Annotated in this window: 109 protein-coding genes, 2 other RNA genes and 2 pseudogenes (2 of these 113 running past the window's edge); 74 read left to right on the plus strand and 39 right to left on the minus strand. The window is 63.0% G+C overall.

Going from position 1 to position 113,237, the window contains the following annotated elements; genetic code table 11:
* From AC0L3I_RS08085 to AC0L3I_RS08105, 5 genes are all read right to left on the minus strand, one after another.
* Positions 1–627, minus strand: partial view of an alpha/beta hydrolase gene (locus tag AC0L3I_RS08085; RefSeq protein ID WP_473526569.1) — the start only. It extends 1,026 nt beyond the left edge of the window; the window shows 627 of its 1,653 coding nt (coding positions 1–627); its start codon is at positions 625–627; the stop codon falls past the left edge of the window.
* Between the two features lie 423 nt (positions 628–1,050).
* Positions 1,051–1,737 carry a class I SAM-dependent methyltransferase gene (locus AC0L3I_RS08090; RefSeq protein ID WP_473485233.1) on the minus strand — a complete coding sequence of 229 codons (687 nt, stop codon included), beginning with the start codon at positions 1,735–1,737 and terminating at the stop codon, positions 1,051–1,053.
* On the minus strand, positions 1,734–2,981 hold the full coding sequence (locus AC0L3I_RS08095) for a BtaA family protein (RefSeq protein ID WP_473526570.1): 1,248 nt from the start codon (positions 2,979–2,981) through the stop codon (positions 1,734–1,736). The genes AC0L3I_RS08090 and AC0L3I_RS08095 overlap by 4 nt, the downstream gene beginning before the upstream one ends.
* A 125-nt stretch (positions 2,982–3,106) precedes the next feature.
* Complete coding sequence (locus tag AC0L3I_RS08100; RefSeq protein ID WP_473526571.1) at positions 3,107–3,670, minus strand: hypothetical protein; 564 nt, start codon at positions 3,668–3,670, stop codon at positions 3,107–3,109.
* 61 nt (positions 3,671–3,731) lie between these two features.
* On the minus strand, positions 3,732–7,607 hold the full coding sequence (locus AC0L3I_RS08105; RefSeq protein ID WP_473526572.1) for a hydantoinase B/oxoprolinase family protein: 3,876 nt from the start codon (positions 7,605–7,607) through the stop codon (positions 3,732–3,734).
* 179 nt (positions 7,608–7,786) lie between these two features.
* On the opposite strand from AC0L3I_RS08105, the gene AC0L3I_RS08110 reads away from it, so the two are divergent.
* Positions 7,787–7,990: a hypothetical protein gene (locus AC0L3I_RS08110; RefSeq protein ID WP_123151969.1), complete on the plus strand. Its 204-nt coding sequence runs from the start codon at positions 7,787–7,789 to the stop codon at positions 7,988–7,990.
* 59 nt (positions 7,991–8,049) lie between these two features.
* Here the strand turns inward: AC0L3I_RS08110 and AC0L3I_RS08115 are convergent, their stop codons facing one another.
* Complete coding sequence (locus tag AC0L3I_RS08115; protein WP_473526573.1) at positions 8,050–8,379, minus strand: hypothetical protein; 330 nt, start codon at positions 8,377–8,379, stop codon at positions 8,050–8,052.
* A gap of 91 nt (positions 8,380–8,470) precedes the next feature.
* On the opposite strand from AC0L3I_RS08115, the gene AC0L3I_RS08120 reads away from it, so the two are divergent.
* The 6 genes from AC0L3I_RS08120 to AC0L3I_RS08145 all read left to right on the plus strand — a co-directional run bounded on the left by AC0L3I_RS08120 (position 8,471) and on the right by AC0L3I_RS08145 (position 12,095).
* A complete protein-coding gene (locus AC0L3I_RS08120; protein WP_473485387.1) occupies positions 8,471–9,190 on the plus strand; it encodes a TerB family tellurite resistance protein in 720 nt (239 codons plus the stop codon).
* On the plus strand, positions 9,187–9,948 hold the full coding sequence (locus AC0L3I_RS08125; protein ID WP_473485238.1) for an N-acetylmuramoyl-L-alanine amidase: 762 nt from the start codon (positions 9,187–9,189) through the stop codon (positions 9,946–9,948). Before AC0L3I_RS08120 ends, AC0L3I_RS08125 begins: the two co-directional genes overlap by 4 nt.
* Positions 9,949–10,132: 184 nt before the next feature.
* On the plus strand, positions 10,133–10,912 hold the full coding sequence (locus AC0L3I_RS08130) for a lytic transglycosylase domain-containing protein (RefSeq protein ID WP_473526574.1): 780 nt from the start codon (positions 10,133–10,135) through the stop codon (positions 10,910–10,912).
* A gap of 60 nt (positions 10,913–10,972) precedes the next feature.
* An RNA gene (gene rnpB, locus AC0L3I_RS08135) (RNase P RNA component class A) lies at positions 10,973–11,369 on the plus strand.
* Between the two features lie 180 nt (positions 11,370–11,549).
* Positions 11,550–11,816 (plus strand): ribbon-helix-helix domain-containing protein, encoded by a 267-nt coding sequence (locus AC0L3I_RS08140; protein WP_473526575.1) that lies wholly within the window; start codon positions 11,550–11,552, stop codon positions 11,814–11,816.
* A 12-nt stretch (positions 11,817–11,828) separates the two neighbouring features.
* Positions 11,829–12,095 (plus strand): type II toxin-antitoxin system RelE/ParE family toxin, encoded by a 267-nt coding sequence (locus AC0L3I_RS08145; protein ID WP_473526576.1) that lies wholly within the window; start codon positions 11,829–11,831, stop codon positions 12,093–12,095.
* Between the two features lie 9 nt (positions 12,096–12,104).
* On the opposite strand, the gene AC0L3I_RS08150 is transcribed toward AC0L3I_RS08145, so the two are convergent.
* Positions 12,105–13,220 (minus strand): cystathionine gamma-lyase, encoded by a 1,116-nt coding sequence (locus tag AC0L3I_RS08150; RefSeq protein ID WP_473485241.1) that lies wholly within the window; start codon positions 13,218–13,220, stop codon positions 12,105–12,107.
* A gap of 403 nt (positions 13,221–13,623) precedes the next feature.
* Here AC0L3I_RS08150 and mraZ point away from each other — a divergent pair, with 403 nt between their 5' ends.
* The 23 genes from mraZ (at position 13,624) to AC0L3I_RS08265 (ending at position 40,784) form a co-directional block, all read left to right on the plus strand.
* The gene (gene mraZ, locus AC0L3I_RS08155) at positions 13,624–14,082 is read left to right on the plus strand and encodes a division/cell wall cluster transcriptional repressor MraZ (RefSeq protein WP_123151963.1); all 459 of its coding nucleotides are present in this window, start codon (positions 13,624–13,626) and stop codon (positions 14,080–14,082) included.
* A complete protein-coding gene (gene rsmH, locus AC0L3I_RS08160) occupies positions 14,079–15,110 on the plus strand; it encodes a 16S rRNA (cytosine(1402)-N(4))-methyltransferase RsmH (RefSeq protein ID WP_473526577.1) in 1,032 nt (343 codons plus the stop codon). Before mraZ ends, rsmH begins: the two co-directional genes overlap by 4 nt.
* A 4-nt stretch (positions 15,111–15,114) precedes the next feature.
* Positions 15,115–15,510, plus strand: a complete 396-nt coding sequence (gene ftsL, locus AC0L3I_RS08165) for a cell division protein FtsL (RefSeq protein WP_192365389.1) — start codon at positions 15,115–15,117, stop codon at positions 15,508–15,510.
* Positions 15,507–17,231: a peptidoglycan D,D-transpeptidase FtsI family protein gene (locus AC0L3I_RS08170; RefSeq protein WP_473485243.1), complete on the plus strand. Its 1,725-nt coding sequence runs from the start codon at positions 15,507–15,509 to the stop codon at positions 17,229–17,231. The genes ftsL and AC0L3I_RS08170 overlap by 4 nt, the downstream gene beginning before the upstream one ends.
* A gap of 54 nt (positions 17,232–17,285) precedes the next feature.
* On the plus strand, positions 17,286–18,743 hold the full coding sequence (locus tag AC0L3I_RS08175) for a UDP-N-acetylmuramoyl-L-alanyl-D-glutamate--2,6-diaminopimelate ligase (protein ID WP_473526578.1): 1,458 nt from the start codon (positions 17,286–17,288) through the stop codon (positions 18,741–18,743).
* Complete coding sequence (locus tag AC0L3I_RS08180) at positions 18,740–20,173, plus strand: UDP-N-acetylmuramoylalanyl-D-glutamyl-2,6-diaminopimelate--D-alanyl-D-alanine ligase (RefSeq protein ID WP_473526579.1); 1,434 nt, start codon at positions 18,740–18,742, stop codon at positions 20,171–20,173. Before AC0L3I_RS08175 ends, AC0L3I_RS08180 begins: the two co-directional genes overlap by 4 nt.
* 24 nt (positions 20,174–20,197) lie before the next feature.
* On the plus strand, positions 20,198–21,280 hold the full coding sequence (gene mraY, locus AC0L3I_RS08185) for a phospho-N-acetylmuramoyl-pentapeptide-transferase (protein ID WP_095483331.1): 1,083 nt from the start codon (positions 20,198–20,200) through the stop codon (positions 21,278–21,280).
* A gap of 8 nt (positions 21,281–21,288) precedes the next feature.
* Positions 21,289–22,692, plus strand: a complete 1,404-nt coding sequence (gene murD, locus AC0L3I_RS08190; protein WP_473526580.1) for a UDP-N-acetylmuramoyl-L-alanine--D-glutamate ligase — start codon at positions 21,289–21,291, stop codon at positions 22,690–22,692.
* Positions 22,692–23,843 carry a putative lipid II flippase FtsW gene (ftsW, locus tag AC0L3I_RS08195; protein WP_473526581.1) on the plus strand — a complete coding sequence of 384 codons (1,152 nt, stop codon included), beginning with the start codon at positions 22,692–22,694 and terminating at the stop codon, positions 23,841–23,843. Before murD ends, ftsW begins: the two co-directional genes overlap by 1 nt.
* A 1-nt stretch (position 23,844) precedes the next feature.
* A complete protein-coding gene (murG, locus tag AC0L3I_RS08200) occupies positions 23,845–24,972 on the plus strand; it encodes an undecaprenyldiphospho-muramoylpentapeptide beta-N-acetylglucosaminyltransferase (RefSeq protein WP_473526582.1) in 1,128 nt (375 codons plus the stop codon).
* Complete coding sequence (murC, locus tag AC0L3I_RS08205; protein ID WP_473526583.1) at positions 24,969–26,375, plus strand: UDP-N-acetylmuramate--L-alanine ligase; 1,407 nt, start codon at positions 24,969–24,971, stop codon at positions 26,373–26,375. Before murG ends, murC begins: the two co-directional genes overlap by 4 nt.
* Positions 26,372–27,337, plus strand: a complete 966-nt coding sequence (murB, locus tag AC0L3I_RS08210) for a UDP-N-acetylmuramate dehydrogenase (RefSeq protein ID WP_473526584.1) — start codon at positions 26,372–26,374, stop codon at positions 27,335–27,337. The genes murC and murB overlap by 4 nt, the downstream gene beginning before the upstream one ends.
* Positions 27,338–27,636: 299 nt before the next feature.
* Complete coding sequence (locus AC0L3I_RS08215; protein ID WP_473526585.1) at positions 27,637–28,563, plus strand: D-alanine--D-alanine ligase; 927 nt, start codon at positions 27,637–27,639, stop codon at positions 28,561–28,563.
* Complete coding sequence (locus AC0L3I_RS08220; protein ID WP_473526586.1) at positions 28,551–29,492, plus strand: cell division protein FtsQ/DivIB; 942 nt, start codon at positions 28,551–28,553, stop codon at positions 29,490–29,492. The genes AC0L3I_RS08215 and AC0L3I_RS08220 overlap by 13 nt, the downstream gene beginning before the upstream one ends.
* On the plus strand, positions 29,489–30,796 hold the full coding sequence (gene ftsA / locus AC0L3I_RS08225) for a cell division protein FtsA (RefSeq protein WP_473485251.1): 1,308 nt from the start codon (positions 29,489–29,491) through the stop codon (positions 30,794–30,796). Before AC0L3I_RS08220 ends, ftsA begins: the two co-directional genes overlap by 4 nt.
* A gap of 67 nt (positions 30,797–30,863) precedes the next feature.
* Positions 30,864–32,516 carry a cell division protein FtsZ gene (gene ftsZ / locus AC0L3I_RS08230; RefSeq protein WP_473526587.1) on the plus strand — a complete coding sequence of 551 codons (1,653 nt, stop codon included), beginning with the start codon at positions 30,864–30,866 and terminating at the stop codon, positions 32,514–32,516.
* Between the two features lie 273 nt (positions 32,517–32,789).
* Complete coding sequence (gene lpxC / locus AC0L3I_RS08235; protein ID WP_473485253.1) at positions 32,790–33,737, plus strand: UDP-3-O-acyl-N-acetylglucosamine deacetylase; 948 nt, start codon at positions 32,790–32,792, stop codon at positions 33,735–33,737.
* 214 nt (positions 33,738–33,951) lie between these two features.
* A complete protein-coding gene (locus AC0L3I_RS08240; protein WP_473526588.1) occupies positions 33,952–34,821 on the plus strand; it encodes an outer membrane protein assembly factor BamD in 870 nt (289 codons plus the stop codon).
* Positions 34,822–34,834: 13 nt separating this feature from the next.
* Positions 34,835–36,505, plus strand: coding sequence for a DNA repair protein RecN (gene recN / locus AC0L3I_RS08245; protein ID WP_473485254.1), 1,671 nt, complete (start codon positions 34,835–34,837; stop codon positions 36,503–36,505).
* 214 nt (positions 36,506–36,719) lie between these two features.
* Positions 36,720–38,870: an NAD-dependent DNA ligase LigA gene (gene ligA / locus AC0L3I_RS08250; RefSeq protein WP_473526589.1), complete on the plus strand. Its 2,151-nt coding sequence runs from the start codon at positions 36,720–36,722 to the stop codon at positions 38,868–38,870.
* Positions 38,867–39,553 carry a DUF2461 domain-containing protein gene (locus AC0L3I_RS08255; protein WP_473526590.1) on the plus strand — a complete coding sequence of 229 codons (687 nt, stop codon included), beginning with the start codon at positions 38,867–38,869 and terminating at the stop codon, positions 39,551–39,553. The genes ligA and AC0L3I_RS08255 overlap by 4 nt, the downstream gene beginning before the upstream one ends.
* 209 nt (positions 39,554–39,762) lie before the next feature.
* Positions 39,763–40,491 carry an AzlC family ABC transporter permease gene (locus AC0L3I_RS08260; RefSeq protein WP_473485257.1) on the plus strand — a complete coding sequence of 243 codons (729 nt, stop codon included), beginning with the start codon at positions 39,763–39,765 and terminating at the stop codon, positions 40,489–40,491.
* On the plus strand, positions 40,488–40,784 hold the full coding sequence (locus AC0L3I_RS08265; protein WP_077383210.1) for an AzlD family protein: 297 nt from the start codon (positions 40,488–40,490) through the stop codon (positions 40,782–40,784). Before AC0L3I_RS08260 ends, AC0L3I_RS08265 begins: the two co-directional genes overlap by 4 nt.
* 24 nt (positions 40,785–40,808) lie before the next feature.
* On the opposite strand, the gene AC0L3I_RS08270 is transcribed toward AC0L3I_RS08265, so the two are convergent.
* From AC0L3I_RS08270 to AC0L3I_RS08300, 7 genes are all read right to left on the minus strand, one after another.
* On the minus strand, positions 40,809–41,948 hold the full coding sequence (locus AC0L3I_RS08270; RefSeq protein ID WP_473485258.1) for a DUF1501 domain-containing protein: 1,140 nt from the start codon (positions 41,946–41,948) through the stop codon (positions 40,809–40,811).
* A 5-nt stretch (positions 41,949–41,953) separates the two neighbouring features.
* Positions 41,954–42,991 (minus strand): DUF1800 domain-containing protein, encoded by a 1,038-nt coding sequence (locus AC0L3I_RS08275; RefSeq protein ID WP_473526591.1) that lies wholly within the window; start codon positions 42,989–42,991, stop codon positions 41,954–41,956.
* Entirely contained in the window at positions 42,940–43,323 is a 384-nt protein-coding gene (locus AC0L3I_RS08280; protein ID WP_473526592.1) for a hypothetical protein, read from the minus strand. Before AC0L3I_RS08280 ends, AC0L3I_RS08275 begins: the two co-directional genes overlap by 52 nt.
* Positions 43,324–43,394: 71 nt before the next feature.
* Positions 43,395–43,862, minus strand: a complete 468-nt coding sequence (locus tag AC0L3I_RS08285) for a periplasmic heavy metal sensor (RefSeq protein WP_473485260.1) — start codon at positions 43,860–43,862, stop codon at positions 43,395–43,397.
* Positions 43,859–44,263 (minus strand): hypothetical protein, encoded by a 405-nt coding sequence (locus AC0L3I_RS08290; RefSeq protein ID WP_473485261.1) that lies wholly within the window; start codon positions 44,261–44,263, stop codon positions 43,859–43,861. The genes AC0L3I_RS08285 and AC0L3I_RS08290 overlap by 4 nt, the downstream gene beginning before the upstream one ends.
* Positions 44,260–44,808: an RNA polymerase sigma factor gene (locus tag AC0L3I_RS08295; protein WP_473485262.1), complete on the minus strand. Its 549-nt coding sequence runs from the start codon at positions 44,806–44,808 to the stop codon at positions 44,260–44,262. Before AC0L3I_RS08295 ends, AC0L3I_RS08290 begins: the two co-directional genes overlap by 4 nt.
* A gap of 205 nt (positions 44,809–45,013) precedes the next feature.
* Complete coding sequence (locus AC0L3I_RS08300; protein WP_473526593.1) at positions 45,014–45,460, minus strand: cupin domain-containing protein; 447 nt, start codon at positions 45,458–45,460, stop codon at positions 45,014–45,016.
* 163 nt (positions 45,461–45,623) lie between these two features.
* Here AC0L3I_RS08300 and AC0L3I_RS08305 point away from each other — a divergent pair, with 163 nt between their 5' ends.
* The gene (locus AC0L3I_RS08305; protein ID WP_473526675.1) at positions 45,624–47,138 is read left to right on the plus strand and encodes a winged helix-turn-helix domain-containing tetratricopeptide repeat protein; all 1,515 of its coding nucleotides are present in this window, start codon (positions 45,624–45,626) and stop codon (positions 47,136–47,138) included.
* Positions 47,139–47,169: 31 nt separating this feature from the next.
* Here AC0L3I_RS08305 and AC0L3I_RS08310 read toward each other — a convergent pair whose 3' ends face one another.
* Entirely contained in the window at positions 47,170–49,014 is a 1,845-nt protein-coding gene (locus AC0L3I_RS08310; RefSeq protein WP_473526594.1) for an aminopeptidase P family protein, read from the minus strand.
* A 381-nt stretch (positions 49,015–49,395) separates the two neighbouring features.
* Between AC0L3I_RS08310 and AC0L3I_RS08315 the strand changes: the two genes are divergently transcribed.
* Complete coding sequence (locus tag AC0L3I_RS08315; protein ID WP_029351430.1) at positions 49,396–49,581, plus strand: hypothetical protein; 186 nt, start codon at positions 49,396–49,398, stop codon at positions 49,579–49,581.
* Positions 49,582–49,616: 35 nt separating this feature from the next.
* Here the strand turns inward: AC0L3I_RS08315 and AC0L3I_RS08320 are convergent, their stop codons facing one another.
* Positions 49,617–50,489, minus strand: a complete 873-nt coding sequence (locus AC0L3I_RS08320; RefSeq protein WP_473485390.1) for a 50S ribosomal protein L11 methyltransferase — start codon at positions 50,487–50,489, stop codon at positions 49,617–49,619.
* An 86-nt stretch (positions 50,490–50,575) separates the two neighbouring features.
* Entirely contained in the window at positions 50,576–51,154 is a 579-nt protein-coding gene (locus AC0L3I_RS08325; RefSeq protein WP_473485264.1) for an SCO family protein, read from the minus strand.
* Between the two features lie 203 nt (positions 51,155–51,357).
* Between AC0L3I_RS08325 and AC0L3I_RS08330 the strand changes: the two genes are divergently transcribed.
* The 3 genes from AC0L3I_RS08330 to AC0L3I_RS08340 all read left to right on the plus strand — a co-directional run bounded on the left by AC0L3I_RS08330 (position 51,358) and on the right by AC0L3I_RS08340 (position 53,070).
* The gene (locus AC0L3I_RS08330) at positions 51,358–51,846 is read left to right on the plus strand and encodes a CreA family protein (RefSeq protein WP_473485265.1); all 489 of its coding nucleotides are present in this window, start codon (positions 51,358–51,360) and stop codon (positions 51,844–51,846) included.
* Positions 51,847–51,916: 70 nt separating this feature from the next.
* A complete protein-coding gene (locus AC0L3I_RS08335; protein WP_473485266.1) occupies positions 51,917–52,558 on the plus strand; it encodes a DapH/DapD/GlmU-related protein in 642 nt (213 codons plus the stop codon).
* 83 nt (positions 52,559–52,641) lie between these two features.
* A complete protein-coding gene (locus AC0L3I_RS08340) occupies positions 52,642–53,070 on the plus strand; it encodes a low affinity iron permease family protein (protein ID WP_473485267.1) in 429 nt (142 codons plus the stop codon).
* A gap of 3 nt (positions 53,071–53,073) precedes the next feature.
* On the opposite strand, the gene AC0L3I_RS08345 is transcribed toward AC0L3I_RS08340, so the two are convergent.
* Positions 53,074–53,940, minus strand: coding sequence for an SDR family NAD(P)-dependent oxidoreductase (locus AC0L3I_RS08345; protein WP_473526595.1), 867 nt, complete (start codon positions 53,938–53,940; stop codon positions 53,074–53,076).
* Positions 53,941–54,074: 134 nt separating this feature from the next.
* Here AC0L3I_RS08345 and AC0L3I_RS08350 point away from each other — a divergent pair, with 134 nt between their 5' ends.
* On the plus strand, positions 54,075–54,356 hold the full coding sequence (locus AC0L3I_RS08350) for a hypothetical protein (RefSeq protein ID WP_029351415.1): 282 nt from the start codon (positions 54,075–54,077) through the stop codon (positions 54,354–54,356).
* Positions 54,357–54,362: 6 nt separating this feature from the next.
* Here AC0L3I_RS08350 and AC0L3I_RS08355 read toward each other — a convergent pair whose 3' ends face one another.
* Both AC0L3I_RS08355 and AC0L3I_RS08360 read right to left on the minus strand, forming a co-directional pair.
* Positions 54,363–54,938: a TMEM175 family protein gene (locus tag AC0L3I_RS08355; protein ID WP_473485269.1), complete on the minus strand. Its 576-nt coding sequence runs from the start codon at positions 54,936–54,938 to the stop codon at positions 54,363–54,365.
* 272 nt (positions 54,939–55,210) lie between these two features.
* Positions 55,211–56,236, minus strand: a complete 1,026-nt coding sequence (locus AC0L3I_RS08360; RefSeq protein ID WP_473526596.1) for a LacI family DNA-binding transcriptional regulator — start codon at positions 56,234–56,236, stop codon at positions 55,211–55,213.
* A gap of 198 nt (positions 56,237–56,434) precedes the next feature.
* Here AC0L3I_RS08360 and AC0L3I_RS08365 point away from each other — a divergent pair, with 198 nt between their 5' ends.
* The 5 genes from AC0L3I_RS08365 (at position 56,435) to AC0L3I_RS08385 (ending at position 61,402) form a co-directional block, all read left to right on the plus strand.
* Positions 56,435–57,466, plus strand: a complete 1,032-nt coding sequence (locus AC0L3I_RS08365; protein ID WP_473526597.1) for a Gfo/Idh/MocA family protein — start codon at positions 56,435–56,437, stop codon at positions 57,464–57,466.
* Positions 57,467–57,468: 2 nt separating this feature from the next.
* The gene (locus tag AC0L3I_RS08370) at positions 57,469–58,374 is read left to right on the plus strand and encodes a sugar phosphate isomerase/epimerase family protein (protein ID WP_473526598.1); all 906 of its coding nucleotides are present in this window, start codon (positions 57,469–57,471) and stop codon (positions 58,372–58,374) included.
* 102 nt (positions 58,375–58,476) lie between these two features.
* Positions 58,477–59,490: a substrate-binding domain-containing protein gene (locus tag AC0L3I_RS08375; RefSeq protein ID WP_473485273.1), complete on the plus strand. Its 1,014-nt coding sequence runs from the start codon at positions 58,477–58,479 to the stop codon at positions 59,488–59,490.
* Positions 59,491–59,555: 65 nt separating this feature from the next.
* A complete protein-coding gene (locus tag AC0L3I_RS08380) occupies positions 59,556–60,353 on the plus strand; it encodes an ATP-binding cassette domain-containing protein (RefSeq protein WP_473526599.1) in 798 nt (265 codons plus the stop codon).
* Entirely contained in the window at positions 60,350–61,402 is a 1,053-nt protein-coding gene (locus AC0L3I_RS08385) for an ABC transporter permease (RefSeq protein WP_287247395.1), read from the plus strand. The genes AC0L3I_RS08380 and AC0L3I_RS08385 overlap by 4 nt, the downstream gene beginning before the upstream one ends.
* 9 nt (positions 61,403–61,411) lie before the next feature.
* On the opposite strand, the gene AC0L3I_RS08390 is transcribed toward AC0L3I_RS08385, so the two are convergent.
* Positions 61,412–64,117 (minus strand): ATP-dependent helicase, encoded by a 2,706-nt coding sequence (locus tag AC0L3I_RS08390; RefSeq protein WP_473526600.1) that lies wholly within the window; start codon positions 64,115–64,117, stop codon positions 61,412–61,414.
* Between the two features lie 219 nt (positions 64,118–64,336).
* On the opposite strand from AC0L3I_RS08390, the pseudogene AC0L3I_RS08395 reads away from it, so the two are divergent.
* A pseudogene (locus tag AC0L3I_RS08395) lies at positions 64,337–66,649 on the plus strand (glucose/quinate/shikimate family membrane-bound PQQ-dependent dehydrogenase).
* Between the two features lie 5 nt (positions 66,650–66,654).
* Here AC0L3I_RS08395 and AC0L3I_RS08400 read toward each other — a convergent pair.
* Positions 66,655–66,813 carry a hypothetical protein gene (locus AC0L3I_RS08400; RefSeq protein ID WP_473485278.1) on the minus strand — a complete coding sequence of 53 codons (159 nt, stop codon included), beginning with the start codon at positions 66,811–66,813 and terminating at the stop codon, positions 66,655–66,657.
* Between the two features lie 364 nt (positions 66,814–67,177).
* On the opposite strand from AC0L3I_RS08400, the gene AC0L3I_RS08405 reads away from it, so the two are divergent.
* Complete coding sequence (locus AC0L3I_RS08405; protein WP_473485279.1) at positions 67,178–68,083, plus strand: dienelactone hydrolase family protein; 906 nt, start codon at positions 67,178–67,180, stop codon at positions 68,081–68,083.
* A gap of 97 nt (positions 68,084–68,180) precedes the next feature.
* Here the strand turns inward: AC0L3I_RS08405 and AC0L3I_RS08410 are convergent, their stop codons facing one another.
* A complete protein-coding gene (locus tag AC0L3I_RS08410) occupies positions 68,181–69,086 on the minus strand; it encodes an EamA family transporter (RefSeq protein WP_473485280.1) in 906 nt (301 codons plus the stop codon).
* An 89-nt stretch (positions 69,087–69,175) separates the two neighbouring features.
* Between AC0L3I_RS08410 and AC0L3I_RS08415 the strand changes: the two genes are divergently transcribed.
* Entirely contained in the window at positions 69,176–69,655 is a 480-nt protein-coding gene (locus AC0L3I_RS08415; protein ID WP_473485392.1) for an Lrp/AsnC family transcriptional regulator, read from the plus strand.
* A 24-nt stretch (positions 69,656–69,679) separates the two neighbouring features.
* Here AC0L3I_RS08415 and AC0L3I_RS08420 read toward each other — a convergent pair whose 3' ends face one another.
* The 3 genes from AC0L3I_RS08420 to AC0L3I_RS08430 all read right to left on the minus strand — a co-directional run bounded on the left by AC0L3I_RS08420 (position 69,680) and on the right by AC0L3I_RS08430 (position 71,448).
* Positions 69,680–69,877 carry a hypothetical protein gene (locus AC0L3I_RS08420; protein WP_023676715.1) on the minus strand — a complete coding sequence of 66 codons (198 nt, stop codon included), beginning with the start codon at positions 69,875–69,877 and terminating at the stop codon, positions 69,680–69,682.
* A gap of 112 nt (positions 69,878–69,989) precedes the next feature.
* Positions 69,990–70,490, minus strand: a complete 501-nt coding sequence (locus tag AC0L3I_RS08425) for a thioesterase family protein (RefSeq protein ID WP_473485281.1) — start codon at positions 70,488–70,490, stop codon at positions 69,990–69,992.
* A 184-nt stretch (positions 70,491–70,674) separates the two neighbouring features.
* Positions 70,675–71,448 carry a hypothetical protein gene (locus AC0L3I_RS08430; protein ID WP_473526601.1) on the minus strand — a complete coding sequence of 258 codons (774 nt, stop codon included), beginning with the start codon at positions 71,446–71,448 and terminating at the stop codon, positions 70,675–70,677.
* A gap of 95 nt (positions 71,449–71,543) precedes the next feature.
* Here AC0L3I_RS08430 and AC0L3I_RS08435 point away from each other — a divergent pair, with 95 nt between their 5' ends.
* Together AC0L3I_RS08435 and AC0L3I_RS08440 are read left to right on the plus strand one after the other, a co-directional pair.
* On the plus strand, positions 71,544–72,956 hold the full coding sequence (locus AC0L3I_RS08435; protein WP_473526602.1) for an FAD-binding oxidoreductase: 1,413 nt from the start codon (positions 71,544–71,546) through the stop codon (positions 72,954–72,956).
* Positions 72,957–73,050: 94 nt separating this feature from the next.
* Positions 73,051–77,085 (plus strand): AsmA family protein, encoded by a 4,035-nt coding sequence (locus AC0L3I_RS08440; protein WP_473526603.1) that lies wholly within the window; start codon positions 73,051–73,053, stop codon positions 77,083–77,085.
* 6 nt (positions 77,086–77,091) lie between these two features.
* Here the strand turns inward: AC0L3I_RS08440 and AC0L3I_RS08445 are convergent, their stop codons facing one another.
* The 4 genes from AC0L3I_RS08445 to AC0L3I_RS08460 all read right to left on the minus strand — a co-directional run bounded on the left by AC0L3I_RS08445 (position 77,092) and on the right by AC0L3I_RS08460 (position 78,945).
* A complete protein-coding gene (locus tag AC0L3I_RS08445) occupies positions 77,092–77,319 on the minus strand; it encodes a ribbon-helix-helix domain-containing protein (protein ID WP_023798778.1) in 228 nt (75 codons plus the stop codon).
* 20 nt (positions 77,320–77,339) lie between these two features.
* Complete coding sequence (locus tag AC0L3I_RS08450) at positions 77,340–77,585, minus strand: DUF4169 family protein (protein WP_473485285.1); 246 nt, start codon at positions 77,583–77,585, stop codon at positions 77,340–77,342.
* Positions 77,586–77,603: 18 nt separating this feature from the next.
* Positions 77,604–78,137, minus strand: coding sequence for an SspB family protein (locus AC0L3I_RS08455; protein WP_473485286.1), 534 nt, complete (start codon positions 78,135–78,137; stop codon positions 77,604–77,606).
* Positions 78,138–78,255: 118 nt separating this feature from the next.
* Complete coding sequence (locus tag AC0L3I_RS08460) at positions 78,256–78,945, minus strand: TetR/AcrR family transcriptional regulator (RefSeq protein WP_473526604.1); 690 nt, start codon at positions 78,943–78,945, stop codon at positions 78,256–78,258.
* Positions 78,946–79,108: 163 nt separating this feature from the next.
* Between AC0L3I_RS08460 and AC0L3I_RS08465 the strand changes: the two genes are divergently transcribed.
* Positions 79,109–80,314 carry a multidrug effflux MFS transporter gene (locus AC0L3I_RS08465; RefSeq protein WP_473526605.1) on the plus strand — a complete coding sequence of 402 codons (1,206 nt, stop codon included), beginning with the start codon at positions 79,109–79,111 and terminating at the stop codon, positions 80,312–80,314.
* Between the two features lie 47 nt (positions 80,315–80,361).
* Here the strand turns inward: AC0L3I_RS08465 and AC0L3I_RS08470 are convergent.
* A pseudogene (locus AC0L3I_RS08470) lies at positions 80,362–80,929 on the minus strand (AAA family ATPase).
* A gap of 155 nt (positions 80,930–81,084) precedes the next feature.
* Positions 81,085–81,442: a transfer-messenger RNA gene (ssrA, locus tag AC0L3I_RS08475) on the minus strand.
* 169 nt (positions 81,443–81,611) lie between these two features.
* Between ssrA and AC0L3I_RS08480 the strand changes: the two genes are divergently transcribed.
* From AC0L3I_RS08480 to AC0L3I_RS08505, 6 genes are all read left to right on the plus strand, one after another.
* Positions 81,612–81,923 carry a DUF2853 family protein gene (locus AC0L3I_RS08480; protein ID WP_473485288.1) on the plus strand — a complete coding sequence of 104 codons (312 nt, stop codon included), beginning with the start codon at positions 81,612–81,614 and terminating at the stop codon, positions 81,921–81,923.
* Between the two features lie 172 nt (positions 81,924–82,095).
* Positions 82,096–82,890 (plus strand): thymidylate synthase, encoded by a 795-nt coding sequence (locus AC0L3I_RS08485; protein WP_128246442.1) that lies wholly within the window; start codon positions 82,096–82,098, stop codon positions 82,888–82,890.
* Between the two features lie 295 nt (positions 82,891–83,185).
* Positions 83,186–83,983 carry a molybdate ABC transporter substrate-binding protein gene (modA, locus tag AC0L3I_RS08490; protein WP_473485289.1) on the plus strand — a complete coding sequence of 266 codons (798 nt, stop codon included), beginning with the start codon at positions 83,186–83,188 and terminating at the stop codon, positions 83,981–83,983.
* A gap of 13 nt (positions 83,984–83,996) precedes the next feature.
* The gene (gene modB / locus AC0L3I_RS08495) at positions 83,997–84,701 is read left to right on the plus strand and encodes a molybdate ABC transporter permease subunit (RefSeq protein WP_123151922.1); all 705 of its coding nucleotides are present in this window, start codon (positions 83,997–83,999) and stop codon (positions 84,699–84,701) included.
* Entirely contained in the window at positions 84,698–85,810 is a 1,113-nt protein-coding gene (gene modC, locus AC0L3I_RS08500; protein ID WP_473526606.1) for a molybdenum ABC transporter ATP-binding protein, read from the plus strand. The genes modB and modC overlap by 4 nt, the downstream gene beginning before the upstream one ends.
* 89 nt (positions 85,811–85,899) lie before the next feature.
* Positions 85,900–86,241 (plus strand): winged helix-turn-helix domain-containing protein, encoded by a 342-nt coding sequence (locus AC0L3I_RS08505; protein ID WP_095494709.1) that lies wholly within the window; start codon positions 85,900–85,902, stop codon positions 86,239–86,241.
* Between the two features lie 129 nt (positions 86,242–86,370).
* On the opposite strand, the gene cobF is transcribed toward AC0L3I_RS08505, so the two are convergent.
* Entirely contained in the window at positions 86,371–87,144 is a 774-nt protein-coding gene (cobF, locus tag AC0L3I_RS08510; RefSeq protein WP_473485291.1) for a precorrin-6A synthase (deacetylating), read from the minus strand.
* A 269-nt stretch (positions 87,145–87,413) separates the two neighbouring features.
* Here cobF and AC0L3I_RS08515 point away from each other — a divergent pair, with 269 nt between their 5' ends.
* The 6 genes from AC0L3I_RS08515 (at position 87,414) to AC0L3I_RS08540 (ending at position 92,986) form a co-directional block, all read left to right on the plus strand.
* Complete coding sequence (locus AC0L3I_RS08515) at positions 87,414–88,427, plus strand: DUF4424 domain-containing protein (protein ID WP_473526607.1); 1,014 nt, start codon at positions 87,414–87,416, stop codon at positions 88,425–88,427.
* The gene (locus AC0L3I_RS08520) at positions 88,427–88,945 is read left to right on the plus strand and encodes a dihydrofolate reductase (protein WP_473526608.1); all 519 of its coding nucleotides are present in this window, start codon (positions 88,427–88,429) and stop codon (positions 88,943–88,945) included. The genes AC0L3I_RS08515 and AC0L3I_RS08520 overlap by 1 nt, the downstream gene beginning before the upstream one ends.
* 147 nt (positions 88,946–89,092) lie before the next feature.
* Positions 89,093–90,193: an FtsH protease activity modulator HflK gene (gene hflK, locus AC0L3I_RS08525; RefSeq protein WP_123151917.1), complete on the plus strand. Its 1,101-nt coding sequence runs from the start codon at positions 89,093–89,095 to the stop codon at positions 90,191–90,193.
* Complete coding sequence (gene hflC, locus AC0L3I_RS08530) at positions 90,193–91,137, plus strand: protease modulator HflC (RefSeq protein WP_473485295.1); 945 nt, start codon at positions 90,193–90,195, stop codon at positions 91,135–91,137. Before hflK ends, hflC begins: the two co-directional genes overlap by 1 nt.
* Before the next feature lie 6 nt (positions 91,138–91,143).
* A complete protein-coding gene (locus tag AC0L3I_RS08535; RefSeq protein WP_473485296.1) occupies positions 91,144–91,329 on the plus strand; it encodes a DUF2065 domain-containing protein in 186 nt (61 codons plus the stop codon).
* 142 nt (positions 91,330–91,471) lie between these two features.
* Positions 91,472–92,986, plus strand: coding sequence for a DegQ family serine endoprotease (locus AC0L3I_RS08540; protein ID WP_473526609.1), 1,515 nt, complete (start codon positions 91,472–91,474; stop codon positions 92,984–92,986).
* Between the two features lie 44 nt (positions 92,987–93,030).
* Here the strand turns inward: AC0L3I_RS08540 and AC0L3I_RS08545 are convergent, their stop codons facing one another.
* Positions 93,031–93,603 (minus strand): GNAT family N-acetyltransferase, encoded by a 573-nt coding sequence (locus AC0L3I_RS08545; RefSeq protein ID WP_473526610.1) that lies wholly within the window; start codon positions 93,601–93,603, stop codon positions 93,031–93,033.
* Complete coding sequence (gene serB / locus AC0L3I_RS08550; protein WP_473526611.1) at positions 93,600–94,487, minus strand: phosphoserine phosphatase SerB; 888 nt, start codon at positions 94,485–94,487, stop codon at positions 93,600–93,602. The genes AC0L3I_RS08545 and serB overlap by 4 nt, the downstream gene beginning before the upstream one ends.
* Here serB and miaA point away from each other — a divergent pair.
* Both miaA and AC0L3I_RS08560 read left to right on the plus strand, forming a co-directional pair.
* A complete protein-coding gene (gene miaA, locus AC0L3I_RS08555; protein ID WP_473526676.1) occupies positions 94,477–95,445 on the plus strand; it encodes a tRNA (adenosine(37)-N6)-dimethylallyltransferase MiaA in 969 nt (322 codons plus the stop codon). The genes serB and miaA overlap by 11 nt on opposite strands.
* Before the next feature lie 104 nt (positions 95,446–95,549).
* Entirely contained in the window at positions 95,550–96,341 is a 792-nt protein-coding gene (locus AC0L3I_RS08560; protein WP_095494699.1) for a GGDEF domain-containing protein, read from the plus strand.
* A 216-nt stretch (positions 96,342–96,557) separates the two neighbouring features.
* Here AC0L3I_RS08560 and AC0L3I_RS08565 read toward each other — a convergent pair whose 3' ends face one another.
* On the minus strand, positions 96,558–98,387 hold the full coding sequence (locus tag AC0L3I_RS08565; RefSeq protein WP_473526612.1) for an ATP-binding protein: 1,830 nt from the start codon (positions 98,385–98,387) through the stop codon (positions 96,558–96,560).
* Positions 98,388–98,541: 154 nt separating this feature from the next.
* Here AC0L3I_RS08565 and AC0L3I_RS08570 point away from each other — a divergent pair, with 154 nt between their 5' ends.
* The 3 genes from AC0L3I_RS08570 to AC0L3I_RS08580 are packed head-to-tail and all read left to right on the plus strand — an operon-like array spanning position 98,542 to position 100,007.
* Complete coding sequence (locus AC0L3I_RS08570) at positions 98,542–99,108, plus strand: helix-turn-helix domain-containing protein (protein WP_123151913.1); 567 nt, start codon at positions 98,542–98,544, stop codon at positions 99,106–99,108.
* 4 nt (positions 99,109–99,112) lie between these two features.
* Positions 99,113–99,421 (plus strand): hypothetical protein, encoded by a 309-nt coding sequence (locus AC0L3I_RS08575; protein WP_473526613.1) that lies wholly within the window; start codon positions 99,113–99,115, stop codon positions 99,419–99,421.
* Positions 99,422–99,479: 58 nt separating this feature from the next.
* Positions 99,480–100,007: a GNAT family N-acetyltransferase gene (locus AC0L3I_RS08580; protein ID WP_123151911.1), complete on the plus strand. Its 528-nt coding sequence runs from the start codon at positions 99,480–99,482 to the stop codon at positions 100,005–100,007.
* 12 nt (positions 100,008–100,019) lie between these two features.
* On the opposite strand, the gene AC0L3I_RS08585 is transcribed toward AC0L3I_RS08580, so the two are convergent.
* Positions 100,020–101,822 carry an NAD(P)-binding domain-containing protein gene (locus AC0L3I_RS08585; RefSeq protein ID WP_473526614.1) on the minus strand — a complete coding sequence of 601 codons (1,803 nt, stop codon included), beginning with the start codon at positions 101,820–101,822 and terminating at the stop codon, positions 100,020–100,022.
* A 491-nt stretch (positions 101,823–102,313) separates the two neighbouring features.
* Between AC0L3I_RS08585 and AC0L3I_RS08590 the strand changes: the two genes are divergently transcribed.
* The 7 genes from AC0L3I_RS08590 (at position 102,314) to AC0L3I_RS08620 (ending at position 108,665) form a co-directional block, all read left to right on the plus strand.
* A complete protein-coding gene (locus AC0L3I_RS08590) occupies positions 102,314–104,110 on the plus strand; it encodes an acetolactate synthase 3 large subunit (protein WP_473526615.1) in 1,797 nt (598 codons plus the stop codon).
* A 90-nt stretch (positions 104,111–104,200) separates the two neighbouring features.
* Positions 104,201–104,773, plus strand: a complete 573-nt coding sequence (gene ilvN, locus AC0L3I_RS08595; RefSeq protein ID WP_123151908.1) for an acetolactate synthase small subunit — start codon at positions 104,201–104,203, stop codon at positions 104,771–104,773.
* 150 nt (positions 104,774–104,923) lie between these two features.
* A complete protein-coding gene (locus tag AC0L3I_RS08600) occupies positions 104,924–105,520 on the plus strand; it encodes a LysE family translocator (protein WP_473485304.1) in 597 nt (198 codons plus the stop codon).
* A gap of 245 nt (positions 105,521–105,765) precedes the next feature.
* Entirely contained in the window at positions 105,766–106,365 is a 600-nt protein-coding gene (nthA, locus tag AC0L3I_RS08605; protein ID WP_473485305.1) for a nitrile hydratase subunit alpha, read from the plus strand.
* The gene (gene nthB / locus AC0L3I_RS08610) at positions 106,362–107,021 is read left to right on the plus strand and encodes a nitrile hydratase subunit beta (protein WP_473526616.1); all 660 of its coding nucleotides are present in this window, start codon (positions 106,362–106,364) and stop codon (positions 107,019–107,021) included. Before nthA ends, nthB begins: the two co-directional genes overlap by 4 nt.
* On the plus strand, positions 107,008–107,394 hold the full coding sequence (locus tag AC0L3I_RS08615) for a nitrile hydratase accessory protein (protein WP_473526617.1): 387 nt from the start codon (positions 107,008–107,010) through the stop codon (positions 107,392–107,394). The genes nthB and AC0L3I_RS08615 overlap by 14 nt, the downstream gene beginning before the upstream one ends.
* 143 nt (positions 107,395–107,537) lie before the next feature.
* Positions 107,538–108,665 carry an ATP-dependent DNA helicase gene (locus tag AC0L3I_RS08620; RefSeq protein ID WP_473485394.1) on the plus strand — a complete coding sequence of 376 codons (1,128 nt, stop codon included), beginning with the start codon at positions 107,538–107,540 and terminating at the stop codon, positions 108,663–108,665.
* A gap of 27 nt (positions 108,666–108,692) precedes the next feature.
* Here AC0L3I_RS08620 and AC0L3I_RS08625 read toward each other — a convergent pair whose 3' ends face one another.
* Entirely contained in the window at positions 108,693–109,097 is a 405-nt protein-coding gene (locus tag AC0L3I_RS08625; protein ID WP_473526618.1) for a SpoIIAA family protein, read from the minus strand.
* Positions 109,098–109,209: 112 nt separating this feature from the next.
* Between AC0L3I_RS08625 and AC0L3I_RS08630 the strand changes: the two genes are divergently transcribed.
* Both AC0L3I_RS08630 and AC0L3I_RS08635 read left to right on the plus strand, forming a co-directional pair.
* Positions 109,210–109,950, plus strand: a complete 741-nt coding sequence (locus AC0L3I_RS08630; RefSeq protein WP_473526619.1) for a pyridoxine 5'-phosphate synthase — start codon at positions 109,210–109,212, stop codon at positions 109,948–109,950.
* Between the two features lie 103 nt (positions 109,951–110,053).
* A complete protein-coding gene (locus AC0L3I_RS08635; RefSeq protein ID WP_473526620.1) occupies positions 110,054–111,973 on the plus strand; it encodes a potassium transporter Kup in 1,920 nt (639 codons plus the stop codon).
* A 54-nt stretch (positions 111,974–112,027) separates the two neighbouring features.
* Here AC0L3I_RS08635 and AC0L3I_RS08640 read toward each other — a convergent pair whose 3' ends face one another.
* Positions 112,028–112,918, minus strand: coding sequence for an SDR family oxidoreductase (locus AC0L3I_RS08640; RefSeq protein ID WP_473526621.1), 891 nt, complete (start codon positions 112,916–112,918; stop codon positions 112,028–112,030).
* Positions 112,919–113,054: 136 nt separating this feature from the next.
* Between AC0L3I_RS08640 and AC0L3I_RS08645 the strand changes: the two genes are divergently transcribed.
* A protein-coding gene (locus AC0L3I_RS08645) for a winged helix-turn-helix transcriptional regulator (RefSeq protein WP_473526622.1) crosses the window boundary here: on the plus strand, positions 113,055–113,237 show its start. Its footprint extends 228 nt past the window's final position; only the first 183 of its 411 coding nucleotides appear in the window; its start codon is at positions 113,055–113,057; the stop codon falls past the right edge of the window.

A 113,237-nucleotide genomic window follows, 5' to 3' on the forward strand; every position in this document is an offset into this window, starting at 1 on the left:
GAGCGGAGGTGTCGGCTGCGCTCGATCCGGTTCGACGAGGGCATCAAACGTTGCGAAGGACGAATCGGCGACGTAGAGCGCGTAGCGGACGAGCACGCCATTTGCGACCGCCCAGAACAACAGTATCGCGACAGTGAAACCGATCACATTCGAAACCCTGCGGGGGACGAAGCGGCCCGACCTTTCTGAAATCAAACGGGAGATGCGTTTGAAGAGCCGGGCCAGCGCGATGAGCATCAGGAACGTGACGATCGCGATGACGCAGACTTCAAGCGGATGCGCGCTCGTCACGGGTTCGAGGTGCATCAGTTGACGGATTGAATTTTGCCATTCCGCTGCCCACCATAAAAACAAGATGGCGATTGCTGCGCAAATGGCCGCGACGGCGATCTTGAGAGCAAGCAGGAACCGCTCACGCGGTTCCGGAAGCTCCATATAGGCCCACAGCCAGCGCCACGCGACTCCGATGCCGTATCCGGCGGCGAAACATGCCCCGGAGAGCACGCCCTGGGTCAGATAGGTTCGAGGAACAAGGGTCGGCGTAAGAGAAGCTACGAAGAACAGCGTGCCCACGACGAGGCCGCCGGCAGAAAGCGAGCGCCAGAACTTTGTCACCCAGTTACGCATTTGGCCGCTTCGCTTCTCCTGGGATAGCGGTCTCGCGATGAATACGACTAGCCCATCATGGCTTGCTCTCGCGTTTTGTAGAAGGAGGGCAGGATAAATTTCCAGCTGCTCCGTGTGGCAAGTCGCAATATCTGGTTGAGTTGCATTGCGATCGCCAAAAATCCCCGTCGCTGTTGGAGAGCCGATGTTTGCAAATGGCGCGACCGCACCGGGAAGCCCGGACGAGTCAAGAGGATACTCGGCTGAGCGTTGGCCTTTCGCGCCGGAAGACACAAGCGGCGTTCGCCAAGTCTAGTCTAATCCGATTCAGAGTTCGTTCTCGTGAAGAGCGTGGCGAGGTGGATGGCAATATCCGCTCCTGACGCGCGAAGTTGCCCGTCTTCGACTCCGGCTCGGCTTGACCTGAATTTCAACACACCCTGACTAGCTGCGCTGCCCGACCACGGCGAGCCATGCATAGCCGCGATAAAGTGTTCTGAATCGGAGGCTTGCGCCGACTGTTGCAGATTCCGATTCCAGGACATCGCGCAACGCTTCACGCGGCTCGACATGGAATTTTCTCAGCCAGCCGCGCAGCAGCGTGCGGAACCAGCGGGGCAGGGCTTCCTGCTGGCCGAAATCGACGACGTGCAGCGAGCCGCCAGGCGACAAGGCTGCAAGTGCCGCGGAAACCGTCTTCTCCCAACCGGGGATCATCGACAGCGAATACGAGACAAAAATGCAGTCGAAACTTTCAACAGAAAATAGCGCTTCTGCGTCGAAATCAGTGGCGTCGCCGCGTGCCAGCGTGACACGGCCGGACAGGCCTTCGCAGACCATGGCGGCGCTGGCCGTCTCCAGCATTTCGGCCGAAATATCGAGGCCGAAGAAACGGGCGCCTGGATAGCGGCGGGCGGCAAGGACGATGTTGCGGCCGGTGCCGCAGCCGAGTTCGAGCACCGTGCCGCCGGCCGGCACGTCGAGCCCTGATATCAGCCGGTCGCGGCCGAGCAGATAGTACTTGCGGGTCAGGTCGTAGAAATGGCGCTGCCAGCGATAGACGCCGTCCATCAGTTCGGCATGGCTGGCCGGCGGTTCGGCGTGCCTTGCCGGCAGTTCGGTCGTGCTCATGCGGACTGCTTCACATAAAGATGGAAGCCGCCATAGATGGCCGAACGGTCGCGGGCCGAGAATTCGCGCGACGCCTCGTCTGCATAGCTCCACTGGTCGAGCAGCGAATTCGAGACCCGGCCGGGTAGCAGGCTGGGTTCGGCCGCGGTACGGAAGATGACGCGGGCGTGGGTGGACGCGGTGCGGGTGATCTCGGCCCACAGCGCATTGAGCTGGTCGTCGGTCATCCAGTCCTGGGCGTCGAGCAGGACGAAGCGGTCGACCGAACCGGCATCCTTGCCGGCGAGGAATTCGATCAGATTGGTATGGTGGACGGCAACGCGGTCGACATTGTTGCGGATCGTATTGTAGTTGCGCTTTTCAAGATAGGCGGGCAGCGCAGCCTCGCCGGGATTGGGATAGCGGCGGGCAAAAGCCTGCCAGGCGAAATAGTTATTCTGTAGCGGAAAATCGCAGGCGAGCTTTTCCAGCCGGGCCTTCAGCACGCTGGCCATGGTGCCGTCGCCCGAGGTGATCAGCGAATCGTACTGGGCCGGCGGAATGCCGAGGCCGAACAGCGAGGCTTTTCGCGATGTTGCCCATTTCAGCAGCGGCTTTTCGAAGACCGGCGCCAGCTCCTCGTCGAAGAAGCGGCGCTGGTCGGCGAGGCTTTTGGCTTGCATGATGGCGGCCGGATCGACGCCGAAGAATTTGGCGGTGCGATGGCCCATGGCAATGAACAGGCCGAGCAGGCCGGTCTGGTAGAAATTGTGGTCGAAGACGGCGATGCGCCGGCGCCGGCGCCAGTTGCGATGTTCCCAGTAATGGCGGCTGACCGGGTCGAGATGCGGCGCGATGAAACGGTCGTAGGCTTGCGAATTGTGACGGGTCTCGGCAGCGCCGAAGAAACGGAACAGGTCGCCCTGCGACGGCAGATGGCGCACCGCTTCGAGCTTCATGCGGTTCAGCGCGATATGGGCGGCGTTGAGATCGACGGCGTCGATCCGTTCGGGTGACCGGGTGAGATAGGCAAGGATGTTACAGCCGCCCGAGGCGATGGTGACGACGCGGTGGCCCTGGCCAAGCTGCATCGCCTCCATGTCGACGTCGGGGTCTTCCCAGATTTGCGGATAGACGAGGCCGGAAAACAGCAAGGCGAAGAGCCGCTCGGAGAGGCCGGCCTTAGACAGCGGGCGGTTCTGGTAGACGGCCTTGCCAACTTGCTTGCCGCGGCGAAAAACCAGTTCTCCGGAAAGATCCGTCATGACAAGGCGATTCCCCGTTTGCTCTGCCGCAAGCGGGTAGCGCTCAGCGATGACAGATGGATGACAGCAGCCGGCTTGCTGTAGCTCGCAATATCATTTGGCACCTCCAGCCATGCGTCCGCAGCTTACACCGAAGACTGCTGGAGCCACGCAACCCTCAAGTGAGTGATCCAGACCGGACCAAAAATGTAGATGGCGAACATGCGAGGCAAAGTCTTCCCCAGAAGGACGTTGGTCGAATCAGTCGTATGGTATGCTGCCCAGGCGCCACGACCGGTCGCCTGATCGTTAAAGCCACCTGAAAAAAGACCTACGATCATGAATGCCATCACCAGCGTGGTGATCACGGGTCCTGTCTTCATGGTGATCTGAGCTTTCGAGAGTGAAGTTATATAAAAAAAGATACTAAACGTGGCAAAAAATACAGACAGCATAGATCGTGTTGAGAAAAGATTGCACTGATCATTGAGGGTGCCGTGCCATTGGCTGATCTGGTTGTATGTCGCCTGATTTCCCGGCCATAGCCAGCGGAGGGCCGGAGTATCGCGAAATGGACATGTGTAGGCCGTAGGCAGGTGCGGTATGACAAGCCAAGTCATCGCTGATGCAGCAACCAAAAGACAGAAAGCAGCGAGTGTCGCTCGGCCGCGCCAGCGCATTTTCTGAGCGTCTTCTTCGGAATTCGACATGGCTTGCCCCCAACTATGACCCTGATGGTGCATACGCGGCCTGTCAATCTTTCGGTTGACCCTACAGTTTACCAAACCCACCCGGCGTCGGCGTCGTCACGATGACGGCTTCACCGGCCTCGAGCAGCGTCTGGTCGCAAGCCTTGAGGACTTCGATGCGGCCATCCTTGCGGCGGACCTTGGTCGAGCCGACCTCGCCATCGCCGCCGCCGTCCAGGCCTTGCGGCGGGCGGTTGCGATGTGAGGACAGGATCGCGCATTCCATCTTTTCGAGGAAACGGATGGTGCGCTCGGTGCCGTCGCCGGCACTCCATTTGCCTTTGCCGCCGGAGCCCTCGCGGATGTGGAAATCCTCGAGCAGGACGGGGAACCGCAGTTCCAGCACTTCCGGGTCGGTCAGGCGCGAATTGGTCATGTGGGTGTGGACGCCGGAGGTGCCGGCAAAGCCGCGACCGTTGTTCATCCGGCCTGCCGGCGAGCCGGAGCAGATCGTCTCGTAATACTGGTACTTTTTGTTGCCGAAGGTGAGGTTGTTCATCGTGCCTTGCGCATTGGCCATCGCGCCCATGGCGCCGAACAGCGCATTGGTGACATGCTGCGAGGTTTCGACATTGCCGGCGACGACCGCGGCCGGGTAGGTCGGCTTCAGCATGCAACCCTCGGGAATGATGATGTTGATTGGTCTCAGACAGCCGGCATTCATCGGGATCATGTCCTCGACCATGACGCGGAAGGCATAGAGCACGGCTGCGCGGGCGACCGGCTCGGGGGCGTTAAAATTGTTCTTCATGACCGGCGAGGTGCCGCTGAAGTCGACGGTCGCCTCACGCTTTTTCCGGTCGACCGAGATCTTCACCTTGATGACTTGGCCGGTGTCGGTCGGATACTCGTATACGGAACTGTCGGGCAGCCGCTCCAGTACACGGCGCACGCTTTCGGCGGCATTGTCCTGGACGTGAGCCATGTAGGCCTCGACGACATCAAGGCCGAAATGCGCGACCATCTTGCGCAGTTCGGCAACGCCCTTTTCGTTGGCGGCAATCTGCGCCTTGAGGTCGGCAATGTTCTGGTGCGGATTGCGCGCGGGATAAGGGTGGTCGGTGAGCAGCGTCTCCAGTTCCTTCTCGCGGAACCGGCCGCGATCGACAATGCGGAAATTGTCGAACAGCACGCCTTCCTCGTCGACCGTGGTGGCGAGCGGCGTCATTGAACCGGGCGCGGTGCCGCCGATGTCGGCATGATGACCGCGTGAGGCAACGTAGAAGAGGATCTCCTCCCCCCTTGAGGGGGAGGTGCCGCCGAAGGCGGCGGTGGGGGTCGCTGCGGCAGCGCTCGACGCCCTTGCGGTGCCGTCTGCGGTGACCCCACCCGGCCGCTTCGCGGCCACCCTCCCCTCGAGGGGGAGGGAAAAGACCGGCGTCACCACCGTGATATCAGGCAGATGCGTGCCGCCATTGTAGGGCGCGTTGAGGGCAAAGACGTCGCCGGGGTGGATGTCGCCGGAGTTCAGCCGGATGATGGTTTCCACTGAACGGTCCATGGAGCCGAGATGCACCGGCATGTGCGGCGCGTTGGCGACCAGCGCGCCATGGCGGTCGAAGACGGCGCAGGAGAAATCCAGCCGTTCCTTGATGTTGACGGAATAGGCAGTGTTCTGCAGCGTCACGCCCATCTGTTCGGCGATCGACATGAACAGGTTGTTGAACACCTCCAGCATGACCGGATCGGCCTCGGTGCCGAGCGCCGCCTGCCGGCGCTTTTTCTCGATGCGGAGCAAGAGCACGTGGTTCTTGGCGGTGATCCCGGCCTGCCAGCCCGGCTCGACGACGATGGTCTGGTTCGGTTCGATGACCAGGGCAGGGCCGACAACCTTGTGCCCCGGTTTGAGTACCTCGCGGCGGAAGATGCCGGCGTCTCGCCAGGTGCCGTCGGCGAAGATTTTCCGACTCTGCGAAGGGCTTGCGGCGATGTCCTCAACGGCTGAATCACTTTCGTCGCGGCCAGTGCCGCCGGTATCGATGCCTTCGACGCCGACCGATTCCACGATCATCGGCTTGTCGTCATAGACGAAGCCGAACTGCGCCTTGTGGGCCATTTCGAAATCGCCCTTGGCGCGTGCGATCGAGCCGTGCTCGAAATTCACCGGCAGCGCGGTGTCGGTGCCGTCGTAGCGGATCTGCAGCACCGGTTTGGAGGCGACGGCGTCCTCGGCAATGCCTTGCGCGGCAAGCTCGTCGATGACGGCTTTGCGCAACGTTGCGATGAGCTCGTCGATTGCCGGCCTGGACACTTCCGCCAGCGGTTTCAGCAGCGCCTGCTGGCGCGACGAAAAAATCGAGGACAATCCAATGCCATAGGCCGACAGCAGGCCGGAGAAGGGATGGATCAGCACCGCCTCCATGCCGAGTGCGTCGGCAACGAGGCAGGCGTGCTGGCCGCCGGCGCCGCCAAAACAATTCAAGAGATATTCGGTGACGTCGTAGCCGCGCTGCACGGAAATCTTCTTGATGGCGTTGGCCATGTTTTCGACGGCGATGGTGACGAACCCTTCGGCCACCGCCTCCGGTGAGCGGCCGTCGCCGATTTCGGCGGCGAGTGCTGCGAATTTCTCGCGCACGGTTTGCACGTCGAGCGGTTCATTCTGGCGGGGTCCAAAAATGGCCGGGAAGAAGTCGGGCTGCAGCTTGCCCAGCATAACATTGGCGTCGGTGACGGCCAGCGGGCCGCCGCGCCGGTAGGCGGCCGGGCCGGGATTGGCGCCGGCCGAATCCGGCCCGGCGCGGAAACGGCCGGCCTCGTAATGCAGGATCGAGCCGCCGCCGGCGGCGACGGTGTGGATGCGCATCATCGGCGCACGGATGCGCACGCCGGCAACCTCGGTGTCGAAGGCGCGCTCATAGTCGCCGTCATAATGGGCAACGTCAGTCGAGGTGCCGCCCATGTCGAAGCCGATGACCTTGTCGAAACCGGCGAGTTTTGCTGTCTCGACCATGCCGACGACGCCGCCGGCCGGGCCGGACAACAACGCGTCCTTGCCCTGGAACATGTCGGCGGCGGTGAGGCCGCCCGACGACATCATGAACATGAGCCGGGGGGATTCCCTCCCCCTTGCGGGGAGGGTGCCGGCGAAGCCGCCGGGTGGGGTCGTTGCGGCAGTGCTCGACGTTCCTTGACGCCTCGCGCTGCCTTGGGCGACCCCCTCTGGCCGCTGCGCGGCCATCTCCCCCTCGAGGGGGGAGAGAACGCCCAGTTCACCCGCCACTTTTTGCACATACCTTGCCAGAATCGGTGACAAATAGGCGTCGACCACGGTGGTGTCGCCGCGGCCGACCAGCTTGACGAGCGGTGAGACCTCGTGGCTGACCGAGACTTGGCGAAACCCTAGTTTTCTGCAGACCTTTGCAACCGCCTTTTCGTGATCGGGATATTTCCAGGCATGGATGAAGACGATCGCCACGGCGTCGATGCCGTCCGCCCTGGCTTGTTCGATCGCCGGCCGGCAGGCGGCAATGTCGAGCAGCCGTTCGACATTCCCGTCGGCGCGCACGCGTTCGTCGACTTCGATGACGCGTTCGTAGAGCTGCTCGGGAAGAATGATCTCCTTGGCGAAGATGTCGGGTCGTGCCTGGTAGGCGATCCTCAGCGCGTCGCGAAATCCCCTGGTGATGAGCAGCAGAACACGGTCGCCCTTGCGCTCCAGAAGCGCGTTGGTGGCAACGGTGGTGCCCATCTTGATGTCGCCGATCAGGCCGGACGGGATCGGAGCGCCGGATTTCAGGTCCAGCAGCTCGCGAATGCCGTGGATAGCGGCGTCGGCATAGGCTTCAGGATTCTCGGACAGCAGCTTGCGCGGGTGCAGCCCGCCTTCCGGGTCACGGCCGATGACATCGGTGAAGGTGCCGCCGCGGTCGATCCAGAAATCCCATTTGGCAGTCACGGCAGCTCTCCCAGGCATTTTATTGATTCAATGTGTTAATTCGCAGTAGCCTCACCGGCAACGGCAAAAGCAGATGATGTTACACGCGGAAATGCAACGTTATGAAACTCATAGGGCACTTGGTGCATTCTGCCCTCGATCGTCACCGGTAGCGGGGGCGTGATTAGAGGAGAGATGTCATGAAGAAACTCATTCTTGCGTCGGTTTCGGCGCTTGCCCTGCTTGGCGTTGCGGCTTGCAGCGACAGCGGCACGGGCGGGGATGCCACCACCACGCAGAGCACCAATCCGCCGGCGGCTGAACAGCCGATGCAGCCGGCTCCTGATGCCACGAAGCCGGCCGAGCCGGCTCCGACAGAGCCTGCTCCTGCGCCGGCGCAGTAGTTTATCTGACTGAAGATTGAGGGAAGGCCGGCATGATGCCGGCCTTCCCAGCATCTGGTTCAAGACACGCGCCTTGCGGCGATGGCCATCACCGCAAGCGCGAATGGTATGGTTTCGCCCGTCACTTTTTCGCCCAGCAGAAGGGCCGAAATGGCAATGGTAACCAAGGTTTGCAGCAATTGTGCCTGGCTGACGCGGGCGATAGCGCCCGGCAGACCACCTGCCTGCCCGGCATTTCCCGCGCCAGTTTCCCCGAGACGACGTAGCCGAACCTCGCCGCCAGGGCGGCAACGAACGGCAAGATGTCGCAAGGCCTGCGGTTTTCTCGCGATATGGCCGCTGTCGCGGCTGCCGTCTGCTTGTTTTCCATGATCGATGGTTAGCGCCACCTACTTCAGGCATCCCACGAAATCGGCTGGGCCGGCCCTGCGGCATTGTCTTCGCTTGATAGCGGTGGCCGGTTAGCCCTAATAGATGCTCATGTCGATTTGGGATCGCCTCGGCGACTTCATCACCCGCGTTTCGTCCTCAACCTCGTCGGGTGTCGCCGACGTCGTCGAGGCCGTGCGTACGGTTTTCTCCGGCGATCCCGATCTGCGCCGGCGCGTCGCCTTCTCGGTGGCGATGATCGCGCTGTCGGCCAAGATGGCCAAGGCCGACGGCATCGTCACGCAGGACGAGGTGCGCGCCTTCCAGCAGATATTCGAAGTGCCGAAGAAGCAGACGCGCAATGTCGCGCGGCTCTACGATCTTGCCAAGCGCGACATTGCCGGATTCGAGACCTATGCCGAACGCATGGCGCAGCTTTGCGGCTCTGGCCATTCAAACTGTGTCATGCTGGAGGACATTCTCGACGGGCTGTTCCATATCGCCAAGGCCGACGGGCTGGTCCACGAGCGCGAAGGCCAGTTCCTGCATCGTATCGCCGAGATATTCCGGATCGAGGAGGCGCATTACCAGAGCATTCTGGCCCGGCACGTCGACCTGGGTGCGGCCGATCCCTATGTCGTGCTTGGCATCGAGCGGGGAAGAACGTTCGAGGAGGTCAGGAAGCGTTATCGCAAGCTGGTTTCGGACAACCATCCCGACCGGCTGATCGCACGCGGCCTGCCGCAGGAATTCATCAAGATTGCAACCAGCAGGATAGCGGCAATCAACGCGGCCTATGAGATGATCGAACGAGGCCTGCGGCACGCATGAGCGGCTTCCTGCCCGACGAGCCGAGCGCCGAGGTAAGTGTATCGCCGAATTTCGGTCCACGACCCGGGACCGCCGATATGGTCGTGCTGCACTACACCGGCATGGAGACCGGCGCCGGCGCCGAAGCATGGCTGTGCGATCCGGCCAGCGAGGTTTCGTCGCACTATCTCGTCCATGAGGACGGCCGCATCGTCCAGATGGTCAGGGAAAGCGACCGTGCCTGGCATGCCGGCAAGAGTTCGTGGTTCGGGCGCAGCGACATCAACTCCTGTTCAGTCGGCGTCGAGATCGTCAATCCGGGGCATTTGCTGGGCTATCGGAATTTTCCGAAACGGCAGATCGATGCCGTCATCGGCCTGTGCAAGGGGATTGTCCAGCGCCATTCCATTCCAGCCCAACGGGTGCTCGCCCACTCCGACGTGGCGCCGGGACGCAAGATCGACCCGGGCGAGAAATTCCCTTGGAAGGCCCTGTTCGAGGCCGGTGTCGGCCATCTCGTCGAAGCGGCACCCGTCAGGCGTGGCGCGGTGCTGAAGGCCGGCGATGCGGATGCCGAGGTCGAGGCGCTGCAATCGATGCTGGCGCGCTACGGTTATGGCGTGGAGATATCAGGCAATTTTGACCGGCATACCGAAATCGTGGTCGAGGCTTTTCAACGGCACTTCCGCCAACGCAAAGTGGATGGTGTGGCCGACGGATCGACCATCCGCACGCTGGAAAGGCTGCTTGCCTCCGTGAGGGCAGTTCCGTCCAAGTAGTCTTTTCTTAGCTATTAAGTTACAGCCTGTCACTTAAAGTGACTTGCCCCGCCTTTTTTGCCGCCAATTCGGTCGTCAAAGGCGATCCGTGCAAGTTGTCGGACCTACAGCCCCCCAGATGTTCCGATGTTGATTAGCGTAGCTGCGTTAAGTTCTTCGCGCGGTTCAAACAGAACAGGATCCCATGCAGAAATTGACCGTTTTAACGGCAGCTGTTGCTGCCGGCGTAATTACTTTTGCCATCGGTGCGGCGAATGGCGCGCCACTGAGCCAGCGAGCCGACCAGGGTTTCATTACCGCGTCCGACAAAACCGCCACGCCGAAAGCCGGCCAGGGCGCAAAGGAAAAAAGCACAGCCTCCGCAAAGGCGGAAAAAGCTGCTGCGGTAAAGGTGAAAAAGCCAGCATCCGCAATGGCGGAAAAAGCTGGGGTAAAAGTGAAAAAGCCATTCTCTGCAAACAAGGCAGTCTCCAAGCGGCATGTGAAGCGCAACAGGACCCGCATCGACCAGGCGACGACGGCGTCGATCAGCCGGAAAAGCAGCGCGGCGGCGCCGAAGGCGGCGGTCGCTGGCGGCAGCGGCCAGTATTCGACGATCATCGAGCGTCATGCCGCCAGCAATGGTGTGCCGGTGTCGCTCGCCAAGGCCGTCATCATGATCGAGAGCGGTTTCCAGCCGAACCAGGTCGGCAGCGCCGGTGAGATCGGGCTGATGCAGATCAAGCCGTCGACGGCGCGGATGATGGGTTACAGCGGCTCGATCAAAGGTCTCTACGATCCCGAGACCAACATCAAATACGGCATGAAATACCTCGCCATGGCGCGGAACCTCGGCGACGGCACGACATGCGGCACGATCCTGAAGTACAATGCCGGCCATGGCGCCAAGCGTATGAATCCGATATCCGCGGCCTATTGCGGCAAGGTCAAGGTGCAGCTGGCCGCGCTTGGAGCGCCGGCGTAAATAAGCCGGAACCTGCTTTTTTGTTTGCGTTTTCGGGCGCGAATCCCTTTATACGCCTTGCCAGCTGGCCGGGCGGCCGCACCGCGAAGCCGAAAGGCTGCGGGTGAGGAAAGTCCGGGCTCCATGGAGACACGGTGCCGGTTAATGGCCGGCGGGGGTGACCCTAGGGAAAGTGCCACAGAAAGCAAACCGCCACGATCCGTCGTGGTAAGGGTGAAAGGGTGGGGTAAGAGCCCACCGCGCGACTGGCAACAGGAGCGGCACGGTAAACCCCACCGGGAGCAAGACCGAATAGGGGCGGTGCGAGGGGAAACCCTCGAGGGCTGTTTCCGGCTCACCGTCCGGGTAGGTTGCGTGAGGTGCATGGCAACATGCGCCCAAGATGAATGGCCGCCACGTTCTCGCGTCGCAAGGGGCGAGGGCCATACAGAACCCGGCTTACAGGCCAGCTGGCAATTTCTTCCAGATTCTACAAGGAAATTCCCTGATATCAGCAGGTTGCGCCTTCGGGCGCGCCTGCTGGTTCAGGCGCCTCATTGACTGAATCAGCTTTCACTGGGCTGTGCATGGAGCGAGCGTTTCTTGAAATTGGTACGATTAAATCGTACCATAGGCCGGGCAATATCAGGAGCGCATCATGGGCCAGGTCGACAAACGCAGCATCACGCTTTCGCCGGAACTGGCGGCTGCGGTCGACGATGTGGTCGCCGCAGGCGAATATGCTTCGGCGAGCGAGGTGATCCGCGACGCACTCAGGCAATGGAAGGACCGCCGCGACTTGCATGGCTACACGGTCGAGGAGCTGCGCAAGCTGGTGCATGGAGGGGATCGACAGCGGGCCGGGACGGTTTGCGTCGATCGACGAAATCAAGGCCGAAGCGCGCAGGCGATTGAAATCCGATAACGCGGCATGAATTTGCTGCCCATCATCCGAACTGCAAATGCAGAAGAGGATTTGATCGCGATCTGGCTTCATATCGCGCGAGACGACGAGGCTGCAGCAGACCGGCTGCTCGACCGGATCGAAGCCCGCTGGCGCCGCGCGAAGACATTGCGCCCGGCATTCGCCACCTGGTCGTCGGCGAATATCTCACCTTGTACCCGTGTCGGCGGAGATGCCATCGAAATCCTGCGTGTGCTGCATGGCCGGCGCAATATTGAAGCCGACGATCTGGCTTCCTGATCGGTTCGTTCAGCCGCCCGCGCCGTCCAGTGACGCCTCGATCGCCTGCCAAAGCTCCTCCACCGGCTCGCAGCCGACCGACAGGCGAACAAAGCCGGGCGGCACTGCATCACCCCAGCGGGCGCGCCGCTCGGCCGAAGAGTGGACGCCGCCGAAAGAGGTCGCGGGCTGGATCAGGGCGCAGGCGCCGATGAACGCTTCGGCCTTGGCTTCACTCCCCAGGTCGAGACCGATAAGGAAGCCGAAACGCTCCATTTGGGTGGTCGCCAGATTGTGCGAAGGGTCATTCTCCAGCCCAGGAAAGCGGACGGATTTCACGCTCCGATGATTTGTCAGGCGTCGGGCGATCAGTTCGGCCGACGTGCACATGCGGTCGAAGCGGACTTCCAGCGTCTCGAGGCCTCGATGGACCAGCCAGGCTTCGAATGGTCCGGGGATGGAGCCCGACAGTTTGCGCCAGTCGCGGATGGCGGTGATGACCCCGGTGTCACGGCTGGCGACATGGCCGAACAGCGCGTCGGAATGGCCATTGGGCGCCTTAGTGTCAGCAGCAACGACGATATCGGCGCCGAGATCGAGCGGGCGCTGACCGTAAGGCGTCATCGTGGTGTTGTCGGCGACGACCAGCGCGCCGGCCTCGTGCGCAAGGCGCGCCACGCCGGCCAGGTCGCAAATGTCTAGGCAGGGATTGGATGGGGTCTCGACGAACACCAGCCGGTAGCCGGAAAAACCGCCGTCCAGAAAGGACTTGGTCGGTCTTGTGTCGAACGAGACGTCGAAAGGTTTGAGGAAGCGCTCGGCAAGCAGGCGCGGCGTGTAGTAACCATCGGACGGCAACAGGATGCGATCGCCTGCCTTGAGCAGCGCGAAGAAGACCGCCGAGATCGCGGCCATGCCCGACGGGAACGCTACGGACGGCGCGTCCTCAAGGTGGCCGAGCATGTCTTCCACCGCGTTCCATGTCGGGTTGTCGTAGCGCCCGTACTGGCTGACGCCGGCCGGGTTGCCGGGCAGATGGAAAGTTGTCGTCACTATCAGCGGTAGTGAGACCGGGTCGCCCTTGGCGAGCTTGACGCCACGCAAATGGGCAAGGGTGGCGGCGCGCGACTTCGCTGTTTCGGACATCGGTTTTTCGAACCCTGACTTTGAGGAGAAGAACGCGCAGACGCTATGCCGGGTCACACCGGCAGGCAAGCGCCGAACCGTGCCGGCAAACCGCTCTAAACGCTTCGTTAGGCTTAATGGAGCATAAAGACGGGAGTGCCGTCAAAGCTGCTCTCATCGGTTGTGGCGCGCGTTTGTGAAGCCTATTCCCGTTGACGCCCATAGCGCCCCATGATATCCCATTTCGATATTCAAGCCTTCGTTCCGCGTCAGGGTGAAGCGTACGCCAATTGGGCAGCCGCGGCGGCTGAGCGTTTGCTTGTTTTCGCCTGGAACGAAGTGAGTTTTGGGCAGGGACCGCGCCGGGGCGGCGCGGGCGGGAAGATGCAGAGGGGTGCGGCGGCGCAAGCGGCCGTAACGCGTAATGGACCGGTTTCTGTCAAGCGCGGTGAACAGGATCGATGCGAAGGGACGGGTGTCCGTTCCAGCGCATTTCCGTGCCGTTGTCCAGAAACGCGGCTATTCGGAACTCTATGCGCTGCGCTGCCTGGATCGCCCGGCGATGGATGTCGGCGGGCTCGACCTGCTCGACCGCTACGAGCAGCGCATCGCGCAGGAAGACCCCTTCCTGCAGACGGCGGACGACATGTCGTTCTTCTGCCATGGCGATGGGACATTTCTCAAGCTCGATCAGGACGGCCGCATCTCGATGACCGATTTCATCCGCGAGCACACCGGCATTTCCGCGGAAGCGGCGTTTGTCGGTCGCGGCAATTTCTTTCAGATCTGGGAACCTGGACGGCTCACCGCCTATGGGGCGGAAGCGCGCGCCCGGCTTTTGCAGCTTCGGCAGGGGACGAAGCCTGGGGAGCGACCGGAATGATGGTGGGCTACGGCGATGACCCTCACGCCGCAGGCGGACCGGCTCGCCATATTCCGGTCCTCCTTGCCGAAGTGATGGAGGCACTTTCCCCTAAGGCGGGCGAGCTGATCGTCGACGGCACCTTCGGCGCCGGCGGCTACACCAAAGCCATTCTGGCAAGCGGCGCCTCGGTCGTCGCCATGGACCGCGATCCGGATGCGATCGCTGCGGGTCGTGTTCTCGAACAACTATCAGGCGGCAAGCTCAGGCTGGTTCAGGCGCCGTTCTCGACATTGGACGAGCATGTCGAAAGTGCTGACGGCGTCGTGCTCGACATCGGCATCTCCTCAATGCAGATCGACCAGCCGGAGCGCGGTTTTTCGTTCCGCGCCGACGGACCACTCGATATGCGTATGGCGCAGGCTGGCCTCAGCGCCGCTGATGTCGTCAACAGCTTCAAAGTGGGCGACCTTGCCCGCATCTTCGGGTTTCTTGGCGAAGAGCGTCACGCCGGCCGCATCGCCCGCATGATCGAGAGCCGTCGCGAAAAACATCCGTTCGAGCGCACGCTCGACCTTGCCGACGCCATCGAGACGCATGTCGGCCGCGCACCGAAGGACAAGATCCATCCGGCGACCCGCGTCTTCCAGGCACTGCGCATCTTCGTCAATGACGAACTCGGCGAACTGGCCAAAGCGCTGTTTGCGGCTGAACGCGTGCTGAAACCGGGCGGACGGCTGGCCGTGGTGACGTTCCACTCTCTGGAAGACCGCATCGTCAAGCGCTTCATCGCCGATCGCGCCGATGCGGCCACCGGATCGCGGCACCTGCCCGAGGCGCAAGCGCGCACCGCCACCTTCAAAAAGGCGGGTAGCGGCGTGACGCCTGATGAGGCCGAGATATCAGCCAATCCGCGCGCACGCTCGGCAAGGCTGCGCGCTGCGATCCGCACCGAAGCACCGCCGCGCGCCGGCGACTTTTCGATTTTCGGGCTTCCAAAACTTCCTGACCCAAAACTTCCCGGTGCCGACCGCCCGGGAGAGAGGTGAGCACGTGTTTCGTACCAGCGACATAGTCCTTATCGCCGTCATGGTTTCGGCTGCGGCCTTGACCTACAAGACCAAGCGCGAGGCCGAAGAACAATTGGCGGCGGTGCACAAGATCCAGGCGCAGATCCGCTACGAGGAGGATACGATCGATCTCCTGAAGGCGGACTGGAGCCTGCTGACCCAGCCGTCGCGCCTGCAAAAGCTGGCCGAGATCTACAAGTCGCAACTCGAACTCGAGCCGGTCAGCGCCCGCCAGATCATTGGGCTGGACGACCTGCCGGCAAAACCCCTCACCATAGAAGACCTTTCGTCGCAGCGGCTGGGCGGCATGGCCGACAATTCTGGCAAAGGACCCTTGGGCGACAAAGACCCCGTGGTGACCGGAGGCATCGTCCAATGATCGCCAGATTTCCGTCGATCGCCGGACTGCTGAAGCGTCGCGCCAAGTCGGAAGATGGATCGATTGTGGTCGAAGGCGCCCGCAAGGCGACCGGCGGTAAGGGCAGGACCCGCATCGTGATGACGATGGCGGTGTTCTTCGGCATCTATTCAACCATCACCGGGCGGCTGGTCTATCTGGGTTTTCAGAACCCCGACCTGTCCGGCGGTCCGCAGAGCCGGGTGACGGCGTCACGGCCCGACATCGTCGACCGCAACGGCGAAGTGCTGGCGACGGACATCAAGACGGCATCGCTGTTTGCCGAACCGCGCCGCATTGTCGACGCCGACGAGGCGATCGAAAAGCTGGCGACGGTGCTTCCCGAGATCGACTACGAGCAGACCTACCACAAGCTCAAGAGCGGCGCCGGCTTCGTCTGGCTGCAGCGGCAACTGACGCCCAAGCAACAATCGGATATCATGCAGCTCGGTGTTCCCGGCTTCGGCTTCCGCACCGAAAAGCGCCGCTTCTATCCGGCTGGCGAAACTTCGTCCTACATTGTCGGGCTCACCAACATCGACAACCAAGGCATCTCCGGCATGGAGAAATACATCGACGAACAGGGGCTGAGCGATCTTCAGGCGTCGGGCCTGGCGATGGCCAAGGATCTGAAGCCGGTGCAGCTCTCGATTGACCTGCGCGTCCAGCATATCGTGCGGGACGAGGTCGCCACCGGCATGGAGAAATACCGCGCAATCGCGGCGGGCGCCGTCGTTCTCAACATCAAGACCGGCGAAGTGATGGCGATGGCATCGGTTCCGGATTTCGACCCGAACAACCCCTACAATGCGCAGGACAAGGACCGCTTGAACCGCATGTCGGCCGGCCTTTACGAAATGGGTTCGACGTTGAAGAGCTTCACCACCGCCATGGCGCTCGATTCCGGCAAAGTGACGCTGGAAAGCCGTTTCGACGCTTCGCGCCCGATCAGGATCGGCCGTCAGACCATCCATGATTTTCACGGCAAGGCTCGGGTGCTGTCGGTGCCCGAAGTGTTCATCTACTCGTCCAACATCGGTTCGGCCAAGGAAGCCGAAGCGGTTGGCATCGAGGGGCACCGCGAATTCCTGCATCGCCTGGGGATCCTCGAGAAGATGCAGACGGAACTGCCGGAGGTCGCCCGCCCGACCGAGCCCAAAGTCTGGAAACAGGTCCATTCGATCACCATCGCCTTCGGTCACGGTGTGTCGACAACGCCGCTGCAGACGGCGGTCGGCTGCGCCGCGCTGCTGAACGGCGGCTATCTGATCCAGCCGACATTCCTGAGGCGCGCACAGGAACAGGCGATGTCGGTGGCCAAGAAAGTGGTCAGCGACAAGACGGTCGAGGGCATGCGCTATCTCTACGCACTGAACGCCGAGAAAGGGTCAGGCAGGAACGCCAGGGTTCCAGGTTACCGCGTCGGCGGCAAGACCGGAACGGCCGAGAAGGTTGTCAACGGCCGCTATTCAAAGGACAAGAATTTCAACGCCTTCGTCGCGGCTTTCCCGATGGACGATCCGCAATACATCGTGCTTACGATCGCCGACGAACCGAGGCCGGAAAAACCCGGCATGGGTGCAACGGCCGCCTCGAATGCTGGCGTCATGGCTGCGAACATCGTCCGACGTTCGGCTTCCATGCTTGGCGTGAAGCCAGATTTCAGCCATGAAAATGGCGCAACGCTGGTTTCCTATCAGTGATTCTTAGGGCGCGCCGGCAACAGCGCGCTATTTTGTTGCGATGAACGGGGTTCGATGAAGCTGAAAGACCTAGCCGGTATCCTGCCTGTCGAGGGGACAGCTTCCTTCGATACGGAGGTTACCGGGATTTCGTCGGATTCCCGCCAGGTTGGACCGGGCGTGGTCTTCTTCGCGCTCATCGGTACCAAGGCCGATGGCGTGGCCTATGCCGCCGATGCCGCCAAGCGCGGCGCAGTGGCGATCGTGGCCGGCAACGGCAGTGCGGTCGCCGGACTGCTGCCGGTGCCCGTTCTCGCCGTCGATGATCCGCGCCTGGCGCTGGCGCTGAGTGCCGCCCGCTACTTCGGCAGCCAGCCGCAAACCATGGTCGCGGTGACCGGGACCAGCGGCAAGACATCGGTTGCGGCCTTCACCAGGCAGATCTGGGAGCAGTCAGGCTTTGCCGCCGCTTCGATCGGCACGACCGGCGTGGTGGCGCCGGGCCGCAACGTATATGGCTCGCTGACCACCCCCGACCCGGTAGATTTGCACAGGCTGCTGCGGGAACTGGCGGATGCCGGCGTCACTCACGCATCGATGGAGGCCTCCAGCCACGGCCTCGACCAGCGCCGGCTCGACGGCGTGAAGCTTGCAGCCGGCGGCTTCACCAATCTCGGCCGCGACCACATGGACTATCATCCGACAGTCGAGGACTATCATCGCGCCAAGCTGCGCCTGTTCGATACGCTGCTGCCGAAGGGCGCGCCGGCCGTCATCTTTGCCGACGATCCGTGGTCGGAGCCGACGATCCGGGCGGCGAGGGCGGCGGGACTGGATGTGCTGACGGTCGGCCGTCACGGCGAGTTCCTGACACTGAAGCGGGTCGAGCACGAGCGCCACCGCCAGCGTGCCGAGGTGGAAGTCGATGGCGTTCTCCACGAGATTGACCTGCCGCTGGCCGGCGATTTCCAGATCGCCAATGCCCTGGTTTCGGCGGGCCTCGCCATCTCCACTGGAACACCTGCCGCCAAAGCCCTGATGGCGTTGGAGAAATTGAAGGGCGCACCGGGCCGGCTGGACCTTGTTGGCACCACTGCCAACGGTGCGCCGGTCTATGTCGATTACGCGCACAAGCCGGACGCGCTGGAAAACGTGTTGGCCTCGGTGCGGCCGTTCACCACCGGTCGCGTCATCGTCGTGTTCGGCTGCGGCGGCGACCGCGACCGGGGCAAGCGGCCGATCATGGGCGAGATCGCCACGCGGCTCGCCGATGTCGTCATCGTCACCGACGACAATCCGCGTTCGGAAGTGCCCGAAACGATCCGCTCCGCGATCCTTGCCGCTGCGCCCGGCGCCATCGAGATCGGCGACCGGCGCAAGGCGATCCACGAGGCGGTCGCCATGCTCCATGCCGGCGACACGCTGATCGTGGCCGGCAAGGGGCATGAGGAAGGCCAGACCATCGGCGCCGAGACGCTGCATTTTTCCGACCATGAGGAAGTCCGCGCCGCGCTCCAGGAGCGCGTCGCATGAACTTCCTGTGGACCTCCGAGGATCTCGTCGCCGCCATGGGGGGACGACCGCTCGGTCCGATGCCGGAAGGGATCAGCGGCATCTCGATCGACAGCCGCAGCCTTGAGCCGGGCGATGCTTTCTTCGCCATCAAGGGCGAGGCGATGGACGGCCATGATTTCGCGACCGCTGCCATCAAGGCCGGCGCCGGCGTGCTGGTCGTCGCCGAGGGCAAGCTGCCGTCGCTCGGGCGGCTGACGGCGCCGATGATCGTCGTGCAGGACGTGCTGGCCGCACTGGAAAAGCTGGGGCTGGCCGCACGCGCGCGCTCGAATGCCAAGGTCATCGCGGTGACCGGTTCGGCGGGCAAGACCACCACCAAGGAAGCGCTGCGCCATGTGCTGTCCGCGGTCGGCAAAGTGCATGCGTCGCCGCAGTCTTTCAACAACCACTGGGGCGTTCCGCTGACGCTGGCGCGGATGTCGGTGGATTGCGACTATGCCGTGTTCGAGATCGGCATGAACCATCCAGACGAGATCCGGCCGCTGGTCAAGATGGTCCGGCCGCATGTCGCCATCGTCACGCTGATCGCCGCGGCACATCTAGGCTTCTTCCGCAATCTGGACGAGATCGCCAAGGCCAAGGCCGAGATTTTCGAGGGGCTGGAACCGGACGGTGCCGCCCTTCTCAACCGCGACGATCCGCGCTGGAAGCTTCTGGACAAGTTGGCGAGAGCCGCCGGCGTCGAGTACATTTACGGGTTTGGCGAGAATGCCCGTGCGACCTTCAAACTGCTCAAATGCGCGCTGCATGCCGATCATTCTGTCATCACCGCCAAGATCGGCGGACAGGAGATCACCGCCAGGGTAGGCGCACCGGGCCGCCACATGGTGCAGAATGTGCTGGCCGTGCTGGGCGCCGCGCATCTGGTCGGGGCCGACATCGCCAGGGTAGCGCTGGCGCTGGCCGATCTTTCGGCCGAACGCGGACGCGGCAAGCGCCATGTGCTGCGCCACCCCAGGGGTCCGATCACGCTGATCGACGAGAGCTACAATGCCAATCCGGCGTCGATGAGCGCAGCAATGGCGCTGCTCAACGCGACGCCGGTGTCGGGCGAAGGCAGGCGCATCGCGGTGCTCGGCGACATGCTCGAACTCGGCGACCACTCGGCGAAGCTGCATGCAGCCCTTGCGGATCTCATCGTCGGCACAGACACGCGCACGGTCTTTCTCGCCGGTCCGGAAATGCGGGCGCTGGCCGACATCCTGCCTGATGAGATCGAGACGGAGTATCGCGCCGGCGCAGAGGATCTGAAACTGGTGCTTCTGTCGGCGCTGAAGCCCGGCGACGTGGTGATGATCAAATCGTCGAAAGGCATCGGGTTTTCCAAGTTGGTCGACGCACTGCTCAGCAAATTTCCGGCGACAGCCACAACCGCCAAACAGACCTAGAGCCAGGTCCGGGGACCGAATCGCATGTTCACACTGCTCGTCGAATTCGCGGACAAGATTTCGGTCTTCAACGTCTTTCGCTACATAACCTTCCGTACCGGCGGCGCGCTGATAACAGCGGCGCTGATCGTCTTCATCTTCGGACCGGCTATCATCAATTCGCTGAGGCTGCGGCAAGGCAAGGGCCAGCCGATCCGCGCCGACGGGCCGCAGACGCATTTCAAGAAAGCCGGCACGCCGACCATGGGCGGGCTGATGATCCTGTGCGGCATCATCGGCTCGTCGCTTTTGTGGGCGAACCTGTCCAGCATCTATGTCTGGGTGGTACTGCTGGTGACCTTGGGTTTCGGCTCGATCGGCTTCTACGACGATTATCTCAAGGTGACGAAGCAATCGCATCTCGGCTTTTCCGGCAAGGCGCGGCTGGCGCTTGAATTCGTGATAGCCGGCATCGCCGCCTGGGTGATCATGCACAACGGCCAGGCGCCGTTCTCGTCATCGCTGACTTTTCCTTTCGCCAAGGAGTTCCTCGTCAATCTCGGCTGGTTCTTCATCCCGTTCTCATGCTTCGTCATCGTCGGCGCCGGCAATGCCGTGAACCTGACCGATGGCCTCGACGGGCTGGCGATCGTGCCGATCATGATCGCGGCGGCGTCCTTCGGCGTCATTGCCTATCTCTCCGGCAATGCGGTGTTCGCAGAATATCTGCAGATCCATTTTGTGCCCGGCACCGGTGAATTGGCGGTGGTCCTCGGCGCGGTGATCGGCGCCGGCCTCGGCTTCCTGTGGTTCAACGCACCGCCGGCGGCGATCTTCATGGGCGATACCGGCTCGCTGGCGTTGGGCGGCCTGATCGGCACGGTCGCGGTTGCCACCAAGCACGAGATCGTGCTGGTCATCGTCGGCGGCCTGTTCGTCGTCGAGATCCTGTCGGTCATCATCCAGGTCGGCTACTTCAAGATGACCGGCAAGCGGGTGTTCCTGATGGCGCCGATCCACCATCATTTCGAAAAGCTGGGCTGGACCGAAAGCCAGGTGGTGATCCGCTTCTGGATCATAGCAGTCATCCTGGCGCTGGTCGGCCTGTCGACCCTCAAGCTCCGATAGGAGGTCGCTTGATCCCCGCCGCATCCTTTGCAGGCAAGCGCGTTTCGCTCTTTGGGCTCGGCGGCTCGGGGATCGCCACTGCGCGCGCGCTGATCGAAGGCGGGGCGGACGTGCTCGCCTGGGACGACAATCCCGGCAGTGTCGCCAATGCCGCGGCCGTCGGTATCGCGACCGGCGATCTGCGCGGCGCAGACTGGGCGAAGTTCTCGGCCTTCGTGCTGTCGCCCGGCGTGCCACTGACGCATCCGAAGCCGCACTGGACAGTGGAGCTGGCGCGCGCTTCAGGCGTCGAGATCATTGGCGACGTCGAGCTGTTCTGCCGGCAACGGACCTTGCTGGCGCCGGCAGCACCCTTCATCGCCATAACCGGCACCAACGGCAAATCGACGACGACGGCGCTAACGGCGCATATCCTGAAATCGGCCGGACGCGACACGCAGATGGGCGGCAATATCGGCCGCGCGGTGATGACGCTCGATCCGCCGGAACCCGGGCGGCACTATGTCGTGGAATGCTCGTCCTACCAGATTGACCTGGCGCCCTCGATCAATCCGACCGCCGGCGTCCTGCTCAACCTGACGCCCGATCACCTCGACCGTCATGGCACGATGCAGCACTACGCCGCGATCAAGGAACGGCTGGCGGCCGGCAGCGAGACGGCAATCGTCGGTGTCGACGATTCCTGGTGCGCCCAGCTCGCCGACCGGCTGGAACGGGCAGGCCAGCACGTCATCCGCATTTCCAAGCGCCTGCCATTGACCGACGGCTATTTCGCCGATGGCACCGATCTGATGGAGGCGGTGCATGGCCGTTATAGCCGGATCGCCTTTCTCGAAGGCATCGGCTCGCTGCGCGGCCAGCACAATGCGCAGAATGCGTTGGCCGCTATCGCCGCCTGCCTCAAGGTCGGGCTCGAGCTGGGCGAGATCCAGTCGGGCCTGGAGAGCTTTCCCGGGCTGGCGCACCGTATGGAGCAGGTCGGCCGCAAGGGCCATGTGCTGTTCATCAACGATTCCAAGGCGACCAATGCCGATGCGGCAGCGCCCGCACTGTCCAGCTTTCCGCGCATCTACTGGATCGCCGGCGGGCTCCCGAAAGAGGGTGGCATCGAGCCGTTGCGCGGCCTCTTTCCGCGCGTCGCCAAAGCCTATCTGATCGGTGAGGCCGCACCAGCCTTCTCGGCGACGCTCGGCGAGGCAGTGCCTTACGAGATCTCCGGCACGCTGGCGGCAGCAGTCGAGCACGCCGCAAGCGACGCGGCCAGGGATGATGGCAACGGCGAGGTGGTGGTGCTGCTTTCGCCGGCCTGCGCCAGTTTCGACCAGTTCAAGAATTTCGAAGTGCGCGGCGAAGCCTTCAGGCAAGCTGCGAGTAGTATTGATGGCGTGAAGCTCATCGGAGGGACACGGTAATGCAAAGTCGTCTCGACAAAAGCCCGGTTGCCACCTGGTGGTGGACGATCGATCGCTGGTTCCTGGCTGCGTTCCTGTCGCTGATGGGGCTCGGCATCGTGCTGTCCTTCGCGGCAAGCCCGGCGGTGGCCCAGCGCATCGGCCTGGACAGTTTCCACTTCGCCACACGGCAGATCATCTTCACCATTCCCGCACTTGGCGTGATGCTGGCGGTCTCCTTCCTGGAAGCGCGGCAGATCAGACGCATGGCCCTGGCGATGCTGTGCATGATGCTGGTGCTGATGGTGGCGGTGCTCTATATCGGCGTCGAGGTGAAGGGCGCGCGGCGCTGGGTGTCGCTCGCCGGCGTGTCGATCCAGCCGTCGGAATTCCTGAAGCCGGCCTTCGTCGTCATCTGTGCCTGGCTGTTTGCCGAACACAAGCGCCAGCCCGACATCCCGGGCAATCTGTTCGCCATGCTGCTGCTGGCCCTCGTCATCTCGCTGCTGGTGGCGCAGCCTGATTTCGGCCAGACCATGCTGGTGCTCGGCACCTGGGGGGTGATGTTCTTCATGGCCGGACTGCCATGGCTGTGGATCATCGCGCTGGGCGCTGCCGGCATCGGCGGCGTGTTCGCCGCCTACACGGTGTTCCCGCATGTCGCCGGCCGCATCGATCGCTTCATGACCGGCGAGGGCGATACGTTCCAGGTCGACATGGGCCGCGATGCGCTGATCAACGGCGGATGGTTCGGCGTCGGGCCGGGCGAGGGCACCGTCAAGCGGGTCATCCCCGACAGCCATGCCGATTTCGTCTACTCGGTGGCCGGCGAGGAGTTCGGACTGATCATGTGCTTCTTCATCATGACCATCTTCGCCTTCATCGTGCTGCGCGGCCTTAGCACCGCGCTCAAGGAGCAGGACGATTTCACACGCTATGCGGTTGGCGGCCTGGTCACGGTTTTCGGTCTGCAGTCGGTCATCAACATGGCAGTCAATCTGCAGCTGATGCCTGCCAAGGGCATGACCTTGCCGTTCATCTCCTATGGCGGCTCCTCGCAGATCGCCATCGCCATCTCGATGGGCATGGTGCTGGCGCTGACGCGCAAGCGGCCGGAAAAGCGCAAGCAGTTGGGATTCGCACCGTCGCAGCGCACCATGCCGGCGGAATGAAATGTCGAAAGGCGCGATCCTTCTGGCGGCCGGCGGCACTGGCGGGCACCTCTTCCCGGCCGAGGCGCTGGCGCACGAACTGATCAGGCGCGGCTGGACGGTGCATCTCGCCACCGATGATCGTGCCGAGCGTTTTGCCGGCCAGTTTCCGGCCGCAGGCATCCATCCGATCCAGTCGGCGACAATGAGTTCGAAAAATCCTTTTGCCGTGCTCGCCGCCTTCTGGAAAATCTGGGGTGGCGTGCGGCAGGCATCCGCCGTGATCGGCCGGATCAAGCCAGCCGTCGTGGTCGGTTTCGGCGGTTATCCGACGCTGCCGCCGCTCTATGCGGCGACGCGGCGCAAGGTGCCGACGCTGATCCACGAGCAGAACGCGGTGATGGGGCGCGCCAACCGGGCGCTTGCCGGCCGCGTCGATGCCATCGCCGGCGGGTTCTTGCCGGAAGATTCAAGCGCTGCGGGCGCCAAGACGGTGACGACAGGCAATCCGGTCAGGCCGCAAGTGCTGGAGGCGGCAAAGACGCCCTATGCGGCGTCGACCGGGGAGCAGCCGTTCCGCCTTCTGGTGTTCGGCGGCAGCCAGGGCGCACAGTTCTTTTCCGACGCAATGCCAGCGGCGGTAGCACAGCTTTCCGACGCACAACGCAAGCGGCTTGATATCACGCAGCAGGCCCGTGCCGACGATGTCGAGCGGGTGAAGGCGGCTTATGCCGCCCTTGGCGTCGAGGCTGAGGTGTCGCCCTTCTTCACCGGCATGGCGGCGCGCATGGCTGCGGCGCATCTGGTGATGTCACGATCCGGCGCATCGACCGTATCGGAAATCGCGGTGATCGGCCGACCAGCGCTGCTGGTGCCCTATCCGCACGCGCTCGACCACGACCAGGCAGCCAATGCCGCGGCATTGGCAGCGGCAGATGCCGCCGAAGTGCATCCGCAATCCTCGCTCTCGCCCGAGCGCATCGCTGCGCTCGTCGGGGCGCTGATGGACGATCCGGAGCGGCTGACCACAATGGCAGCGGCGGCGAAATCGGCCGGAAAACCGGACGCTGCACGGTTGCTCGCCGATCTGACAGAGGCTATTGCGTCGAAGAAAAGCGTATCGGACTTCAGGAAGGAGACGCACGCATGAAGATGCCGCAGACGATCGGCCTCGTGCATTTCATCGGCATCGGCGGTATCGGCATGAGCGGCATCGCCGAGGTGCTGCACAATCTCGGCTACAAGGTGCAAGGGTCCGACCAGGCCGACAGCGCCAATGTGCAGCGGCTGCGCGACAAGGGCATCGAGTGCTTTGTCGGTCATCACGCCGATAATATCGGCGATGCCGAAGTGGTGGTCGTCTCGACGGCGATCAAGAAATCCAATCCGGAGTTGAAGGCCGCACGCGAGAAACTGCTTCCCATCGTCCGTCGCGCCGAGATGCTGGCCGAACTGATGCGCTTCCGGCAGGCTGTGGCCATCGGCGGCACGCATGGCAAGACGACGACGACCTCGATGGTGGCGACGCTGCTCGAAGCCGGCGGTCTCGATCCGACCGTGATCAATGGCGGCATCATCAATGCCTACGGCACCAACGCCCGCATGGGCGATGGCGAATGGATGGTGGTCGAAGCCGATGAGAGCGACGGCACCTTCCTGAAGCTGCCGGCCGAGATTGCCGTCGTCACCAACATCGATCCCGAGCATCTCGACCATTACGGCTCCTTCGACAAGGTGCGCGAGGCCTTTCGCCAGTTCGTCGAGAACGTGCCGTTCTACGGCTTCGGCGTCATGTGCACCGACCATCCGGAGGTTCAGGCGCTGGTCAGCCGCATCGAGGACCGGCGCGTCATCACCTATGGCGAGAACGCGCAGGCCGACGTGCGTTTCACCAATCACCGCATGAACGGCCCGATCTCGGAATTCGACGTGGTGATCCGCGACCGCAAGAGCCGCGGCCAGTCGACGATCTCAGGCCTGCGCCTGCCGATGCCCGGCCGTCACAACGTCGCCAATGCGACGGCGGCGATCGCTGTGGCGCATGAGCTCGGCCTTTCGGCCGAGGCGATCAGGAAGGGCCTGTCGTCCTTCGCCGGCGTCAAGCGGCGCTTCACCCGTACGGGTTCGTGGAACGGCGTCGATGTGTTCGATGATTACGGCCACCATCCGGTCGAGATCACGGCGGTTCTGAAGGCGGCGCGCGATGCCACCAAGGGTCGCGTCATCGCCATTGCCCAGCCACACCGCTTCACCCGGCTGCACGACCTGTTCGACGAGTTTTCCGTCTGCTTCAACGATGCCGACACGGTGATGGTGGCGCCGGTCTATGCGGCAGGCGAAGAGCCGATCGACGGGGTGACGTCCGAAGCATTGGTGTCGCGCATCCGCTCCGGCGGCCATCGCGACGCGCGCTACATCGAAGGCCCCACGGCGATTGCGCCGGTTATCCGCGATCTGGCGAAACCAGGCGATTTCATCGTCTTCCTTGGTGCCGGCAACATCACGCAATGGGCCTACGCGCTGCCCAAGGAACTCGGCGGTACTGCCTCATGATGCGCGGCCAGGCATTGATCGACAAGCTTGGCGGCCGGCTTGCCGGCCTGCGCGGCCGCATCACGCCCAATGCCGAGATGGACAAGATCACCTGGTTTCGCGCCGGCGGACTGGCCGACGCGCTGTTCCAGCCGGCCGACGAGGACGATCTCGCCACATTCCTGAGAGCAGTGCCCGAAGAGATACCGCTGACCATCGTCGGCATCGGCTCGAATCTGCTTGTCCGCGACGGCGGTATTGCGGGCTTCGTCATCCGGCTTTCGGCCAAGGGCTTTGGCGAGGCCGAAGTGATTGCGCCGACCACAATCAAGGCGGGTGCCGCCACGCCCGACAAGCGCCTTGCCGCTGTCGCCTATCAGGCTGGTATAGGCGGCTTCGAATTTTACCACGGCATTCCGGGTGCCATCGGTGGTGCGCTGAGGATGAACGCCGGCGCCACTGGCGTCGAGACGCGCGAGCGCGTCGTCGAGGTGCGGGCGCTCGACCGCAAGGGCAATGTGCATACGCTGAGCAACGCCGATATGGGCTACGCCTATCGCCATTCGGCAGCACCTGCCGGGCTGATCTTCACATCGGCTGTGTTCGAAGGGGTTTTGGCAGACAAGGCCGCGATCCAGGCGGCGATGGACGCCGTCCAGCATCATCGCGAGACTGTGCAGCCGATCCGCGAAAAGACCGGCGGCTCGACCTTCAAGAATCCGGAGGGCACCTCGGCCTGGAAGGAGATCGACAGAGCTGGTTGTCGGGGGCTGATGATCGGCGGCGCGCAGATGTCGCCGATGCATTGCAACTTCATGATCAACACGGGAACCGCGACCGGCTACGACCTCGAATATCTCGGCGAGACGGTGCGCACGCGTGTGCTCGAAAAGTCGGGCATCCGGCTGCATTGGGAAATCAAGCGCATCGGCAATTTCCGGCCGGGGCACGAGGTCCAGGAGTTCCTCGGACAGTTGCTCTAAAGACTCACAACACAGTTTTCGCTGCCGTTTTTGCCGAAAGTGAATCTCTCGGAATCGTAAGGACTTGCCAGTGAATCAACTCTCTGATTCTCTGCCCTGAAGCGTTTCCTGATTTGAGTCGTTTCGACGCGTTGCCAGCGTTTTTCCGTCAGGGGCAACCTGCCGGGAGGCTCGAGGACTCGATGTTGCGGAACCATGAGAGCAGGGACTGCTCCGAGCGTTTAAGTGTGTGGCCCTTTCCGGGGCATGTAAGATGCAGACCCGCCGTGAAGGGCCCGCCGTGAGAGGGAATGACGGGAATGAAAAGCAAGCACGTGGCCGTCCTTCTGGGGGGATTCTCGTCCGAGCGGCCCGTGTCTTTGTCCTCGGGGAATGCCTGTGCTGATGCGCTCGAGAAGGAAGGCTACCAGGTCAGTCGCGTCGACGTCTCGCGCGATGTCGGATCGGTGCTGGCTGAGCTCAAGCCTGATGTTGCCTTCAATGCGCTGCATGGCCCTTTCGGCGAGGACGGCACCATACAGGGCATCCTCGAATATCTTGCCATCCCCTACACCCATTCCGGCGTGCTCGCCTCGGCGCTTGCCATGAACAAGGAACAAGCCAAGAAGATCGCCAAGTCTGTCGGCATCCCGGTTGCCGAATCGAAGGTGGTCAATCGCTTCGCCATCCAGAACAAGCACCCGATGAAGCCGCCCTATGTCGTCAAGCCAGTCAACGAGGGGTCGAGCTTCGGCGTCGTCATCGTGCACGAAGGTCAGTCGCATCCGCCGCAGGTCATCGGTTCGTCCGATTGGAAGTATGGCGATACCGTCATGGTGGAGCGCTACGTGCACGGGCGGGAGTTGACCTGCGCGGTGATGGGCGATGTGGCGCTCGGCGTCTGCGAGATCATCCCGACCGGCCATTCCTTCTACGACTATGATTCAAAATACGTCGCGGGCGGATCAAAACACGAATGCCCTGCAAAAATTTCACCGAATATTTACCAAAAAATACAGACACTGACGCTCAAGGCTCACCAAGCTATCGGCTGCCGGGGCGTTTCCCGGTCGGACTTCCGTTATGATGATCGACACTCCGAGAACGGCGAAATTGTCTGGCTCGAGATCAACACTCAGCCGGGCATGACGCCGACATCCTTGGTGCCTGAGATCGCCGTGCAGGCGGGACACTCGTTCGGCGATTTGTTGAGTTGGATGGTGGAGGACGCTTCGTGTCTGCGTTGAAGTGGGGACAGGGCAAGGGGAAGGGCGCGGCCGGGCCGACGCTGTTCGGCGTTTCGTTGTCGTTCGACCATTTCGTGCTGCCGCGTCTGCTTCGCCGGCCGGCGCGCGTGCTGGCGCGTCTGGGCGAGGACGACTTCGAGGCGCCGCCTTTTTCCGCAGCCATGTTGTCGGCGGCGCTGCTCGTATCGGGCAGTGCCTATGGCGCCTATCTCGGCGGGCATGTCGACGGCATCGTCCAGGGCATCACCGCCCGCACCGGCTTCGCCGTCGACCAGATCAAGGTCGTCGGCAACCGCGCGACCTCCGAGATCGACATTCTCGACAGGATGCAGCTCGATGGCTGGACGTCGCTGATCGGCTTCGACGCCGAAGCCGCGCGGGAACGCATAACCACGCTGCCCTGGGTCGAGGTTGCGGCGGTGCGCAAGGTCTATCCGCACACGCTGGAGGTGCGCATCGAGGAGCGTGAGCCCTTTGCGCTCTGGCAGCAGGGCAGCGAGCTTTCCGTCATCGAACGGTCCGGCGCCGTGATCGCGCCATTCTCCGGCGGCAGGCAGTCGCTGCTGCCGTTGATCATCGGCACCGGCGCGCCGGCCAAAGCGCCCGATTTCCTGGCCAGGATCAAAAAATACCCAGAGCTTGCCGCGCGGGTCAAAGGCTATATCCGCATCGGCGAACGGCGTTGGGACCTGAAGCTGGAGAATGGCATCACCGTCAAGCTTCCCGAGGATGGCGAGGACCAGGCGATCGCCGATCTGGTCAGGATGGACCGCAAGAACGGGCTGCTGACGCGCGACATCGCCGCCGTCGACATGCGCCTTTCCGATCGCCTCGTCGTCCAGTTGACGCCGGAAGCGGCGACGCAGCGCGAGGCTGCGCTCAATGAAAAGCCGAAAATGCCGAAGCGCAAAGCGGAGACGAAGATATGAGCTGGCTTGGCGGCAACAGCGATGCCTCGTCGCGCCGGTCCGGCATCATGACGGTGCTGGATGTCGGTTCGAGCAAGGTCTGCTGCGTGGTGGCCAAGCTCAAGCCGCGCGAGGACGGCATGCTGCTGCGCGGACGCTCGCATCGCATCCAGGTGATCGGCATCGGCCACCAGAAATCGCAAGGCGTGAAATCGGGTGTCGTCATCGATCTCGATAGGGCCGAGCACGCCATCCGTCTTGCCGTCGATGCCGCCGAGCGCATGGCTGGCCTGACCGTCGATTCACTGATCGTCAACATGACGGCCGGCCGGCTGAAGAGCGAAAGCTTCTCGGCAACCATCAATCTCGGTGGCCATGAGGCCGACGAGGCCGACATCAAGCGTGTGCTTGCCGCCGGCGCCAAGCAGGCGCTGCGGGCCGAGCGCGAGGTGATCCATTCGCTTCCCGTCGCCTTTTCGCTGGACGCCGAGCGCGGCGTGCGTGATCCGCGCGGCATGGTCGGCGACCAGCTCGGCGTCGACATGCATGTGCTGACGGGTGATGCGGCGCCCTTGCGCAATCTGGAGCTTTGCATCAACCGTTCGCACCTGTCGGTCGAGCGCATGGTGGCGACGCCCTATGCCAGCGGGCTTGCCGCACTGGTCGACGACGAACTCGAAATGGGCGCAGCCTGCATCGACATGGGTGGCGGCACTACGACGATCTCGGTGTTTTCGGAAGGCAAGTTCGTCCATGGCGACGCCATCGCCATCGGCGGCAACCACGTCACGCTGGATATGGCCAAGGGCCTGTCGACCTCGCTCGACGCCGCCGAGAGGCTGAAAGTGATGCATGGCTCGGCGCTGCCCGGCAGTGCGGACGACCGCGACCTGGTCTCGATACAGCCGATCGGCGAGGATGGCGAGGTGCCGCTGCAGATACCGCGTTCGGTGATGACGCGCATTATCCGCGCACGCATCGACGAGACGCTCGAACTGTTGCGCGACCGGCTGAACAGGTCCGGCTACGGCAACGCCGTCGGCAAGCGCGTCGTGCTGACCGGCGGCGCCAGCCAGCTTTCCGGCCTGCCCGAGGCAGCGCGCCGCATTCTCGGACGCAATGTGCGCATCGGCCGTCCGCTCGGTGTGGCGGGCTTGCCCGAGGCGGCCAAGGGGCCGGCTTTCTCGACGCCGGTCGGGCTTCTCATCTATCCGCAGATGGCGAATTTCGAGAGCCATCCGGCGAAAGGAATTTCTGGTCTCAGGATGACCGGAACGGGCGGAAAACTGCATCGAATGAGTCAGTGGTTGAGAGACAGTTTTTAAATTGACGGGGACAGCCCCATAGGCGGCCGCAGCGGCGAAGCGGCGGGAAAGGCAAAGGACGGAGACAATGACCATCAATCTGCAGAAGCCGGATATCACCGAGCTCAAGCCGCGTATCACCGTGTTCGGTGTCGGCGGCGGCGGCGGCAATGCCGTCAACAACATGATCACCGCCGGCTTGCGCGGCGTCGAGTTCGTGGTCGCCAATACCGACGCGCAGGCGCTGACCATGTCCAAGGCGGATCGCCTGATCCAGCTCGGCGCGCATGTCACCGAGGGCCTGGGTGCGGGATCGCAGCCGGAGGTCGGGCGCGCGGCGGCGGAGGAATGCATCGACGAGATCGTCGATCATCTCTCCAACACCCATATGTGCTTCGTCACTGCCGGCATGGGCGGCGGCACCGGCACGGGGGCCGCGCCGGTCGTTGCACGTGCAGCCCGCGAAAAAGGGATCCTCACCGTCGGCGTCGTCACCAAGCCGTTCCATTTCGAAGGCCAGCGCCGCATGAAGACGGCGGATCTGGGCATCGAGGAATTGCAGAAATGCGTCGACACCCTCATCGTCATCCCCAACCAGAACCTGTTCCGGCTGGCCAATGACAAGACGACCTTCGCCGACGCTTTCGCCATGGCCGACCAGGTGCTCTATTCCGGCGTCGCCTGCATCACCGACCTGATGGTCAAGGAAGGGTTGATCAACCTCGACTTCGCCGACGTCCGCTCGGTCATGCGCGAGATGGGCAAGGCGATGATGGGGACGGGCGAAGCTTCCGGCGAGGGCCGCGCCATGGCCGCCGCCGAAGCCGCGATCGCCAACCCGCTGCTCGACGAGACCTCGATGAAGGGCGCCAAGGGCCTGTTGATCTCGATTACCGGCGGCCGCGACCTGACCCTGTTCGAAGTCGACGAGGCCGCGACCCGCATTCGCGAGGAGGTCGACCAGGAAGCCAACATCATTCTGGGTGCGACGTTCGACGAGGATCTCGAAGGCGTCATCCGCGTCTCGGTGGTTGCCACCGGCATCGACAAATCGGCGGCTGAAATCGCCGCCGCGCCGATCGCCATCCGCACGGCCCCGCCAAAGCCGGTCAATCGCCTGGCCGTTCCGGTCACGGAAAGCCGTCCGGCGCCTGTCCAGCAGGGGGGCTACGAGCCGCGCGCCGCCGATCCTGTAGCCGAGGCGATCCAGCTTGCCGAGGCGAATGCCGCGGCGATGGCGCGTCCCGCGCCGGCTGCCCAGGCGGAAGATTTCCGTCCGCAGAGCAAGATCTTCCAGGCGCCGCCGGCCCAGCCGCAGCCGATGGTTCAGCAGGTGATGCAGCCTGCGCCACAGCGCGAGGTGCTTCAGCCGGTAGCCGCAGCGCCCCAGCGCATGCCGCGCGTCGAGGACTTTCCGCCGGTGGTGAAAGCCGAAGTGGAAGCCAAGGGCCGCCCGGCCGACCATGAGAACAGCGGCCCGATGGGACTGCTCAAGCGCCTGACCAACGGCCTTACCCGCCGCGAAGAAGAACCTGCACGGCTGCAGCCGGCGCAGCCGCGTGAGCCGAAACTGCGCCAGGCGGCACCCGAAGTGCGCCGCCTTGCCAGCCAGGATCCGCAGCTTTACGCGCCACGCCGCGGCCAGTTGGACGACCAGGGCCGGCTGACGCCGCAGAGCAGGGCTGTCCAGGAAGACGATCAGCTGGAGATTCCGGCATTCCTGCGCCGCCAGGCCAACTGACCTGTTAACGGTCCGTAACAGTTGTTAACAGGCAGATAAGAAATTGTTTGCCTGTTAATATTAAAAGTGCTTGTAAAACAGGGAGTTACGAGACCGTATCCGCTGCGGATTGCGGTTACAGAGAGTAAGAAACCGTGATTTGGAGACTTCCTGCTGGACCACTATCTTCGCCCCGATCAATTTCGGTTTGCTGGGATTCGGGGAAGTGGCCCTGCCTGCCGATCAAAGAGCCGCGCCCTTGGGCTAATGAAGCGGACGTAGGCAGTATGGGCTATGGGGTTTGTTTTGCACGACTATCAGACGACACTTAGATCGCGTGCAACGCTGACCGGCACCGGCGTTCACAGCGGCAATCCCGTTACCGTTCATTTCCTGCCGGCAGACGCTGATACGGGTGTCGTGTTCCAGCTTTCGAATGGAAGCGAAGACCGGGAGTTCCGTGCGCTCGTTTCCGAGGTCGGCGCCACCGATCTCTGCACCATGCTCGGCGATCCGGCAGGCGAGCATATCGCCACCGTTGAACATCTGATGGCCACGCTTTTCGGGCTCGGCATCGACAATGTCGTCATCGAGATCGACGGCCATGAGGTTCCGATCCTTGACGGCAGCGCCATGGCGTTCGTCGAGGCGATCGACCAGGCGGGCATCGATACGCTGCCGGTCAAGCGCCGCTATATCCGTGTGGTCAAGCCGGTTCGCATCGAGAACGGTGCCTCCTGGGCGGAGTTCAGGCCCTATGACGGCACGCGCTTCGAGATCGAGATCGATTTCGAAAGTCCAGCGATCGGCCGTCAGCTGTTCGCATCCGACATGAACGCCGACATTTTTCGCCGCGATATCGCGCGGGCCCGTACCTTTGGTTTCATGAAGGACGTCGAGCGGCTGTGGGCAGCCGGCTATGCGCTTGGCTCCTCGCTGGAAAACTCCCTGGTGATCGGCGACGACAACCGCGTGATCAATATGGGAGGCTTGCGCTATCCCAACGAGTTCGTGCGCCACAAGACGATGGACGCCATGGGCGATCTGGCGCTGGCCGGCGCCCGGTTCATTGGCTGCTTCCGTTCCTATCGCGGCGGCCACAGGCTGAATGCGGCAGCGCTGCGCCGCCTTTTGTCGGACCGTTCGGCGTTCGAGATCGTCGAGACGACACGCCGCGAGCGCGGTCGTACCGCCGAGATGAGCGCCGTCTATGCGCCTGTCTACGCGCCCTGGATGATCTGAATCTTAACGTTTTCGGGTTTTATGGCTGCCGGCCGGTGTTGCATGAATGCATCATTGGCCGGCGAAATCACGCAAGTGTGCAGGCTGCGCCAGGCTGCCACAAAAATGTGCGATTGGCCGGAGATAGCGTTGCCGGGCACGGCGATTATGGTTATGCCTGCTGCCCCAGAGCGAAATGACGACTGAAATGACGCCGAAAGGGCGGAATCCAATCATGTTCTTCAAGCGAATTGGTCAATCGAAAGCGCCGCATCGGGCTGTTTTCCTGGCGCTTTCGGTGGTTGTTCCATCGCTGTTCCTGTCGGCCTGCATGTCGTCCGAGAAGGATGTCGACCTGTCGACCTATGTCGAGCAGACCGAGCCGGCCGACGTTCTCTACAATCAGGGTCTCGCCAATCTGAATGCCGGGCGGCTGCAGGAGGCGAGCCGCAAATTCAGTGCGGTCGACCGCCAGCATCCCTATTCGGAATACGCCCGCAAATCGATGGTGATGGGCGCCTTTGCCGACTATCGCCAGGGCAACTATACCGAGGCGATCGGTTCGGCCAAGCGCTATCTCACGCTCTATCCGTCGACCGACGACGCGGCCTATGCCCAGTACATCATCGGGCTCAGCTATTACCGGCAAATCAGGGATGTCACCCAGGACCAGAAGGAAGCGCGTCAGACCGTGCAGACGATGCAGGATCTGGTGACGCGCTGGCCCGATTCAGAATATGTCGACGACGCCAAGGAAAAGATCCGCTTCGCCAACGACCAGCTCGCCGGCAAGGAGATGCAGATCGGGCGCTACTATCTCGAGCGCCGTGAATATATCGCCGCCGTCAAGCGGTTCCGCCTCGTGGTGGAGACCTATTCCAACACGCGTCATGTCGAGGAAGCGCTCGCGCGCCTTACCGAAACCTATTTTGCGATGGGGCTGACATCGGAAGCGCAGACTGCCGCGGCTGTGCTCGGCACCAACTATCCCGACAGCGTGTGGTACAAGGATTCCTACAAGCTCCTGCAGACTGGTGGGCTCGAGCCGCGCGAGAATGCCGGCTCGTGGATCGCCAAGGCCGGGAAGCTGATCACCGGCGCCTGAGCGGCGCGCCACCATGCTTTCCAGGCTGTCGATCCGCGATATCGTTCTGATCGAGAAGCTGGACATCGATTTCTCGTCCGGTCTTTCAGTGCTGACCGGCGAAACCGGCGCTGGAAAATCCATCCTGCTCGACGCGCTGTCGCTGGCGCTTGGCGCGCGCGGTGACGCCTCGCTGGTGCGGCATGGCGCGGCACAGGGCCAGGTCATCGCGGTGTTCGACGTGCCGCGCAACCATCCTGCCCGCATACTGCTTGCCGACAACGCCATCGAGGACGATGGCGACATCATCCTGCGGCGCGTGCAGACGGCGGACGGCCGCACCCGCGTCTTCGTCAACGACCAGCCTTCCAGCGTGACGCTGATGCGCGACGTCGGTCACGCGCTTGTCGAGATCCACGGCCAGCATGACGAGCGTGCCCTGGTCGATCCCGGCGCCCATCGCGAATTGCTGGACAGTTTTGGCGGTCATCTCGGCGCTGTGCGGGCGACTGGCGAGGCATGGCGGTACTGGCGGGCCTGCGAGCAGGAATTTTTGCGGCACCGCGCCAAGGTGGAGGCGGCCGCCCGCGAGGCCGACTATCTGCGCGCCGCGGTCGCCGAATTGACGAAGCTCGACCCCCAGCCGGGCGAGGAAGCCGACCTTGCCGAATTGCGCGCCTCTATGATGCGGGCGGAAAAGATCGCCTCGGAAATCCATGACGCGCAAGATGTGCTCTCGGGACCGTCCTCGCCCCTGCCGCAACTCGCCAGCCTGTTGCGGCGACTGCAGCGCAAGGTGGCCGATGCGCCCGGCCTGCTCGACGAGCTGGTCAAATCGCTCGATGAGGCGATGCTGTCGCTCGACGCGGCGCAATCGGGCGTGGAAGCGGCACTTCGCGCCACCGAATACGATCCGCGGCGGCTGGAACAAGCCGAGGAGCGGCTGTTTTCGCTGCGCGCCGCCTCACGCAAGCACAGTGTGGCGGTCGACGATCTGGCGCAATTGCGCGACACGATGGCCGCCGATCTCGCCGATCTCGACGCCGGCGAGGAGCGCCTGCACGGGCTGGAGAAGCAAGCCGCCGCCGCGCGTGAGACCTACGACATTTCCGCGGCACAGCTTTCGTCGCTTCGCCATGCGGCGGCGGTCGGATTGACCAGGGCGGTGATGGCCGAACTGCCGGCGCTAAAGCTCGAACGGGCCGCGTTCATCGTCGAGATGGCAAGTGAGGCCGAGAGCCGCATGGAAGACGGCATCGACCAGGTCGAGTTCTGGGTGCGCACCAATCCCGGCACAAGACCGGGCCCGATGATGAAGGTCGCCTCCGGTGGCGAGCTTTCGCGGTTCCTGCTGGCGCTGAAGGTGGCGCTGGCCGACCGCGGCTCGGCGCCGACCTTGGTCTTCGATGAAATCGACACCGGCGTTGGCGGCGCGGTGGCGGACGCCATCGGCCAAAGGCTGGCGCGGCTGTCGAAGCGCGTGCAGGTGCTTTCGGTTACGCACGCGCCGCAAGTGGCGGCACGCGCGGCGACGCATTTCCTGATCTCCAAATCCGGCGGCGCCGATCGTGTTGCCACCGGCATCGCCGAGATGGACCGCGCGGCACGCCAGGAAGAGATCGCGCGGATGCTGGCCGGGGCGACCATCACCGACGAGGCGCGTGCGGCGGCCGAGCGACTGCTTCGCGAAAATACCGCAGCATAGCAGAGCTTATGCTTGGCGTTGTGGATCGAGTCAGGATGTGGCTCCATCCTGCTGTTCAGGAATGATTTTCCCAAAATCCTGATCTATTGTGGCGCGCCACCGCTGAAGCGCCGCGCGGTCTCTCGGACGCGCAAGGGACGCTGAAGCAATTTGATTTTGCGCATGACCCCGAAAATCGTTCCGGTCTTCGGGGTCATGCGTCGAGGAGCCGTGCATGTCCGATAAACCAGTCGATTCGCTCAGTGAAAGTGAAGCAGCCAGGGAGCTGAAGCGGCTGGCCGAGGACATCGCCGCTCACGACCAGCGTTACCATGCCGAGGACGCGCCGACGATTTCGGACGCGGCCTACGACGCGCTGCGGCGGCGCAACCTCGCCATCGAGCAGCGGTTTCCCGCCCTTGTGCGCGAGGATTCGCCCTCTCGGAAAGTCGGCGCGGCGGTCTCGGAAAAATTCCGCAAGATCGTCCATGCCATCCCGATGCTGTCGCTCGACAACGCCTTTGCCGATGCGGATGTGATCGATTTCGTCGGCCGCATTCGCCGCTTCCTCAGGCTCGGCGCCGACGCGCCGCTGGCCATGACGGCCGAGCCGAAGATCGACGGCCTGTCGCTGTCGCTGCGCTACGAGGCCGGACGGCTGGTGACGGCAGCAACGCGTGGCAACGGTCAGGTCGGCGAGGATGTGACGGCCAACGCCCGCACCATCGCCGAGATTCCCAATGTGCTTTCGGGGGATTTCCCCGAAGTATTGGAAGTGCGGGGCGAGGTCTATATGCGCCTCACCGATTTCGCCGAACTCAATCGCCGCAATGCCGAGGCCGGAAAGCAGGTTTTTGCCAATCCGCGCAACTCGGCAGCAGGCTCCTTGCGCCAACTCGACACGTCGATCACCGCCAGCCGGCCGCTGCGGTTTTTTGCCTATACCTGGGGCGCGGTGAGTGCCATGCCCGCCGACACGCAGATGGGCATGGTGGCGGCGTTCGAGCGTTTCGGCTTCAGGGTCAATCCGCTGATGAAGCTGTTCGACAGCGTCGAGGGGCTGCTCGAACAATACCGGCTGATCGAATCCAACCGGGCGACGCTCGGCTACGACATCGACGGCGTCGTCTACAAGGTGAACAGCCTCGAGCTGCAGCAGCGGCTGGGCTTCGTCTCACGCTCGCCGCGCTGGGCGATCGCGCACAAATTCCCGGCCGAGAAGGCGACGACGATCCTGACCGGCATCGACATCCAGGTCGGCCGCACCGGCGCGCTGACCCCGGTGGCGCGGCTGGTGCCGGTGACGGTCGGCGGCGTCGTGGTGACCAACGCAACGCTGCACAATGAGGACTACATCAAAGGCATCGGCAATAACGGCCAGCCGATCCGCGAAGGCCGCGACATTCGCATCGGCGACACGGTGAGCATCCAGCGTGCCGGCGATGTCATCCCGCAGGTCATCGACGTGGTCTTGGAGAAGCGGCCGCCCGACATTATGCCATATGCTTTCCCAGTGCTTTGCCCGGCCTGCGGCAGCCACGCCGTGCGCGAGGAGGGTGAAGCCGTCAGGCGCTGCACCGGCGGATTGATATGCCCTGCGCAAGCAGTGGAGCGTCTGCGTCATTTCGTGTCTCGAGGTGCTTTTGATATCGAGGGGCTCGGTGAGAAGCAGATTGAGTTCTTCTTCCATGCCGAGGATCCGTCGCTGCGCATCTATTCGCCGGCCGACATCTTCACCCTGAAGGCACGGCAGGCAGCATCATTGACCAAGCTCGAGAATGTCGACGGTTTCGGCGCGACCTCGGTACGCAAGCTGTTCGCGGCAATCGACGATCGGCGGCAGGTCGAGTTCTCGCGCTTCCTCCATGCGCTCGGCATCCGCCACATCGGCGAGACCAATGCCAAGCGGCTGGCCCGCCATTTCCTTTCCTTTGCCGCTTTCCGCGAAGCCGGGCAAAACGCCGTCATGCCGGCCGGCAAGGGTGACCCTGGAAACGCTGCCTGGCAGGAGTTGAACGGCATCAACGGCATCGGCTCGATCGTTGCCGAAGCGGTGGTCGATTTCTTCGCCGAAGACCATAACCGGCAGGCGCTCGATGCATTGCTGGCGGAAGTCACAGTGCTCGACGAGGAGCCGGTCGGTGGCGTGTCGTCGCCGGTCTCCGGCAAGACGGTGGTCTTCACCGGTGCGCTGGAGAAGATGTCGCGCGACGAGGCCAAGGCGATGGCCGAAAAGCTCGGCGCCAAGGTCGCCGGCTCGGTGTCGAAGAAGACCGATCTCGTCGTTGCCGGACCAGGTGCCGGCTCCAAGCTCAAGCTCGCCAACGAGGTCGGCATCGAAGTGATCGACGAGGATGCGTGGCTGGCGCGGATCGGCAAGTCGTGACGGTGGCATTTAACGGGTTCGGCCAAAAGGCCATTCCTTTCCTCAAGGCACTCGATTTTCATCAGAGCCGGGAGTGGTTTCTGGAAAATCGCGACCTCTTCGAACGCGAGCTGCGCGACCCCTTCGGCGATCTGGTCGAAACGCTGTCCGAGCGTTTCTCGGCAGCGGGGCTGGGTTTGCGCGGCGATCGCAAGAAGTCGCTGTTCCGGATCAATCGCGACGTGCGTTTCTCCAAGGACAAAAGTCCTTACAACCGGCATCTGTCGGCGATTCTCTCACCCGACGGCACCAAGATGGAGCAGGGCGTGTTCTTCGTTTACATTGGGCTCGACCGCTGCTTTGCCGGCGTTGCCTGGTGGCAGCCCGGGCCGGAGCTGCTCCTGGCGATGCGCCGGGCTATTGCGACGCGGCCGGGTGAATTCCGGGCGCTGATCAAGGCGCTGAAGCAAAATCGTCTCGAACTCGATGCGGAAGGTTGCATGAAGCGAGCGCCACGCGGCTTCGAGCATGTCACGGACGCCGATCTCGCCGCGGCCATCCGCAACCGGCATTTCGCCGTCCGGCACGAAATCGACCCTGCTGGAATCCATGGGCCGGCCTTGGTCGACGAGCTTGTCGATTTCGCCTTGCGGGCAAGACCGCTGCTCGACTGGGGCAGGGCGATCGAAGGCCAGGTCGAGTAGACTGGCTGCGTTCCAGCGATCATTTCCGCTGATCATTGGCTCAAGCGAATTGGTGTGACAAGGCTGGCGGCGCTCCCTACATACGGCCTTTCCCCCCGCATCGGCCCGAAAATCGGGATCGATTTTCGGATGGCCCGATGCGTGGATTCAAAGTGTTAGAGCGTCCTTTGCTCGTCCAAAAGGACGAGCGGCGCTCTAAGGAGTGGCTGATGTCGGCGGAAGCAATCTCCGAAAACCGCGCAAAAAGCGATTTCTGGCAAGGCGTGCGGCTCAGCTTGCCCGTCGTGGTGGCGGCGGCGCCGTTTGGACTGCTGTTCGGGGCGCTTGCCGTCGACAACGGTTTTTCGGTGCTGGAAGCCTTCCTGATGAGCGCCATGGTTTTCGGCGGCGCCAGCCAGATGGTCGGCATCGAATTGTTCGGGCAGCATGTCGCGCCATGGCTGATCGTGCTGTCGATCTTCGCCGTGAATTTCCGCCATGTGCTCTACTCGGCGGGTATCGGCCGGCGCATCGCGCACTGGCCGCTTATGCAGCAGGCCGTCGGCTATTTCATTCTGACCGATCCGCAGTTCGCGGTGGCCGAGCGCAAGGCGGAGGCCGGCGAAACGGTCGGCTTCGCCTGGTATATGGGACTTGGTCTGCCGGTCTACGTGTTCTGGGTGACCGAAAGCGCGCTTGGCGCGGTGTTCGGCAAGCTCATTCCTAACACACATGCGCTGGGCATCGACTTCCTGCTGCCGATCTATTTTCTCGGACTGGTCATGAGCTTTCGCAAACGGCCCCTATGGCTGCCGGTGGTCGTCGCCAGTGCTGCTGCCTCCATCATCGCCTACAAGACGGTAGGCTCGCCCTGGCACGTCTCCATTGGCGCCGTGGCCGGCGTGCTGCTCGCAGTCATCCTGCCGCCGCACCACAGTGGTGTGGAGGCGCGGCCATGAGCACAACCTTGTGGATCATCATCGCCGGTGCGATTGCGACCTATCTGACCCGCATCGGCGGCCATCTGGTGATCTCGCGCTTCGAAAACATCCATCCGCGCGTCGAGGCCGGGCTGAACGCCGTGCCTGCCGCGGTGTTGACGACGCTGGTGGCGCCCGCGGCGCTTGGCGCCGGGCCGGCGGAATGGGCGGCATTGATCGTCGCCGGGCTGGTCTCGCTGCGCGGCGGGCTTATGGCGATGTTTTTGGCCGGCGCCGCTGTGCTGGTCCTCGCCCGCCAGTTCGTCGGGTAACCGGACCGGCTGAGTACGCCAGTCCTACTTGCGCACGATGTCGGAGATCGCGGGGTCGAATCGACCTCCTGCAAAGAGCGTGCGCATCGTCTCTTCCGGATCGAGACCAAACGTTTCGGCGGCCGTCACCGCAATCAGCGCGTCGAGGTCGAGCGTCGGTGCGAGGTCGCGTCCTTGGTAGAGCGCACCGGTAGACAGTCCCGGCCAGTCGGCCAGCACCCGCCCGCCATTCACCGCTCCGCCAGCGATCATCGCGGCCGATGCCGTACCGTGGTCGGTGCCGCCAGTGCCGTTGACGGCGACAGTGCGGCCAAACTCAGTGGCGACCAGCACGGTCGTATCCTTCCAGATATCGCCGAGCCCAACGTGCAACGCATCGATGAGCGCGTCGAGCGCTCTGAGCTGGTTGGCCAGCCTGCCTTGCTGGCCGCTATGCGTGTCCCAGCCGCTGGTTTCGATCATGGCAACGCGCGGTCCGTCGGCCTTGGAGAGGAAGCCCGCAGCGGTGCGGCCGACGCTCGCTGCGTCCTTGCGCTGCGAGTTCACCGCGCCCAGCGCCCGTGTCTCAATCGCGCTGCTCCACAGCGTATGCAGCTGTTCGTCGGCGTCATAGAGCTTGCCGACGCGCATCATCAGGTCGTCCGGCGCTTCTGGCAGGGCGGTTGGCGCATAGGAGGTGACGTCCGCCTGGCCTCGCAGCGCTAGCGGGATGGTCGGTGCAAAAGCGATCGCTTCGCTGCGAGACTTCGGCAGCATGCCGACCAGCCGGTTCAGCCAACCGTCCTGGCGCTCATAGGGCGAGGTGCCGCCGCTTTCGAGCACATTTTGACCGTCGAAATGCGAGCGCTCGCGATAGGGCGAAGCGACCGCCTGGACGAACAGTGCCTGCTTGTCCTGATGCAGCTTGCGGAGCCGGGTGAGCGAAGGATGCAGGCCAAACGTACCGTCGAGCTTTATCGGATTGTCGATTGCCAATGAGCCGCGCAGTGTGCGGTAGGCGGGGTCGGCATAGGGAATGATCGTGTTCAGCCCGTCCGCGGCGCCGCGCTGGATGATGAAAACGAAGCGGCGGTCGGTTTCCACAGTGGCGAAGACGATGTGCGGCGCGATCAGCATCGAGCCGAGGCCGACGCCGGCGAGAGTGAGGAATTGACGGCGTTTCATCTTGGTCATCTCCTCTGGAAATCGGGCGACACGAGCAGCAGCGCGATGCCGGTGCGCCGGCTCTCGGCGCGGTCGACTTCGGCCATCGTCAGCTCGCTGAGTGAGCCGGCAAAGAGTTTTTGCGCGAGATCTCGCGGATCGATGTCGCCACTCTGTGCGGCGAGGCGCTGCGCCGCCTCGACCCGGCGGACCAGTGCGTCGGGTGCCGCCCAGCTCCCGCCAACGTCGTCATAGCCGGCCGGCGAACGCGGCCGCCATACCGGTTGGCCGAGCTGGTTGAGCAGTTGCGCCAGGCGCGGCTTGCCGATGTCGCTGCGGCCCAGGCCGCGCAGCGCCGAGATCGTCCATTCCCACGGCGTCTTGAACTTCGCCGCCGCCGGTTGCCAGGCCTCTGGACTGTCGATGAGCGCGCGGTAGACGGCGACGAGATCGCCGTTCGACCGGCGAAAGGCTTCGGCGAGCCGTGTCACGACCGCTGCCGGCGGCTCGTCGGCGATGAAGTGGCGCGCCAGCTTGGCGGCGATATGCGTTGCGGTCGCCTCGACCGCCGCGAGGTCGCCGAGCACGGCGAGCGCCTGTTTGTCCCCGCCCTGGTCGTAGGTCTTGCCCATGATCGTGCGTTGGCCTGGCTCGTGCAGCCCGGGTCGAAAGGTGAAGGTGCCGGCCTGGCCCCGCCCTCTGGCGCGTCCGGTGCTGAAACCGGTCAGCGCCAGCGCGAATTCGGTCACGTCGGCCTGGCTGTAGCCGGAGCGTGCACCGAGTGTGTGCAGTTCCATGATTTCGCGGGCCAGGTTCTCGTTGATGCCGGGTTTGCGCTTGGCGTTGCGTTTTGCTGCGCGGTTGGCAAATCTCGAGTTGGGACCGATCGAGCGCACCTGGTCGAGATAGAACAGCATCGCCGGGTGGCGCTCGGCGGCGAGTAGCATATCTTCGAAGCGGCCGAGCACATGCGGGCGGATCGCCTCGCGCTCGAAGGCGCCGGCGATCAGGGTCACCTGCGGTTTCTCCGCCGAGATGGCGAAATGGTTCGACCAGAAATGCACGAGCCGCTCGATGAAGGGCGTCGACGTTTCGAGCGCCGCGCGTGCCGCATGTCGACCTCGTCGCGATAGAGCGCTTGAGCCTCCTGGCGCGCCGCCTTGCGGGCGGCCATCTTTGCGGCCCCCTCGGCGTCCTTGGCCTCGAGCATCGCCTCGACGTAGCCGTCACCGAGTGTGGCCGAGTCCTGCGCGCCGAAAAAGACGGCTGGGTTTGCATCGTAGTCTTCGAACTGCGCTATCAACCAGGATTTCGGGTCGGCCGGTGTCTCGTCTTCGGGCCGGGCGCCCAGGCTGAAGCGGTTGAGCGCAACCGCGACCTCGCTCGGACGTGCCAATCGTGCCTCCGTCAGCATTGCTTCAGAGGCTTCAACGCGGCAGTGACCGGAATCCGTCGCACTTTCCAGCTCTATTTTTCGTCCGCTCGGCGCAGCATGTTGCTGCGGCCGCGCAGGCCGTCGACAAGCCGCGCCCTGTCGGCTGGCGTCAGTGTCGTCGCGAAGCTCACGATTGCCTGTTCGAGCCGGCCGCGCAGCGCCATATCGGCTTGCCGGACCGAGGCGAGCGTCTCACTGACAGCCGCTGCGTCGATCGGCTCGGCCTTGATCAGGCGCGCGACCTGCTCGCGGCCGGTCCGAGCCGCTTCGATGTCGGCAGCCGACTGGCGCCGCGCCTCGGCGAGCGCTTGGCGGAACGCCTTGCGCTGCTCGGGCGACAGGCCGGCCGCGGCGAAGCGCAGGCCGCGCTGGTCGCCCACCCCGTCGCGCTGCCCCTCGCGCGTCTGCCACATATAGCCAGCGCCGGCAGTGGCGCCGAGCACGAAGATGTTCAGCGCCAGCGAGACGGCAAGCAGGATCCTGATGCTGCGTTCGCTCATTGCACGTCCCCCTGCATGTCGCCGAATGCGGTCAGCGCATAGGCGCCGCCATCGTCAGGGGCGCTGTTGAGCGACAACAGCACGGCGACTGTCAGCACACCGGCCAGCGCGCCCGCCAGTCCGATGCCGGCCAATCCGGCACACCGCCAGATGAGCCGTGTGCGGCGCCACAGCGCAGGCGGCGCCGTGGCGATGATCCTTCGCGCGAGCGCGCCGTCCGGAGCTGCGACGCGATGGCGCGACAGCAGATCGTCGAGCTCCGCCGCCGGTGCAAGTGCGACTTCGGCTTGAGTCGGATTGGCGGCGATGAAGTCCAGCGCCGCCGCCCGCTCGTTTTCAGGCCAGCGCTGCGGCGACCCGCCATAGGCGGCAACGAGCTCGGAAAACCTCTCTGGAGTCATGTCATTTCGTCCCTGTCTCGTCCGAGCCTGGAGCGCAACTGCCGCCGCGCCCGCGACAAGAGGCTTTCCAATGCCGCGATGCTGATCCCCATGACCTCTGCCGCATCGCTGTTCGAAAGCTCCTGATAATACTGCAGCACGATCGCCTCGCGCTGGCGCTCCGGCAGCTCGGCCAGCGCGCGCCGCACCTGGTGCTGATCGTCGGCCGCGAGCATATCCGCTTCCGCGCCCGGGCGTTCGTCGGGGCGATCGGGAAGCTCCGCCACCGGCGTCTCCCGCCGCCTGCGCAGCCGGTCGTAGCAGAGATTGAGTGCGACGCGATGCAGCCACGTGTCGAACTTCGCCTCGCCGGCGCGCCAGCCCGGAGCCGCCTGCCAGATGCGCAAGAAGGTCTCCTGCGCGACGTCCTCCGCCTCGCCGCGGTCGCCCAGCATTCGGGTGGCGAGACGGATCAGCCGCGGCAGCTTGCGCTCGACCATGGCTTCCACCGCAGCCGCATTGTTTTGCGCGATCAGCGCCAGAAGCCGCTCGTCGGTCTCGCCCACGCTCTGCCTTCTCGTTCCACCACGCCAGACCTTCTGCCGACACAACCGTCATCCTGCACCCGCTATGTGCCTTCAACGAGTTTCAACGCGAAATCCGTCGGCGACCCGTGCTTGGCGTGATAGACAAGGCTCCGGTCTGGCGGCACACCATTGGCGGAATGTTCGGTTGAAGGGCGCCCCACCAATCATTCCTGGAAGGTCGCCTCTACGGTATCCTCCCGTCCATCTCCGGGAACAGGACGACGCTTTCCTGAGCGGTCGGTTCGTTGCGGGCGCCAATAAAAATGGCCGGCGCGCTTGCCCGGTTCACGGCGACGTGGAGCACGTTGGCGGGAATATAGAGATAGTCGCCGGGATGCACGACGTCCCGAAATTGCAGTTCGTCCCCGCTCCACATCTCCAGCTCGTCTCCGCTCAGCATATAAAATGCTGTTTCGTGACGTGCGTGGACGTGGGCCTTGGTCCGCTTCCCCGGAGGCATCGTGACGACGCCCAGCCAAAGCGCCTTCGCGCCGACGGTCTCAGCACTTATTCCCGGCAGATAGTCCGACCCCTGTTCGGCCCGATAAGCCTCGCCAGCCCCGACGATTACAGCTTTTCTGTCGCTGGGCGCCACACTGTCCGCTCCTGACGGTTGCTTCAACATCGTCATTTCGACCTCCATTTGTGTTAGTCTATACGAAGAACGGCCAAGATGACCGCACGTCCGGCCGGAGTTCTAAAAAGGGAGGCGAAAAGTTCCGAATTCTTCCGAAGCCGGTAAGCGGAATGTCGCAGCGCCGCGATGCTTAGCGTTCGGCCCGTTCGTGCTCGACATGCTGCGCGGGGGGCTTGTCCGCGAGGGCCGGCCGGTTGCGCTCGGGCACAAAGGCTTGTCGTTGCTTCAAGCCCTGCTGGAGGCACCGGCTCAAGTGCTGAGCAAGACGGCGCTTATGGAAGCGGCTTGGCCCGATGCCGTTGTCGAAGAAAGCAATCTCTCTGTGCAGATTGCAGCCCTGCGCAAGCTGCTCGGGCCACAGCCAGACGGCAGCGAGTGGATCGCCACGGTTCCCCGCACCGGATATCGTTTCGCCGGCAGCGTCCGTGTGCTGGACGCCGCTGCAGACGGCGCGCTGCCAAGTTCCGGCCAGCCGGCGGGACTCTCCGAAAGACCGTCCATCGCGGTCTTGCCGTTCGCCAATGTCAGCGGCGACGGGGAACAGGCCTATCTGGCTGACGGCATCACGGAGGACATCATCACAGCGCTGACGAGGTTCCGCTGGTTCCGGGTGATCGGCCGCAATTCCAGCTTCGTCTACAAGGACAAGCCAGTCGACTCCAAACAGGTGGCCCGCGAGCTTGGCGTCCGTTATGTGCTGGAAGGCAGCGTGCGCCGGTCCGGCCAGCATATTCGGGTCTCGACGCAATTGGTCGATGCGGCCTCGGCCAATCAGATCTGGGCCGAACGATACGAGACGGAAATGACGGAGGCATTCGCCGTCCAGGATGCCATAGCCGAGCGGGTGGCCGGCGCGATCGAGCCCGAACTTCTCAAGACGGAATCGCTTCCAGCCACTGCACGCAGCAGCGGAAATGCGACGGCCTGGGACCTGGTGCGGCAAGGTACCTGGCATTTCCACCACGTCGGCCGTCAAACTCACTTGAGTGCCCGCAAGCTGTTCCGGGAGGCATGCAGGCTCGATCCTGAACTCGCAGAGGCCCATCTCTGGCTCGGCCGGGTGAGCGCCGGCATCGTCGCTTACGGCTGGAGCGACAAACCGGAACAGGATATCCGGGAGGGCCTGGATGCAGCCTTGAAGGCGGTTCGGCTCGACGAGAAGAATCCCTATTCGCACTACGCGCTGGCCATCTGCAGCATTTACGCCAATGCACCGGAACAGGCCGTTCTTGCCGCGGAAAAGGCGATCGAAATCAGCCCAAGCTTCGCCCTTGGTCATCTGGTGTTGGGGATGGGACAGTTTTTTCGTGGCAGCGCATCCGAAGCGATAGCGCCGCTCGAACAAGGCCTTATGTTGAATCCTTACGATCCTCAGAACTTCGTCTGGTTCAATGTTCTGGCGCTCGCCTACTTGTTTGCAGGACAGGCAAACGAGGCTCTTGCCGCAGCCATCAAGGCGCGCAAGATCGCTCCCGCATGGCGGCCCACTCACGAAACTCTCGCCTGCTGCTACGTTTCGCTCGGCCGCCTGCCGGAGGCTGGATCTTGCGTCGAGCTGATGCGGGAAATGGAAAACCCTTCAGGCGATGCCTTGGCGCCGCTCAGGCTGCGCAATCCACATTGGGCAGATGAGATGGCGCATCTGTTGAAGAAAGCCGGTTGGCAGCGATAACGCTACATGCCATTCCCGGCCTTGCCAAAAATCAGGATTTCTGGTCGTGCGGCAGTGGTGCGGTTGCCTTTTCCAGCCAGGCCAGCGTCTCGCCGTCGAGCATCGGTCCGAGCTCGGCCAGCACGCGTTCGTGGTATGTGTCGAGCCAATGGAGCTCGTCGCGCGTCAAAAGGTCGGATCGCACCAGCCTGGTGTCGATCGGCGCCAGCGTCAGTGTCTCGAAGCTGTGCATGGCAATGTCGCCGCCCTCTATCTGCTCGGCTGGTGTGACCAGAATGAGGTTCTCGATGCGGATGCCGTAAGAGCCTTCCTTGTAGTAGCCCGGCTCGTTGGAGACGATCATGCCTGCCAGTAGCTTTTCGGTGCCGGTCCTTGCGATGCGCTGCGGGCCCTCGTGCACGGCCAGATAGGAGCCGACGCCGTGGCCGGTGCCATGGGCGAAATCGCAGCCATGTTTCCACAGAGCCAGGCGCGCCACGGCATCGATCTCGGAGCCGCGCGTGCCCGGGGGAAAGCGCAGCATGGAAATACCGATCATGCCCTTCAGCACCAGCGTGAAGCGTTCGCGCATTTCCTCGGTCGGTGTGCCGATCGGCACGGTGCGGGTGATGTCGGTGGTGCCGTCCTGATACTGTCCGCCTGAATCGAGCAGGAACAACTCGCCAGACTGAAGCTTTCGGCTGGTGGCGTGGGAAACGCGGTAGTGCATGATGGCGCCGTTCGGGCCAGCGCCCGAGATGGTGTCGAAGGACACGTCGCGCAGCGGCATTTGCGTTTCCTCGCCGGTGCTGCGGCGGCACTCCTCGAGCTTGGTGACGACCGCGATCTCGTCGAGCTTGCCGGGTTCCTGGCGGTCGAGCCAGCAAAGCAGCTTGGCCACCGCGGCGCCATCGCGGCGATGCGCGGCGCGGGCGCCGTTGATCTCGGCCTGGTTTTTCGTCGCGCGTGGAATGCGGGCAGGATCGGGTGCAGTGATGACGGTGCCGCCATTATCCTCGACCAGCATCCTGAGCTTCTCCGCCGCCAGCACCGGATCCAGCGCGACCTTCGCGCCGCCCTTGGCCAATCCTGCGATCGCCGCTTCGAATTCACTGGGTTCGTGCAATTCGGCGAGCTGCGTCAGATAGGCCGCGACGGTGCGCGAAAACTTGCGTTGGTCCATGAAAAGGAGATGCGACCCATCGGCGGCGAGCACGGCGAAGCCGAGTGCCAGCGGCGTGTGCGGCACGTCGCCGCCGCGGATGTCGAAGGCCCAGGCGATGGAGGACGGGTCGGTCAGCACGGCATGGGTGGCGCCGTCCTTGCCGATGGCCTCGGCCAGCCGTGCCAGCTTATCCTTGGCCAGTTCGCCGGCAAAGGCGATCGGATGGAGCTCGACCGGCGCCAGCGGCGGTTCGGGCTGGTCCTTCCAGATGACGTCGATTGGATTCTTCTCGAGCGGCACCAAAACCGCCCCCGATTTTTCGGCCGAAGCTTTCAGCGCTTTCACGTCGCCGATCGTCTGCAGCCACGGATCGAAGCCAAGCCGCACGCCCTTGCCGAGATTGTCCTTGATCCAGGTGGCGGGCGGATTGTCGACCAGGCTTTCGATCGAGAAGATGTCGAGATCGACCTCCTGGCGCACCTGCAGCGTGTAGCGCCCGTCGACGAACATGACGGCGCGGTCGCCGGCCACGATGGCGACGCCGGCCGAACCGCTGAAGCCAGTCAGCCATTTCAGCCGCGCCGAGCGGTCGGCGACATATTCGCCCTGATGCTCGTCGGCACGAGGCACGATGAGGCCATCCAAGCCGTTGGCCGCCAGCCATTGACGCAGCAGCGCCACACGCGGCTTGGCGACAGCGGGGTCGCCGGCGGAATCAAAGGTCTGGAACATCATGGCCTCTCTTTGGGTGCTGGATGTGAGCGGCGGACTTTCAAGTCGAACCGTGCCGCCGCTCACATCTAGCTTTTTGTTTGAGCATCGGGTTTTCCCAAAACCGGTTTCCACTTTTGGGTCCGATGCTCTAGCGCGACCGTAGCGCATGACCCTGAAAATCGGAATCGACTTTTGCTGGGCGGATCTTCGGTTCGGAGAAAATCAGCGCAAGATCAAAGTGCTACAGCGTCAGGCGCCTGACAATCGGCGGGATTTGGTCCAGCAGCATCGCTTTTGCGCATAGACGCCATGCAGAATCAGCGATTTTCAAACAGGTCAGCAGAGCTTACCTTTTTGACGTGGAGGAAAGAGTCTTATTGCCCTGCAAAGGAGACCATCATGTCCACGATTTCAGCCAGACGCGGATTTTTCAGAAGTGCTGTGAACGCTCTCATCGAAGCACGCCAGCGCGAAGCGAGCCGCTATGTGAGCGGCGTTCTGCTTGGCTTTGACGACGAAACGCTGAAAGCGAACGGCTACGATCGCGAAGAACTGAAGAAGGCGGCAAGGTCGCGCTACGTCTGAGCGAATTTATGGCTGGCGTTTGAAGGCGCTGCGCGTCACCGCTTGAGGTGGATTGTCACCCAGCCCTCGCGATGCAACGTCCTGACATGGCGGAACTGCTGGCCGACATAGGCCGAGATCACCGCGTCGCGCTGCCGGTCGAGGATGCCTGACAGCACGATCGAGCCGCCCAAAGCGATATGCCTGGCCATTTCGGGCGCCAGCCGCATCAGCGGCCGCGCCAGTATGTTGGCGACGATGAGGTCGAAGGGGCCGCGCGCGGCAAAGATCGGATGGTGGAAGCCCGGCGCCGTCACCGTTTCGACGAGCGCCTTGACGTGATTGAGCCGCGCATTGGCGGCGGCGACTTTTGTGGCGACCGGATCGATGTCGGTCGCCAGCACCGGGATATGGGCGAGCTTGGCCAGCGCGATGGCCAGCACCGCGCTGCCGGTGCCGAGGTCGAGCGCGTTGCGCGGGCGCTCGCGCCGCACGACCTGTTCCAGCATTTCAAGACAGCCGGCGGTGGTGCCGTGATGACCGGTGCCGAAGGCGAGGCCCGCCTCGATCTCGATGGCGAGTTCGCCGCTGTGGCGCTTCCTACGGTCATGCGCGCCGTGGACGAAGAAACGGCCGGCGCGTACCGGCTTCAGTCCCTCCAGCGAACGCGTCACCCAGTCGATATCTGGCACGGGCTCGCGCGCAATCGGCCTCGACAAGGCAAGCCCGGCAAGGATCTCTTCCACGCGCGCCTCGACGGCGTCGACATCGCCGTCAGCATAGAGCGACACTTCCTGGATGTCGCGATCCTCATCGACTTCGAGGATGGCAATCGGCAGACCCTCGTCCTCGAAGGCCGTTTCGAACGCCGCGAAGATACGGTCGGCCTCGATCTTTCCAGTGGTGAAATAAAGCCGCGTTTGGGTCATCAAACGATGTTTTTGTTTGAGCATGATCTTTTCCGAAAACCGGTCTCACTTTTCGCTGTCGCGGACCTTCGGTTCGGGATCATGCTCTAACCTTCCGCCGCCAGCCGCTTGAGCTTGGCGATGGCGGTGTCCGGGCTTTCACCGTAGGCGATGGTGCCGGCGAAATCGCCCCTGGCGTTGAGCAGCAGCACCGAAGCGGTGTGGTCCATCGTGTAGTCGCCGTTGCCCGTATCGACCTTCTTCGAATAGATGCCGAAGGATTTGGCCATGGCGTGGACCTTGTCCGGGTCACCGGTGATACCGAGGATGCGGTCGGAGAAATTGCTGATATAGGCTTTCAAGACGTCGGGCGTGTCGCGCTCCGGGTCGACCGTTACGAAATAGGCGCGCAGGTTCTTGCCATCGCCCCCCATCGTCTTCAGCCAGCCGGCCAGTTCGAACAGCGTGGTCGGGCAGACTTCCGGGCAATGGGTGAAGCCGAAGAAGACGACGCTGGGGTGGCCGCGAAACTCAGCCTCGGTGATCGGGGCGCCCTTCTGGTCGACCAGCGTGAACGGCGCGCCGAACGGCTCGCCGCCATAATGCCCGCGGTACCAGTCGAAGGTGAGCCAGCCGATGCCCGCCGCCATCAGGACGAGAATGCCGACCAGAATTGAACGCATCATCAATTGGTGTCCATTGCGATTTTCATTGGCGCCGTATCGGCGCCCTGGAGCTTGTTGGGCGAACACTCTTAACGGTTAGATCTCGCGCGCGCAAAGATGTCGCGTTGCCGCAACCGGCATTCCTGTCAAAAAATGATCCGCTTGCAAAGCGCTGCCGCCCGTCCCACCTGAGGTCGGCAAAACTCGAACCGCAGGAGGCTTCCTTGCGAAAACTGATCGGCGGCGCTTTGGCCGCATGCCTTGTCATCGGTGCTGGTGCGGCTGTCTCCCAGGAGGTCGGCAAGGTCGGCGTCGACTGGCTCGGCAACGACATCATCGTCGAGGCGATCAAGGACCCGAAGGTCGAAGGCGTGACCTGCCACGTCTCCTATTTCGACCGCGGCGTGATCGATCGCCTGCAAAAGGGCAACTGGTTCGAGGACCCGTCCGATTCCTCGATCTCGTGCCGCCAGACCGGGCCGATCACCATCAGCGACATCGACATGAGCGAGGCCGGCGAGGAGGTATTCAAGCAGGGCATCAGCCTGATCTGGAAGAAGCAGGTGGTGAACCGCATCTACGACAAGACCAATGAGACCCTGATCTATCTGTCGCACTCGCGCCAGGTGCAGGACGGTTCGGCGAAAATGTCAGTCACCACCGTGCCGCTTTACGGCCAGAACGTGGTGTGGACCAACGGCAAGCCGAAATAGGCTCTGGTAACAGGTGACGGACGATTGGTCCCGCTTGCGGGACCAATCGCTCGGGCGTAAAGCCGCCGGCATGGACCGTCCCGAAAACCTTGTCCTGAAAGACCCCGAGCCGCGCATCCACCCGACCGCGGAATTGAAGGCGTGCAAGCTTGGACGCTACGCCTCGATCGGCGAGCGGGTCATCTTGCGTGAAGTCATAGTGGGTGATTTCTCTTATTTCGAGCGCCACGCCGAGGCGATCTACACGACCATCGGCAAGTTCTGTTCGATCGCCGCCAACAGCCGCATCAACGCGCTGGAGCATCCGATTGAGCGGCTGACCCAGCACAAGCTCAGCTACCGCCCGAACGAGTATTTTCGCTGGCTGGGCGTCGACGCCGGATTTCGGGAACGACGGCGGGCAAAGGCCGTCAGTATCGGCCACGACGTCTGGATCGGCCATGGCGCGGTGATCATGCCTGATGTGACCATTGGCAATGGCGCGATCGTCGGCGCCAACGCTGTGGTGACGCGCGACGTAGCTGCTTATGCGATTGTCGCCGGCGTTCCGGCCAGGCAATTGCGCCAACGCTTCGCGGCGGACATCGCCGCGCGGATCGAAAGCCTAGCCTGGTGGGACTGGCCGCCCGAGAAACTGGCCAAGGCAGTCCCCGACATGCAGGCAATGCCGATCGAGGCCTTCCTCGACCGCTGGGAAAACGAAATATCCTGATTTGGCAGGCGCGTGCACGGCTATGTCCGTGAAATCCCTCCTTGCAAGGGAACCCGGAGCGGTTGCCGGTTGTTTCTCTTGCCATGATCGAGAAGCTTTTCACCAAGATCGCCACCTACGTTGCCCATCTTGCCGGTTTGCCGACGACATTCGCCGTCTGTTTTCTGATCATCGTTGCCTGGGCGATAAGCGGGCCGTTGTTCGGCTTTTCGGATACGTGGCAACTCGTCATCAATACCGGCACGACGATCGTCACCTTCCTGATGGTGTTCCTCATCCAGAACACCCAGAACCGCGATGGCACGGCGATTCAGACGAAACTCGACGAGTTGATCCGGGTCGGCAAAGCCCACAATACTTTTATCGGCATCGAGCACCTGACCGAATCCGAGGTCGAGGAGATCCGCAAAAAATGTGAACAAGCGGCGAAACGGCATGACCAGAAGATCGCCGATGCGGCGGTCAAGAAAGCCGCTGCGCAAAAGCGCGGCTCGAACACACATGCGGCGTGAGCGTCAGCTTTCCATGAACGCCGCGAAAGGCTCCTTGTAATCCGGATGCCAGCGCGACAGAGCAGGGCGGTTCTCGATGATGTCGCCGATCGCCCAGGCCATGCGCTTTTCGTCCATAGGCCGTGTCGCCTCGTTGTCGGGGCACAGGATGTAGAAGTCGCCACGCACCAGCGAGGCCAGCATGAAGTCGATCACCTGCTCGCCTGTCCAGGCGCCGGCGGGCTTTTCGGTTGCACCTTCGGTCAGGCCGGTAAAAGTGAACCCCGGGATGAGCAGATGCGCGGCGATGTTGGCACCGGGCTCGTTGCGCAACGCATGTGCCAGGCCTTCGGTGAAGGTCTTCACGCCTGATTTGGAGACGTTGTAGGCAAGATTGCCGGGCGGCGTGGTGATGCCTTGCTTGGAGCCGGTGTTGACGAAAAGGGCCGGCCTGCCGGCCGCCAGCATGCGCGGCACGAAGGCCTCGACGCCATGGACAACGCCCCAGAAATTGATGTCCAGCAGCCGCTTCCAGGCGTCGCGGTTCTCCCAGGGTTTGCCGGGATTGTTGCCGACGCCGGCATTGTTCATCAACAGCGACACGCTGCCGAACGCACCGAACGCCTTTTCGGCCAGCCGGTCGAGTTCGTCGGCTTTCGAGACGTCGGTGGCGACCGCGAGTACCGCGCCGTCGCCGGCAATCGTTGCAACGGCGCCGGCAGCCTCATCGAGCCGGGCGCCGCCAATATCGGCCAGCACGATTTTCAGGCCCATCGCCGCCAGCCGCTTGGCCGCGGCAAGGCCGATGCCGCTGGCGCCGCCGGTGATGACGGCAACGTTGCCGGAGGCAAGGGCAGGCAAAGCGCTCTGGATTTCGGCATCGGTGGACATGGCTATGGCGTCCTCGTTCAAGCTGCGCCGAACTTAGCGCGGCGAGGGGCTCGCGCAAGCCCGCTTTGGCATCCTTGGGTTGACCACATCGGCAGGCGCTGCGCATGCTGTCCACGTAAGAAGGAGATTACCGATTGACCGACTGGATCGAGATCCTGAAAGAACAGACCGCCACCGGCGACCAGATGAGCCGCGAGGTGCCGCAAATGCTTGCCAATCCTGACATCAGCGAAGCGCAAGTGAAGACGCTGTTTTCGGCGCTCGAAAAGCAAGCGGAATTCGTCGAGAAGCTGCGCATGGCGCTGGAGAAATTTGGCCATGATTTTTCGGTGATCAAGGCGGCCGAGCGGCTCGAGGAGCGCTATGCCGATCTTGCGGCCTCCGTGGCGGAGAAGCTGAAAGCAATGCGGGGCTAGGCAGACCTATTTTTCGACCAGCCTTTCGAACCGCCTGTCCGGTACGAACCAGATCATGGCAACCAGCACATAGAGCGCGACGCTGATCCATTGATTGACGAAGGTCAGCGGAATGGCGGCGATATAAAGGACCAACGAGATCTTTTCCTTGCGGTCGGTGCCTACCGCTCTGGCGAAGGCAGTGTCGTTGCCATGCAGCCGGTGCAGCATGACGACTAGAATGAAGTAGGCGGCCGCGCAAAGCGCCAGGACAACACCGTAAACGGCGACAGGCACCGGCGCGAAATGGTTTTCGCCCATGAAGGCGGTGGTGACGGGCATCAGCGACAGCCAGAACAGCAGATGCAAATTCGCCCACAGCACGCGGCCATCCACCCACTGCACGGTGTGGAACATGTGGTGCAAATTGTTCCAGTAGATGCCGACATAGATGAAGGACAGCACGTAGCTGAAAAACGTGGGCCATAGAGGTGCCAGCACGGAAAACTCCGCGCCATGCGGCACCTTCAACTCGAGCACCATGATGGTGATGATGATGGCGATGACGCCATCGGTAAATGCCTCGACTCGTCCCTTGCCCATGGATTTCCTCCACTGCGCCTGGCTCATCCTAGGCGATCGAAGTGGCTGGAGGGAAGGCCTGGGCGCTGTCGTTCAGCCGTTCGGCGTCTCGCCGGTGGCCGGTCTGTCTTCGATCATGTGCAGGGTGGGCCAGCGGCCGAAGCGGTGATAGGCGGCTGCCAGCGCGAGCGAGGTGATCGAGCCGACCGGAAAGCTCCACCATAACGCTTCCTCGCCGATAACAAGAAGAGCGGCCGATCAACAACAAGAGGGGAAGGTGAGTGCGGCCATCATCAATCGCTGTCGCGTGCGATCAGCTCCAGCGGCCAGACCTCACGGATGATCCGCGCGCCTTCGGTGCCGGCAAAGGCCGGGATCGACGCCAGCAACATTTCGGCCAGCCGCCGTCCCATCGGCTCCAGGGGAGGGCGGAAGCCGGTCAGCGCCGGTGAAAAATAGCGGCACAGCGGCGTGTCGACGATGACGATCACCGCAATGTCGTGACCGGGCTTGATGCCCATCTCGGCCAGCGCCTTGCAGCCGCCGAGTGCCATCGCGTCATTATTGAAGATGATCGCGGTCGGCGGGTCCTTGGAGCGCATCACCTCAGGCGTCACTTCGTATCCGCCGGCCTCGTTGATGAAGCCGTCCGCGATCAGCCCGGGGTCGACCTCGATATCGTGCCGCCGTAAGGCCTTGCGATAGCCGGCCAGGAACAGATAGCCGAAATTGAGGTTAAGAGACGGGCGGATGGCGGCGATGCGGCGATGGCCGCGCGCCACCAGGCGGTCGACCGCGTCGGCCCCGGCTTTTTCGAAATCGAGGTCGAGCGACGGATAGGTCTTGCCGCCAGAGCGGCTGCGGCCGAGCGTCGCGAACGGGAATCCGACCCTGGTCAGGTAATCGATGCGCTCGTCCTCGCGACGCGTCCAGGCCAGCACCACCGCATCGGCCCGGCGCGTCTCGACCACCCGGCGCAGGCGCTCCTGCTGGTAGTCGCCCGGCGCGCCCATCACCACGATCAGGTCGAGCCCGCTTTCGGCGAGTTTCGCCTGCAGCCCGGTCAGGAACGGAATGAAGAACGGCTCGCCATATTGCTCGTCGCCCGGGTGCGGCTGCAGCATGAAGGCGATCGAGTGGGTGGCGCCGCGCCGCAGGCTGCGGCCGGACTGGTTCGGCGAATAGTTCAGTTTTGCCGCCGCATCGAGCACGCGCTGGCGTGTATCGGCATTGACGTCGGCGCGCCCGTTGAGCGCGCGCGACACGGTGCCGATCGAAATGTTCAGGTGACGCGCAAGGTCGTGGATGCTGGACGCCAAAGGACGGTTCTCCCCCTTTCTTGGCTATCACCGGCCGCTCTTCAGGCCAAGGCAATAAAGCTGATTTTCGCGAGCGGCCAATTGACATTCTACGCCTTCCGGTGTGTTCTCGTAAACGTTTACGGAAAAACGTTTACGGTCATGCCGTGAATGCCGTGACGATCGGTCTGGAGGGGCCGAGTGGAGGAGGAGCGCTGGATGATGAATGTCGTCCTGGTCGGCTGCGGAGCGATGAGCAAGCACTGGCTCGATGCGGCGAGGCAGATCGACGGGTTGGCTATTGTCGGCCTTGTCGACCTCGACGCCGACAGGGCGAAGGTAAGGGCGCGCGAATACGAGCTTGCCGGCGCCATTGTCGGAACCAATCTTGACGCTGTCCTCGACCAGACCAAGCCCGACGCAGTGTTCGACGTCGTGGTTCCGGTGGCCCGGCGCGAGGTTGCGCTCTCCGCGTTTGCCCATCATTGCCACCTCCTGACGGAGAAGCCGCTGGCTGACAGCCCGGAGAACGCGCGTGCCATCGTCGAGGCTGCCCGACGCGCCAAGCGCGTGCACGCCGTCGTCCAGAACCGCCGCTATGTCGCCAACGTCAGGCGCATCAGGCGTTTTCTCGATTCCGGCGCCATCGGTCCGCCAACCAGCATCCACGCCGAATTCTTCGTCGCGCCGCATTTCGGCGGGTTTCGCGAGGAGATGCGCCATGTCCTGCTGCTCGACATGGCGATCCATACTTTCGACGCCGCCCGCTACATGGTCGACGCTGCACCGGCCAGCGTCTATTGCCAGGAATGGGAGCCGGCCAATTCCTGGTACCGGCAGGGATCATCGGCCACCGCCATCTTCGAGTTCGGCGGCGGCAAGCTGTTCACTTATGCCGGTTCCTGGTGCGCCGACGGGTTCCGCACCAGCTGGGAGGCCACGTGGCGCATCGTCGCCGAGCGCGGCACTCTGGTCTGGGACGGCGAGGACGGGTTGAAGGCGGAGGTCACGCGGCCTATCCGCGAAGGCCTGTTCGACCGCACCGAGCCGCTCGCCGTGCCGCCGCTCGATCCCAATGACCGCGTCGGCGGCCATCTCGGCATCATCCAGGATTTCGTACTCGCCGTCGAAACCGGCAGCGAGCCGGAGACGCGCGGCGCCGACAACATCAAAAGCCTGGCCATGGTCTTCGGCGCGATCGAGAGCGCCGAAACCGGGCGCCGGGTCGCGATCGCTGTACAAGAAGGATGACGATGCCAAACCCGCTTCTCGACATCAGGATCGGCACCATGGTGCGGGCCAATCTCGACGACCCGGCCGCCTATATCAAGGCGATCCTGCCGCTCGGCTTCGAGAGCATCCAGCCCTTCTTCTGGCAGACGCTGGGCGGCAAGGACCTTCCACGGCTGGCCGGCCAGATCCGCGAAGCGATCGGCGACGCCGACGTCGTCGTCTCCTCACTCGGCGTCTTCGGCAATCCGCTGGAAAGCGGCGATGTCGATCGCGGCGTGCTTCATGCATGGGAAACGGCCATCGACCATGCGCATCTGTTCGGCACCTCGATGGTCAGCGGATTCACCGGCCGCCTCCGCGGCAAGCCGCTGCCCGACAGCCTGCCACGCTTCCGCGAGGTTTGGGGACCACTGGCTCGGCGCGCCGCCGACAAGGGCGTGCGCATCGCCTTCGAGAATTGCGCGATGGACGGCAACTGGGCTGATGGAGACTGGAACATCGCCCACAATCCGGACGCCTGGGAGCTGATGTTCAACGAATTGCCGGACGACAATCTTGGCCTGGAATGGGAGCCTTGCCACCAGCTCGTCTACCTGATCGATCCGATCCCGCAGATCCGCAAATGGGCGCCGCGCATCTTCCATGTCCACGGCAAGGACGCGACGGTGCGCTGGGACGTGATCCGCGAGCATGGCGTGTTCGGCCGGCTGCCGTTCGTGCAAATGCGCACGCCTGGCTTCGGCGACAGCGACTGGACGCGGGTGATCAGCGAATTGCGGCTGACCGGATACAAGGGCGCCATCGACATCGAAGGCTGGCACGACCCGGTCTATCGCGGCGACCTCGAGATTACAGGGCAGGCTCGCTCGCTCGACTACCTCAAGCAATGCCGGGGAGGTGCGACGTATCTGCCGAACCCGGCGTGAGGATGGCCGGCGCGAGGAGCCGGCCAGCGAAGCATTGCGGCGAGAAGCCGAAGCATTCGTCGAAAACCCTCGGCTTGCGAGGGAACAAAGGGAGGAACGTGCATGAGCATCACGATGAGAAGGACAGTTCTGCGTTCGACCGTCCTGGCGGCCGCCACGGCGCTCGCCGCCGCAATCTCCACCTTGCCTGCCCAGGCGCTCGATGCCCAGTGGTGCAAGGACGTCCACATCCGCTTCTTCGTCGGCGGCGCCGAGGGCGACGCCTTCGGCACCATCGTCTACAATGGCGCCAAGCAGGCCGAGGCCGATCTTGGGCCAAAGGTCGACTACATCTTTTCCCAGTGGGATGTCGAGAAGATGGTGCAGCAATTGCGCGAGGCCGTCGCGGTCAAGCCCGGCGGCATCGCCATGATGGGCCACCCGGGCGATGCTTCGATCATGCCGCTGGCCGAACAGGCGCACAAGGACGGCATCAGGATGATGTACCAGAACGTGCCGGTGCCGAAGGTCACGGCAGCGTTCGGCGGCGGCTATGTCGGCGCCCAGCAGGAGCAGCAGGGCCGCGCGCTCGGCGCCGAGGCGTTCAAGCTGGCCGGGCTCAAGGCCGGCGACAAGGCGATCATGATCGGCCCGTTCGAGAACGAGAACCGCGGCGCGCGCGAGCGCGGCACGGTCGCCGCCCTGAAAGAGGCGGGCGTCGAGGTCATCCAGCTCTCCTCGCCACCGAGCGGCGAATGGGCTTCCGACCCCAATCTGGCCATTCCGGTGATTACCGCAGCACTCCTCAACAATCCCGACGTCAAGGCGGTTGGCTATCCCGGCGGACAGATGCTGGGCAACGTCCCGACTTACATGCAGGCGGCGGGCAGGAAGGCGGGCGATATCTTCAACTTCGGCTTCGACACCAGCCCGCAGATCGTCGAGGGCTTCAAGGGCGGCTGGGTCCAGCTGACGGCCGACCAGCAACCATTCCTGCAAGGTTATCTGCCGATCCTCAGCCTCTGCCAGCAGGTGGTGCTGGGCCTCGCGCCGATGAATGTCGACACCGGCGCCGGCTTCGTCACACCTGAGAATTACGAGATCGTCGCCGAGCTCGCCAAGCAGGCGCTGCGCTGACTTGTAACCACGGCATGCCGGTCGGGTAGGCCCGACCGGCATGCCGGAACCAAGCGAGGACAGTCATGGCCGAACGCCTTATCGAACTGCGCGACATCAGCAAGTCCTATGGCCAGGTCTATGCGCTGGGCGGGGTCAATCTTAGCGTCGACCGCGGCGAGGTGGTCGGCCTGATCGGCGACAATGGCGCCGGCAAGTCGACACTGATCAAGATCCTCTCCGGCGTGGTCAAGCCGACCAGCGGCGAGATCCTCATCCGCGGCAAGCCGGTGACCGGATGGAGTGCGGCGCGCTCGCGCGACGCCGGCATCGAGACGGTGTTCCAGGACCGGGCACTGGCCGTGCAGCAGACGATCGTGCGCAACATCTTCATGGGCCGCGAGCTCACCGGCTGGTTCGGCTGGCTGAAGGTCGGCAAGGAGATCGAGGAGGCGAGCCGCCTGATGCGCGAGATCGGCTTCACCTCGAAAGTGTTCACGCCGCAATCGATCGTCGGCCAACTCTCCGGCGGCGAACGCCAGGGCGTGGCGATCGCCCGCGCCATCTACAAGCAGGCCGACCTGATCATCCTCGACGAGCCGACGACGGCGCTGTCGCTGACCGAGACCGCCAAAGTCTTCCATTTCGTGCGCCAGGTGCGGGCGAGCGGACGGTCGATCCTGTTCATCGGCCACAACATCCACCACGTCTTCGATATTGCCGACCGATTCGTCGTGCTCGACCGCGGCAAGGTCGCGCTCACCGCCGACCGCAGCCAAGTCAAGTCGGCCGAAGACCTCATCAACTTCATGGAAGACGTCGCGCATCCGGGCGGATTGCCGGGACTGCACGACGCCGGCGACCCGGAGCAGAGAGCACGATGAGCAAGACAATGGAGCCCGATCTGCACGAGCCGTCCGCCGGCATCTCCCGTCCCGGCAATCCCCGGAAAGAGTGGAAACACCCATCTGATCACTGGATGCGCGGCTTCATCCTCGACAACCGCGCCGCACTCGGCACGCTTGCCGTGTTCGTGGTGATGATGACAGTGTTCATGATCGCCAACCCGACCGTCTTCACCACCTGGTATCTCTACAGTTCCGTGCTCACCACGCTGCCGGTAGCGCTGTTTGTGGTGGTGCCGCTGGTCTTCGTCGTCACCTGCGGCGAGATCGACCTGTCGTTTCCGGCGACGATGGGTTTTGCCTCATGGGTGTTCGCGCTGGTCGTGCAGGCCGGCTACGATCCGTTCCTCGGCATCGCCGCCGCCATTGCAACGGGCACGTTGCTCGGCTTTCTCGTCGGATCGCTGGTCGTCTATGGCGGGCTGTCGTCGCTGATCGCCACGCTCGGCATGAATTTCCTGCTGCGCGGCCTGATCCAGATCATCAACGAAGGCAAGTCGACCGCGCTGACCAGCCTCGCCGACAGCTGGGCCTACAAGATCTTCTCCAGCCAGCTCTACGGCATCCCGGTGCAGATCTTCTGGGCCATCGGCTTCGTCGTGCTGTCGGCGCTGCTCTACAACAGGCATCGCTTCGGCGCGCAGGTGAAGGTGGTCGGCGACAATCCCGACAGCGCCCAACAGATGGGCATCGACGTCAAGCGCGTGCGGGTGAAAGTGTTCGTCTTCGTCGGCATCGGGGCGGCGATCGCCGGCACCTTCTCGGTGATGATCAACTTCACCTGGTGGCCGACGGCTGGCGACGGCTATTTGCTGCCGGTGCTGGCATCGGTGTTCGTTGGCGGCACGCCGACCTGGGGCGGCGTCGGCACCGTGGTCGGCGGCGCCATCGGCGCGGTCACCGTGTCGTTCATCCAGACCGGCGTTGTCGCGGCAGGCCTGAGCGGCTTCTATGTCCAGTTCTTCAACGGGCTGATCATCATCCTGTCGCTGCTCGGCCACAAATGGAACCAGGCGCGGTATCGGTGAGGGGGACACTCACACCCCGGTGACAAACCCATCCAGCACGCGTTTCTGGCCGGCCTTGTCGAAATCGATGGTCAGCTTGTTGCCGTCGATGGCCGCAATGTTGCCGTTGCCGAATTTCTGGTGGAAGACTCGGTCGCCGACATTGAAGGGGGATGGCGTGTCGGCAACGGATTTGGCGACCAGTTCGCCGTCGATGGTGCGGCCCTTGATCGAGGTCCGGCCGGCGCCATAGCCGCTGTCGGTCTCGCCATAGCCGATGCGCTCGACCTGATGGCCGGAACGCGATCCCCAGTTGCGGTCGGTTGCTTCGGTGCGGTTCTGTTGCGCGCGCTGCCAGCCCGGCGTCGCATAGGTGCTGGAGAAGGCACCGGATTTCTCGGTGCCGCCTGTATTGCCGCCAACATTGTCGAAGCGCGAAGCGCCATAAGGATTCTGCCTTCCTGCGCCTTGGCCGCCCCGTCCGGAGGCGAAAGACCCGCCGCCATAGGCATTGCCGTAACCGCCATAGGAGTTGCCGCTTTCGGCGACCTCGACATGGGCTTCCGGCAATTCATCGAGGAAGCGCGACGGGATGGTCGATTGCCACAGGCCGTGGATGCGGCGGTTGGAGACGAACCACAAATGCAGGTTCTTCTTGGCGCGGGTCAGCCCGACATAGGCCAGCCGCCGTTCTTCCTCCAGCCCGGAGCGGCCGCCCTCGTCGAGCGCGCGCTGGTGCGGAAAAAGACCTTCCTCCCAACCAGGGAGAAAAACCGTCTCGAATTCGAGGCCCTTGGCCGAATGCAGCGTCATGATGTTGACGGCGTCGAGCTCGGCATTCTGCTCGGCGTCCATCACCAGTGCTACATGTTCGAGGAAGGAGCGCAGCGATTCGTACTCCTCCATCGAGCGGATCAGCTCTTTCAGGTTTTCCAGCCGGCCGGGCGCTTCCACCGAGCGGTCGTTTTTCCACATGTCGGTGTAGCCGCTCTCCTCCAGGATGGTCTCGGCCAGCTCGGTGTGCGGCGTGGTTTCCAGCCCCTTCTGCCAGCGCTCGAAATTGGCGGCGACTTCGCGCAATGCTGCGCGCGGCTTCGGCTTCAGTTCGTCGCTCTCGGCGAGTTTTTCCGCAGCCTCCAGCATCGGAATGCGGAGCGTCCTGGCGGTGTCGTGGATCTGGCGGATGGTGGCTTCGCCCAGCCCGCGCTTCGGCACGTTGACGATACGCTCGAAGGCTAGGTCGTCTGCGCCTTGCGCGACGACGCGGAAGAAGGCCAGCGCATCGCGGATTTCGAGGCGCTCGTAGAAGCGCGGGCCGCCGATGACGCGATAGTTGAGGCCGAGCGTGACGAAACGATCCTCGAATTCGCGCATCTGAAAGGACGCGCGGACAAGAATGGCCATGTCGTTGAGATTGTGCTTCTGCCGCTGGTAGGCCTCGATGGTTTCGCCAACGGCGCGGGCCTCCTCCTCGGAATCCCAGGCGGCATGGACATGGACCTTCTCGTCGTCCTCGGCGATCTTTTCGGTGAACAGCGTCTTGCCGAAGCGGCCTTCATTGTGGGCGATGAGATGGGAGGCGGTGCCGAGGATGTGCGCGGTGGAGCGGTAGTTGCGCTCCAGCCGGATGATCGCGGCGCCGGGGAAATCCTTGTCGAAGCGCAGGATGTTATCGACCTCGGCCCCACGCCAGCCATAGATGGATTGATCGTCGTCGCCGACGCAACAGATGTTTACGGTGGCTGGGCGCGGGTTTCCCTCCCCCTTGAGGGGAGGGTGGCCGGGCAAAGCCCGGCCGGGTGGGGTCCGTGCGGCAGTGCTCGACGCTCTGGCGGTCCCTTCTGAGGCGACCCCCTCCGCCCGCTTCGCGGGCACCTCCCCCTCAAGGGGGGAGGATTGCGGCCGCTGGGCCAGCAGGCGCAGCCACATGTATTGGGCGGTGTTGGTGTCCTGGTACTCGTCGACGAGAATGTATTTGAAGCGCTTGTGGTACTCCTTCAGCACGTCCGGATTGTCGCGGAAGATGCGGATCGGGTGGCACAGGAGGTCGCCGAAGTCGCAGGCGTTCAGTGTCTTCAGCCGCTCCTGATAGGCCTTGTAGAGCTCGCGGCCCTTGCCGTTGGCGAAGGCGCGGGCGTCGCCCTCGGGAATGTCGGCAGGGCCAAGCCCCTTGTTCTTCCAGCCGTCGATCATCTGGGCGAACTGCCTGGCCGGCCAGCGCTTGTCGTCCAGCCCTTCGGCCTGGATGAGCTGCTTGATCAGGCGCACGACGTCGTCGGTGTCGAGAATGGTGAAGTCGGATTTGAGCCCGGCAAGCTCGGCGTGGCGGCGCAGCAGCTTCACTCCAATCGAGTGGAAGGTGCCGAGCCACGGCATGCCTTCGACATTGCCGTCGCCGATCAGCAGGCCAATGCGCTGCTTCATTTCGCGCGCGGCCTTGTTGGTGAAGGTGACGGCGAGGATCTGCGACGGGAAGGCTCTCTTCGTGGCGAGGATGTGAGCGATGCGGGTGGTCAAGACACGCGTCTTGCCGGTGCCGGCGCCGGCCAGCACCAGAACCGGACCCTCGGTGGTTTCCACCGCCAGCCGCTGTTCGGGGTTGAGCCCGTTCAGATAGTCGGGCGCATTGGTGTGGCCGCTGCGGGCAGCCATGGCGCGCGCGGCAATGCCGGACGGGGCCGTGGGCCGCGCATTCGGTTCGTCAAAAAAGGGCATGTCTTCCGAAAAGCCGGACATTGTCCCCGAATGTAGTGATTCGGCAGCGAAAGGCCAGAAGTGTCTCCGTTTTGTTCTCAATCCAGGCGGGGGAGTTACAAATCCGGTAGAACACCACCTATAGCGCCAGCCTGCTTGACAGCCATGGCGGGCCGGAGAAAGTTGTGCTCGGGGCAGGAACGCAATGCCGGGTTGCCCATTGACGCGTGCGAAGCGCGCACCAGTCGAAGGAGCATCGTTTTGGCTGTCGTCATCACCTCCCTCATCCTTTTCCTTATCGGCCTGGTACTCGGCGGCGGCGGCATCTGGTTAGCTTCGCTAGGTGGCAGTTGGTATTACGTCATTGCCGGCATAGCCTTCCTCGTCGCTGCCTGGCTGCTCTACAGGCGCAAATCCATGGCGCTGTGGCTGTACGCGGCGATCGTCATCGGCACGCTTTGCTGGGCGGTCTGGGAAACCGGCTTCGACTGGTGGGAGCTCGGTCCGCGCGGCGGCATTATCGTGCTTATCGCGTTGTGGCTGCTGACACCGTGGGCGCGGGGCGGGCTCACCGGTCCCGATGGTCGCGCGCCGCTGATCCTCGCCGTGCTGGCGTCGATCGGCGTCGCCGGCTATTCGATGACGACCGATCCAAAGAATATTGCCGGCGAACTCAACACCGACAAGGTGACGCCGACCGCCGATCGCGGCGGCAATGTGCCAGCCGGCGAATGGCACTATTACGGTCGCACGACGTATGGCCAGCGCTATTCGCCGCTCGACCAGATCACCCCCGAAAACGTTGCCAATCTGCAGCCGGCCTGGACCTATCGCACCGGCGATGTGAAAGGGCCCGACGATATCAGTGAGACGACCTATCAGGTGACGCCGCTGAAGGTTGCCGACACGCTCTACATTTGCACGCCGCACAATTTCGCCATTGCGATCGATGCCGCCAGCGGCAAGGAGAAATGGCGCTTCGATCCCAAGATCAAGTTGGACAAGGACCGCCAGCACCAGACCTGCCGCGGCGTGTCCTATTATGTCGATGCCAAAATCGCCGCCGGCCAGCCCTGTGCGGCACGCATCTATCTGCCGACATCCGACGCTAGGCTGATCGCGCTCGACGCCGCGAATGGCCAGGTCTGTCCCACATTTGCCGAAGGCGGCACGCTGAACCTGCTTGCCAACATGCCATATCCGAAGCCGGGCTATTATTATTCGACCTCGGCGCCGCTGATCGTCGCCAACAAGATCATCGTCGGCGGCGCGGTCAACGACAATTATTCAACGCAGGAGCCGTCCGGCGTCATCCGTGCCTTCGACGTCGACACCGGCGCCCTGATTTGGAACTGGGATTCCGGCAATCCGGACCAGACGACGCCACGGGCGCCGGGTCAGACCTATACCCACAACTCTCCCAACATGTGGTCGACAGCGAGCGCCGACGAGAAGCTCGGCTTGCTCTATGTGCCGCTCGGCAATCAGACGCCGGACCAGCTCGGTATGGGGCGCAGCGCCAATGTCGAGAAATTCTCCTCCTCGATCACCGCGCTCGATCTCAACACCGGCCAATTGCGCTGGGTGCGGCAGACCGTGCATCACGATCTGTGGGACATGGACGTGCCTGCGCAGCCGACGCTGGTCGACATCACCACGGCTGGCGGCGTGGTGCCGGGGCTGGTCGGGCCGACCAAGCAGGGCGACCTCTATGTACTCGACCGGCGCAGCGGCGAGCCGATCGTCCCGGTCAACGAAGTACCGGCGCCGGGCGGCGCGATCGAGGGCGACCACACCTCGCCGACGCAGCCGGCTTCGGATCTGAGTTTCAATCCGGAGCCGCTGACCGGGGCCGACATGTAGGGCATCACCATGTTTGACCAGCTGGCCTGCCGGATCGAATTCCTGAAACTGCGCTACGAGGGCCGCTATACGCCGCCGTCGCTGCAAGGCTCGCTGATCTATCCCGGCAATTTCGGCACATTCAACTGGGGCGGCGTCGCCGTCGATCCGGTCCGGCAGGTGATGTTCGGCATGCCGACATACCTGGCGTTCATCTCCAGGCTGGTCCCGCGCGCGGACGTGCCGCCGCCGGGCGATACCAAGGGCAGCGAACAGGGCCTAAATCGCAATGACGGTGCGCCTTACGCAGTGATATTGAAGCCGTTTCTGTCGCCGCTCGGCATTCCCTGCCAAGCGCCGCCCTGGGGCTATGTCGCGGGCGTCGATCTCAGGACCGGCAAGATCGTCTACAAACACCGCAACGGCACCGTCTACGACATGACGCCGCTGCCACTGCCGTTCAAGGTCGGCGTGCCGGGCATTGGCGGGCCGATGATCACCGCCGGCGGCGTCGCCTTCCTTGGTGCTGCGGTCGACGACTTTTTCCGCGCTTATGATCTGACGACCGGCAGGCAGCTCTGGCAGACCCGGCTGCCGGCCGGCGGGCAGTCGACGCCGATGACCTACACGGTCGCCGACGGTCGTCAGTTCGTGGTCATCGTCGCCGGCGGCCATGGCTCGGTCGGTACCAAGCCGGGGGATTACGTGATGGCCTATACGCTGCCGAAATAGGGCGTTCAGTCGTTGGTTTTCGAGCGGCTGCCGGCAGGCCGGCGCCGGTTGCTGCGGACCTTGACCGTCGATCGCCTGGCCGCCAAGGCGGCTGACCGCAGCGCCAGCAGCGCGGCGCCGGCAAGCACGAATGCGCTTACAAGGATCGGGGTCGGGAAGATCATGGGCGTTGTTCCTTCTTGTCAGAGCCAGCCACAGGGTAGGCAGGATCACCACCGGCGGCTTTCGTTCATACTGCGGCAGCACCGCCAAGATTGTCGGAGATGACCAAAATTTGATGAAGATGCGGCGCATTCGCGTCATGGCCTTTCGGGCCGAGACCAGCTGACAGGCCTTGGCGACGACGCCGAAGAAGGCTGTCGCCTTGAATATCCTAGCTAAGGAAATCGCTTCGACGGTCCATAGCCAATGCAGGCCGACCGGCGTTGTGGAGTGCATGCTAGGGCCTCACTGATCCGTGACTGGACCATGCGGGCTTCGACCCTATGTTGCGCGGCGGGAGTGTTTCCCGAAGCCGAGGAGAGCGCCATGACGAAACCTAGCCCTGCCGGCCCAGCCGTCACGACACCCGCCATTACCCAGGCGATGATCGACGCCTATGACGAATACACGCATCTGACGCTCGACCGGCGGCGCTTCATGGAACAGTTGACCAGGCTTGCCGGATCAGGTGCGGCGGCGGCCGCAATCGCGCCGCTGCTGGCTGCGAATTCGGCCCGGGCAGGGATCATTGCCGAGGACGATTCACGCGTGATGGGCGAGGACATCAGCTATCCCGGCAGCGGTGGCGAGATGAAGGGCTATCTGGTCAAGCCGGCCGGCCAGTCCGGCAAGCTCGGCACCGTCATCGTCGTGCATGAGAACAGGGGGCTCAACCCGCATATACGCGATGTGGCGCGGCGCGTGGCGCTGGAAGGATTTGTGGCGCTTGCCCCGGACTTCCTGTCACCGCTCGGCGGCACGCCGGCCGACGAAGACAAGGCGCGTGAGCAGTTTTCCAAACTCGATCCGGCGCAGACCATCGCCAATGCGGTCGCAACGGTCGCTTTCCTCAAGGGATACGCGGATGGCAACGGCAAGGTCGGCGCGGTCGGCTTCTGCTGGGGCGGCGGCACGGTGAACACACTGGCTGCCAACGCGCCGGATCTGGCTGCCGCTGTCGCCTATTACGGCATGCAGACGAAGGCCGAGGATGTGCCGAAGATCAAGGCGGCGTTGCTGCTGCATTATGCCGGGCTTGACACCCGCATCAATGCCGGCATCGACGCTTTCAGGAAGGAGCTCGATGCAGCCGAGGTCGAGTACACGATCTATGTCTATGAAGGTGCCAATCATGCCTTCAACAATGACACGTCCGCCGCCCGCTACGACAAGAACGCGGCGGACCTCGCCTGGGGCCGGACAAGCGCCTTCCTCAGGGAGAAGCTGGCATAGAGCGGCGGACTCTCAGGTCGAACCGTGCCGCCGCTCCATGTTTTGGTTTGAGCATCGGATTTTCCCAAAACCGGCTGCCACTTTTGGGTCCGATGCTCTAGTCACGCGCCGGTTTGTGGAAAGCGACACCGGCCACCACCAGCGCGATGCCGAGGCAATCGGTGGGGCTGGGTATCTGGCGGAGCACAATGACGCCGATCAGCGTGGCGGTGACCGGCAGCAACGACAGCATCAGCGCGAAGCTCGATCGCGGCAGCCGCGACATGGCAAGCTGGTCGCAGATATAAGGGATGACCGAGGAGCATATGCCGACGCCGATGGCGGCGATGAGCAGTGGCGGCGCCGAGAAGGCCGGCAGCGCATCGGTGAAGCCGATCGGCAGCACGATGAGGCAGGCGACCGCCATGGCGGCACCCAGGCCGGCGATGCCGTCGCCAGCGCCGGCGCGGGCAACGCGATGGCCAAGCACGATGTAGCCGACGAACAGCGCGCCGTTTAGGAAGGCCCAGAACAGGCCGATCGGATCGCTTGACCATTTGACATCGATCAGCAGCAAGGTGCCGATGACGGCAACGGCAAGGGCTGCGAGATTGCGCGGGCTTCTGACGCCTACCAGCGCGACGCCGATGGTGCCGACGAATTCGATCGCCGCGACCAGCGAGATCGGCAAACGATCGAGCGCCAGGTAGAAGGAGCAATTCATCACGCCGAGGCAAGCGCCAAAAGCGAGAAGCAGCAGTCGGGTCGGCCGGTCGGCGCGGGCGAAGACCGTCCAGGGCCGGGTCAGCGGCGCGAAGACAAGGGTGGCCGTAACGATGCGCAGCCAGGCCATGCCGAGCACGCCGACATGCGGGAAAAGCAGCACGGCGAAAGCCGGCCCGAGATAATGGAACACGGCGCTGACGCCGAACCAGACATGCGGCGGCAGCGAGGCCGCCAGCTTGCCAAAGACGGGGCCGGCGAGGGCAGGGCTTGCAGCTGGGGCTTGCGCTTGATCATCCATAGGATCATTATCGCAGGCGATCTTTCCGGTTTATATGGATAATGACTAGCCAAAGAGCTCATTGATTTTCTAAAACCGAGGAGTTTTCCCTGAAACGCCTTCGAAACGAAAATTCCGACCTGGATGCGGCTGATCTGAAAATCCTTCGCCTGCTGGAAAAGGATGCGCGCACCAGCACCGCTGAACTGGCGCGCTCGGTCGGCCTGTCGGCGCCGAGCGTGGCCGAGCGCATTCGGCGGCTGCAGGAGAGCGGCGTGATCGAGGCTTACACGCTGCGGATCAATCCGGCCGCGCTCGGCATGAAGCTGTCGGCATGGCTGCGCATCAGGCCTGTGCCGGGACAACTGGCTGTGGTGGCCGAGATCATCCGCGACTTGCCGGAGATCGCCCAATGCGACCGGGTGACCGGCGAGGACTGCTTCATCGCGCTGGCGCATGTCGGCTCGGTGGCCGAACTCGAACGGGTGATCGACCGCATCATTCCGTTTGCGATGACTAACACCGCGATCATCCAGTCGTCGCCGGTGGTGGCGCGTTCGCCGCTGGCGGCAGTGAAGCACCAGCCCTGACGGTTAAGGAATTAAGCGCTGCCGTCAGGCATGCCCGCGCTTCATCCGCGCTTGCTTCAGTATGGCGCGCCAGCGGATCATGGCGAAGGGGATCGGCTCGTTGTTGTTGGCGATGTGGAAGATCTCGTTGTTGAGGTTCTTCAGCGAGCGCCAGAAATCATAGTCGGTGATGCGTGGGTCGGCCGCCAGCCTGTCCGCCTCGACCTTGATGTCGGTTTTCATGCACGTTCCCCGAACCGCTTCAGCCCCGCCGCCCGTGCGGACGGTTTTCGAACGCCGCGCTGAGTCGTTCAACGCCTCAATTCGGCTTGTTCACGTTAAAACCTTGGTAAGGTTAACGGGACTGCGGTTCAAGCGTCTTGCGACGAATACCGATCGAACGGCCGGCGCGCTCGGGCATCGGCAGCGCCGCATGGGCGGCGCGCATCGCTTCGACCTTGGCCAGGACATCGGCCGGGAAGGGCGCCACCTTCGGTCCGGACATGTCGACGTGCAGCGACAGTGATTCGGAAGTGGCAGCGAGCCAACCGTCGACATGACGAATTTCCTGGTAGGCTCTGAGCCGCTTGTCGTCATGGTCGAGGAGTTGGAAGGAGACATTGACCTGGTGGTCGAGATGCAGCTCCCTGATATAGCAGACATGGACTTCCGCCGTGTAGATGGTCAGCCGGCGCTGCTTCGCATAATCCGGCCCCATCCCCATCATTTCGAACGCTTCGTCGGAACAGCGGTCGAACAGCACGTTGTAATAGGCCATGTTGAGATGGCCGTTGTAGTCGATCCAGTCGTTTTCGATGTCCATGGCACGAGAGACGAAGGGGGCAGGGGTGGACATCGAAAACTTCCTTCTCGCTGGACAGGACGTGGCTGGTGAGACTACCCATCCATAAGCCCATAACAAGGGTGGACACTGGTCCATTCGCGGAGGAATAGATGGCTCTGAGCGACCTCAATCCGGTCGAGCGCAACGAAGAAGGCATCGCCGCTGTGCTCGGCATCCTGAGCGCGCGAGACAGCGCTTAAGTTTCTGGCATCACGCGGTAGGCCGCCACCAGGGCAAGGGCGCCTATTGGAAAGCCAAACAGCATCACGATTTTCCCTGCCCCTGCCCAGAAGAGTGCCAAATCATCGCCCGTTGTGTAGCACACGGCATTCAGCCAGCAGTGCTCAGTGCTGGTGTCGAATTCACCGAAGCCGAAGTATGCGCTTAAGCCTGCTAAAATACCAAATAAAGTACAGGCGAATGTGCTAAATGTAGTTGGCCTCTTGCGTAGACCGGCACCGAAGCGCATTACTATCTCGTTTTTTGGCATTTTCGAATAATATATCAGTGCAGGAATGAATATTGCGAAGCCAATAGCCATGAAACAACTCATTATTGATTGAGCTCGAAAGGCCAGTTGTTCGGAAAGCGGCGGCTGAATATCAGTTGCGTATTTCGCAATGACAGGGAAAACGCTTGATCCAATCGCTGACAATAGTGAGCCCACTTGGCCAATCGGGCCTTTTTGAGGTTCCGCGTAGGTAAGAGCTATTGCGAGCGTCTCGCCGAGCGACAAGCTGGTAACGACGCAGATATACACGTACTTTCCGTACCGCTGCGCAAAAGGACCGGGCTTGCGAGTAAAGGCAGGCTCTCTGCGTGTGCTCACAACCGCGAACAGCGCCAGAAAGGCAGAGAAGATAACCGCGCCAAACCAGACAACCCGGCTCTGAGTGGACGCGCTATGCACTGCCCATCCAGGCAAAAGAGCCAAGAAGAGAAAGAAGTAGCCTATCGCCGCATGTATCATTTCTGACCTGAAGGTCGCTGCTGCAACTTGACTAACCCAATGGACATCCGCGCGGCAAGTGGCTTAGACATCCTAGAAAACCGGGATGGAAACATATGGCTCTGAGCGACCTCAATCCGGTCGAGCGCAACGAAGAAGGCATCGCCGCGGTGCTCGGCATCCTCAAGCAGCGGCTCGGCGAGCGGTTCCAGACCGGCGAGGCGATCCGCGCCCAGCACGCGCATACCACCACCTACATTCCGACCCAGGCGCCTGACGGTGTGGCATTTCCGGAGACGACGGCAGAGGTGCAGGAGATCGTGTCGGCCTGCGCCGCGCACCGCGTGCCGGTGATCGCCTTCGGCGTCGGCTCTTCGCTGGAGGGCCATACCAACGCGCCAGGCGGCGGCATCTCGCTGGATATGTCGCGGATGAACCGCATCCTCGCGGTCAACCCGCAGGATCTCGACTGCACGGTCGAGCCCGGTGTGACGCGCGAGGATCTCAACCGGCATCTGCGCGACACCGGCCTGTTCTTTCCGATCGATCCGGGCGCGAATGCATCGCTCGGCGGCATGGCGGCGACGCGGGCGTCGGGCACCAATGCGGTGCGCTACGGCACGATGCGCGAGAATGTGTTGTCGCTGACGGCGGTGATGGCCGACGGCGAGACCGTGACGACCGGCAAGCGCGCAAAAAAGAGCTCGGCCGGCTACGATCTGACGCGGCTCCTAATTGGCTCTGAAGGCACGCTCGGCATCATCACCCAGCTGACCCTGAAGCTGCAGGGCATTCCGCAGGCGATTTCCGGCGGCGTCTGCCCGTTTCCAAGCGTCGAGGCGGCCTGCAACGCGGTGATCGCGACAATCCAGATGGGCATTCCGGTGGCACGCATCGAACTGGTGAATGCGCTGCAGATGCGGGCGATGAAGAGTTATTCGAAACTCGATTATCCCGAAAGCCCATGCCTGTTCGTCGAGTTCCATGGCAGCGACGCCGGCGTTGCCGAGCAGGCCGAGACCTTCGGCATGATCGCCGAGGAATATGGCGGCGGCCCGTTCCTGTGGACCAGCGTCGCCGAGGAGCGGACGAAGCTGTGGAAGGCCAGGCACGACGCCTATTGGTCGTCGCTGACGCTGCGGCCGGGCGCCAAGGGGTTGTCGACCGACGTCTGCGTGCCGATCTCGCGCTTTGCCGAATGCGTCACGCAAACCGAGGCCGACATCGCCGAGATGGGGTTGATCGCGCCGATCGTCGGCCATGCCGGCGACGGCAATTTCCATGTGCTGGTGCTGATGGACACGGACGATCCGAAGGAAATCGCGCAGACGGAAGAGTTTGTCGCGCGGCTGAACATACGGGCGATCGGCATGGATGGAACCTGTACCGGCGAGCACGGCATCGGACAAGGCAAGGTCGGCTTCCTGCGCCATGAACTCGGCCACAGCGTTGATATCATGCGCACGATCAAGCAGGCGCTCGACCCGCTGAACATCATGAACCCTGGGAAGATACTGCCGGCCGACTAGAGCTTTTTGCTCTTGGAGCGATCGATTTGCCTCTTTATCAACACGCTGATGCGGGTAGAGTGCGGCTGATTTTCAATCAACTGCTTGGGAGTTGATGCTCGCACGCCTGTTCGTGATCTTCGGTGGCCTTTTCGTGCTGGTGCTGTGTGCGGCGCTGGTGGTGCCGTATTTTATCGACTGGACAAGCTACCGTGCCGATTTCGAGCGTGAGGCAAGCGCCATTCTGGGCCGTAAGGTAACCGTTCAGGGCGATGCGACGGCGAGACTGCTGCCGTTTCCCTCCGTGACCTTTTCGAACGTCACCGTTGCCGGTGGCCCCGGCGGCCAGCCGGCAATGACCGTCGAGACTTTTTCGATGGATGCGGAACTGGCGCCCTTCCTGAGCGGCGAAGTGCTGATCTTCGACATGCGGCTGGTGCGGCCGAAGGCGACGATCGACATTGCCGCCGATGGTACGGTCGACTGGGCGATACGCCCGTCGTCACCCTTCGATCCCGGCCAGATCTCGATCGAGAAGCTGACGGTGACGGAGGGAGAGATCGCGCTGCGCCATGCTGCCGGCGGGCGCAGCCATCTGCTTTCCGAGATCAACTCGACGATCTCTGCCAAATCGCTGGCCGGACCTTGGCGGATGGGTGGTTCGCTCTGGCTCGACGGCTTGCGCAGCACGGTCATCGCCTCCACCGGCAAGGCCGGCAGTGACGGGCAGATGCGAGTTCGGCTCAAGCTCGATCCAGACGCCTATCCGCTGGTCATCGAAGCGGATGGCAATGCCGGCATCGTCAATGGCGCCGCGATCTATACGGGTCAGTTCAAGGTCGCAAGTTCTGACACGAATGGTGTCGACAAGAGTTCGACGCAGCTTGACGGCACGGACGGTGGGACGATGAAGGCCAGCGCCGGCAAGCCGGAGCCGGGGTTCAGGCTGAACGGCAAATTTTCGCTCGACCACCGGAAGCTTGGTGTCGACGAATTCCGCTTCGAGACCGGGCCGCTCGACAATCCCTACACCGCCGACGGCAAGGCTGCCGTCGAGCTTGGGCCGAACCCAAGCTTTTCGATCGAGGCCGATGGCGCACAGGTGCAGTTCGATGAAGCCGTCGGCGCCGCGGCCGACGCCGGACTGACGCTGTCGGCGCGTGTCGCGGCGCTGGAGCAGGCGCTGCTCGACCTGCCCAAGCCGACCATACCGGGCACCGTCGAGGTGAAGCTGCCGGCGGTGGTGGCCGGCGACACGACAGTTCGCGACGTGCGCCTTTCCGCCGAGCCGGCCGATGCCGGCTGGTCGGTGAAGTCGCTCGCTGCGACACTGCCCGGCCGTGCCAGGCTGGAGGCAAATGGTATGCTCAGCGTCGAGGATCATTTCGGCTTCACCGGTTCGCTGCTTCTGGCGGTGGGGCAGCCTTCCGGCTTTGCCGCCTGGCTGTCGAAAGATGTCGACGAGGCGATCCGCCGGCTGCCGGCCGCCGGCTTCAAGACCAAGGTCGACCTGACCGGGAAGCGGCAGGCCTTCAGCGACCTCGAACTCATTCTCGGCAAGGCGAAATTTTCCGGTCGCATCGATTCCAGCCAGCCCGACGACGCCAGGCCGTCGGTGCTGATGCGGCTCGAAGGTGGCGAGCTCGATGTCGACGGCCTCGCCGCCTTCGCCTCGATCTTCATCAGCGACAAGGGCGCCAACCGTTTTTCCGACCGCGACCTCGATTTCCAGATCAAGGCCGGGCCGGTCAGTGCCGGCGGGCTGACCGCCGATACGGTCGATACGGCGCTCAGGCTACGCGATGGGCTGCTCGAAATCGACCGGCTTTCGCTCAATGGGCTTGCCGGCGCGTCGATCAGCGCCACCGGACGGATCAAGGATTTCCCGGTGAGCCCGACCGGCAAGCTTGATGCCTCCGTGGTCGCCGTCGACCTCAAGCCATTGGTCGATGTGGCGGCGAAGCACTATCCGGACAATGCCGTGCTGAAGGGACTGGCGGGACGCGTGGCGGCCTATCCCGAGCTGTTCCAGGACGCGCGCATCGATCTGGTGACGAGTGCCGCCGCCAATGGCGACGGCACGACGGGACTGGCGGTCAGCGCGCAAGGCAGGGCAGGTGGCTCGGCGTTTTCAGCATCGCTGTCCGGCAAAGGGATGGCCGAGCGGCTTCTCGATGCGCCGGTGTCACTGACCTTCAACGCCAGGAATGCCGACGCCACCGCACTTCTGGCGCTTTACGGGCTGCCGGCGCTGCCGCTCGGCATGCTTGGCGAGGCGACCACCGATGTCTCGGCGAAAGGCACGCTTGGCGGCGGCATGGCGACGAGCTTCAACCTCACCGGCAACGATTTCAAGGCTGGTTTCGACGGGACATTCGCCGGCACGCCACAAGGCGCCACCGCCAAGGGCAAGGTCAGCCTGGAAGCTGCCGACATCGAGCCGTGGCTGATGACGACAGGCGTCGGCTTGCCGGGCATGGGGACAGGCATGTCGACGTGGTTTGCGGCCGACGCCGATTTCGGCAACGGCCTTCTGGTGCTGTCCGGCCTCAGCGGCGCCATCAACGAGGCGGCGGTTTCCGGTGACGTCAATGTTGACGTCAAGGACGGGGTGCCGCATCTTGCCGGCGCGCTGGTACTCGATGAACTGGATCTCGACCCGATGGCGGTGGCGCTGTTTGGTGATCAGGCCTTCCTGGGCGCCGGCGGGGCTTGGCCGACCGCCCCGTTCAGCCAGAAGCCCAGCCTGCCTTTCACAGCCGAACTCGACCTGACCACGGCATCGCTGGTCGCCGGCCCGCTTGCCACGGCCTATGACGCGGCGCTTTCGCTGAAGCTCGACCAGGAAGGCATCCGCGTTTCGGACCTCAAGGCAAAGTTCTCAGGCGGCGCGCTTTCCGGGCTGTTCGAGCTGAAGAACAATGACGGCACCGGGCTTTTCTCCGGCCAGATGAAACTTGCCGGCGCCGATCTGGCAACCGTGATGCCACAGGCCGGCATCAGCGGAAGCGGCGATTTCTCGGCAGCGCTTTCGACCAGCGGCAAATCGGTCGATGCGATGGTAGCGGCGCTGTCCGGTTCCGGCACGGCGGCGCTGAAGGGCTTGACCATTGCCGGCGTCAATCCCGACGCCTTTGGCGCCTTCATCGCCAGGGCCGATGCGATCGGGCGCGATATCGATGCGGCCAAGACCGCCGGCTTCGCGCCGCAGATCGCCGCAGACGGCAGTTTTCCGGCCGGGGATACGGACATCGCCTTCACAATTGCCGGCGGCACGCTGAGGGCACCGCCGGTCAATCTTGAAAATCCGGCGGCGAAGCTGTCCGCCGACATTACGGCGGACCTGAACGCCAGCACGGTCGCGACCGGTGGTTCGATCACTTATCGGCCCGGCGACGAAGCGCTGGTCGGCTCCGATCCGACTGTGAATTTCAGCGTCGACGGGCCGTTCGGCGCCGCGAAGCGGCAATTCGACAGTGAGCCGCTGGCGCAGTTCCTGACCCAGCGCGCGCTTGAAAAGGAACAGCAGCGGGTCGAGGCCATGCAGGCTGCACTGCTTGAAAAACAGCGGCTGCGGCGCGAGGTGCGTTACTACGCGGCCCTGCAAGCCGAGCGTGAGAGGGCAGCCGAGGAATTGCGCAAGCAGCAGGAGGCGGCGCGGCTGCAAGCCGAGGCAGATGCGAGGGCGAAGGCTGAAGCCGAGGCAAAGGCTCGAGCCGAAGCGGAGGCGAAGGCCAAAGCGGATGCGCAGGCGAGGTCTGAAGCCGTGGCCAAAGCCAAGGCGGATGCACAGGCGAAGGCTGAAGCCGAGGCCAAAGCCAAGGTCGAGGCGGAGGCAAGGGCCAGGGCGGATGCCGAAGCGAGAGCCAGAGCGGCGCAAAAAGCGGCGGACGAGGCGGCGAAAGCCGAGGAACAGCAACGCCGGAAAGCGGAAGAGGCGAGGCGGACGGAAGAGGCGAGGCGGATCGCTGCGGAACAAAAGGCAAAGCTCGACGCCCAGCGCAGGGCGGCGGCTGAGCAGGCGCAGAAAATCGAGCGCGCGCCTCAGCCGCCGGCCAATGACAACCCGCCGCCATCAGGATCCGCGCCAAAACCCACGCTTGAACCTTCGTCGATCGACAATCTGCTGAAGTCGCTGGGCGGCGGATAGCTCCACCTAGACCGGTTTCATCCCTCGCTTTGCCCAATCCAGGACGTAGAGCCTGAGCGCCGAGGACAGGTTGGCATCGCGCGGCCGGGCCTCGTCGATTTCGGCGACGAGGGCGGCGAGCGTCAGTTTGCGCGCGGCCGCGATGGCGACGAGATCGTCGAAAAACGGCTTTTCGAGCGAATAGCTGGTGCGATGGCCGCGAATGGTCACCGAGCGTTTCTCGACCGGGCTCACCGGACGTGACTCATTTCACTTCAAGCATCGGATTTATCCGAAAACCGCGGCGCACTTTTCGGTCCGATGCTCGGGGAATCCGGATCGCCCGAGGCTTCGCGGCGATGGCCGGCGACAAACGTTTCTGCTTTCTCGGCGATCAGACGGTCACGCTCCCGGTCGGCCCTGGAACGGCCGTGCAGCGTCCGGTTCTGTTCTGCCAGGCGCCCCTTCTCAGCTCGTGCCTTTTGCTTGCGGGCCTGGCGGAGATTGACGATGTCGGCCATGTCGCGCGGCCCGTCGGATCACTTCTTGCGGAAGGCGTCGAGCGACACCACTTCGGCGCCCTTGGCGACGGCGTCGGCCGCGGCAGGCTTCTTTTCGGCCTCAGCGGTCTTCTTCTTTTCCGGCTTTTTCTCGGCGACGGCGGCCAGCGGTTCGGAAGCGGGCTGGCCGGCCAACTCCTCTTCTGCCGAGGTCTCCGTCTTCACATCGAATTCGAGCTCGAAATTGACGGACGGGTCGTAAAAGCCGCGCACGGCCGAGAACGGGATTTCCAGCTTTTCCGGCACGTCGGAGAAAGACAGCCCGACCTCGAAGCCGGTGTCGGTCACCTTCAGGTCCCAATACTGGAACTGGATGACGATGGTCATCTGTTCGGGATAGCGCTCGCGCAAGCGGGAAGATACGCGCACGCCCGGGGCGCCGGTCAGGAAAGTGATGAAGAAATGATGGTTGCCGGGAAGGCCGGTGCGCGCGACCTCGGCCAGGACTTTGCGCATGACGCCGCGCAATGCCTCCTGGGCCAGAATGTCGTAGCGAATGTGGTCGTCGGCCATGTGGCTGTCGGGTTCCGTTGAATCGTCCGCATAGCTGTAATCAAGCTTGAGCGCGGCGTAAACCGGATATAGACGCCGGCAGCGCAGATGCGAGAGGGCATGCCTCAGATTTGATCGCTCAGGCGCCAGCGAGCGCGCTGTGCTTTTGCGCGTCGGCCGCCGGCTGCCGCTTGCCGAAGGCGCGCAGGAATGTGCGCACGCCATGTGTCGCCGATTGCAGCACCTCATCATCGGTCGGCGTGCCGCCAAGCATGAAGGTCGTCTGCAATTCGGCATTGGCAAGGGCCAGGAACTGGCGGGCCGCGACGTCGGGGTCCTCGATGTCGAGGAAACCGGCATGGGCGAGGCGGGCGAAACGGGCGGCGATAGCCGGCCATATCCTGCCCGGTCCCTGTTCGCGCCATTCGGCAAACAGCTCGGGATAGCGCTCGCCCTCGGTCTGGATCAGCTTGCGCAGGAATTTTCCATCGCGGTTGCAGATACAGTTGCGGTTCATGCGCACAGCGAAGGCGATCAGATCGGCTTCAAGGTCCTTCGGCTGGTCCGGAAAGGTGGAAATGGTGGCGAAGATGCCGGCATTGCAGCGCTCGGTAAGGTCGCGGACGATGGCGACGAAGAGTTTCTCCTTATCGCCATGGTGGTTGTAGATCGTCTGGCGCGAAACGCCGGCCTCGGCGGCAATCATGTCGATATTGGCGCCGGCGAAGCTTTCGCGGCAGAACACCTCGCCGGCAGCGTCCATGATGGAGGCGCGCTTGGCCTCATGGCCGCGTGGCGGGATGGTGTCAGGAGAAACGTCGTGCTTCATGAAAACTATATAGAGGTGATTGACGAATTAGACAAGAGTGTCTAAATTTATGGACTTAGCTTAAAGGAATTTCCTCCGCAGGAAGTCGGAATTTCACGGGACGGTACGTCCTAGGATTACACACGCCCGGTCGGCAAACCAGATTTGAAAGAAACCCGCTATCATGAGTCCCCAATTCCTCCGCATCGCGGTCGTGCTCGGCCTGTTGTCCGCCATCGGCCCGTTCGCCATCGACATGTATCTTCCGGCGCTGCCTTCGATCGGCGCGGATCTGCAGGCCAGCACCGCTGCCGTGCAGATGAGTTTGCTGATCTTCTTTCTGTCCATGGGTTTTGGCCAGATCGTCGTCGGACCGATCTCCGACATGGTCGGGCGCAAGCTGCCGCTCTATGGCGGCCTCGCACTGTTCATGGTCGGCGGCATCGGCTCGGCGCTAGCACCCTCGGTCGAATGGCTGATCGCCTTCCGTTTCCTGCAAGGGCTCGGCGCCAGCTCAGGCATGGCGGTGCCGCGCGCCATCGTGCGTGACCTGCACACCGGCACCGAGGCTGCCAAGCTGATGTCGCTCTTGATGCTGGTGTTTTCGGTGTCGCCGATCCTGGCGCCGCTGACCGGTAGCGTCATCATCGAGAATTTCGGCTGGCGTGCGGTGTTCTGGACGGTGACGGGTGGGGCGGTGCTCGCCACCATCCTGCTGGCGACCTCGCTCAAGGAGACGCGGCCGGTCGAGACGCGTGCAGGCAGTTCGTTCGGCACCGCGCTCTCGGCCTACCGCTTCCTGATGGGCGACCGCAACTTCCTTGGCCTGGCGGCCATCGGCGGCTTCGGGCTGGCGAGCTTCTTCGTCTACCTGTCGAGTTCCTCCTTCATCCTGATAGATCACTACGGGCTGTCGCCGTCGGTCTACAGCATGTTCTTCTCGATCAACGCGGTCGCCTTCATCGGCATGTCGCAACTGACGGGGATGCTGTCCGAACGGTTTGGGCTGAGGCCGGTGGTGCGGGTCGCGGTGGTCGGCTATGCGACGACGATGGTGGTGCTGTTCGCGGTGATGGCGTCCGGCGTCGACCGGCTCGATGTCATGGCGGCGCTGCTGTTCGTCGGCTACGGGTTCCTCGGCCTGGTGATCCCGACGACTTCGGTGCTGGCCATGGAGGCGCATGGCGCGATCGCCGGCACGGCCTCGGCGCTGATGGGCACGCTGCACTTCGCCATCGGCGCGGTCGCCATGGGCATCGCCGGGGTGTTCTTCGACGGCACGCCGCTGCCTATGGTGGCCGGCATCATGCTTTGCGCGGTGATCTCCTTCACGCTGGCCAAGGTGACGCTCGGCCGTCGGCGGGAGGTTGTCGAAGCGCCTGCAGAGTAGATGCTTTCCAGCGAGAGCATGAAAAGGCCGGGTCAGTCCCGGCCTTTTTAACGTCTGGGCTCAAGCCGCAAGCCTGCCTCGGTGAAGATAAATCGCAATCGCGCCTCGACCGGCGCCAAGGGTAACGGGACCAGTTCATAGCCCAATTCCGTGTAGATGCTGGTCAGCGCATGATAGGTGCGTTCGGCCTCGTCAAGGGTCTGCTTTCGTTCGCTGTCCTGCCGAAAAATCTCCGGCCAAGGCGGTGCGATGAAGACATGACTGGCGTAGCGGAAGCGTTCGGCGGCATTGCTGACGTGGTCGGGCACCGGCAGGCCAGTGAGGCGCAGATAACCAAGAGTGTCCGGCGCGCCGCGATCGAAGAAGACGGGGCCGTTCTGTTCGAGGGCGGCTCGATAGGAGCGCAACTCCCAGGACATCATCAGTTCGGCGAACTGCGCCGGATCGTGCCAGGGCAGGGCCGGTCCTCCTATCGCCAAACTGATCGCGGATGATGCCGCGTCCGGCTTCGGGCGAGGTGGCAAGGCCGGCCGACCGCAAGGCTTCGATCAATGTGGTCTTGCCGGAACCCGGACCGCCGGTCAGCACGAAAAATCGATCGGAATCGTTTTGCATTTTTCAGTCCTTTGGACGAATCCGGCCGCCCGCATCTGCCAGCAAGACGGCGTCGCGACAGAGCGCAGCCCAAGAAGCGCGACCAGCAAGCCTGCTGCCGTCACAATATCGAGGGGAGATGGGGATCGGAGGGGAAGTAGGAATCGAAGTGAAGAAGTGGAGGTTTCTGTTGCCAGGTACCTCCGAACCCCGCCTAGAAGTGCGAACCACTAGGGCTTGAATTGAAGCTATCGCACCGCTTACGCGGCGAGACGTGCTTCCGCATAGTTGTCGTTGGCAACTATAAGTTTAGCCCGATAACGGTGGTACAATGCCGGGCAAAAGTACGATCTTTACACCTTCGTCGATCCTATTTCGCCCCCAGCAAAAGCCGCTCTTCGATAAAGCGGTTTTTGGTGGAGGCGCCGGGTACCGCCCCCGGGTCCGAACGGCTTATTTCATCGCCTGTTTATCGCCATAGTCGGTCGAGCCGACGAAACAGATATAGGGACCGATCGTGGAAAATGAAAGGCCTCAATTGATGCCTTGTCGTTGTGTCAAACAGCCTCGGGAAGGCTTGACTTGTCAACGGTCTCAACCGAAGCTTGCGGCGGTGAGGAGTTACCGACTTAGCGTACATTTTGCGGCAGCGCGCCACGACCCTCATCGACCCGATCCCGTGGCGCCGACGAGGGGAATTTTGATGGCCGACTATCTCGCAGACGTGAAGAAATACGACGCCGCGGCGGATGCCGACGCGGTCGCCAAGATCGTGAAACATTTGGGCATTGCGCTCAGGAATCGAGATTCCTCGCTGGTGTCCTGCACGGACCCCAAGGAACTCGATCGCGTCAAAACCAACTGGGTTGCCAAAAAGCTCGGCATCGACGACGGCAGCAAGGCGGACGCGGCCATCGAAAAGACTTGTAAGGCGATGGAAGCCGACAACACCAAGAGCCGCGTGACGTTCTATTACCTGGTCGCCAAGGATCTGGGTAAGCTCGCCAGCCTCTGACAATCGTCCTGCATCAGGCATCCTGCATCAGCGGAACGCTGGCACGATTTCCGCGCCGGCCCACAATGTAGTCGCCTGTGGGAACATTCTGCACTTTGACATGTTCGGCCGGCAGCCAGTCGGTTATGATGGCCGGTAACCCGAATCGAGCCCCCGAATCGAGCAGAAGCCGATGCGCCAGTATCTCGACCTCTTAAAGCACGTGCTGGAAAACGGCGCCGATCGCGGCGACCGCACCGGCACCGGAACGCGCTCGGTGTTCGGCTACCAGATGCGCTTCGACCTGGCGCGCGGCTTTCCGGTCACCACCACCAAGAAGCTTCACCTGAAGTCGATCGTGCATGAACTTCTGTGGTTCCTGGCCGGCGACACTAATATCAAATATCTCAACGATCACGGCGTCTCGATCTGGGACGAATGGGCCGACGAGAATGGCGACCTCGGCCCGGTCTATGGCAAGCAATGGCGCTCCTGGCCGGACGGCCATGGCGGCGCCATCGACCAGATTGCCAATCTCTTGAAGGAGATACGCAAGAATCCTAATTCCCGACGGCTGATCGTTTCGGCGTGGAACCCGGCCGAAGTGGAAGCCATGGCGCTGCCACCCTGTCATTGCCTGTTCCAGTTCTATGTCTCGGAGGGCAGGCTTTCCTGCCAGCTTTACCAGCGTTCCGCCGATATCTTTCTCGGCGTGCCGTTCAACATCGCTTCCTATGCGCTGCTCACCTTGATGGTGGCGCAGGTGACGGGGTTGAAGCCCGGCGATTTCGTCCATACGCTGGGCGATGCGCATCTTTACGCGAACCATTTCGAGCAGGCGCGCGAACAGTTGCGGCGCACGCCCAAGGCGCTGCCGACGCTATGGATCAATCCGGAGGTGAAGGACCTCTTTGCCTTCCGGTTCGAAGATTTCCGGCTGGAAAACTACCTCGCCGATGCGACGATCAAGGCGCCCATCGCGGTGTGAGCCGCAAACATCGCGCTTCTACTTTACCCTTTCTCGAAATCGCTCGGTGGCGGTGCTGGGTCGTCCGCCGCGAGTACCGTATCCGATGCTTAGATCCATTTCGGCTTGCAACTTTGCGCTGTATGCACTGCTATTTATCGTGAGCGGTGGCGGCAACACGCATGCCATTAGCGGACCATTGGCTGGGCCATTGTTCGGGCTGAGTCTGGCAAAAAGCCTTCCTTTGTTATATTCAGGCGGATATATCGACTAGCAGGGTCGCGCCGATCGGATTTTCAAGCCCCTGGAGAGCGTCATGCTGGTGCGCAAGCGTTTCGGATTGAAAGCGGCCGCCATTGGCGGTCTCGCGACGATGTTGATCGCTGCTGTGCCGGCTGCCCACGCGGATGACAGGTTGATCGTCTTCGCCGCGGCAAGCATGAAGAACGCACTGGATGCCGTGAACACCGCCTGCGAGGCCGATGTCGGCGAGGCGGCGATCATTTCCTATGCGGCAAGCTCTGCATTGGCCAAGCAGCTCGAGGGCGGCGCGCCAGCCGATGTCTTCATCTCAGCCGACCTCGACTGGATGAAATATCTGTCCGACAAGAAGCTGACCAAGCCGGATACCGAAGCGAAGTTGCTCGGCAACCAGATCGTGCTGGTGGCGCCGAAGGATTCGTCGGTCGAAACCAGGATCGAAAAGGGTTTTGATCTTGCTGGGCTGATCGGCGATGGCAGGCTTGCCATGGGCGATTTCAAAGCGGTGCCGGCCGGCAAATATGGCAAGGCCGCACTTGAATCGCTCGGCGTGTGGTCCTCGATCGAAGGCAAGGTGGCACAGGCCGAGAACGTGCGCGCAGCGCTCAAGCTGGTTTCATCAGGCGAAGCAGCGCTCGGCATCGTCTACGCCACCGACGCGCACGCCGAGCCCGGCGTCAAAGTGATCGGCACCTTCCCGGAGGATTCGCACCCGTCGATCGTCTACCCGGTTGCCGAGATGGCGGATTCCAAGGACAAGGATGCGCCGGCATTCCTGGAATGCCTGCAATCCGCCAAGGCAGACGAGGTCTTCAAGGCGCAAGGTTTTACGGTCCTTACGCCGAGCAACTGAGGCACACCAAAAGATGAATTGGTTGCTGGACCTCACTCCCGACGAATGGAATGCGGTCCGGCTGTCCGTCAAGGTGGCGACCGTCGCGATGATCGCCAGCCTGCCGCCCGGCATATTGATCGCGCTTGTGCTGGCCCGTGGCCAATTCTGGGGCAAAACGCTGCTCAACGGGCTGGTGCATCTGCCGTTGATCCTGCCGCCGGTGGTTGTCGGCTATCTGCTGCTGCTCTCCTTCGGCAGGCGCGGCCCGGCCGGAGCCTTTCTGGCCGAGCATTTCGGCATTGTCTTCTCCTTTCGCTGGACGGGTGCCGCATTGGCCTGCGCTGTCATGGGCTTTCCCTTGATGGTGCGGGCGATCCGGCTGTCGATCGAGGCGGTCGATCGCAGATTCGAGGCGGCGGCCGGGACGCTTGGCGCCAATCCGCTGTGGGTGTTCGGGACAATCACGCTGCCGCTGATCCTGCCCGGCCTGATTACCGGCGCGATCTTGTCTTTCGCCAAGGCGATGGGCGAATTCGGCGCAACGATCACCTTCGTTTCCAACATCCCAAACGAGACGCAGACGCTGCCGTCGGCGGTCTACACGTTCACGCAGGTGCCGGGCGGCGATGCCGAAGCGCTCAGGCTGACGCTGATCTCGATCGTCATCTCGATGGCAGCACTTGTCGCGTCGGAGGTGCTGGCGCGGCGCGTCGGCAAGCGGATGGACATCGAATGACGGTCGTAATCGATATCAGCCATCGGCTTGGAGATTTGGGGCTCGACGTCCGCTTCGGGAGCGCTGGGCGGCTGACCGCGCTGTTCGGGCCCTCGGGCTCCGGCAAGACGACGCTGATCAACATGATTGCCGGATTGATCCGGCCCGAGAAGGGGCGGATCGAGGCCGACGGCCGCGTGCTGGTCGATACAGATGCGGGCCTGTTCGTGCCGAAGCACAAGCGCCGCATCGGCATGGTATTTCAGGACGCGCGGCTGTTTCCGCATATGAGCGTGGCCAGCAATCTGCGCTACGGCCGCTGGTTCACGCCGACGGCGGAACGCTACGCCGACATCAATGCCGTGGTCGACCTGCTCGGCATCGGTCCTTTGCTCGACCGGCGGCCGGCAAAGCTTTCCGGCGGCGAGAAACAGCGCGTGGCGATCGGCCGGGCGCTGCTCGCCAGTCCAAGATTGTTGCTGATGGACGAGCCGCTGGCTTCGCTCGACGACGCCCGCAAGGCAGAAATCCTGCCTTACATCGAGCGGCTGCGCGACGAGACGAAAATCCCGATCGTCTATGTCAGTCATTCGATCTCGGAAGTGGCGCGGCTGGCAAGCGACGTCGTTGTGCTGGCGCAAGGCAAAGTCGCCGCTTGCGGCCCGACCGGGGCGATCATGCAGCGGCTCGACCTGTTGCCGGCGGAAGAGCGCGGGGAGGGTGGCGCGGTGCTGGACACCGCGGTGCTGCGCCACGACGAAGTCTTTGGCATGACCGTGCTTGGCTCGGCGGCGGGCGAGATCCGCGTGCCGCTTCTGGCAATGCCGGTCGGTGCGCCGGTGCGCATCCGCATCCGTGCCCGCGATGTGATGATCGCCACCGACAAGCCGACGGGTCTCAGCGCGCTCAACATCCTGCCGGGCACGATCGTGGCGATAGAGCCGGGTGAAGGGCCTACGGTCGAGATCGGCATAGACTGCAATGGCGCAACCGTGCTTGCCCGGGTCACCAAGCAATCGCGACAGACGCTGAAACTCCGGCCCGGCCGAAACGTCTACGCGGTGGTCAAGACGGTAAGCTTCGACCGGGCGAACACGAGCGCCGGCCTGCCTGTCGAGGCGGATGGATGACCGGCGGATGATTGTCGCTATATTATTTTAGAATAGCGGTATCGCCGGAGAGCTTCTAGGATGGATGTGGCGTGACTGCGGAGGAGCAAATGCCGTCGCTGAGCTTGCGGATAAACCTCGATCCAGAAGGGCGCATCGGGCCGGGCAAGATCGAGCTTCTGGAGCAGATCGCCGCCTTCGGTTCGATCTCGGCTGCGGCGCGCGGCATGGAAATGTCCTACAAACACGCCTGGGATCTCGTCGAGGACATGAACCGGGTGTTCGGCAAGCCGCTGGTCGCGGCGCAGACCGGAGGGAAAAAGGGCGGCGGCGCCCAGTTGACTCCGGTGGGGCTTGCAGTGGTCAGCCGCTTTCGCGCCATCGAACGGGCCGCGGCTTCCGCGGCTGCGACGCACATGGAAGCATTGCAGGCGGAGATCGATGCTGGGTGAGGTCGGTGGAATCTGTACCGGCCGAGCCTAAAGCGCGTCGCATTTGAACGGATTCATGCGACGCGCTTTAGGTTCTTTTTTATGCATGTCGTTATCGCAAAACCGCTGCGCACTTTAGCGCGACATGCATTACTCCTCTGGCTCGCCGGGCTTGCGCAGCAGATAAGTGTCCATGATCCAGCCCTTTTTCCGCCGGGCTTCGTCGCGGGTCTTTACGATCTCGTCGCCGACATCGCCGAGGCGACCGGAAATGAGAATCTCGTCGGGCGTGCCGAGATAGGCGCCCCAGTGGATGACGAGGTCCTTGTCGTCCAGCCTGTTGAATGCGCATTTACCGTCCAGCATGACGACGGTGCTGCCGGCATTGTCGGGCAAACCTTCCTCGGTAAGCCGGCGGCCGGTGGTGATCTGAATTGCGTCGCCGATGCGGTTCAGCGCCATCTTATGGCCGGCGGCGAGCGCCTGGACGGCAGTGATGCCGGGGATCACCTCGAGCTCGAACTCGACATTGCCTCTCATGCGCACAAGCTCCAGGATGCGCAGCGCGCTGTCGTAGAGCGAGGGATCGCCCCAGATCAGGAAGGCGCCGCAGCCATCTTGCGAAAGCTCGTCGCGGATCAGGCTTTCATAGATCGCGGCGATCGCCTCGTGCCAGTCATCGACGGTCGAGCGGTAGGAGGGCGCCGGCTCGGCCCGCACCGGCACGTCGAATTCGACAAGGCGCGAGCCTGGATTGGTGACGAAGCGGTCGCAGATCTGGCGGCGCAGTTCTGCAAGATCGTTCTTTTTCGCGCCCTTGTCGGGAATGAACAGCACGTCGGCGCGGTTCAAGCCGCCGATGGCCTGCACGGTCATGTGGTCGGGATTGCCGGCGCCGATGCCGATGACGAGAAGCTTGCGCATGGGCGAACTCCTGCCCGATCGGAACGTCGCTGTCCAGACAAGCCTGGCACGGTGATGGCACGGTGGTCATGGCTTGTGCGCAAGCGCCGACGAGTGCACGGAAGGGCTTTGAAATGCCACGTTGAAACGGCTAGAGCGACGTGCGGCCAATCGGGCGCACAAAGTACGCTCTAACACCTTTAATCCCAGCATCGTGCTTTTCGAAAATCGATTCCGATTGTCGGGCTGGTGCGATAGAGTCATACCGGCATCTCGCCAAAGGAGCTTCCATGTTCCGTTATGTTTTGACCGCCGCGCTGGCGCTCTCGGCCACGCCCGTATTCGCCAATGATTCGATCGCCGAATTGGGAACGGGCGGTCTGATCCTGTCGCGCAGCGACGCGGTCGCCATGGAGAGTGAGGACCTCTACATCTCGCCGGAAAAGGTGATGGTCGACTACGTTTTCCGAAACAACACCGACAAGGATGTCGACGCGATCGTCGCCTTTCCGATGCCCGACATCGAAGGCGATCCGAACGAGATGCCGGCGATCCCCGACGGCCAGAGCGACAATTTCCTCGGCTTCGAGGTGACGATCGACGGCGTGGCGGCAAAACCGCAGCTCGAGCAGAAGGCGTTTGCGCTCGGCATCGACATCAGCGCCGATTTGAAGGCGCAAAACGTGCCGTTCTACCCGTTCGGCGACGCGGCCAGGGCGGCATTGGCAAAGCTGCCGCAAGCGGTTGCCGACGACTGGATCGATCGCGGCCTCATCATCGAGGACACCGCCGACGACGGTTCAGGCATGAAGACCGTCTATGTGCCGTTTTGGCAATTGCGCTCGACCTACTGGTGGCGCGCGACGTTTCCAGCCAACAGCGCAGTCCACGTCGCCCACAGCTACAAGCCGAGCGTCGGCGGCACGTCCTCGGTCAGCTTCTTCTATGACGGCCAGTTCCAGGGCCAATACGCCGCCTACAAGACCCGTTACTGCATGGACGGCACGTTCGAGAATGCGATCCGCAAGGCGGCGAAGGGCAATCCCGACGGCACCCCGAGATACTTCGAAAACCGCATCGCCTATATCCTGACCACTGGCGGCAACTGGGCGACGGGCTCCATCGGCAAGTTCAAGCTGACCGTCGACAAGGGCCATCCGAAAAACCTGGTCTCGTTCTGTGGCGAAAACGTCAGGAAAGTCGGGCCGACGCGTTTCGAGATGACGGCAGAAAATTTCTACCCTGAGCACGACATCGACATATTGCTGCTGGCGCCTTCGGGCGATGGCGGGAGCGGCGGCTGATGGACGTCGCGATCTATGTCGCCATCGCCGAAAACGGCGTGATCGGGCGCGATGGCGGCTTGCCGTGGCGGCTTTCCAGCGATCTCAAGCGGTTCAAGGCCGACACGATGGGCAAACCTATCATCATGGGTCGCAAGACCTATGAAGGCATCGGCCGGCCGCTGCCGGGCAGGCTCAACATCGTGGTGACCCGCAACAAGGCCTGGCGCGCCGAGGGCGTCGAAATCGTGCATTCGCTCGACGAGGCGATCAGTCTGGCGAAGGTGCGCGGGCGCTGCATGGCCGGCGCCGACGAAATCTGCATCATCGGCGGCGGTGAGATCTATGCCCAGGCGCTGCCGCTGGCCGACCGCTTGCATGTCACCCATATCCTTGCCGCGGTCGACGGCGACGCGCATTTCCCGCCGATCGACCCGGATTTGTGGCACATTGTCCGCACGCAGGACGTTCCGGCCGGTGAAAAGGATAGTCATGCGACACGCTATTCAGTTTACGAGCGACGCCGCGACGTGCATTGAGAGGCGATAAAGGATCGCGGCGGTCCAAAACGGGCGGTGACGACGACCGATTACGTTGAAAGCGTGCCCTCGCATCCCTATAGAAGACACATTGGATTTTGCGCTGTTGAAACGGCGCTTGAGGGAATTCCAAGCGAAAGGACATTCATGCCCTGGAATGACAAAAGCGGCGGTGGCGGTCCATGGGGCGGCGGCAACAATCCAGGACCCTGGGGGCAGGGACCGAAGGGGCCTGGCGGTCCGCAGGGCTCGCCTCCCGATCTCGAAGATATCATCCGGCGCGGCCAGGACAGGTTGCGGCGCGCGTTGCCAGGTGGCGGTGGCGCCAGCCCAGCCGTGTTCGGGCTGATCGCGGCGGCGCTTGTCGTGCTGTGGGCGTTCAAGGCGGTCTATACCGTGCAGCCCGACGAGGTTGCGGTCGAACTCAGGTTCGGCGTGCCAAAGGCGGAGTTCTCGCAGCCAGGCCTGCATTTCCATTGGTGGCCCATCGAGACGGTCGAGACGGCCAACATTGCCGAACAACTCGTCAACATCGGCGGCGGCACGGCCTCCGGCAACGGTTCAGGGCTGATGCTTTCGGGCGACCAGAACATCGTCAACGTCCAGTTCTCCGTGGCCTATCAGGTCTCCGATCCAAGGGCCTATCTGTTCGACGTGTCCGATCCCGACGGCATGCTGCGGCAGGTCGCCGAAAGCGCCATGCGCGAAGCGGTCGGTCGGCGGCCGGCGCAGGACATCTTCCGCGATGATCGCGAGGGCATTGCGGCGTCCGTGCGCGAAATCATCCAGACGACGCTGGACGGCTATCAGGCCGGCCTGAACGTCAACGCGATTTCGATCGAGGATGCCGCACCGCCGCGCGAAGTGGCCGACGCGTTCGACGAGGTGCAGCGCGCCGAACAGGACGAGGACAAGTTCGTCGAGCAGGCCAACCAGTACTCCAACCAGAAGCTCGGCCAGGCGCGCGGCGAGGCCGCACAGATCCGCGAGGAGGCGGCCGGCTACAAGAACCGGGTCGTGCAGGAGGCCGAAGGCGAGGCGCAGCGCTTCATCTCGGTCTATGACGAATACGCCAAGGCGCCGGATGTGACGCGCCAGCGGCTTTATCTGGAAACGATGGAGAGGGTTCTGAAGGATTCCAGCAAGGTCATTATCGAGCAAGGCAGCGGACCAGGGGTCGTTCCCTATCTGCCGCTGCCTGCACTGCAGCAGAAGGCGCCGGCGCCGGTCCTCGGAGGAACCCAGTGATGGCCAACCGTCTTCCCATCATCGCCGTCATCGCTGCGGTTATCCTGTTCCTGCTCTATTCATCGGTCTTCGTTGTCAATGCGCGCCAGCAGGCGCTGGTGCTCAGGTTCGGCGAAATCGTAGACGTCAAGAGCCAGCCGGGCATCTATTTCAAGGCGCCGTTCGCCTTCTTCGACGCCGACAGCGTGCAGTTGATCGAAAACAGGGTGCTGCGCTTCGACCTCGACAACATCCGCGTCCAGGTTTCAGGCGGCAAGTTCTATGAGGTCGACGCCTTCATCGCTTATCGGATCTCCGATCCGCGCGTGTTCCGCTCCGCGGTATCCGGCCAGATCGAACTGGCCGAGGCACGGTTGAGGACGCGTCTCGACGCCGCCTTGCGTCGGGTTTACGGTTTGCGCGACTTCGAGGCGGCGCTCTCGGAAGAGCGAGCCGTGATGATGCGTGAAGTGCGCGACCAGCTAAGGCCCGACGCCACGTCGCTCGGCCTGCAGATCGAGGATGTCCGCATTCGCCGAACCGATTTGACGGCGGAAGTCTCGCAACAGACATATGATCGCATGAAGGCTGAGCGTCTGGCCGAAGCCGAGCGGCTGAGGGCGCGCGGCAACGAGGCGGCGCAACGCATCAGGGCGCGCGCCGACCGCGAAGTGGTGGAGATCGTCGCCGAGGCACGGAGAGAGTCTGAAATCCTGCGCGGTGAAGGCGAAGCTCAACGCAGCGCCACCTTCGCGAATGCCTACCAGCGCGATCCAGCCTTCTTCGACTTTTACCGGTCAATGAATGCCTACGGCACGGCGCTGGACAATACCGGGACGACGATGGTGCTGTCGCCGAATTCGGAATTCTTCCGTTTCTTCCGCAATCCCGCCGGCGCGGCTGCGCCGGCAGCGCCGCCCGCAGCACCTGCTGCACCGGCAGCGCAGCCAGGCACCGGCCAGTAACGGCCGGTGCAGGATTTTCTGGCGGCAATAGGCTTGGTTCTCGTGGTAGAGGGCTTGGTCTATGGCGGCTTTCCCGGCCTCGCAAAGAAACTTGCCGGCGAAGTTCTGTCGATGCCGGAGAATGCGCTGCGGGTCGCCGGGCTGATTGCCATCGCCGTTGGCGTCGGCCTCGTCTGGCTGGTGCGTGGATGACGGTTTATGATTTCGGGATAACGGAGGTTTTATCCTCCGCCGATAGCCATAGCCGCAAACGTGCCGTATTTCTTGCCAACATGGTTCGACGCAGCGTTTTCGGCGAGCGCTTTTCTTCTCAGAGACACCGGGAGACTTCTCGATGACATCCAACAGGTTTTTGCGCGCGGCGAGGCGGACGTTCACCGCGGGTGCTGCAGCACTTCTTATCGGCGCCGCTACCGTCCCGTCGCTGGTGACGCCTGCGGCCGCCGCAGACGGCCCGGCTTCGGTCGCTGATCTCGCGCAGGGCCTGCTCGGCGCCGTGGTCAACATATCGACCTCGCAGAGGGTGAAGGGCACGGAAGGCCCGGGCGCGGTACCGATGCCGCAGCTTCCGGAGGGCTCGCCCTTCCAGGATTTCTTCGACGATTTCTTCAAGAACCGTCCCGGCGAACAGGGCAACCCCTCGCAAAAGGTGCAGTCGCTGGGCTCCGGCTTCGTGGTCGACGCCGAGCAGGGCATCGTGGTGACGAATAATCACGTGATCGCCGATGCCGACGACATCGAGGTGAATTTCTCTGACGGCGTGACGCTGAAGGCGACGCTGGTCGGCACCGACACCAAGACCGACGTGGCGGTGCTCAAGGTTGATCCAAAAGGGCACAAACTGACGGCGGTGAAATTCGGCGATTCCAGCAAGATGCGCGTCGGTGACTGGGTGATGGCGATCGGCAATCCGTTCGGCCTCGGCGGCACCGTGACGGTCGGCATCGTCTCGGCCCGCAACCGCGACATCAATTCCGGTCCCTATGACGACTTCATCCAGACCGATGCCGCGATCAACCGCGGCAATTCCGGCGGGCCGCTGTTCAACAGCGACGGCGAGGTGATCGGCATCAACACGGCGATCATCTCGCCGTCCGGCGGCTCGATCGGCATCGGCTTTTCCATTCCCTCGCAGCTTGCGTTGGGCGTCGTCGACCAACTCCGCCAGTTCGGCGAGACGCGGCGCGGCTGGCTCGGCGTGCGCATCCAGCCGGTGACGGACGACATTGCCGAAAGCCTCGGCATGGCGACTGCCAAAGGCGCGCTGGTTGCCGGCGTCATCAAGGGCGGGCCTGTCGACAACGGCACCATCCTGGCGGGCGACGTCATCATCAAATTCGACGGCAGGGACGTCAATGAAATGCGCGACCTGCCGCGCGTTGTTGCAGAGAGCACGGTCGGCAAGGCTGTCGACGTGGTCATCGTGCGCAAGGGCGTTGAGCAAACCGTGAAGGTGACGCTCGGCCGGCTCGAAGATGGCGAAAAGCTTGCCAGCGGCGAGAACGGCACCGCCGAAAAGGACAATGGCGACGAGGCGCCTGCCGTTTCGACGGTTTCCGTGCTCGGCATGACCGTTGGTGAGCTCAACGACGAGACGCGGACGAAATTCGGCATTGCCGCCGAAGTCTCCGGCGTTGTCATCACTGACGTCGCTAAGGATTCGGCCGCTGCCGAACGCGGCATCCAGGCCGGCGAGGTGATCACCGAGATCGCGCAGGAATCGGTCGCCACGCCCAAGGATGTCATGGACCGGATTGCTGCGTTGAAGGAGCAGGGACGCAAGAACGCGCTGCTGATGCTGGCGTCGAAGACCGGCGAATTGCGGTTTGTGACGATCCGGATGGACTGAGTCCGGTAAAGGCGCAACACTTTGATTTTGAGGGAAAAGGGCGGCTAGCGAGCCGCCTTTTTTCTTGCTTGCCAATCCTTGCCTGTCAGCCTGTAGAACACATGCCGCTTGAGCATGGCGTGGCTGTCCGGAATGCCGGGGTGGTCGAAATCGCTGGCCGGGTCGGCGGTCATGCCCAGGCGTTCCATGACGGCGGTAGACCGGCTGTTATCCCTAACGGCGAAGGAAACCATTTCCTTGAGGCCAAGCGTTTCGAAACCATAGGCGAGCCAGGCTTCGGCTGCCTCGGTGACATAGCCATGGCCCCAGAATTCGGGCGCCAGGCGCCAGCCTATCTCGACGGTGCCAGCCGGCAAGAAGGGCAAATGATCGGTTCGGGTTATGCCGACGAAGCCGATGCAATGGCCGGTGACTGCGATCTCGGCGGCTGTGAAGCCGAAACCGTCGCGGTCGATGACGGCGCGCAATTCATCCATCTTGGCGTCGGCCTGCGCGCGGTCGCGGCGAAACGGAAAGAATTCCATGACGCGCTCGTCGGAGTTGATGCGGTAGAAGAGCTCACGGTCGCGATCCTCCCAGTTGCGCAGGATCAGGCGCTCGGTGCGGATCGGCGTCACTCTACAAATTCCTCCCGCCGGTAGCCCTGCAGATAGAGAAGCGCGGTCAGGTCGCCATGGTCGATGCGGAATTTTGCCTCCGCCGCCACGACCTGCTTGGCATGAAGTGCCACACCGGCGCCGGCAAGGCGGATCATGTCGAGGTCGTTTGCGCCGTCGCCGACAGCAAGGGCCTCGGCGGTCGTCAGCCCGAGACGCGCCGAAATCTCGAGCAGCGCGTCGGCCTTGGCGGCACGCCCCAGGATCGGCTCGGCCACCAGCCCGGTGAAGCGACCGTCCTGCTCGATCAGGCGGTTGGCGCGGTTCTCCTGAAAGCCGAGCATGGCGGCGATGCGTGAGGTGAAGACGTCGAAGCCACCCGACACGAGTGCGGTCCATGCGCCGTCGGCCCGCATGGTCTGGACAAGCGCGCGGCCACCGGAAGCCAGCGTCAGGCGGTTGGTGATGACGCGGTCGACCACGGCAGTGTCGAGGCCTTTCAGCAGCGCCACCCGTTCGCGCAAGGCCGGTTCGAAAGCGATCTCGCCATTCATCGATCGCGCCGTGATGGCGGCGACGTAGTCCTTGACGCCGATCTCGTCGGCAAGCTCGTCGATGCACTCCTGGTCGATAACAGTCGAATCCATATCGGCGATGAGGATTTTCTTCCGCCTTCCCTCGGCCTGCTGGACAATCACGTCGACCGGTTCGGGTGCAAGCACGGCGCGCAGGCTGGCGGTCGTTTCAGCCGCTTCGGCCGCCTCGGGCAAAGCGAACTCGCAGGCGATGCCGTCGGCCAGCCAGCGAACGGTGCTTGCGCCGACCGACAGTGACACCATATTCGCAAGCGCCGGCGACAATGCGCGGCTGGCGGGATGGGACACAAGCGTGGCGATCAGCGGCATCGAAAATTCCGGCGGGCAGGCGGGCGAGGGCCGCGTTAAGAACGCGATCCTGATAGCCGGGCCGACCGCCAGCGGCAAGTCCGCCCTTGCGGTCGACCTCGCCGGACACAACGGCTGTGTCATCGTCAACGCCGATTCCATGCAAGGCTATTCGGTGCTCGACGTGCTGACGGCGCGGCCGACTGTTGCCGAACTCGCCCGCGTCCCGCATTTTCTCTACGGTCATGTCCATCCCTCCACCGCCTATTCCACCGGCGCCTGGCTGCGCGATGTGATGAAGCTCATCGACGAGGGCACGTTCTTCGAAAGGCCGGTGATTTTCGTCGGTGGTACCGGACTTTATTTCCGGGCGCTTGCGGAAGGCATTTCGGAAATGCCCGACATTCCGCAGTCGATCCGTGATCGCTGGCGCTACGAACTCCAGGAGCAGGGCGCGGCCAAGCTGCACCGCATCCTGCTGCGCGAGGATTCGGCAGCCGGTATGATGCTGAAGCCGACCGACGGCCAGCGCATCGTGCGAGCGCTGGAGGTGCTCGACGCGTCGGGCCGTTCTATCCTGGAATGGCAGGCGGCGCGCGGCCGCCCACTGATCGACAGGGCGAGCACGCGCTTCTTTGTGATCGAATCGGACCGAGCGGCACTGGTGGAGCGGATCGAGGCGCGGTTCGACCGCATGCTGGAGAAGGGTGCTCTCGACGAGGTCAGGCGGCTGACCGATCTTGGCCTCGATCCCGACTTGCCGGCGATGAAAGCGATCGGCGTTCGCGAACTGCAGGCCGCAATGGCCGGCGAGTTGAGTTTTCCCGAAGCGATCGAACGCGCGAAGATCGCGACGCGACAATACGCCAAGCGCCAGGCGACCTGGTTCAGGCATCAGTTGGGTCCGGAATGGCTGCGATTGCGCCCCGATGATCGTGCGGGATCCACGATCTCGGATATCCTTTCCAGTGCAACCTGAAAAGTTGACTTTGAGGGGAGGCTTCCCGTTGAAGTTGTCCTAATTAACCCTCCGTAAGCCCGTCCATGCCATAACGTCTTTGGAAATTTTCCAACGGGGAGCAGATGCGTTTTCACAAGGCGGAATCAGCCTTTTTCGTCTTCATCTTCGTGATCCTGGCCGCCGGCCTGGTGACGCTTCACGCCTATGGGCTTCTGCAAGCCTTCGCCGAAGAGGTTCATACACCCGCCAGGGTCGACGAGATCATTTATCTCAACAAGCTGTTGTTTGGGACCGGCGTCCTTTTGGCGACTGCCTTGTTCTTCGGGATTTTCTTCATCTACCCGCTGATCCGCAAGCAGGCGACAGAAGAAGGCAAGCTGCGCGCCATGACGGTTTCGCTCAGCGCCCGTTCGGAAACGCTGGAGCACGCGGCGCTGACCGACGGCCTGACCGGCATGCAGAACCGGCGCTATTTCGACGATGCACTGAAGGAATATCTCGAGGAATTCCGCCGCATCGAGAAGCCGGTCGGGCTGATGATCCTTGATCTCGACCATTTCAAGCAGGTCAACGACACCCACGGACATGATGTCGGCGACCAGGTGTTACGCGCGGTCGCCAGCTGTCTCAAGGACATGACACGCTATCACGACGTGGTGGCGCGCCTGGGTGGCGAGGAGTTCGCAGTGGTCACGCCCAACATGGACGCCGAACTTCTGTCCAAATTCGCCGAGCGCATCCGCAAGGCGATCGCCAACATGTCGATACTGTCAGGCAATGTCCGGCTGAAGATCACCACGAGCGTCGGCCTTGCCGTCTGGGACCGTAAGGAAACCGCCGAAGAGTTTTATCGCCGCGCCGACCGCCAGCTCTATGAAGCCAAGAGGCAAGGCCGAAACCGCGTCTGCGCCTGAAATCCCGGGGAAGAATTCATGAGGCCGGCCGACTGCCGCAGCTTTCTCGACTTCCGGTGCTCATGGACTCAAATGTCCACTCCGCTCCGGGTTCTCGAAAGCCACGTCATTCGATCCGGCCTGATGAATTCCCTTCCGGGATTTGCCCCGGTTTCCTAGGTGACAAGGTTTAAACCTTGGAAGCGCTTTGGCCTCACAGGCTAAAAGCCGCCGGGCTCAATCGTTCTGCGGGCGCAGGCCGAAGGTCGCCGGCTTCAGGCCATAGCGCATGTCGAAATCGTCATCCGGCTGGATGCGCGGTACGGCCGGCTTGCGATAGTCGGGATCGCCGGCCTGACGCGCGGAATCCACGACTTCGGCGAAGGCCATCGCCTGCTGCGGTTTCGGCACGTTGCGCAGCCTTTCGACGATCGCCACCAGGTCGACATCATTGCCGATTTCGGACGGCAACGCTTCCTCGCGCTTGGCCGTGCCGGGAATCAGCTCATCGGACATTTTTTCGAACTTCAGCCGCATGGTCGTCGCCACGCCCTCACCGAAGGCGATGGCTTCGCGCTGCCCCATCGAAGACAGGAACGCCAGCGTCGAGGCCGAGGAATCGGCGATCGCCGAGCGGATGATCGCCTGGTCCTGCTCATTGGCAAGCCGCATGGCGAAAAAGGTCGAGCACTGCGACAGGATGGTGGGATCGAGCTCGCCCGGGCGCTGCGTGACGATACCGAGATAACAGCCATATTTGCGGCCTTCCTTGGCGATGCGCGACAGGGCGTGTCGGGTCGGCGCAAAACCAAGGCGCGGATCGGCCGGCATGTAGCGGTGTGCCTCCTCGCACAGCAAAAGCAGCCGCAGCCGGCCTTCGCTCCACAGTGCAAGGTCGAAGGCCAGGCGCGCCAGCACCGAACAGACGGAATTGACCACTTCCGACGGCATGCCGGCCATCTCGAAGCAGGTCACCGGGCGCCCGTGGTGCGGCACGCGGAAAATATTGCCGATCGTCTCGTGGATCGTATCTTCGATCAGCCGCGAATTGAACATGAAGCGGTAGCGCGGATCCGAGGCTGCCGATTCGATGCGCGTCTTCAGCGACTTGAGGGTGGGGCGGTCGTTCTTGCTTTCCAGCAGTCCCATGCGCTCGTCGATCTGCTTGATAAGATCGACAACGCGATAAGGCACCGGGGTGTCCGCGGTCAGTGCATCAGTGCCGCGCTTTAGATACGTGCCCGAATTCGGGTTGCGATACAGGTTCTTGGCCGCGGGAATGAGATCGCGCAAGGCATCGACCTCTTCCGGCACGGTCTCGCGCCCGCGAAACAGCACTTCGGCAAATTCCTCGAGTTTGAACATCCAGAAGGGCAGGTCCAGCGTCGTCGAATCGACCCTGACGCAGTGCTCGGGCAGGGACGCGGCGAACTCGTTGTGCGGATCGAGGATGAGGACGCGCAGGTCGGGTCGAGCGGCGATCGATTTGCGCAAAAGCAGCGAGACAGCAGTGGATTTGCCGACGCCTGTGGTGCCGACAATGGCGAAATGGCGCGCCAGCGTGTCGTCGATGGCGATGTTGGCGTCGATCGCCTCATCCTGTGACAGCGTGCCGATGGTGATCGAATGACGCCCGGCGAGGTCATAGACCGCCTGCAAGTCGCGGCTGCGGATGCGGTGGGCGATGGCGCCGATATGCGGATAGGTGGTGATACCGCGGTCGAAAATCGGTTTGGCGCCGGGCTCGGCGCCGTCGCGCACCTCGCCGATGAGCTCGATACTGACCTCGATCGGGTTCTGGCCCGCATTGTGCCAGGCGCGATCCGATTTGCCGACCTCGTAGACCAGCCCGACGGTTCGCGTGGCGCCAAGGTTGATGGAGATCATCTTGCCGACGCTCCAATGGCCGGTGACCGTGCCTTCGACATCGGCGGCATGGGCGCTGATGGTGGCGCGCGCGCCGTCGCACTGGACGACATTGCCCAGAACGCGCTTGTCGTTCTGCTCCGCCTTGCGGCGCTCCTGCAAAGTCGGCTCTCCGACGGAGGCTTCGCGGTCGACGAACATGGACAGGCTGTTTCCCATTTCCCCAGGCAATCGACCTTACACCGACGGGGTTAAGGGGGGATGAGGTCGGATGGTGTAGGGGACATTAAACCATTCGCAAAAATTGGACCGATCGGCCCCTTGCTCGACTCCAAAATTTCGATATACCGGATGAATGGCTGATATAGCGAACGATATCTCCTCGACCATCGGCAAGAGAATACGCTCCGAAAGAGCCTTGAGGGACTGGTCGCTGGCGGAGCTCGCGGACCGGTCCGACGTTTCGAAAGCCATGCTCAGCACGATAGAGCGCGGCAAGACGAGCCCGACCGCGGCACTTCTCGTGCGCATCGCCGCGGCCTTCGGCATGACGCTTTCCACCCTCATCGCGCGGGCCGAGCTGCAAGGCGGCGGGCTGCTTCGCGAAAACGATCAGCCGCTTTGGCGCGATCCCGCAACCGGCTATGTCCGGCGGCATCTTTCGCCGGTTTCGGACATGCCGCTCGAACTGATCCGGGTCCAATTGCCGGCGGGGGCCAAGGTGAGCTTTCCGGCAGCGTCGTATGCCTTCATCAGGCAGCAGATATGGCTGATTTCCGGACGGCTGGAATTCACCGAGGGCGACATCGTCCACGGCCTCGAACCGGGTGACTGCCTGGCCCTTGGCGCGCCATCGGATTGCACCTTCCATGCTCCGGGACCGGCCGCCGCCGACTATCTGGTCGCGCTGGCCAGAGGCTGAGGCAATGACGCGTCGCCCGAAACGCACCGACAATGGCGGGCCGCCTCTTGACGACTATGAGGGGCCGCCATGGGGCAAGGGCGACGCCTGCATCTTTCTTGCCTGGCAGGCAGCCCACGCCAAAGCCTGGAAAGCGCCAGGCCGTGACGTCATGTTGATGCGGCTGGACAAGGCCGAGCGGCTGGGCCTGACCTATGAGGAATACACGCTCGAACTGCTGGAGCGCGGGCGGCATCTGCAGGAAGAAGATGCGGAGCGCATCGCAGAAATTCGTCGGGCCAGGAGGCGAAGGCGTGTCAACCTTTCCGACTGACGGCAGCGACGATCGCGACTTCACAGACGTTTCATCTTGTTCAAGGATCAGCGCACGCATGAGTTCCATCGAAATCAAGGCTCTGACACAAACTGCGGAAACGCACGCAATGCTGGTCGATATGCTGATCGAGACGGTTGCGGCCGGTGGATCGGTCAGTTTCATGCATCCGCTGGCGCCGGGCGCGGCAGGTGCCTTCTGGAGGAAGTCGCTTATTGCGGCTGCAAGGGGCGAAAGAGCTGTGCTCGGCGCCTGGGACGGCGAGGCTCTGGTCGGCACCGTTACCTTGCTGCTCGACTGTCCCCCCAACCAGCCGCACCGGGCCGAGATCGCCAAGCTGATGACCCGCGTCGACCATCGCGGCAAAGGCGTGGCCACCCGCCTGATGCGGGCGGCCGAAAGCCTCGCCGTCGAGAAGGGCCGCACACTGCTGGTCCTGGATACAGCGACAGAGGAGGGCGCTTCCGGTCTCTATGACAGGTTGGGCTTCACGCTTGCCGGTGAGATACCGGACTATGCATTGAAGCCGCATGGTGGACTTACCGGTACCCTTATCTACTGGAAGCGCATCGGCCAGTGCCGGTGACAGCCCGAATTTCTATCCCGTGTGGTGGACCTCCTGCAGCCCGTAGACCGGCGTCGCGATGCCCTCGTGCCGTGCTTTCAACTGCAGCGACAGGAACTGCGAATAGTGGCGTGACTGGTGCAGATTGCCGCCATGGAACCAGAGTGCTTCCTGTTGCGTCGGCTTCCACATGTTGCGCTGTTCGCCCTCCCAAGGACCGGGATCCTTGGTGGTGTTCGAGCCGAGACCCCAGCACTTCCCGACCTTGTCGGCGACCTCTTTCGAGATCAGCTCCGCCGCCCAGCCGTTCATCGAACCGTAGCCGGTGGCATAGACGACGACATCGGCCGGCAGTTCGGTGCCGTCGCTGAGCAGGACCGAATGTTCCCTGATCTCGGTCACGCCGACGCCGCTCTTCAGCTTGATGGCGCCGTCGATGATGAGCTGTGAGGCGCCGATATCGATATAGTAGCCGGAACCACGCCTGAGATATTTCATGAACAGGCCGGAGCCGTCTTCGCCCCAGTCGAGCATGAAGCCAGCCCTTTCCAGGCCCTCGTAGAAGGCAGCATCGCGCTCCTTCATCTTTTCGTAGAGCGGAATCTGGAATTCGTGCAGGATCTTGTAGGGCAGGGAGGCGAAGATGAGATCGGCCTTGGCCGTGGTCATGCCGTTTTGCACGGCCTGCTCCGAATAGAGCGCGCCGAGCCCGATATCCATCAGCGTGTCGGATTTGACGATATGCGTGGTCGAGCGCTGCACCATGGTGACCTCGATGCCGGCTTCCCAGAGTGCGGCGCAGATATCGTGCGCGGAATTGTTCGAACCGACGACGACGACCTTCTTGCCAACGTAGCCGTCCGGACCGGGATGTTTGGCAGAATGGTGCTGATCACCTTTGAAATTCTCCATGCCCTTGAACCTCGGGATGTTGGGCCGGCCAGACATGCCGGTGGCCAGCACCAGCTGCTTCGGCTTCAGCGTTATGTCCTTGCCATCGCGATGGACGACGACCGTCCATTCCTTTTTCTCGTCGTCATAGGCGGCGCTCTTGGCCTCGGTGGAGGACCAGTAGTTCAGCTCCATGACCTTGGTGTACATTTCCAGCCAGTCGCCGATCTTGTCCTTGGGCGAGAAGACCGGCCAGTTCCTCGGGAAGTCGATATAGGGCAGATGATCGTACCAGACCGGGTCGTGCAGGCAGAGCGACTTGTAGCGCCTGCGCCATGAATCGCCGGCACGCTCGTTCTTCTCGACGATGATGGTCGGCACGCCGAGTTGCCTCAGCCGGGCACCGAGTGCGATGCCGCCCTGGCCGCCGCCGATGACAAGCGTGTAGGGCTGACTGACAAAGCCAAGTTCGGCGGCTTCTTTCTCACGCTCCTCTTTCCAGGTCGGCCGGTTTTTTCCGTGACCATGCTTGGCGCCCAACGGCCGGGCGAAGCCGGCGGGTTCCTCATGACCCTTCAGCTCGACCATGGTGGTGAGCAGTGTCCATATCTTGCCGTTCTTCAGCCTGATATGGCCGAAGCCGCGCGCAACTTCCGTTTCGAAACTGATCCAACCTTCGAGCAGCCCGTCGCTCTCGGTGGCGTCTTCGCCCTTGGCGATCGCCCAGTTCGAAGGTCTTGTCTTCGCCAGCTGGCTCGTCAGCATGTCGTGCACCTGGTCGCGACCTTCCATGGTCTTGATGTTCCAGGTGAAGGTCACCAGGTCGCGCCAATAGCAGTCTTCCTGAAAGCACCCGACCGCCTTGTCGACGTCGCCGGCGGCAAGCGCTGCGCCGAATTGGTCGAGCAGGTCGGACAGTTTCTCGGCTGGGGCCTTGTCGAGCATCAAATTTCCTCCCGTGAAGTCCTGGTCGTTATCGCGGCTTGCCGGACCCTCCCAGCCCGGTTGACCGGAGTATCGCGGCAAACTGTGCGCCGCGTCACGTCGTCAAATAGTTTGGCGTGGTTTCAATGGCTTATCGGGCCGATCGCGGAGCTTTGTACTGCCGGCGATCGTACCGGAGCGGTGTCTTGTGGCAAAAATAGCTGGCTCGATGCGATGATGGACAACCGGCGCGTCTGATACGGCCGGGTTCAAAGCCTTTTGGCGTCGTGCACATTCGCCGTTGACAGCGGCGCAAAACCAATTCTATTGTCCGCCACCATGAAAACGGCACTCATTCTCGTAGTAGGAAAGCGCGTGGGCAAGGCGGTGTAACCGCCGGGCGAAAACCTCCCATGCGCAGACACAGGCTCCCTCGGGGGCCTTTTTTATTGCCCGAAACACGACTAAACGACCAGCAATCGCCCGATGGCGGACAGTACGGGACCAGACCGATGAGCAGTGGACGGAACGAACGGCGCGAAATGCCAAGAACCGAAATGACTGGCGCCGAAATGGTGGTGCAGGCGCTGAAGGACAATGGCGTCAAGCATGTTTTCGGCTATCCGGGCGGCGCGGTTCTCCCGATCTATGATGAAATCTTCCAACAGGACGAGGTCGAGCACATCCTCGTCCGTCACGAGCAAGGCGCGGGTCATGCGGCGGAGGGCTATGCGCGCTCGACCGGCCAGGCCGGCGTCATGCTGGTGACATCGGGGCCGGGAGCCACCAACGCGGTGACGCCGTTGCAGGATGCGCTGATGGATTCGATCCCGCTGGTCTGCCTGACCGGTCAGGTGCCGACCTCGCTGATAGGCTCGGACGCGTTCCAGGAGTGCGACACGATCGGCATCACGCGCCCCTGCACCAAACACAATTGGCTGGTGAAGGATGTCAACGAACTCGCGGCAATCATCCACGAGGCCTTCCACGTCGCGACGACAGGACGCCCCGGTCCGGTCGTCGTCGATATCCCGAAGGACGTGCAGTTCGCCAAGGGCATCTATGTGCCGCCACAGACGGCGCCGCGCACGAGCTATCAGCCTAAGGTCCAGGGCGACCTGGAAAAGATCAAGGCGGCGGTCGAGCTGATGGCCAACGCCAAAAGGCCGATCCTCTATACCGGCGGCGGTGTCATCAATTCCGGCCCGGAAGCCAGCCATTTGCTGCGCGAACTGGTCGACCTCACCGGCTTCCCGATCACCTCGACGCTGATGGGCCTTGGCGCCTATCCGGCTTCGGGCAAGAACTGGATGGGCATGCTCGGCATGCACGGCACCTATGAAGCCAACATGGCGATGCATGATTGCGACGTCATGGTCTGCATCGGCGCACGCTTCGACGACCGCATCACCGGCCGGCTCACCGCGTTCTCGCCGAACTCGAAGAAGATCCATATCGATATCGATCCGTCGTCGATCAATAAGAACGTCCATACCGATGTGCCTATTATCGGCGATGTCGGCCGGGTGCTGGAGGATCTGGTGCGGCTGTGGCGTGCGACCGCCAAGGCCGACAAGAAGGCGCTGCACCCGTGGTGGGAGCAGATCGCGAAATGGCGGGCTCGGGATTCGCTTGCCTACAAGATGAACCACGACGTGATCATGCCGCAATATGCCGTCCAGCGGCTCTACGCGCTGACCAAGGACATGGACACCTACATCACCACCGAGGTCGGCCAGCACCAGATGTGGGCGGCGCAGCACTATCATTTCGAGAAGCCGAATCGCTGGATGACCTCCGGTGGGCTCGGCACGATGGGCTACGGCCTGCCGGCGGCGCTCGGCGTGCAGATCGCGCACCCGGATGCGCTGGTTATCGACATTGCCGGCGACGCCTCGGTGCAGATGACGATGCAGGAGATGAGTGCCGCTGTGCAGCACGAAGCGCCAATCAAGATCTTCATCCTCAACAACCAGTATATGGGCATGGTGCGGCAGTGGCAGCAGCTTCTGCACGGCAACCGGCTGTCGCATTCCTACACCGAAGCGATGCCGGATTTCGTCAAGCTTGCCGAAGCCTATGGCGGCCACGGCATCCGCTGCGAGAAGCCGGACGAACTGGACGACGCGATCAAGGAGATGATTTCGGTGAAGAAGCCGGTGATTTTCGACTGCCGGGTGGCGACACTTGCCAACTGCTTCCCGATGATCCCGTCGGGCAAGGCACATAACGAGATGCTTCTGCCTGACGAGGCGACGGACGAGGCGGTGGCCAACGCCATCGACGCCAAGGGCAGGGAACTGGTGTAACGCCTAACGCCCAAGCCGAGGCAGGGCAGTCGGAAGAAGCCGTGTGGAAACAGAAAAACAGTTCAAAAGTTTGAAATCGAGATTCATGTCATGAACGCACAGCTTCAACCGACCGGCTCGGCCTACTTCATCGCCAAGGAAACTGAAAAGCCGGAGACTCACACGCTGTCCGTGCTGGTCGATAATGAGCCGGGCGTGCTTGCCCGGGTCATCGGCCTGTTTTCCGGACGCGGCTACAATATCGAGAGCCTGACGGTCTCCGAAACCGAACATGAGAAGCACCTGTCGCGCATCACCATCGTGACGCGCGGCACGCCGCATGTGCTGGAGCAGATCAAGCACCAGCTCGAGCGCATCGTGCCGGTGCACCGTGTCGTCGATCTCACCGTGCGCTCGCACGAGCTCGGCCAGGAACGGCCGCTGGAGCGAGAACTCGCGCTGGTGAAAGTGGCCGGCACCGGCGAAGGCCGCGTCGAGGCGCTGAGGCTGGCCGATGCCTTCCGCGCCAGCGTCATCGACGCCAACACTGAGCATTTCATCTTCGAGATCACCGGCAAAGGCTCCAAGATCGACCAGTTCATCGCCATCATGAAACCGCTCGGCCTGGTCGAAATCTGCCGCACCGGCGTGGCGGCGTTGAACCGCGGCCCGCAAGGGATGTGATCATCCGGCGCTTTGGGTCCAGTGCTCTGGCACCGCCCGTATTTATTCTGTCGGCTTGATCCTGACCTTCTGGCCCGGCTGCCGCCGTGAGGTGGCCTTTGTGCGTCTGAGGTAAAAGGACAATATTGCTGACCTGCTTGGGAGAAGCCAATGACCCTCGATGCGTTCCTTGCCTTGCTGGTCTATGCCTTCGTGACCTCGATCACGCCTGGTCCGAACAACTTCATGCTTCTGGCTTCCGGCGTGAATTTCGGTTTCGCCAAAACCATTCCGCACATGCTGGGCATCAGCATCGGCTTCCTCGTGCTGTTGCTTGCCGTCGGCTTCGGGCTGGGCGCGGTGCTGACTGCGTTTCCGGTGCTGCACACCGGATTGAAGATCGCGGGCGGCGTCTACCTGCTCTATCTCGCCTCGAAGATCGCCGTGTCGCGTTCGCTCAGCAGCAAGGGCGAGGCCAAGTCGCGACCGATGCGGTTCATCGATGCGGCAGCGTTCCAGTGGGTCAATCCCAAGGCGTGGGTGATGGCGATCACCGGCATGGCCGTCTATGCCATTCCGGAGCATCCGTTTCTCTCGGTGGCGTTGATCTCGATAGCCTTCACCGTCGTCAATTTGCCGAGTGTTTCGGTGTGGGCAGGCTTCGGCATGGCGCTGCGCGGTTTTCTGTCGGACCCGGTGCGGCTTAAATGGTTCAACATCGCCATGGGCGTGCTGCTGGCAGCGACACTGTGGCCGATGCTGCGGTAGTTGTCGCTTTGTTGTGCACTGCCTTCGGCGCCTTCTATTCTATTTGGTGAAACCGCGGCACGAGGCTGCGAGTTACACCAGATATGACCACCGAACCACGGCGTGTCGAAGGCTTCTTGACGTTGCAAGGCGAGCCGCAGAGGGCGGCAGCGGAATAGAAGCCGCAAGGTCGTCGGTGCGCCCGATGTCTGCTGGCCCAAGCCGTGGCGCTTGCGGTGGAATGCTTGCAGCCGTAATTTACGGCCATGTCCCATAACCACGACAACGAACTTGATCCTTTTGCCGCCCGGGTGCGCGCGCTGGAGACGATCCTCACCCAAAAAGGACTGATCGATCCGGCCGCGATCGACGTGATCGTCGACACCTATGAGACAAAAATCGGCCCGCGCAATGGCGCCAAGGTGGTGGCGAAGGCATGGGTCGACCCTGACTTTGCCGTTTTGCTGAAACGCGACGCGACGGCGGCGATTGGCTCGCTCGGCTACACCGGCCGGCAGGGCGAGCACATGCAGGCCGTGTTCAACACGGCGGACACGCACAACCTCGTCGTTTGCACGCTGTGCTCCTGCTACCCGTGGTCGGTGCTCGGCCTGCCGCCTGTCTGGTACAAGGCGCCGCCCTATCGTTCGCGCGCGGTCATAGATCCGCGCGGCGTGCTCGAGGAATTCGGGCTGATCTTGCCGGCAACGACAAAGATCCGGGTGTGGGATTCTACCGCCGAGCTGCGTTACCTGGTCGTGCCGATGCGGCCGAAGGGCACCGATGGCTGGAGCGAGGAGCTGCTGGCGGATCTGGTGACGCGCGACGCGATGATCGGCACCGGACTGGCGCGGGAGCCGGCATGAACGGGCCGCAGGATCTTGGCGGGCAGATGGGGTTCGGGCCGGTCGCAGCCGAAAAGGACGAACCCTATTTCCATGCGGCCTGGGAAAGGCGGGCGCTTGGCGTGACCTTGTGCGCCGGCGCAATGGGCGCCTGGACCATCGACGAGAGCCGGCATGCGCGGGAATCGCTGCATCCCGCCGACTATTATGGCTCCAGCTACTACGAGATCTGGATCAAGGCGCTCGAAACCTTGCTGAAGCGGCATGGTTTTGTCAGCGACCGTGATCTGGCCGCGGGCAAGGCGGTCGATCCTGCCGCGACGCCAAAGCGGGTGCTGAGGGCCGAAAACGTGCCTGATGTGTTGGCTAAGGGCGGCCCCTGCGACCGGCCGGTTGCCACGCCGGCGCGGTTCAAGGCTGGCGACCTCGTGCGGACGAAGAATTTCCATCCGACCGGCCACACAAGGCTGCCGCGCTACGCACGCGGCAAGCAGGGCGCCGTCGAGGCGGTGCGCGATGGTTTTGTCTTCCCCGACGCCAATGCGCACGGCCAGGGCGAAAACCCGCAATGGGTCTATACGGTGGTTTTTGACGGCGCGGAGATCTGGGGCGCCGGCGCCGACCCGACGCTGACAGTGTCGATTGACGCCTGGGAGAGCTATCTTGAGCCGGCGTGAGGCGAAGTCAGTCACCGCCACGCTGCCTGCTGGCGTCGATGCGCCGGTGTTCGCAGAGCCATGGCAAGCGGAAGCTTTCGCCATGACCGTTGCGCTGCACGACAAGGGCCTGTTCTCCTGGAGCGAATGGGCAGACGCCTTGTCCGCCGAGGTCAGGAAACCGGGTGTCGCAAGCGATGGCCACGATTATTACGAGCACTGGCTCGCGGCGCTGGAGAATTTGCTGTCGGCCAAAGGCGTTGCCGGCAAGGGCGACGTCGATGCGCTCGCTGCCGCCTGGGAACGCGCCGCGCATGCGACGCCACATGGCAAGCCGATCCTGCTCGAGAACGATCTCAGCCCGACCGAAGGTCGTGGCGGCCCGACCGGCTAGGTCGTGGCGGCTCGACTTCGTTCTCTTTACGTTCCGCCCTCTGCCTGATAACTTGCGTCATTGGCGGTGCGGCCCGCTGCCGACGAACTTGGTTAATGGCCGTCGGCCTTGTCTTTCCCTCGCGAATCCGGTCTCTCGCGCTGATGGAATTCTCTCCTCAACAGGACGACGCGCTGAAAGCCGTCGCCACCTGGCTCAAGGCCGGAAAGCCGCAGCTCTTCCGGCTGTTCGGCTATGCCGGCACCGGCAAGACGACGCTGGCGCGCTATTTCGCCGAGCATGTCGACGGCCAGGTGCAGTTCGCTGCCTTCACCGGCAAGGCGGCGCAGGTGCTGCGTTCCAAGGGCGCGGTCAATGCCCGCACCATCCATTCGCTGATCTACCGGCCGAAGGGCGAGGAATCGGTGGCGGACGAGGTGACCGGCAAGACCTTGATATCGCCGACCTTTTCGCTCAACCGGCAGAGCCCGATCTCGCGGGCGAAGCTCGTGGTCATCGATGAATGTTCGATGGTCGACGAGCAGCTCGGCCGCGACCTGATGAGTTTCGGCACGCCGATCCTCGTTCTCGGCGATCCCGGCCAGTTGCCGCCGATCTCGGGCGGCGGCTTCTTCACCGACCATGAGCCGGATATTCTGCTCACCGAGATCCACCGGCAGGCGCGCGACAACCCGATCATCCGGCTGGCGCTCGACGTCCGCGAGGGTCGCGAATTCATGCGCGGCGATTATGGCACGGCGCAGGTGATCGGCAAGGAAGACGTCACCCAGGAACTGGTGCTGAAGGCGGACCAGGTGCTGGTCGGCACCAACAGGACGCGGCGTCGCTATAATCAGCGGCTGCGCGAGCTGAAAGGGTTCAATGCCGACTACCCTCAGGCCGGCGACAAGCTCGTCTGCCTGCGTAACGACCCGGCCAAGGGATTGCTCAACGGCTCGCTGTGGAAGGTGATGACCTCGTCGCGCGAGACGGTGAAACCCGGCATCAATTTACTGGTCTCACCGGAGGAGGACGATCCGGACCGCGGCGTTGCCAAGATCAAGCTGCTCAAAGCGGCGTTCGAGGACCCTGACGCCGATATTCCCTGGCAGCAGAAAAAGCGCTTCGACGATTTCGACTATGGCTACGCGCTGACGGTGCACAAGGCGCAAGGCTCGCAGTGGAACGAGATCGTGCTTTTCGACGAAAGCTGGGCATTCAAGGAAACCCGCCAGCGCTGGCTCTACACCGCAATCACGCGCGCGGCCGAACGGCTGACGATTGTCAGATAGGCGGATCGAGCCAGGACTGTGACTGCGTCAGCGTGGCGCAAGCGGTCTGGCGCCGAGCCATTCCCAGGCGGATGCTTCGTCCTCTGCCCCGAAATGCCTGAGCTCGACGGGCAGGGAAGCAGGCAGCAAAGCCTGCGCGTCCGGTACCCAGTTCGGCTCGCCGACCGCAGCGCAGCGGCCGACATGCTCCACGGCATGGGCCGTGCCCTGTTCAAGCGTTTCGTCCGACACATCGACCCAATCGACGCCATCATGGTCGATCAGGCGCACCAGCACGTCGATTTTCGGGTGCAGCGCGTAAGCCGCCTCCAGCAAACCGAACAGGTTTTCCGCATCGGCCGCCGTGACATGGCCGACGACGTCGATGGCGAACAGGTCGTCGCGGTCGGTGTCGATGCGGCGAACCGCCGGCACGGCTTCAAGATAATTCACGGGTCTTCCTCTTGCTGGATATCATACGTCCCTCTGGAACACCGGAAACCCCCTGTCTGTTCCCGCCAAAGGCGGTATAGATGGCCGCAAATACATCCGGACCCGAGAAGCCATGCCTGCAAAACTCTCCGTCAATCTCAATGCCATCGCCATGCTGCGCAACCGGCGCGACCTGCCGTGGCCAAGCGTCACCCGGCTCGGACGCATCGCACTTGCCGCGGGCGCGCATGGGCTGACAGTGCATCCGCGGCCCGACGAACGGCACACCAGGCATTCCGACCTGCCGGAGATCAGGGCGCTGATCGACGATGAATTCCCCGAGGCAGAGTTCAACATCGAGGGTTATCCCAGCAAGGATTTCCTGGCGCTTGTGGAAAAGCACCAGCCGGAGCAGGTGACGCTGGTGCCCGACGACCCTGCCCAGGCAACCTCCGACCATGGCTGGAACTTCGCCGCCGAGGCGGCGTTCCTGACACCGATCGTCAAGCGCCTGAAAAAGGGAGGCTTTCGCGTGTCGCTGTTTTCCGACCCGGATCCGGCAGGCATGAAGGCCGCGCGCGACACCGGCGCCGACCGGATCGAGCTCTATACGGGTCCATATGGCAGCTATCATTCCGATTCTGCAAAAGCGGCGAAAGAGCTGGAAAGATTGGGAAAAACCGCGGATGCCGCGCTTGCCGCCGGGCTTCAGGTCAATGCCGGCCATGATCTGGTGGTGACCAACCTGCCGGCATTGGCAAAGCGCATCCCGGCTTTGGCCGAAGTGTCGATCGGACATGGGTTGACAGCCGATGCGTTGGAGTATGGCATGGCCGGTACGTGCAAAAGATTTCTGAAGGCCTGTGGGTGGTAGAGATGGAAGCCTCGCTTTGCGGACATGGCAGCCATCACGTTGGGGCACTTGATATTGCATCGCAGCAAGCGTAGAGCACCGCCCGCTTATCGGAGTGTCGTCCATGGCCCTTACCAACAGTGGTAGTGAGGCAGAACCAGTCGAACAATCAAGCCATCCTGAGGTTGAACAGCACAGCACCAAGGTTCTGATGCTGGGCGCGCTCGGCGTGGTCTATGGCGATATCGGCACCAGCCCGATCTATGCGTTTCGCGAGGCGTTGCGCGCTTCGGCTGGCGGCAACGTTGCGGACCGCGGCCATATCCTTGGCGTGCTTTCGCTGATCATCTGGTCGCTGATGATAACCGTCACCGTCAAATACATCATGTTCGTGCTGCGCGCCGACAACCGGGGCGAGGGCGGCACGCTGTCTCTGATGGCGTTGGCACGCGGCAGCTTTCCGGCACACTCGGCGGCGATCCTCGGCATCGGCATCGTTGGCGCGGCTCTATTTTTCGGCGACGCAGTCATCACCCCGGCAATTTCAGTGCTATCGGCGGTCGAGGGCATGAACGTTGTCACGCCTACCTTCCAGCCCTATGTCGTGCCGCTGACACTGGTCATTCTGGCGATCCTGTTTGCGGTCCAGCGGTTCGGAACCGGCGGCGTGGGATTGGTGTTCGGGCCCGTTACCGCGCTGTGGTTCCTGGCCATCGGTCTTTCCGGCCTCAACCACATCATGGATGACCCGGAAATCCTGCTGGCAATCAGCCCGCATTATATCGTGTCATTCCTGGTCAACTCGCCCGAAGTTGCCTTCGTCACGGTTGGTGCGGTCTTTCTCGCCGTCACCGGCGCCGAGGCGCTCTACGCCGATCTCGGCCATTTCGGGCGCAACCCGATCGTGCTTGCCTGGCTGGCGGTAGTGTTTCCTTGCCTGTTGCTCAACTATGTCGGGCAAGGCGCCTTCGTGCTGGCGAATGGCGGTGTCGTCGGTCATCCCTTCTTCGAGATGAACGAAGGCTGGATGCTTATCCCGATGGTGGTGCTGGCGACGGCGGCGACCGTGATCGCCAGCCAGGCGGTGATCTCCGGCGCCTTCTCGCTGACCAGGCAAGCAGTACAGCTCAACATGCTGCCGCGTTTCGTGATCCTGCATACGTCGGAAAAACAGTCGGGCCAAATCTACCTGCCGCGCGTCAACCTGCTGCTGGCGCTGGTGGTGATGCTGCTGGTGGTCGGCTTCGGGGAATCCAGTAGACTGGCCTCGGCTTACGGTATTTCGGTGACCGGCAACATGCTGGTGACGAACATACTGCTTTTTGTCGTCATGACGCGCATCTGGAAATGGCCGCTCGCCGTCGCGATCGCCTTGATGGCGGTGTTCGTCTTCATCGATACCGGCTTCTTTGCAGCCAACATCGTCAAGGTATTCGAAGGCGGCTGGGCCTCGCTTGCCATTGCCGCAGTGATCGTGATGACCATGTGGACTTGGATAAGAGGCACCAGGTATCTGTTCGACAAGACCCGCAGGAATGAGATCCCGCTCGATTTCCTTGCCGGCAATTTGTTGAAGAAGAAGCCGCAGCTGGTGTCCGGTACGGCCGTGTTTCTGACCAGCGATCCCGCCAGTGCGCCGACCGCGCTGATGCACAGCCTGAAGCACTACAAGGTGCTGCACGAACAGAACGTCATCCTCTCGGTGGTGACGGCGCAGCAGCCCGTCGTGCCCGACAGTGACCGGGTCAAGATGGAAACGATCAACGAGCTGTTCATGCGGGTGACGCTGACCTTCGGCTACATGGAGCAGCCCAACATCCCGCGTGCGCTGGCGATCTGCCGCAAGCAAGGCTGGAAATTCGACATCATGACGACGTCGTTCTTCCTATCGCGGCGCTCGCTCAAGGCGTCACCCAATTCCGGCATGCCGGTGTGGCAGGACAAGCTGTTCATCGGGTTGGCGCGCACGGCAGCGGATGCGACGGAGTATTTCCAGATCCCGACCGGACGTGTCGTCGAGATCGGGACGCAGGTGGCTATCTAGACGAAAGGCCGTGCCCGTCGAAAGGCACGCCTTTTGTTAGAATCTCCGCGGCCTTCAGCCGGCCAGAGCTGCCTTGTTCGCCTCGAGGAAATGCCTCAACGATTTCGGCTTTTTGCCTGAAAGTGTCTCCATCGCGTCGGTCACCATGGCGATCCGCCCGGAGCGCGTGTTGGTGTCGAAGGAAGTGACGACGGGGGCAAAACCTTCGGGAACGCCTGATGCCTTCAGGCCCTCGGTCAACGCCTCATCCGAAAGCTGAACGACCTCGATGGGCTTGCCGGTGACGTCGGTCACCAGGGCCGCGATCTCGGCGACAGTGTAGGCCTGCGGACCCGTCAGCGTGTATGTGGTACTTTCAGTATCGCCCGAGGCAAGGCCGACGGCGATCGCTGCGGCCATGTCGTCGCGAGCGCCATGGGCGATGCGGCCGTCGGCCGCCGATGTGTGCCACTGCCCCGAGGCAATGGCATGCGGCAGCGACATGAACAGGTTCTCCTGATACCAGCCGTTGCGGAAAATCGTGTAGGGGATGCCGCTTGCCTTGATCGCCTGCTCGGTCCCGTAGTGATCGCCCGCAAACAGCACCGGCGATCCCGGCTCAGGATTGGGCATCGAGGTGTAGAGCAGATGCGAAACACCAGCCTTCCTGGCGGCTGCGACTGCATTCTCGTGCTGCTTGAGGCGCTTGCCCCCAAGGTCGATCTCGCCGGTCGAGATGATCAGGACCCTGCCGGCGCCCTTGAATGCCTCGACGAGCGACGCCGTGTCATCGAAATCGGCTTGCCTGATGGCAACGCCGCGCGTCGCCAGGTCGGCGAGGTTTTCCGGATTACGGGTGGCGGCGATGATGCGTGCGGGCGGAACCTTGAGCGTGTCCAGCAGATGATGGATGACGCCGCGGCCGAGCTGGCCGGAGGCGCCGGTGACGAGAAGGGTTTCGGTCATGGGAAGTCCTGTCGTTGCGCCGGAGCGGCGGGTGCTTATATAAGTCTCAAAAAGAGACCAGCACTAAAATAGGAATTGACCGACCTCCGTAAAGAAGGCAGTTTTGCGGGAGGTAGGCAGGCGCAGGGAACCAGCGATGGACAACAAAATCGTCAGTCTGAGATCGAAACTCGAGATTTACAAAGCGGGCAGCGGCGGGGGCAACATTGCGGACTGTCCGGTTCGCGATGTGATCCAAGGCATCAGCAACAAATGGAGCTCGCTGCTGATAATGGCGCTGGCCGAAAAGCCGTACCGTTTCGGCGAATTGCGGCGATTG

The sequence above is a fragment of the Mesorhizobium sp. WSM4840 genome, from assembly GCF_055811755.1.

Coding starts and splice junctions, on each gene's coding strand:
- AC0L3I_RS08270 (WP_473485258.1), bottom strand. CDS start 41,948: ATGAAACGCCGTCAATTCCTCACTCTCGCCGGCGTCGGCCTCGGCTCG.
- AC0L3I_RS08130 (WP_473526574.1), top strand. CDS start 10,133: ATGCAGAAATTGACCGTTTTAACGGCAGCTGTTGCTGCCGGCGTAATT.
- AC0L3I_RS08345 (WP_473526595.1), bottom strand. CDS start 53,940: ATGTCCACCGATGCCGAAATCCAGAGCGCTTTGCCTGCCCTTGCCTCC.
- lpxC (WP_473485253.1), top strand. CDS start 32,790: ATGGGGTTTGTTTTGCACGACTATCAGACGACACTTAGATCGCGTGCA.
- AC0L3I_RS08465 (WP_473526605.1), top strand. CDS start 79,109: ATGAGTCCCCAATTCCTCCGCATCGCGGTCGTGCTCGGCCTGTTGTCC.
- ilvN (WP_123151908.1), top strand. CDS start 104,201: ATGAACGCACAGCTTCAACCGACCGGCTCGGCCTACTTCATCGCCAAG.
- AC0L3I_RS08305 (WP_473526675.1), top strand. CDS start 45,624: ATGCTGCGCGGGGGGCTTGTCCGCGAGGGCCGGCCGGTTGCGCTCGGG.
- AC0L3I_RS08515 (WP_473526607.1), top strand. CDS start 87,414: ATGTTCCGTTATGTTTTGACCGCCGCGCTGGCGCTCTCGGCCACGCCC.
- AC0L3I_RS08095 (WP_473526570.1), bottom strand. CDS start 2,981: ATGACGGATCTTTCCGGAGAACTGGTTTTTCGCCGCGGCAAGCAAGTT.
- AC0L3I_RS08635 (WP_473526620.1), top strand. CDS start 110,054: ATGGCCCTTACCAACAGTGGTAGTGAGGCAGAACCAGTCGAACAATCA.
- AC0L3I_RS08575 (WP_473526613.1), top strand. CDS start 99,113: ATGACGCGTCGCCCGAAACGCACCGACAATGGCGGGCCGCCTCTTGAC.
- AC0L3I_RS08630 (WP_473526619.1), top strand. CDS start 109,210: ATGCCTGCAAAACTCTCCGTCAATCTCAATGCCATCGCCATGCTGCGC.
- murC (WP_473526583.1), top strand. CDS start 24,969: ATGAAGATGCCGCAGACGATCGGCCTCGTGCATTTCATCGGCATCGGC.
- AC0L3I_RS08420 (WP_023676715.1), bottom strand. CDS start 69,877: ATGAAAACCGACATCAAGGTCGAGGCGGACAGGCTGGCGGCCGACCCA.
- ftsA (WP_473485251.1), top strand. CDS start 29,489: ATGAGCTGGCTTGGCGGCAACAGCGATGCCTCGTCGCGCCGGTCCGGC.
- AC0L3I_RS08365 (WP_473526597.1), top strand. CDS start 56,435: ATGATGAATGTCGTCCTGGTCGGCTGCGGAGCGATGAGCAAGCACTGG.
- AC0L3I_RS08600 (WP_473485304.1), top strand. CDS start 104,924: ATGACCCTCGATGCGTTCCTTGCCTTGCTGGTCTATGCCTTCGTGACC.
- AC0L3I_RS08460 (WP_473526604.1), bottom strand. CDS start 78,945: ATGAAGCACGACGTTTCTCCTGACACCATCCCGCCACGCGGCCATGAG.
- AC0L3I_RS08140 (WP_473526575.1), top strand. CDS start 11,550: ATGGGCCAGGTCGACAAACGCAGCATCACGCTTTCGCCGGAACTGGCG.
- nthA (WP_473485305.1), top strand. CDS start 105,766: ATGTCCCATAACCACGACAACGAACTTGATCCTTTTGCCGCCCGGGTG.
- AC0L3I_RS08435 (WP_473526602.1), top strand. CDS start 71,544: ATGGCTCTGAGCGACCTCAATCCGGTCGAGCGCAACGAAGAAGGCATC.
- AC0L3I_RS08110 (WP_123151969.1), top strand. CDS start 7,787: ATGAAGAAACTCATTCTTGCGTCGGTTTCGGCGCTTGCCCTGCTTGGC.
- AC0L3I_RS08580 (WP_123151911.1), top strand. CDS start 99,480: ATGAGTTCCATCGAAATCAAGGCTCTGACACAAACTGCGGAAACGCAC.
- AC0L3I_RS08175 (WP_473526578.1), top strand. CDS start 17,286: ATGAAGCTGAAAGACCTAGCCGGTATCCTGCCTGTCGAGGGGACAGCT.
- AC0L3I_RS08125 (WP_473485238.1), top strand. CDS start 9,187: ATGAGCGGCTTCCTGCCCGACGAGCCGAGCGCCGAGGTAAGTGTATCG.
- ftsZ (WP_473526587.1), top strand. CDS start 30,864: ATGACCATCAATCTGCAGAAGCCGGATATCACCGAGCTCAAGCCGCGT.
- AC0L3I_RS08335 (WP_473485266.1), top strand. CDS start 51,917: ATGGACCGTCCCGAAAACCTTGTCCTGAAAGACCCCGAGCCGCGCATC.
- AC0L3I_RS08310 (WP_473526594.1), bottom strand. CDS start 49,014: ATGTTCCAGACCTTTGATTCCGCCGGCGACCCCGCTGTCGCCAAGCCG.
- AC0L3I_RS08425 (WP_473485281.1), bottom strand. CDS start 70,490: ATGTCCACCCCTGCCCCCTTCGTCTCTCGTGCCATGGACATCGAAAAC.
- AC0L3I_RS08340 (WP_473485267.1), top strand. CDS start 52,642: ATGATCGAGAAGCTTTTCACCAAGATCGCCACCTACGTTGCCCATCTT.
- nthB (WP_473526616.1), top strand. CDS start 106,362: ATGAACGGGCCGCAGGATCTTGGCGGGCAGATGGGGTTCGGGCCGGTC.
- AC0L3I_RS08180 (WP_473526579.1), top strand. CDS start 18,740: ATGAACTTCCTGTGGACCTCCGAGGATCTCGTCGCCGCCATGGGGGGA.
- AC0L3I_RS08370 (WP_473526598.1), top strand. CDS start 57,469: ATGCCAAACCCGCTTCTCGACATCAGGATCGGCACCATGGTGCGGGCC.
- AC0L3I_RS08565 (WP_473526612.1), bottom strand. CDS start 98,387: ATGTTCGTCGACCGCGAAGCCTCCGTCGGAGAGCCGACTTTGCAGGAG.
- AC0L3I_RS08455 (WP_473485286.1), bottom strand. CDS start 78,137: ATGGCCGACGACCACATTCGCTACGACATTCTGGCCCAGGAGGCATTG.
- AC0L3I_RS08585 (WP_473526614.1), bottom strand. CDS start 101,822: ATGCTCGACAAGGCCCCAGCCGAGAAACTGTCCGACCTGCTCGACCAA.
- AC0L3I_RS08540 (WP_473526609.1), top strand. CDS start 91,472: ATGACATCCAACAGGTTTTTGCGCGCGGCGAGGCGGACGTTCACCGCG.
- AC0L3I_RS08390 (WP_473526600.1), bottom strand. CDS start 64,117: ATGTCCGGCTTTTCGGAAGACATGCCCTTTTTTGACGAACCGAATGCG.
- AC0L3I_RS08315 (WP_029351430.1), top strand. CDS start 49,396: ATGTCCACGATTTCAGCCAGACGCGGATTTTTCAGAAGTGCTGTGAAC.
- AC0L3I_RS08485 (WP_128246442.1), top strand. CDS start 82,096: ATGCGCCAGTATCTCGACCTCTTAAAGCACGTGCTGGAAAACGGCGCC.
- mraY (WP_095483331.1), top strand. CDS start 20,198: ATGTTCACACTGCTCGTCGAATTCGCGGACAAGATTTCGGTCTTCAAC.
- AC0L3I_RS08170 (WP_473485243.1), top strand. CDS start 15,507: ATGATCGCCAGATTTCCGTCGATCGCCGGACTGCTGAAGCGTCGCGCC.
- AC0L3I_RS08215 (WP_473526585.1), top strand. CDS start 27,637: ATGAAAAGCAAGCACGTGGCCGTCCTTCTGGGGGGATTCTCGTCCGAG.
- AC0L3I_RS08640 (WP_473526621.1), bottom strand. CDS start 112,918: ATGACCGAAACCCTTCTCGTCACCGGCGCCTCCGGCCAGCTCGGCCGC.
- AC0L3I_RS08570 (WP_123151913.1), top strand. CDS start 98,542: ATGGCTGATATAGCGAACGATATCTCCTCGACCATCGGCAAGAGAATA.
- serB (WP_473526611.1), bottom strand. CDS start 94,487: ATGCCGCTGATCGCCACGCTTGTGTCCCATCCCGCCAGCCGCGCATTG.
- AC0L3I_RS08320 (WP_473485390.1), bottom strand. CDS start 50,489: ATGACCCAAACGCGGCTTTATTTCACCACTGGAAAGATCGAGGCCGAC.
- AC0L3I_RS08100 (WP_473526571.1), bottom strand. CDS start 3,670: ATGTCGAATTCCGAAGAAGACGCTCAGAAAATGCGCTGGCGCGGCCGA.
- modC (WP_473526606.1), top strand. CDS start 84,698: ATGACGGTCGTAATCGATATCAGCCATCGGCTTGGAGATTTGGGGCTC.
- rsmH (WP_473526577.1), top strand. CDS start 14,079: ATGATGGTGGGCTACGGCGATGACCCTCACGCCGCAGGCGGACCGGCT.
- AC0L3I_RS08405 (WP_473485279.1), top strand. CDS start 67,178: ATGACGAAACCTAGCCCTGCCGGCCCAGCCGTCACGACACCCGCCATT.
- murB (WP_473526584.1), top strand. CDS start 26,372: ATGATGCGCGGCCAGGCATTGATCGACAAGCTTGGCGGCCGGCTTGCC.
- AC0L3I_RS08300 (WP_473526593.1), bottom strand. CDS start 45,460: ATGACGATGTTGAAGCAACCGTCAGGAGCGGACAGTGTGGCGCCCAGC.
- AC0L3I_RS08285 (WP_473485260.1), bottom strand. CDS start 43,862: ATGAGCGAACGCAGCATCAGGATCCTGCTTGCCGTCTCGCTGGCGCTG.
- AC0L3I_RS08430 (WP_473526601.1), bottom strand. CDS start 71,448: ATGATACATGCGGCGATAGGCTACTTCTTTCTCTTCTTGGCTCTTTTG.
- modA (WP_473485289.1), top strand. CDS start 83,186: ATGCTGGTGCGCAAGCGTTTCGGATTGAAAGCGGCCGCCATTGGCGGT.
- recN (WP_473485254.1), top strand. CDS start 34,835: ATGCTTTCCAGGCTGTCGATCCGCGATATCGTTCTGATCGAGAAGCTG.
- AC0L3I_RS08410 (WP_473485280.1), bottom strand. CDS start 69,086: ATGGATGATCAAGCGCAAGCCCCAGCTGCAAGCCCTGCCCTCGCCGGC.
- ligA (WP_473526589.1), top strand. CDS start 36,720: ATGTCCGATAAACCAGTCGATTCGCTCAGTGAAAGTGAAGCAGCCAGG.
- AC0L3I_RS08590 (WP_473526615.1), top strand. CDS start 102,314: ATGAGCAGTGGACGGAACGAACGGCGCGAAATGCCAAGAACCGAAATG.
- AC0L3I_RS08325 (WP_473485264.1), bottom strand. CDS start 51,154: ATGATGCGTTCAATTCTGGTCGGCATTCTCGTCCTGATGGCGGCGGGC.
- AC0L3I_RS08385 (WP_287247395.1), top strand. CDS start 60,350: ATGAGCAAGACAATGGAGCCCGATCTGCACGAGCCGTCCGCCGGCATC.
- AC0L3I_RS08090 (WP_473485233.1), bottom strand. CDS start 1,737: ATGAGCACGACCGAACTGCCGGCAAGGCACGCCGAACCGCCGGCCAGC.
- hflC (WP_473485295.1), top strand. CDS start 90,193: ATGGCCAACCGTCTTCCCATCATCGCCGTCATCGCTGCGGTTATCCTG.
- AC0L3I_RS08380 (WP_473526599.1), top strand. CDS start 59,556: ATGGCCGAACGCCTTATCGAACTGCGCGACATCAGCAAGTCCTATGGC.
- AC0L3I_RS08150 (WP_473485241.1), bottom strand. CDS start 13,220: ATGTCCGAAACAGCGAAGTCGCGCGCCGCCACCCTTGCCCATTTGCGT.
- AC0L3I_RS08520 (WP_473526608.1), top strand. CDS start 88,427: ATGGACGTCGCGATCTATGTCGCCATCGCCGAAAACGGCGTGATCGGG.
- AC0L3I_RS08450 (WP_473485285.1), bottom strand. CDS start 77,585: ATGGCCGACATCGTCAATCTCCGCCAGGCCCGCAAGCAAAAGGCACGA.
- ftsW (WP_473526581.1), top strand. CDS start 22,692: ATGCAAAGTCGTCTCGACAAAAGCCCGGTTGCCACCTGGTGGTGGACG.
- cobF (WP_473485291.1), bottom strand. CDS start 87,144: ATGCGCAAGCTTCTCGTCATCGGCATCGGCGCCGGCAATCCCGACCAC.
- AC0L3I_RS08290 (WP_473485261.1), bottom strand. CDS start 44,263: ATGACTCCAGAGAGGTTTTCCGAGCTCGTTGCCGCCTATGGCGGGTCG.
- AC0L3I_RS08505 (WP_095494709.1), top strand. CDS start 85,900: ATGCCGTCGCTGAGCTTGCGGATAAACCTCGATCCAGAAGGGCGCATC.
- AC0L3I_RS08260 (WP_473485257.1), top strand. CDS start 39,763: ATGTCGGCGGAAGCAATCTCCGAAAACCGCGCAAAAAGCGATTTCTGG.
- AC0L3I_RS08265 (WP_077383210.1), top strand. CDS start 40,488: ATGAGCACAACCTTGTGGATCATCATCGCCGGTGCGATTGCGACCTAT.
- AC0L3I_RS08560 (WP_095494699.1), top strand. CDS start 95,550: ATGCGTTTTCACAAGGCGGAATCAGCCTTTTTCGTCTTCATCTTCGTG.
- AC0L3I_RS08440 (WP_473526603.1), top strand. CDS start 73,051: ATGCTCGCACGCCTGTTCGTGATCTTCGGTGGCCTTTTCGTGCTGGTG.
- modB (WP_123151922.1), top strand. CDS start 83,997: ATGAATTGGTTGCTGGACCTCACTCCCGACGAATGGAATGCGGTCCGG.
- AC0L3I_RS08240 (WP_473526588.1), top strand. CDS start 33,952: ATGTTCTTCAAGCGAATTGGTCAATCGAAAGCGCCGCATCGGGCTGTT.
- AC0L3I_RS08400 (WP_473485278.1), bottom strand. CDS start 66,813: ATGATCTTCCCGACCCCGATCCTTGTAAGCGCATTCGTGCTTGCCGGC.
- AC0L3I_RS08120 (WP_473485387.1), top strand. CDS start 8,471: ATGTCGATTTGGGATCGCCTCGGCGACTTCATCACCCGCGTTTCGTCC.
- AC0L3I_RS08620 (WP_473485394.1), top strand. CDS start 107,538: ATGGAATTCTCTCCTCAACAGGACGACGCGCTGAAAGCCGTCGCCACC.
- AC0L3I_RS08480 (WP_473485288.1), top strand. CDS start 81,612: ATGGCCGACTATCTCGCAGACGTGAAGAAATACGACGCCGCGGCGGAT.
- murG (WP_473526582.1), top strand. CDS start 23,845: ATGTCGAAAGGCGCGATCCTTCTGGCGGCCGGCGGCACTGGCGGGCAC.
- AC0L3I_RS08375 (WP_473485273.1), top strand. CDS start 58,477: ATGAGCATCACGATGAGAAGGACAGTTCTGCGTTCGACCGTCCTGGCG.
- hflK (WP_123151917.1), top strand. CDS start 89,093: ATGCCCTGGAATGACAAAAGCGGCGGTGGCGGTCCATGGGGCGGCGGC.
- mraZ (WP_123151963.1), top strand. CDS start 13,624: ATGGACCGGTTTCTGTCAAGCGCGGTGAACAGGATCGATGCGAAGGGA.
- AC0L3I_RS08355 (WP_473485269.1), bottom strand. CDS start 54,938: ATGGGCAAGGGACGAGTCGAGGCATTTACCGATGGCGTCATCGCCATC.